The organism is Dactylosporangium sp. NPDC049742 (assembly GCF_040674675.1).
In the GTDB taxonomy this organism is placed as follows: domain Bacteria; phylum Actinomycetota; class Actinomycetes; order Mycobacteriales; family Micromonosporaceae; genus Dactylosporangium; species Dactylosporangium maewongense.
In genome coordinates this window covers 168,489-252,894 of the sequence record NZ_JBFANF010000008.1, presented here as the reverse complement: position 1 = coordinate 252,894, position 84,406 = coordinate 168,489, and the positions used below count along the sequence as shown (strand labels likewise).

At 72.7% G+C, this 84,406-nt stretch carries 78 protein-coding genes and 2 pseudogenes (1 of these 80 running past the window's edge); 43 read left to right on the top strand and 37 right to left on the bottom strand.

The window, feature by feature from the left end:
* On the top strand, window positions 1–138 hold a 138-nt coding region (locus AB0J72_RS14010), incomplete at its 5' end, for a Clp protease N-terminal domain-containing protein (protein ID WP_363398530.1).
* A 161-nt stretch (window positions 139–299) separates the two neighbouring features.
* Here AB0J72_RS14010 and AB0J72_RS14005 read toward each other — a convergent pair.
* The 3 genes and pseudogenes from AB0J72_RS14005 to AB0J72_RS13995 form a co-directional block, all read right to left on the bottom strand.
* A pseudogene (locus AB0J72_RS14005) lies at window positions 300–1,058 on the bottom strand (DUF6596 domain-containing protein); the annotation flags it as partial.
* Window positions 1,051–1,383 carry a YciI family protein gene (locus AB0J72_RS14000; RefSeq protein ID WP_363398516.1) on the bottom strand — a complete coding sequence of 111 codons (333 nt, stop codon included), beginning with the start codon at window positions 1,381–1,383 and terminating at the stop codon, window positions 1,051–1,053. The gene AB0J72_RS14000 and the pseudogene AB0J72_RS14005, both read right to left, overlap by 8 nt.
* 80 nt (window positions 1,384–1,463) lie before the next feature.
* Window positions 1,464–3,050, bottom strand: a complete 1,587-nt coding sequence (locus AB0J72_RS13995) for a methyl-accepting chemotaxis protein (protein WP_363398514.1) — start codon at window positions 3,048–3,050, stop codon at window positions 1,464–1,466.
* A 143-nt stretch (window positions 3,051–3,193) separates the two neighbouring features.
* Here AB0J72_RS13995 and AB0J72_RS13990 point away from each other — a divergent pair, with 143 nt between their 5' ends.
* Window positions 3,194–3,367 carry a CsbD family protein gene (locus tag AB0J72_RS13990; protein ID WP_363398513.1) on the top strand — a complete coding sequence of 58 codons (174 nt, stop codon included), beginning with the start codon at window positions 3,194–3,196 and terminating at the stop codon, window positions 3,365–3,367.
* A gap of 64 nt (window positions 3,368–3,431) precedes the next feature.
* Here AB0J72_RS13990 and AB0J72_RS13985 read toward each other — a convergent pair whose 3' ends face one another.
* The 3 genes from AB0J72_RS13985 to AB0J72_RS13975 form a co-directional block, all read right to left on the bottom strand.
* The gene (locus AB0J72_RS13985) at window positions 3,432–3,914 is read right to left on the bottom strand and encodes a DUF6194 family protein (RefSeq protein ID WP_363398511.1); all 483 of its coding nucleotides are present in this window, start codon (window positions 3,912–3,914) and stop codon (window positions 3,432–3,434) included.
* A 72-nt stretch (window positions 3,915–3,986) separates the two neighbouring features.
* The gene (locus tag AB0J72_RS13980; RefSeq protein WP_363398509.1) at window positions 3,987–4,367 is read right to left on the bottom strand and encodes an ATP-binding protein; all 381 of its coding nucleotides are present in this window, start codon (window positions 4,365–4,367) and stop codon (window positions 3,987–3,989) included.
* Between the two features lie 172 nt (window positions 4,368–4,539).
* Complete coding sequence (locus tag AB0J72_RS13975; protein ID WP_363398507.1) at window positions 4,540–5,559, bottom strand: hypothetical protein; 1,020 nt, start codon at window positions 5,557–5,559, stop codon at window positions 4,540–4,542.
* Window positions 5,560–5,821: 262 nt separating this feature from the next.
* Between AB0J72_RS13975 and AB0J72_RS13970 the strand changes: the two genes are divergently transcribed.
* Entirely contained in the window at window positions 5,822–7,396 is a 1,575-nt protein-coding gene (locus AB0J72_RS13970; protein ID WP_363398505.1) for a cellulose binding domain-containing protein, read from the top strand.
* A 40-nt stretch (window positions 7,397–7,436) separates the two neighbouring features.
* On the opposite strand, the gene AB0J72_RS13965 is transcribed toward AB0J72_RS13970, so the two are convergent.
* Genes AB0J72_RS13965 through AB0J72_RS13955 form a run of 3 tightly spaced genes read right to left on the bottom strand, consistent with a single transcriptional unit; the run spans window position 7,437 to window position 9,366 of the window.
* Entirely contained in the window at window positions 7,437–8,006 is a 570-nt protein-coding gene (locus tag AB0J72_RS13965; RefSeq protein WP_363398503.1) for a hypothetical protein, read from the bottom strand.
* Between the two features lie 14 nt (window positions 8,007–8,020).
* The gene (locus tag AB0J72_RS13960; protein ID WP_363398528.1) at window positions 8,021–8,728 is read right to left on the bottom strand and encodes a glycosyltransferase family 2 protein; all 708 of its coding nucleotides are present in this window, start codon (window positions 8,726–8,728) and stop codon (window positions 8,021–8,023) included.
* Window positions 8,728–9,366: an ElyC/SanA/YdcF family protein gene (locus AB0J72_RS13955; protein WP_363398502.1), complete on the bottom strand. Its 639-nt coding sequence runs from the start codon at window positions 9,364–9,366 to the stop codon at window positions 8,728–8,730. The genes AB0J72_RS13960 and AB0J72_RS13955 overlap by 1 nt, the downstream gene beginning before the upstream one ends.
* Window positions 9,367–9,405: 39 nt before the next feature.
* Between AB0J72_RS13955 and AB0J72_RS13950 the strand changes: the two genes are divergently transcribed.
* Both AB0J72_RS13950 and AB0J72_RS13945 read left to right on the top strand, forming a co-directional pair.
* Window positions 9,406–10,533, top strand: coding sequence for a hypothetical protein (locus tag AB0J72_RS13950; RefSeq protein ID WP_363398500.1), 1,128 nt, complete (start codon window positions 9,406–9,408; stop codon window positions 10,531–10,533).
* A gap of 40 nt (window positions 10,534–10,573) precedes the next feature.
* Window positions 10,574–11,401 carry a helix-turn-helix domain-containing protein gene (locus AB0J72_RS13945; protein ID WP_344510490.1) on the top strand — a complete coding sequence of 276 codons (828 nt, stop codon included), beginning with the start codon at window positions 10,574–10,576 and terminating at the stop codon, window positions 11,399–11,401.
* Between the two features lie 1,106 nt (window positions 11,402–12,507).
* On the opposite strand, the gene AB0J72_RS13940 is transcribed toward AB0J72_RS13945, so the two are convergent.
* Together AB0J72_RS13940 and AB0J72_RS13935 are read right to left on the bottom strand one after the other, a co-directional pair.
* Entirely contained in the window at window positions 12,508–13,944 is a 1,437-nt protein-coding gene (locus AB0J72_RS13940; RefSeq protein WP_363398498.1) for a glycoside hydrolase family 76 protein, read from the bottom strand.
* A gap of 161 nt (window positions 13,945–14,105) precedes the next feature.
* On the bottom strand, window positions 14,106–15,101 hold the full coding sequence (locus AB0J72_RS13935; protein WP_363398496.1) for a LacI family DNA-binding transcriptional regulator: 996 nt from the start codon (window positions 15,099–15,101) through the stop codon (window positions 14,106–14,108).
* A gap of 105 nt (window positions 15,102–15,206) precedes the next feature.
* Here AB0J72_RS13935 and AB0J72_RS13930 point away from each other — a divergent pair, with 105 nt between their 5' ends.
* Genes AB0J72_RS13930 through AB0J72_RS13910 form a run of 5 tightly spaced genes read left to right on the top strand, consistent with a single transcriptional unit; the run spans window position 15,207 to window position 23,500 of the window.
* Window positions 15,207–16,541 (top strand): extracellular solute-binding protein, encoded by a 1,335-nt coding sequence (locus AB0J72_RS13930; protein ID WP_363398494.1) that lies wholly within the window; start codon window positions 15,207–15,209, stop codon window positions 16,539–16,541.
* 5 nt (window positions 16,542–16,546) lie between these two features.
* Window positions 16,547–17,395, top strand: coding sequence for a sugar ABC transporter permease (locus AB0J72_RS13925; protein ID WP_363398492.1), 849 nt, complete (start codon window positions 16,547–16,549; stop codon window positions 17,393–17,395).
* Window positions 17,392–18,201 (top strand): carbohydrate ABC transporter permease, encoded by an 810-nt coding sequence (locus tag AB0J72_RS13920; RefSeq protein WP_363398490.1) that lies wholly within the window; start codon window positions 17,392–17,394, stop codon window positions 18,199–18,201. Before AB0J72_RS13925 ends, AB0J72_RS13920 begins: the two co-directional genes overlap by 4 nt.
* Before the next feature lie 8 nt (window positions 18,202–18,209).
* Complete coding sequence (locus AB0J72_RS13915; protein WP_363398489.1) at window positions 18,210–22,943, top strand: glycoside hydrolase family 38 C-terminal domain-containing protein; 4,734 nt, start codon at window positions 18,210–18,212, stop codon at window positions 22,941–22,943.
* Window positions 22,940–23,500, top strand: a complete 561-nt coding sequence (locus tag AB0J72_RS13910; RefSeq protein WP_363398487.1) for a hypothetical protein — start codon at window positions 22,940–22,942, stop codon at window positions 23,498–23,500. Before AB0J72_RS13915 ends, AB0J72_RS13910 begins: the two co-directional genes overlap by 4 nt.
* A gap of 4 nt (window positions 23,501–23,504) precedes the next feature.
* Here the strand turns inward: AB0J72_RS13910 and AB0J72_RS13905 are convergent, their stop codons facing one another.
* The gene (locus AB0J72_RS13905; RefSeq protein WP_363398485.1) at window positions 23,505–25,838 is read right to left on the bottom strand and encodes a pyruvate dehydrogenase; all 2,334 of its coding nucleotides are present in this window, start codon (window positions 25,836–25,838) and stop codon (window positions 23,505–23,507) included.
* 136 nt (window positions 25,839–25,974) lie between these two features.
* Here AB0J72_RS13905 and AB0J72_RS13900 point away from each other — a divergent pair, with 136 nt between their 5' ends.
* Entirely contained in the window at window positions 25,975–26,694 is a 720-nt protein-coding gene (locus AB0J72_RS13900) for a GntR family transcriptional regulator (protein ID WP_363398483.1), read from the top strand.
* A 258-nt stretch (window positions 26,695–26,952) separates the two neighbouring features.
* Here the strand turns inward: AB0J72_RS13900 and AB0J72_RS13895 are convergent, their stop codons facing one another.
* From AB0J72_RS13895 to AB0J72_RS13885, 3 genes are read right to left on the bottom strand one after another with little or no spacing between them, the layout of a single operon-like run.
* Window positions 26,953–27,384 carry a hypothetical protein gene (locus tag AB0J72_RS13895; RefSeq protein ID WP_363398481.1) on the bottom strand — a complete coding sequence of 144 codons (432 nt, stop codon included), beginning with the start codon at window positions 27,382–27,384 and terminating at the stop codon, window positions 26,953–26,955.
* Window positions 27,381–28,226, bottom strand: a complete 846-nt coding sequence (locus AB0J72_RS13890; protein ID WP_363398479.1) for a fumarylacetoacetate hydrolase family protein — start codon at window positions 28,224–28,226, stop codon at window positions 27,381–27,383. The genes AB0J72_RS13895 and AB0J72_RS13890 overlap by 4 nt, the downstream gene beginning before the upstream one ends.
* The gene (locus AB0J72_RS13885; RefSeq protein WP_363398477.1) at window positions 28,226–28,714 is read right to left on the bottom strand and encodes a nuclear transport factor 2 family protein; all 489 of its coding nucleotides are present in this window, start codon (window positions 28,712–28,714) and stop codon (window positions 28,226–28,228) included. The genes AB0J72_RS13890 and AB0J72_RS13885 overlap by 1 nt, the downstream gene beginning before the upstream one ends.
* Before the next feature lie 251 nt (window positions 28,715–28,965).
* Between AB0J72_RS13885 and AB0J72_RS13880 the strand changes: the two genes are divergently transcribed.
* The 8 genes and pseudogenes from AB0J72_RS13880 to AB0J72_RS13845 all read left to right on the top strand — a co-directional run bounded on the left by AB0J72_RS13880 (window position 28,966) and on the right by AB0J72_RS13845 (window position 35,247).
* The gene (locus AB0J72_RS13880; RefSeq protein ID WP_344510508.1) at window positions 28,966–29,466 is read left to right on the top strand and encodes a nuclear transport factor 2 family protein; all 501 of its coding nucleotides are present in this window, start codon (window positions 28,966–28,968) and stop codon (window positions 29,464–29,466) included.
* Complete coding sequence (locus tag AB0J72_RS13875; RefSeq protein ID WP_363398474.1) at window positions 29,466–30,323, top strand: NAD(P)H-binding protein; 858 nt, start codon at window positions 29,466–29,468, stop codon at window positions 30,321–30,323. The genes AB0J72_RS13880 and AB0J72_RS13875 overlap by 1 nt, the downstream gene beginning before the upstream one ends.
* A complete protein-coding gene (locus AB0J72_RS13870) occupies window positions 30,320–31,918 on the top strand; it encodes an FAD-dependent monooxygenase (RefSeq protein ID WP_363398472.1) in 1,599 nt (532 codons plus the stop codon). The genes AB0J72_RS13875 and AB0J72_RS13870 overlap by 4 nt, the downstream gene beginning before the upstream one ends.
* The gene (locus tag AB0J72_RS13865) at window positions 31,915–32,808 is read left to right on the top strand and encodes an alpha/beta hydrolase (protein WP_363398470.1); all 894 of its coding nucleotides are present in this window, start codon (window positions 31,915–31,917) and stop codon (window positions 32,806–32,808) included. The genes AB0J72_RS13870 and AB0J72_RS13865 overlap by 4 nt, the downstream gene beginning before the upstream one ends.
* Window positions 32,805–33,917 carry an amidohydrolase family protein gene (locus tag AB0J72_RS13860; protein WP_363398468.1) on the top strand — a complete coding sequence of 371 codons (1,113 nt, stop codon included), beginning with the start codon at window positions 32,805–32,807 and terminating at the stop codon, window positions 33,915–33,917. Before AB0J72_RS13865 ends, AB0J72_RS13860 begins: the two co-directional genes overlap by 4 nt.
* Window positions 33,918–33,942: 25 nt before the next feature.
* Window positions 33,943–34,809, top strand: a complete 867-nt coding sequence (locus tag AB0J72_RS13855; RefSeq protein WP_363398466.1) for an NmrA family NAD(P)-binding protein — start codon at window positions 33,943–33,945, stop codon at window positions 34,807–34,809.
* A pseudogene (locus AB0J72_RS13850) lies at window positions 34,806–34,934 on the top strand (SDR family NAD(P)-dependent oxidoreductase); the annotation flags it as partial. The gene AB0J72_RS13855 and the pseudogene AB0J72_RS13850, both read left to right, overlap by 4 nt.
* 52 nt (window positions 34,935–34,986) lie before the next feature.
* Complete coding sequence (locus AB0J72_RS13845) at window positions 34,987–35,247, top strand: hypothetical protein (protein ID WP_363398464.1); 261 nt, start codon at window positions 34,987–34,989, stop codon at window positions 35,245–35,247.
* 19 nt (window positions 35,248–35,266) lie between these two features.
* Here AB0J72_RS13845 and AB0J72_RS13840 read toward each other — a convergent pair whose 3' ends face one another.
* Window positions 35,267–35,542, bottom strand: a complete 276-nt coding sequence (locus AB0J72_RS13840; RefSeq protein WP_363398462.1) for a hypothetical protein — start codon at window positions 35,540–35,542, stop codon at window positions 35,267–35,269.
* A gap of 172 nt (window positions 35,543–35,714) precedes the next feature.
* Here AB0J72_RS13840 and AB0J72_RS13835 point away from each other — a divergent pair, with 172 nt between their 5' ends.
* Window positions 35,715–37,778, top strand: a complete 2,064-nt coding sequence (locus tag AB0J72_RS13835; RefSeq protein WP_363398460.1) for a PQQ-dependent sugar dehydrogenase — start codon at window positions 35,715–35,717, stop codon at window positions 37,776–37,778.
* A 55-nt stretch (window positions 37,779–37,833) separates the two neighbouring features.
* Here AB0J72_RS13835 and AB0J72_RS13830 read toward each other — a convergent pair whose 3' ends face one another.
* Together AB0J72_RS13830 and AB0J72_RS13825 are read right to left on the bottom strand one after the other, a co-directional pair.
* Window positions 37,834–38,937 (bottom strand): lectin, encoded by a 1,104-nt coding sequence (locus tag AB0J72_RS13830; RefSeq protein ID WP_363398458.1) that lies wholly within the window; start codon window positions 38,935–38,937, stop codon window positions 37,834–37,836.
* An 11-nt stretch (window positions 38,938–38,948) separates the two neighbouring features.
* Window positions 38,949–41,723 carry a ricin-type beta-trefoil lectin domain protein gene (locus AB0J72_RS13825; protein WP_363398456.1) on the bottom strand — a complete coding sequence of 925 codons (2,775 nt, stop codon included), beginning with the start codon at window positions 41,721–41,723 and terminating at the stop codon, window positions 38,949–38,951.
* A gap of 345 nt (window positions 41,724–42,068) precedes the next feature.
* On the opposite strand from AB0J72_RS13825, the gene AB0J72_RS13820 reads away from it, so the two are divergent.
* A complete protein-coding gene (locus AB0J72_RS13820; protein WP_363398454.1) occupies window positions 42,069–42,923 on the top strand; it encodes a carbohydrate-binding protein in 855 nt (284 codons plus the stop codon).
* Between the two features lie 9 nt (window positions 42,924–42,932).
* Here AB0J72_RS13820 and AB0J72_RS13815 read toward each other — a convergent pair whose 3' ends face one another.
* Window positions 42,933–43,487, bottom strand: coding sequence for a class I SAM-dependent methyltransferase (locus AB0J72_RS13815; protein WP_363398452.1), 555 nt, complete (start codon window positions 43,485–43,487; stop codon window positions 42,933–42,935).
* 44 nt (window positions 43,488–43,531) lie between these two features.
* Here AB0J72_RS13815 and AB0J72_RS13810 point away from each other — a divergent pair, with 44 nt between their 5' ends.
* Entirely contained in the window at window positions 43,532–44,338 is an 807-nt protein-coding gene (locus AB0J72_RS13810) for a helix-turn-helix transcriptional regulator (protein ID WP_363398450.1), read from the top strand.
* 147 nt (window positions 44,339–44,485) lie between these two features.
* Here the strand turns inward: AB0J72_RS13810 and AB0J72_RS13805 are convergent, their stop codons facing one another.
* The gene (locus AB0J72_RS13805) at window positions 44,486–45,064 is read right to left on the bottom strand and encodes a DUF4142 domain-containing protein (protein ID WP_363398448.1); all 579 of its coding nucleotides are present in this window, start codon (window positions 45,062–45,064) and stop codon (window positions 44,486–44,488) included.
* Window positions 45,065–45,149: 85 nt separating this feature from the next.
* Entirely contained in the window at window positions 45,150–46,049 is a 900-nt protein-coding gene (locus AB0J72_RS13800; protein ID WP_363398446.1) for a hypothetical protein, read from the bottom strand.
* Between the two features lie 88 nt (window positions 46,050–46,137).
* On the opposite strand from AB0J72_RS13800, the gene AB0J72_RS13795 reads away from it, so the two are divergent.
* Complete coding sequence (locus AB0J72_RS13795) at window positions 46,138–46,878, top strand: class I SAM-dependent methyltransferase (RefSeq protein ID WP_363398444.1); 741 nt, start codon at window positions 46,138–46,140, stop codon at window positions 46,876–46,878.
* A 335-nt stretch (window positions 46,879–47,213) separates the two neighbouring features.
* On the opposite strand, the gene AB0J72_RS13790 is transcribed toward AB0J72_RS13795, so the two are convergent.
* Window positions 47,214–47,888 carry a response regulator transcription factor gene (locus AB0J72_RS13790; protein ID WP_363398442.1) on the bottom strand — a complete coding sequence of 225 codons (675 nt, stop codon included), beginning with the start codon at window positions 47,886–47,888 and terminating at the stop codon, window positions 47,214–47,216.
* Entirely contained in the window at window positions 47,885–49,471 is a 1,587-nt protein-coding gene (locus AB0J72_RS13785; RefSeq protein WP_363398440.1) for a histidine kinase, read from the bottom strand. The genes AB0J72_RS13790 and AB0J72_RS13785 overlap by 4 nt, the downstream gene beginning before the upstream one ends.
* Window positions 49,472–49,580: 109 nt before the next feature.
* Here AB0J72_RS13785 and AB0J72_RS13780 point away from each other — a divergent pair, with 109 nt between their 5' ends.
* The 3 genes from AB0J72_RS13780 (at window position 49,581) to AB0J72_RS13770 (ending at window position 52,313) form a co-directional block, all read left to right on the top strand.
* Window positions 49,581–50,423 carry an ABC transporter ATP-binding protein gene (locus AB0J72_RS13780; RefSeq protein ID WP_363398438.1) on the top strand — a complete coding sequence of 281 codons (843 nt, stop codon included), beginning with the start codon at window positions 49,581–49,583 and terminating at the stop codon, window positions 50,421–50,423.
* A gap of 109 nt (window positions 50,424–50,532) precedes the next feature.
* Window positions 50,533–51,504 carry a transmembrane transport protein gene (locus AB0J72_RS13775; RefSeq protein ID WP_363398436.1) on the top strand — a complete coding sequence of 324 codons (972 nt, stop codon included), beginning with the start codon at window positions 50,533–50,535 and terminating at the stop codon, window positions 51,502–51,504.
* 20 nt (window positions 51,505–51,524) lie between these two features.
* A complete protein-coding gene (locus AB0J72_RS13770; RefSeq protein ID WP_363398434.1) occupies window positions 51,525–52,313 on the top strand; it encodes an arylamine N-acetyltransferase in 789 nt (262 codons plus the stop codon).
* Window positions 52,314–52,645: 332 nt separating this feature from the next.
* Here the strand turns inward: AB0J72_RS13770 and AB0J72_RS13765 are convergent, their stop codons facing one another.
* From AB0J72_RS13765 to AB0J72_RS13750, 4 genes are all read right to left on the bottom strand, one after another.
* Entirely contained in the window at window positions 52,646–54,016 is a 1,371-nt protein-coding gene (locus AB0J72_RS13765; protein ID WP_363398432.1) for a glycosyltransferase, read from the bottom strand.
* A complete protein-coding gene (locus AB0J72_RS13760) occupies window positions 54,013–54,363 on the bottom strand; it encodes a hypothetical protein (protein ID WP_363398430.1) in 351 nt (116 codons plus the stop codon). The genes AB0J72_RS13765 and AB0J72_RS13760 overlap by 4 nt, the downstream gene beginning before the upstream one ends.
* Window positions 54,364–54,470: 107 nt before the next feature.
* On the bottom strand, window positions 54,471–55,586 hold the full coding sequence (locus AB0J72_RS13755; protein ID WP_363398428.1) for an epoxide hydrolase family protein: 1,116 nt from the start codon (window positions 55,584–55,586) through the stop codon (window positions 54,471–54,473).
* Window positions 55,587–55,602: 16 nt separating this feature from the next.
* A complete protein-coding gene (locus AB0J72_RS13750; RefSeq protein WP_363398426.1) occupies window positions 55,603–55,797 on the bottom strand; it encodes a hypothetical protein in 195 nt (64 codons plus the stop codon).
* Window positions 55,798–55,953: 156 nt separating this feature from the next.
* On the opposite strand from AB0J72_RS13750, the gene AB0J72_RS13745 reads away from it, so the two are divergent.
* From AB0J72_RS13745 to AB0J72_RS13715, 7 genes are all read left to right on the top strand, one after another.
* The gene (locus AB0J72_RS13745; protein WP_363398424.1) at window positions 55,954–56,295 is read left to right on the top strand and encodes a hypothetical protein; all 342 of its coding nucleotides are present in this window, start codon (window positions 55,954–55,956) and stop codon (window positions 56,293–56,295) included.
* Window positions 56,296–56,310: 15 nt separating this feature from the next.
* Entirely contained in the window at window positions 56,311–57,954 is a 1,644-nt protein-coding gene (locus AB0J72_RS13740; protein WP_363398422.1) for a histidine kinase, read from the top strand.
* Window positions 57,951–58,556: a response regulator transcription factor gene (locus AB0J72_RS13735; RefSeq protein ID WP_363398421.1), complete on the top strand. Its 606-nt coding sequence runs from the start codon at window positions 57,951–57,953 to the stop codon at window positions 58,554–58,556. The genes AB0J72_RS13740 and AB0J72_RS13735 overlap by 4 nt, the downstream gene beginning before the upstream one ends.
* 81 nt (window positions 58,557–58,637) lie before the next feature.
* Window positions 58,638–59,249 (top strand): winged helix-turn-helix domain-containing protein, encoded by a 612-nt coding sequence (locus AB0J72_RS13730; protein ID WP_363398419.1) that lies wholly within the window; start codon window positions 58,638–58,640, stop codon window positions 59,247–59,249.
* A complete protein-coding gene (locus AB0J72_RS13725) occupies window positions 59,227–60,621 on the top strand; it encodes an MFS transporter (protein WP_363398417.1) in 1,395 nt (464 codons plus the stop codon). Before AB0J72_RS13730 ends, AB0J72_RS13725 begins: the two co-directional genes overlap by 23 nt.
* A 41-nt stretch (window positions 60,622–60,662) precedes the next feature.
* Window positions 60,663–62,159, top strand: coding sequence for an alkaline phosphatase family protein (locus AB0J72_RS13720; protein WP_363398415.1), 1,497 nt, complete (start codon window positions 60,663–60,665; stop codon window positions 62,157–62,159).
* A gap of 70 nt (window positions 62,160–62,229) precedes the next feature.
* Window positions 62,230–62,967, top strand: coding sequence for a GntR family transcriptional regulator (locus AB0J72_RS13715; RefSeq protein ID WP_363398526.1), 738 nt, complete (start codon window positions 62,230–62,232; stop codon window positions 62,965–62,967).
* A 13-nt stretch (window positions 62,968–62,980) separates the two neighbouring features.
* Here AB0J72_RS13715 and AB0J72_RS13710 read toward each other — a convergent pair whose 3' ends face one another.
* The 4 genes from AB0J72_RS13710 to AB0J72_RS13695 are packed head-to-tail and all read right to left on the bottom strand — an operon-like array spanning window position 62,981 to window position 66,000.
* Window positions 62,981–63,709 (bottom strand): hypothetical protein, encoded by a 729-nt coding sequence (locus AB0J72_RS13710; protein ID WP_363398413.1) that lies wholly within the window; start codon window positions 63,707–63,709, stop codon window positions 62,981–62,983.
* A 1-nt stretch (window position 63,710) separates the two neighbouring features.
* Window positions 63,711–64,499 (bottom strand): hypothetical protein, encoded by a 789-nt coding sequence (locus AB0J72_RS13705; protein ID WP_363398411.1) that lies wholly within the window; start codon window positions 64,497–64,499, stop codon window positions 63,711–63,713.
* On the bottom strand, window positions 64,496–65,332 hold the full coding sequence (locus AB0J72_RS13700) for a siderophore-interacting protein (protein ID WP_363398409.1): 837 nt from the start codon (window positions 65,330–65,332) through the stop codon (window positions 64,496–64,498). The genes AB0J72_RS13705 and AB0J72_RS13700 overlap by 4 nt, the downstream gene beginning before the upstream one ends.
* Before the next feature lie 38 nt (window positions 65,333–65,370).
* Window positions 65,371–66,000 (bottom strand): aspartate/glutamate racemase family protein, encoded by a 630-nt coding sequence (locus AB0J72_RS13695; protein ID WP_363398407.1) that lies wholly within the window; start codon window positions 65,998–66,000, stop codon window positions 65,371–65,373.
* Between the two features lie 148 nt (window positions 66,001–66,148).
* On the opposite strand from AB0J72_RS13695, the gene AB0J72_RS13690 reads away from it, so the two are divergent.
* The 4 genes from AB0J72_RS13690 (at window position 66,149) to AB0J72_RS13675 (ending at window position 70,783) form a co-directional block, all read left to right on the top strand.
* Window positions 66,149–66,373 (top strand): hypothetical protein, encoded by a 225-nt coding sequence (locus AB0J72_RS13690; protein WP_363398406.1) that lies wholly within the window; start codon window positions 66,149–66,151, stop codon window positions 66,371–66,373.
* A 19-nt stretch (window positions 66,374–66,392) separates the two neighbouring features.
* Window positions 66,393–66,956, top strand: coding sequence for a hypothetical protein (locus AB0J72_RS13685; protein WP_363398404.1), 564 nt, complete (start codon window positions 66,393–66,395; stop codon window positions 66,954–66,956).
* A 142-nt stretch (window positions 66,957–67,098) separates the two neighbouring features.
* Entirely contained in the window at window positions 67,099–69,972 is a 2,874-nt protein-coding gene (gene fxsT, locus AB0J72_RS13680; protein ID WP_363398402.1) for an FxSxx-COOH system tetratricopeptide repeat protein, read from the top strand.
* 523 nt (window positions 69,973–70,495) lie between these two features.
* Window positions 70,496–70,783 carry a hypothetical protein gene (locus AB0J72_RS13675; RefSeq protein ID WP_363398400.1) on the top strand — a complete coding sequence of 96 codons (288 nt, stop codon included), beginning with the start codon at window positions 70,496–70,498 and terminating at the stop codon, window positions 70,781–70,783.
* On the opposite strand, the gene AB0J72_RS13670 is transcribed toward AB0J72_RS13675, so the two are convergent.
* Window positions 70,740–71,036 (bottom strand): hypothetical protein, encoded by a 297-nt coding sequence (locus AB0J72_RS13670; RefSeq protein WP_363398398.1) that lies wholly within the window; start codon window positions 71,034–71,036, stop codon window positions 70,740–70,742. The two genes, AB0J72_RS13675 and AB0J72_RS13670, sit on opposite strands and share 44 nt — an antisense overlap.
* Before the next feature lie 201 nt (window positions 71,037–71,237).
* On the opposite strand from AB0J72_RS13670, the gene fxsT (AB0J72_RS13665) reads away from it, so the two are divergent.
* Entirely contained in the window at window positions 71,238–74,429 is a 3,192-nt protein-coding gene (fxsT, locus tag AB0J72_RS13665) for an FxSxx-COOH system tetratricopeptide repeat protein (RefSeq protein WP_363398396.1), read from the top strand.
* Between the two features lie 9 nt (window positions 74,430–74,438).
* On the opposite strand, the gene AB0J72_RS13660 is transcribed toward fxsT (AB0J72_RS13665), so the two are convergent.
* From AB0J72_RS13660 to AB0J72_RS13650, 3 genes are read right to left on the bottom strand one after another with little or no spacing between them, the layout of a single operon-like run.
* Window positions 74,439–75,722 (bottom strand): HEXXH motif domain-containing protein, encoded by a 1,284-nt coding sequence (locus tag AB0J72_RS13660; protein WP_363398394.1) that lies wholly within the window; start codon window positions 75,720–75,722, stop codon window positions 74,439–74,441.
* Window positions 75,719–76,924 (bottom strand): FxsB family cyclophane-forming radical SAM/SPASM peptide maturase, encoded by a 1,206-nt coding sequence (locus AB0J72_RS13655; protein ID WP_363398392.1) that lies wholly within the window; start codon window positions 76,922–76,924, stop codon window positions 75,719–75,721. The genes AB0J72_RS13660 and AB0J72_RS13655 overlap by 4 nt, the downstream gene beginning before the upstream one ends.
* A complete protein-coding gene (locus AB0J72_RS13650; RefSeq protein ID WP_363398390.1) occupies window positions 76,921–77,100 on the bottom strand; it encodes a hypothetical protein in 180 nt (59 codons plus the stop codon). The genes AB0J72_RS13655 and AB0J72_RS13650 overlap by 4 nt, the downstream gene beginning before the upstream one ends.
* A 246-nt stretch (window positions 77,101–77,346) precedes the next feature.
* Here AB0J72_RS13650 and AB0J72_RS13645 point away from each other — a divergent pair, with 246 nt between their 5' ends.
* The 3 genes from AB0J72_RS13645 to AB0J72_RS13635 all read left to right on the top strand — a co-directional run bounded on the left by AB0J72_RS13645 (window position 77,347) and on the right by AB0J72_RS13635 (window position 80,129).
* Window positions 77,347–78,198, top strand: coding sequence for an alpha/beta hydrolase-fold protein (locus AB0J72_RS13645; RefSeq protein WP_363398388.1), 852 nt, complete (start codon window positions 77,347–77,349; stop codon window positions 78,196–78,198).
* A 132-nt stretch (window positions 78,199–78,330) separates the two neighbouring features.
* Window positions 78,331–79,341 (top strand): hypothetical protein, encoded by a 1,011-nt coding sequence (locus tag AB0J72_RS13640; protein WP_363398386.1) that lies wholly within the window; start codon window positions 78,331–78,333, stop codon window positions 79,339–79,341.
* Window positions 79,338–80,129, top strand: coding sequence for an inositol monophosphatase family protein (locus AB0J72_RS13635; protein WP_363398384.1), 792 nt, complete (start codon window positions 79,338–79,340; stop codon window positions 80,127–80,129). Before AB0J72_RS13640 ends, AB0J72_RS13635 begins: the two co-directional genes overlap by 4 nt.
* On the opposite strand, the gene AB0J72_RS13630 is transcribed toward AB0J72_RS13635, so the two are convergent.
* Window positions 80,104–82,281: an MMPL family transporter gene (locus AB0J72_RS13630; protein ID WP_363398382.1), complete on the bottom strand. Its 2,178-nt coding sequence runs from the start codon at window positions 82,279–82,281 to the stop codon at window positions 80,104–80,106. The two genes, AB0J72_RS13635 and AB0J72_RS13630, sit on opposite strands and share 26 nt — an antisense overlap.
* Window positions 82,282–82,424: 143 nt before the next feature.
* Between AB0J72_RS13630 and AB0J72_RS13625 the strand changes: the two genes are divergently transcribed.
* Window positions 82,425–83,579, top strand: a complete 1,155-nt coding sequence (locus AB0J72_RS13625; RefSeq protein WP_363398380.1) for a histidine kinase — start codon at window positions 82,425–82,427, stop codon at window positions 83,577–83,579.
* A complete protein-coding gene (locus tag AB0J72_RS13620; protein WP_363398378.1) occupies window positions 83,576–84,268 on the top strand; it encodes a response regulator transcription factor in 693 nt (230 codons plus the stop codon). Before AB0J72_RS13625 ends, AB0J72_RS13620 begins: the two co-directional genes overlap by 4 nt.
* Before the next feature lie 14 nt (window positions 84,269–84,282).
* Here AB0J72_RS13620 and AB0J72_RS13615 read toward each other — a convergent pair whose 3' ends face one another.
* Window positions 84,283–84,406 carry the 3' portion of a hypothetical protein gene (locus tag AB0J72_RS13615; protein WP_363398376.1) on the bottom strand. It continues 725 nt past the right edge of the window, so only the last 124 of its 849 coding nucleotides appear in the window; the start codon falls outside the window, past its right edge; its stop codon occupies window positions 84,283–84,285.

Below are 84,406 nucleotides of genomic sequence, written 5' to 3'. Positions count from 1 at the left end.
GTTGACGCGGCGAGCCAGCGCGGACACGCGACCGTCGAACCATGGCACCTGCTGCTGGCGCTGCTGGACACGGGTGGCTCGACCGCCGCGGGCCTCTCGATCACCGGCGACGGCTGCGCAGCGGCGAGCCGGTCGTAGCACGCGGCGATCCGCGCCCAGTCGGTCAGGTCCGGCGACGGGGCGGTGGCGTGGCAGGCGGCGATGCGGGCCTGCAGCGCGTACGGGCCGTCGGCCGTCACCCGCCGCAGGACCTCGACCGCCTCGGCGATCGCCGCGTGGTCCCAGCGGTCGCGGTCCTGCCGGTCGAGGGTGAGCAGCTCGCCGTCCGCGCCGCGGCGGGCGGCGCGCCGCGAGTGCTGGAACAGGAACAGCGCCAGCAGCGCCGGCACCTCCGGCTGATCCGGCATGAGCCGCTCGACGAGCCGCGCCAGGCGGATCGCCTCGTCCGCGAACGCGGGCTCGCCGTCGGCGTTGTAGCCCTGCGTGAACAGCAGGTACAGCACGGCGAGGACGCCGGGGAGGCGTTCGGTGAGCGCCCGGCCGGTCGGCACCCGGAACGGGATGCCGGCCGCCGCGATCTTCGACTTGGCCCTGGTGAGCCGCCGGGTCATCGCGGACTCGGTGACGAGGAACGCCCGGGCGATGTCGGCGGTCGGCACCGCGCAGATGGTGCGCAGCGTCAGCGCCACCCGCGCCTCGAGCGGCAGCGCCGGATGGCAGCAGGTGAAGATGAGCCGCAGCCGGTCGTCGAGCTCGCCCGGGACCGCTTCCTCGGCAGGGGTCAGCACGGCGATCTCCTGCAGCTTCCGGCGCTCCACGGCGGCGCGGCGCAGCACGTCGACGGCCCGGTTGCGGGCGGCCGTCATCAGCCACCCGCCCGGGTTGTCCGGCACGCCGTCGCGCGGCCACCGCTCCAGGGCCGCGGCGAGGGCGTCCTGCGCGCAGTCCTCGGCCAGGGCCCAGTCGCCGGTGACCCGGATCAGCGTGGCGACGATCCTCGAGTAGGCGCCGACGGCCGCCGCCGCGACCGGATCGCCGTCAGCCGGCGGGTTACGCAAAGGTCGCGAACGGCCGCAGCTCCAGCCGCCCGGCCCGCGCCATCGGGTGGGCCCGGGCGACCTCGATCGCCTCGTCCAGGTCGGCGCACTCCAGGATGTCGAACCCGACGATGATCTCCTTGGTCTCGGTGAACGGGCCGTCGGAGACGAGCAGCTCACCGTTGCGGACCCGGACGGTCGTCGCGGCGGACGTCGCGGCCAGCTGGTCGCCCGTCACCCGCCGCCCGGCGGCGTCGTTCTCGGCGACCCAGGCGAGGATGTCCGGCTCGGGCGCCGGGTCGGTGTCCGGCTCGGTGTCGATGCAGACGAACATCATGTACTTCATGGTGACGGGCCCTTCGTTCGACGGGATCTCACCATGGTGACGAACGGGACCCCGCCGACCGGACAGCATGCGCGGAAAAATTATGCGAGCTGGAAGCGGGACACGACCTGCTGCAGCTCCGCCGACATGCGGGCGAGGTCGTCCGCCGACGTGCGGGTCTGCGTGACGCCGTCGTTGGTGACCTGGCTCGCCTGCGCGACGCCGCTGATGTTGCTGGCGATCTCGTTGGCGCCGGACGCGGCCTCGGCGACGTTGCGGGTCATCTCGTTCGTGGTGGCGCTCTGCTGCTCGACGGCGGCGGCGATCGTCGTGGCGTACTGGTTGGTCTCGTCGATGACGGCCGCGATCTGGGTGACGGCGGCGACGGCGGCGGCCGCGTCCTGCTGGATCGCGTCGATGCGGGCGGAGATGTCGCTGGTCGCCTTCGCGGTCTCCTGCGCCAGGTCCTTCACCTCACCGGCGACGACGGCGAAGCCCTTGCCGGCGTCGCCGGCCCGCGCCGCCTCGATCGTCGCGTTCAACGCCAGCAGGTTCGTCTGCTCGGCGATCGCGGTGATCGCCTTCAGCACGGTGGTGATCTCGCCGCTGGAGTGGCCGAGCTTGCTGATCGTCTCCGACGCCTGCTGCGCGGTCACCACGCCGCCGCCGGCGACCCGGGCGGCGTCGGCGGCGCTGCGGGCGATCTCGGCGATGGCGGCACCCATCTCCTCGGTGCCGGCGGCGACGGTCTGGACGCTGCTGGACACCTCCCCGGCCGACCGGGACACGACGGCGGCCTGGGTGCTGCCCTCCGCCGCGCTGACGGCGATCTGGTTGCTCACCGCCGACAGCTCCTGTGCCGCCCCGGCGAGCGACGCGCTGCTCGCGCCGACGGCGAGCACCGACTCGCGCAGCTGTGCGGTGGCGGTGTTCAGGGCGCCCGCCATCGCGCCGAGCTCGTCGGCGCCGGCGACGTCCGCGGCCCGGGTGAGGTCCCCGACGGCGATCCCGGCGACGACGTGCCCGACCTGCGCCACGGCCCGGACCAGTTGACCGGCGACGAGCAGCGCGAACAGGACCGCCAGGGCGAGCCCCGCGACGAGCAGCGCCCACGTCCAGCGCTGCGCGTTGTCGTAGGCGTCGCGGACCCGGTCCCGGCGGTGCTCCGCGGCGACGCGCTCCGCCTCCCCCGTCCGCTGCACCAGGTCGAACACCTTCGAGGCGAGCGGGGCGGTGACGTCGTCGCGGATCCGTTCGATCTCGGCGAGGTTCCCCGCCCTGCTGGCGGCGAACAGCTGCGTCGTGATCGCGTCGTGGTAGCCGGCGAACGCCGCCGCGATCTCGTCGGCGCGGGCCGGCGTGCCGGTCGTCCCGCGGTACGTGGCCAGGTCCGCGGCGAAGCCGGTGGCGGCCGCGGCGACCTCCTGCTCGTACGTCGCCTTCTTCGCGGGGTCGGTGCTGAGCGCGTGGTTGAGCGCGGCGACGCGCACGGTAGAGATGTCGTTGCGGGCCTCGCTGAGCCCGGCGACCGGCACCAGCCCGCGGACGAACAGCGCCTCCGCCTCCGTTTTGAGCTCGTGCAGCCGCACCGACGCGAGGGCCGCGCCGGCGACCGCGACGACGCCCAGGATCGCCACCACGAGCAGCACCTTGGTGCGGACCGCCCGATTCGCGAGCCAGCGCGTCATCACCATCACCTCGAGGTTCAGATCGGTTGCGGTCAGGTGCGCCTGAGGTAACTCCCCGCACCGTTTCGCCCGCTGCACCAGGGGCACCACTACTGGTGGGTGCCGGCAGCGGCACCGGACCGACCTTCTGATTGGGGTTCGCCATGGGACTGAGCGACAAGATCGACAACCAGGCGGAAGAGACCGCCGGCAAGGTCAAGGAAGGCGTGGGCAAGGCCACCGGCAACGAGCGGCTCGAGGCCGAGGGCAAGGTCGACAAGGCCTCGGGCGGCCTCAAGCAGGCCGGTGAGAAGGTCAAGGACGCGTTCAAGGACTGAGCGCGGCCGCAAAGGGCCTGCGTCCAGCCGGACGCGGGCCCTTGACCTGTCCATGACCGGCCGCTCAGCCCGGGTGCCTCCCGCGGCGGCGCAGGTCGGCCTCGGTGGCGTGCCGGTGCGCCACGGCGATCAGGTCGTCGAGGCCGGCGGCGGTACGGACACCGGGGTTGAGCACGCAGACCCAGCCCTGCCGCCCGTACGCGGGATGCGGCAGGATCTCGTCGAGCCCGGCGAAGTCGATGCCCGCCTGCCGCTCGGGCAGCTCCGCGGGCGGGTAACCGAGGCGCGCCTCGAACGCCTCGCGCCCGGCGTGCACGTTGACCCGGAAGACGCCCGGCCGGTCCAGCCGCGACGCCTCGTCCCAGCCGGGGGTGTCCCGCCCGACGATCGTCGCGAACGGCATCCTGCGGTCCGGGCCGACGTAGAAGAACCGGTCGCCCCAGCTCGTCTCCGGCGCCCCCGACTCCTCCGTCGCGAGCAGCAGCTCGACGCCGGGCAGGGCGAGGATCCGGCCGGCGATCGCCTCCGGGGTGGCAGCGTCAGTCATGACTTCAACCGTATCGTTGAACCACCCAGTGAAGGTTCGGCGCGCTTCGTCAGTACAGTGGCCGCGAAAGCCTCAAGCGGGGTGCCCTGCACGGGGCATGAACAGCCGGACCGTGACCCCGCGGGCGGTGCTGGTGATGTGCAGGTCCCGGCACAGGTTCCGGACCATCCACAGGCCGCGGCCGCTGATCTCCTCGGGCGCCGGCAGCTCCTGCGACACGAACTCCGGCAGGCCCGGCCCGTGGTCGCTGACCTCGACCCGCACGCCCTCGTCGGTCTGCTCGATGACGATCCGCCCGCTGCCGCCGCCGTGACGGATCGCGTTGGCGGCGAGCTCACTGACCGCGATCACCAGCTTGCGCACGTTGGACGCGGAGACGCCGGCGAGGCGGGCGGTCTGCTCGACGAGGTCCCGGACGCGGCGCAGGCCGTCCCCGGTGAATTCACGGGTCACAGAGCGTATCCGGTCGCGTGCCATCGTCACAGCGCCCCTACGCACGTCTCGTCGCCAGCCAATTCGTCCCCCGCGCAAGACTTACCCATCGGGCGGGATCCCGAATCCTGCCGGTGTTCGTATGGCAGCCCCGGCCCGGCCACGGACGCCGTGGCAAGGCGGCGGCCGGCGGTCACACGGGCAGCTGCTGGGCGGTGGGTCGCAGGACGTCGCGGACGAGGTCGGAGGCCTGCGGCATACCCGGGCGCACGGGCGCGCCGGCCCAGGCCTGGGACTCGGCGGCGCGGGCGGCGGCGGCCAGGTCGGCGAGCTCGGCGGCGGGGATGCCGTCGCGCAGCAGCGGGAACTCCTCGGTCGACTCGCGCCGGGTGTGGGCGAGCAGCATGGCGTGGACGGCGGCCAGGCCGTCGACGTCGCCGAGGCTGATGGAGACGTCGGCGAGGGCCTCGCTGATCCGGCGCTCCTCGTCGAGCAGGTGGTCGGCGAGGTGGTCCGGCGGGTCGAGGTGCCGGGTGAGCGGGTGGAGGATCTCCGCCTCGATCGTCTCGTGGACGGCGATCATCCAGGCGAGCTGGCCGAACGCGGTGTGGCGGTCCTCCCCCGAGGCGGCCACGGTCCGGTCGAACTGCTCGTCGATCCGGGACTGGTGCTCGGTGAGCATGGCCGGCAGGTCGGCCACGCCGGCGGCCGGCATCGCGGCCATCAGCTCCTGCGGGTCGCGGTCCTCGTGCAGCCGGAGCAGGTCGCCGGCGGTGTGCAGGGCGGCCAGCTCCATCTGCAGGTGCAGCTCCCACAGCTGGCGCAGCCGGCGGTCGGTCTCCTGCTCCAGGAACGTGTGGTACATGGCGCAGGCGGCGCACTCCTGGACGACCAGCTGGGCCCAGAGGCTCTGGTCGCCGCCCGGGGACAGGGCGGCCCCGGCGAACGGGTGCAGCGCGGCGAGCGTGTCGTGGCGGGCCGTGGCGGCCAGGCCGAGGCGCTGCACGGCACGCTGCGACTCCAGGTCGGTGCAGCGCAGGGCGGCACGGTGGTTGAACAGGGCGGCGGCCGCCTGGAGGGCTTCCATCTCGTCGACCCGGCCGCGCGCGCCGGGCTCGGCGGAGCGCAGTTGGGTCGCCTCGACGTCGAGCTCGTGCCAGTGCCGGCCCTGGCGGCCTACCGGCAGTCCCGGGTGCTCCAGCGGGTTGAACATGGGCCCTCCCTCGGCAAACCGAACCAGGCGTGACGAATCCGAACAAAGCATGACAAATCAGCAAGTTCGCGCGGCGAATCCGAACCAGGCGTGACGCGGGGCGCGTGACAAAGAAGCGCTACCCAGCTTCGGCGGCGCGACACCCATCCTCCTCCGATCCGGGGGCTCGCGAAGCAAAGATCGAGCGCCGGGAACGACCCATTGACTTTTAGTTAACTTTCTTTATCGTTGGGCATCAATCAGACCAACGCTGGAGGCATAGATGGCGCTACGACACCGGCTGGTGCTGGTCGCCGCCGCGACGATCCTGGCGGCGGGCGGCACGGCCGTCCTCGCCGGGACCGCGGAAGCGGCCGGCTCGCTGACCGCCACCCTCACGTACGACTCCGACTGGGGCTCCGGCTACCAGGCGAAGTACACGATCGCGAACGGCTCCGCGGCGACCGTCACGTCGTGGAAGGTCGAGTTCGACCTGCCGGCCGGGACCGCGCTCGGCAGCTACTGGGACACCCTGGCCAGCCAGGCCGGCACCCACGTCACGGCGACGAACCGGACCTACAACGGCACGCTCGCGCCGGGCGCGTCGACCAGCTTCGGGTTCCTGGTCTCCGGCGGCGGCAAGCCCGCCAACTGCAAGCTCAACGGCGCCAGCTGCGCCGGCGTGGCCGACACGCAGGCGCCGACCGCCCCGGCGAGCCTGCGCGGCACCGGCGCCACCTCGTCCAGCGTCAGCCTGGCCTGGAACGCCTCGACCGACAACGTCGGCGTCACCGCCTACGACATCTACCGCGGCGGCACCCTGGCCACCACCGTCACCGGCACCAGCGGCACGGTCGGCGGGCTGTCGGCGTCGACGGCCTACACGTTCACGGTCAAGGCGCGCGACGCCGCGGGCAACACCTCCGCCGCGAGCAACCAGGTCAGCGTCAGCACCACCGCGGGTGGTGGCGGCGGCGGCACCGCGGTGCCCGTCGCACCGTACGTCGACATGGGCGCGTGGCCGACCCCGTCACTCCCCGACATGGCGACCGCCGGCAACCTGAAGAGCTTCACCCTCGCGTTCGTCAACAGCGCCGGCTGCAAGGCGTCGTGGTTCAACGCGTACGACCCGAGGGCCGCGTGGGCGAAGGACCAGATCGACGCGATCCGCACCCGCGGCGGCGACGTCAAGATCTCCTTCGGCGGTGCGAGCGGCATCGAGCTCGCCCAGGCCTGCGGCACTCCCGCGGCCGTCGCGGCGGAGTACCAGGCCGTCGTCGACGCGTACCAGCTGAACTACATCGACCTGGACATCGAGGGCGCGGCGGTGGCCGACCCGACCACGGTGGCGCGCCGGTCGCAGGCCCTCGCGCTGCTGCAGGCCGCCCGGCCCAACCTGAAGATCTCGCTGACCCTGCCGGTCCTGCCGGAGGGCCTCACCGCCGACGGCGTCGCCGTGGTCCGCTCCGCCCGCGACGCCGGGGTGAACCTCGACCTGGTCAACGTCATGGCGATGGACTACCAGCGCAGCAGCGGCGACTACGGCAACTTCGCCGTGCAGGCGGCGCAGTCGACGTTCGCGCAGCTCAAGACCCTGTACCCGGCGAAGACCGACGCGCAGCTGTGGCGGATGGTCGGCGTGACGCCGATGCTGGGCAAGAACGACGACGGCGGCACCTACGACCAGGCCGACGCCCGGCAGCTGGTGGCGTTCGCGCAGGCCAACCACCTGGGCATGCTGTCCTTCTGGGAGACCACCCGGGACCGCAACGCGTGCACCGGCGCGCTCTACATGTGCACCAACATCCCGCAGCAGCCCTACGAGTTCAGCCGCATCTTCGCCGCGTACACCGGCTGAGACCCGCGCCGGGACGGCTCACGCACTGCGTCGAGGCGGCTCACGCACTGAACGGCGTCGCCGGTGGAGCGGACCGGCGGCGCTGTTCGGCCGTGTCGTGCACCGTCTCCGTCGCGGGGTGAGAGAACAGCGCGGGAGCGATCTTCGCCCGCGCCGGCGCCTCGACACCGACGGGGGCAGGGACAGGGGCGGCGCTGGGAGCGGGGGCGGGCGCACCGCCGGCGGGTCGCAGGGCGCCGGCGGCGTCGGCGGCGGACATCGCGCCGGAGCAGACCGCCCGCCACAGGGTCATGGCGGCGCCGGACACCGTGACGACCTGCTGGTCGAGGGACTCGGGCGTCGCGCCGGCCTTGGCGAGCACGGCGGCCGCGGCCGGCTGCAGGTCCACCCACGGGCGCACGGTCGCGGCGGTGAACCCGGCCGACGCCCACTGCGCCGCGAGCCGGCTGATCCGCTCCGCGACCGCCACGGGCACGACGTCGCGGCCGCTCGGCCGCTCACCCAGCAGCGCCCGCGCCAGCTCGGTCAGCTCCGCGATCGGCACCCACCCAGCCTCGCCCCCGCCCACTGCGGTCTTCTGGGTGGGGCGGCGGCCAGCGGTCGGTTCCATGCCTCCATGATCCCTCATCGCGTGACCGGCCGGCTACGCGCACCCCTCCGTGACAGCGCGTGACGCAGCAGGGGGCGGTAGACGCGGGCCGAGTCCGCCAGCGAGCCGAAGTGCGAGGTGCCGTTGTCGCCGATGTACGCGGTGGCGATGACCGTCTCGTTGATCCGCCGGCCGGCGCGCGCGGCGTGCAGCAGGACGTTCATCTCGTACTCGAACCGCTCGCCGGGAATCCCGCCCAGCCAGTCCAGCAGGTCCGCGGGGTAGCCGCGCAGCCCGGTCTGCGTGTCCTGGACGCCGCGGCCGGTCGCGGCGCGGAACAGCAGGCGGGTGACGGCGTTGCCGAAGCGGCTGCGCAGCGGCACCCGGCCCTCGAAGCGGCGCACGCCGAGCACCATCTCGCCGCCGACCTCCACGTGTTCGGCGACCCGGAGGATGTCCGCGAGGAGGTGCTGACCGTCGGGGTCCGCGCAGACGACCGCCTGGCCGGGGTGCGCCGCGGCGATGTGCCGGAAGCCGGTCTTCAGCGCCGCGCCCTTGCCGCGGTTCGTCTCGTGCCGCAGCACCGTGCAGCCCAGCTCCCGGGCGCGGTGCAGGAGGCCCGCGGCGGCCGGTCCGCTGCCGTCGTCGACCACGACGACGTGCGCCCGCGGCCGCACGCCGGACAGCGCGACGACGGTGCTGACGAGGCCGTGGCCCGGCTCGTACACCGGCAGCAGAAACATCACGGATGCCTGTTACCCAACCGGGGGCGGCGCAATGCCGCCACCACCGCGCGCTCGCGGCGCAGCAGCCCGGCGGGGTCGGCGACGCCGAGGAACCAGAGCCGCGACGCGACGTGCAGCGCCCGCTCCCGCCGCGACGCCGGCTCGCCGCCGGTCGCCGGCACGTCGAGCAGCGCCGCGCCACGCAGCCGCAGCACCTTGCGGGCGAGGAACCGGATCCGCGGCAGGTGCCACGTGTGCGAGACCAGCCCGAGCGGGTGCCCGGGGCCGAACTCGTGCCCGGCGAGCAGGCCGTCCCCGACCGTGTGCAGCAGGTTCTCCAGGGTGCTCCGCGACCGGCACTCGGTCCGCAGCGCCGCGTGGCGGTCGAGCCCGGCGGCCCGCGCCCGGGCCACCATCAGGTCACCCTCCCGGCAGCCCTCCGGTGGTCGCGGCGCGCCCTCGGCCGCCTCCGCCCACCCGCCGCTGAACACGACCAGCGGCGCCGCCGCGGCGTCGAACGCGTCCCGGTGCGCCGAGACGTAGCCGATCGCGGCGTCGACCCTGGCGGCACCCGCCGGGGTGAGCACCCATCCCGCGCCGGCGGTCGCGACCCCTCGCCCGAACACCAGCAGCACGGTCGCCACCGGCCCTGTCACGATCCCACCGTACCCACCGCGCCGTGCTTGACTGCGCGGGTGACGGACGACGATCTCGCCTCGCTCCTGGCGCGGCTGCCGCGGCTCACCGGGCTCGAGCACGACCGGCTCGTCGTGGCGGTCGAGCAGCGCGGGGATCCCGCGGCGGTCCGGCCGCTGCTGGAGCGGGTGGCCGTGGCGCCGGGCGAGGCGCTGTTCGGGCTGCACCACGCCCTCGTCCGGCTGACCGGCCACGACCCGGTGCTCCCGCTCGACCGGGACGCCTGGCCGCACGCGGTGCGCCTGGTGTGGGCCGCCTGGGAGCCGGCGACGGAGGCGCGGCCGCGGGTGGAGGACGTCGAGCCGCTCGGCGACGACCGGGCGAGGCTCGTGGTCGCCGACGGGCGCGGCGTCATCGGCATCGACTACGACCCGACGCCACCCGGCTCGACCTGGCCGCGCTGGTTCAAGTCGCTCCTCGTCGGCGGGTCGCCACTGTACGGGGTGGGCTCCGACTGCGGCACGTGCGAGACCACGCTGCACCTCATCGGGTGGCCGGAGCGGCCCGCGGCGGCGCTGTCGCAGCTGATGCGGGAGCGGCTCGGCGACGTGACCGCGCTGGACGGGGACGTGCTGGACGCGGTGGCGCCACTGCTGACGGGGCTGCGGTCCGGGCACTACCTGGCCGCGCTCGCCGACCTGGACCTGGAGCTGGTCAGCGACCCGGCCGCGTCCTGGTGCATGCGGCGCCACGAGCTGCGCGTCGACGAGGAGCCCGACGAGGTGCCGCCGGTCGACTGGCCCGGCACCGGCCATCTCCAGCTGCGCACGACGGTGCCGGGGGTGCGGCCGACGTTCGCCGTGGTGCTGCCGTCCCAGGACCTCGCGGCCGTCGATCCGCGTACCGTGGCGGCCCACACGGCGAGGATCGCCGCGGGTGAACGGCCCACCGCCGTGGTCACCGCGTGGGTGGAGGACCGCGACGTGCGGATGGACCACCCCGAGCGGTTCTTCGTCGGGGTGGTCCTCGACGGGCACCACAAGCTGGTCGCGTACGCGCGGCACGGCGTCCCGGCGCGGGTGCTGCTGCTGTGCCGGGTCGAGGACTCGTGGGGCCCGCCCGCCGACCGCACCGCGTTCCTCCACGAGGCGCTCGACGGCATGCTCGGCATTGACCGCGGTACATGAGCGCGTTACTTTGAGGATTCTTTACAGAAAGGTGGAGGACGTGCTGCCGAGGCACGAGCTGGACGTGCCGGACCCGGCGCCGCTGCCGTTCGCGATCGGCTCGTTCGACTGGTTCGGGCCGATGGCGCGGGCCGGCTTCCCGCACCGGCACAGCTTCCACGAGATCGTCTACGTCACCCGCGGCACCGGCGCGCACGTCGTGGACCTCGCCGCGCACCGGCTGCGGCCGCCGCAGCTCTTCGCGGTCGCGCCGGGGCAGGTGCACCACTGGCGGGACGTCTGCGGGCTCGACGGCTGGGTGATCGTCTTCGCCGACGACGCGCTGCACCAGCACCCGGAGGACCGCCGCGCCCTGACGGCCCTGTCGGCGGCGCCCGGGCTGCGGCCCGCCCCCGGCGACGCGGCCGGCCTCGAGTCGCTGCTGGCCGCGATGGCGCTCGAGTACACCGAACGCCGGCCGGGCTTCACCACCGTCCTGGCCGCGCTCCTGCACGTGCTCGTCGTCCGCGCGCTGCGCCTCGGCGCGCCGCGGCCCGCGGATCCGGCGCCGGGCGTGGCGGAGCGGTTCGGCCGGCTGCTCACCCACGACACGGGGATCGCGCCGACCGTGCGGGCCTACGCCGCTCGGCTCGGCGTCTCCACCAGCCACCTGACGGAGGCGGTGAAGGCCTCCACCGGCGAACCGCCCGGCCGGCTGATCCGCCGCGCCCAGGCCCTGGAGGCGCGGCGGCTGCTGGCCCGGACCGGGCTGAGCGTCGCGCAGGTCGCGCACGCCGTCGGGTTCGCCGACCCGGCGTACTTCTGCCGCTTCTTCCGCCGCGAGGTCGGCGTCACCCCCGGCCGGTTCCGGGAGCTCAACCGGGAGTGACCCCGAACCTGAAGTACACGCTGCGGTGGTAGTCGCCGGCCGCCACGTCGGGCCGGCTCTCCGGGCCGAGGGAGCCGGGGCCGTGGAACCTTCGACTCGGGGTAGTCGCGGTCGGCGGTACGGCGGTAGCGGTACTCCATCCGCAGCCACCCGCCGGAGTCGAGGCGCCGGCGCACGGAGGTCAGGTCGCCGGTGTAGTTCGCCTGCACGACCCAGCCGGTGCCGTCCTTGAAGTGGCTCAGGCCGGTGAAGGTCGCGGAGCCCGCCGCGAGCGCGGGACCGTTGGTGAGCGACACGACGGCACCGTCGAGGGTGACGCCGACCAGCCGGCCGTTGGATTTCGCGATGCTGATGCACGTGGTGCCGGTGTGCCCGGCGCCGCCGACCGGCGCCGGGAACCGCAGCAGCTGCCAGGTGAAGCGGCGCCGGTCGAGGTTGGTGAAGTCGTACCGGTTGACCAGCATGACGGTCTTGTCGAAGGCCGCCGGGAACACGTTGGCGTAGTAGTCGGGGCTGGCGAGCTGGACCGGCGACCAGATGTCCTTGATCGTGAAGAAGCTGCCCTCCTTCTCACGGAAGGGGCCGAGAATTCCATCGGGGGCGAGGTTTCCGGCGGTGTCGAGCGCACCGCCGCGGTCGTCGCGCACGACGCTCTCGTCGGCGAGCGACCAGATGAAGCCGCCGGCGGAGCGCTGCGCGCCGCCCATCAGCTTCCAGTAGTCGTTGAGGCCGGCGCCCGCGCCACCGTCGTACAGGCCGTGCAGGAACTCCGTCGGCATGAAGACGGTGCCGCCGGCGGCCTTCGACTGGGTGCTGGCATAGGTCTGGTAGTGGCTAGTGTCGACGCCATTGAACGTGGTCCACGGGTGCAGGACCTTGCGCTGCTGCGGGTCGTGCCGGGCGAAGTCGTCGTCCAGGGCGGTGTTCCAGCCGCCCTCGTAGCCGTTGTCCCAGAACAGGATCGACGGGTGGTTGACGTCGCGCTGGACGGTGACGCTGAGGGCCGCGCCGGCGGCGCCGAGGGCGAGCAGGTGACGGCGGTTGATGTCCATGCCTCCCGGGGAGGAGCCGGCCCGCCCGGTGCGGCGCCCGGGCGGGCCGGGGTCTCAGGTGCGGTACCAGCGCTGGTTGGCGCCGCCGTTGCAGGTCCAGATGGCCAGCTGGGTGCCGTTGGCCGTGCCGTGCGCGGTCGCGTCGAGGCACTTGCCGGAGGCGACGCTGACGACGGTGCCGTCGGCGTTCACGTTCCACTGCTGGTTGGTGCCCGGGTGGCAGTCGTAGATGATGACCGGCGTGCCGTCCGCGGTGGCGGCGCCGCTCACGTCCAGGCACTTGCTCCCGTACACCTGCAGCTGCCGTGAACCGGTCGCGACCCACCGCTGGTTGGCGCCGCCGTTGCAGTCCCACAGCGCGACCCTGGTGCTGTTGGCCTGGGTGTTGCCGGGCACGTCGACGCAGCGTCCGGACTCCTGCCCGCGCAGCACGTTGGACGGGCCGTTGCCGAGGGCGGCGACGAGCGCGGCGGCGGACGCGGCCTGCGTCGTGGGGCTCCACAGCGCGAACGGGCCGACGAACGAGTTGCCCTGCTGGCCGGCGCTGTTGGTGTTGTTGGCCAGGATCGAGTTGGCGGTCGTGGCGATGAAGCCGTCGTACTGGGTGCCGCTCGTCGCCTTCGCCAGGGCCCGCAGGTAGCGGATGAAGATCCCCTTGAACGCCTGGCCGTCGCCGGAGCAGTTCGGCTCGCAGCCCTCGTAGAGGACGTTGTTGCGGTTGAACCGGGCGACCGCGGCGGTGGCGATCGACCTGGCGGTGGTCAGCAGCGACGCGTCGCCGGTGGCGCGGTTCAGCTCGATCAGGCCCTGCAGCACGACGCCCTGGTTGTAGGTGTAGACGGCGGTGCTGTAGCCGCAGCCGGGGATGGTGACGCCGTCGCGGACCAGGTTGTTGCTGATGACGCCGTTCGTGCGCAGCCAGTTCCACCCGGCGTTGGCCCAGCCGAGGTAGGTGGTGTCGCCGGGGAGCCGGTTGTGCAGCCCGGCGGTCGCGGCGAGGAACAGCTCGTTGGCGATGGAGGCCTTGTACTGGCGGTCGGTCTTCCAGTACTCGCCGCCGCCGCACGTGGAGTCCCAGTAGTTGTGCATGTACTTGACGAGGGTCTCGGCGGTGTTCAGGTAGTTCCTGTTGCCGGTGATGTCGTAGGCCTGGATCCAGACCAGGGCCCACCAGCCGGTGTCGTCGATGTACTCGTTGGTGAAGTCGGCGTTCTTCGCGTAGGCGCCGGAGATGGCGTAGTCGTACTGGGTGTCGCCGGTCGCCTGCCGGTAGGTCATGACGGTGCTCAGCGACACGGCGCTGGTCCACCAGTCGCTGCCGATCCGGCCGGTGCCGGCGTCGTACGACTGCATGAGCACGCCGACGCTGTTGGCGGCGGGGGTCGCGGCCGCGGCGGTGCCGGCGGCCCCGACCAGGAGGCCGACGGTCACGGCGGCGCCGGCGAGGCCGGTCCACAGTCTTCGGACATGTCTGCTTCGGGCACGGTGCATGGGTGTCTTCTCCCTCGATGTCTGGCGGAACGATCGTGAGGAGGCGCGCGACGGTGCGCGGTAGCCGTGGCCGGGCGGGTCGGGCGCGGACACGGCTCGCCCCACATAGAAGCCCACCGAAGTCGCGATGTCAACGTTGTCAGGACGGGCGGCGCCCGCCCTCAGCGGATCCGGCCGCCCCGGATCACCAGCGAGGTCGGCAGCAGGACCTGCGTGGACGGCTCGGCGCTGCCCGCGATCCGGCGGAACAGCAGCCCGGCGGCGCGCCGGCCGAGCTCGGTCGTGTCGTAGGTGACCAGCGCGACCGGCCGGTGCAGCAGGTCGACCAGCTCCAAGTCGTCGAAGCCGGCGATGCCGACCTCGTCGCGGCCCTCGGCGGCGTGCAGCGCACCGACGCAGATCCGGTTGTTGTCGGCGAAGATCGCGTCCGCGGCGGCCGGGCCGTCCAGCAGCTCCGTCGCCGCCGCGCGGGCCGCGCCGACCGTGTGGTTGTCGAGGCTGACCAGGGCCGGGTCGTAGGCGATGTCGGCGTCCTCGAGCGCGCGCCGGTAGCCGGCGAGGCGGTCGGCGCCGGTGAAGACGGCCGGGTCGCCGCCGATGTACCCGATCCGCCGGTGCCCCTGCGCGGTCAGGTGGCCGACGGCCTGGCGGGCGCCGCCGTAGTTGTCCAGGACGACCGAGTCGGCCGGCACGCCCCGCGGCACGCGGTCGATGAACACCATCGGCGCCCAGCGGGCCAGCTCCGCGTGCAGCTCGACGTGGTCGTGCGCGGTCGGCGTGACCAGCAGCCCGTCGACCCGCCGCCGGACCAGGTCGCGCAGCAGGTCGCGCTCCTGCTCGAAGCGCTGCCCGGTGCTGCCGACGACCAGCATGTGCTGGTGCCGCCGGGCGGTCTCCTCCGCGCCGCGGGTGACCCCCGACCAGAACGGGTTCGCCGGGTCCTCGATGACCAGCGCGATCGTCTCCGTGGTCTGCCCCGGCCGCAGCCCGCGGGCGATCTCGTTGCGGTGGAACCCCAGCTCGGTGATGGCCCGCTCGACGGCGTACCGGGTCTCCGGGCGGATGTACCGCTCGTCGTTGACCACGCGGGACACCGTCGCCGGGCTGACCCCGGCGAGCTGTGCCACGTCACGCATGGTGGGTCGCCTCGACGTCACCGGGCCTCCTCTGGGCATTGACCGCAACACAGTATCTGATTACGTTCTCTGATTACGTTCTCATACAGCTCCGTCACCGGTTCCGCCAAACCCCTTGGAGCATCGATGCGACGCATCGTCACCCGGGTGGCCCTCGCCGCCCTCATCCTGAGCGCCGGCGCCTGCTCGTCCGGCGGCGACGACGACAAGACCCTCACCGTCGCCTACCAGAAGTTCGGCAGCTTCACGCAGATGGACGACCAGATGAAGCGGGTCAAGACCGCCTACGAGTCCGCCCACCCCGGCTCGACGGTCAAGCTCGTGCCCATCGAGGCCGCCGAGAACGACTACTACACCAAGCTCTCGCTGATGAACCGCTCGCCGAGCACCGCACCCGACGTCATGTACGAGGACACGTTCCTCGTCAACACCGACATCGCCGCCGGCTTCCTCGCCCCGATCGACGAGTACCTCGCGAAGTGGCCGGACTGGAGCCAGTTCACCGAGGCGTCGAAGACCGCCGCCAAGGCCCTCGACGGCAAGACCTACGGCGTGCCGATGGGCACCGACACCCGCGCCCTCTGGTACAACAAGGACCTCTTCGCGCAGGCCGGCATCGCCGTGCCCTGGGAGCCGAAGACCTGGGACGACATCCTCGCCACCGCCCGCACCGTCAAGGCGAAGCTGCCCGGCGTCACCCCGCTCAACGTCTACTCCGGCAAGGCCGCCGGCGAGGGCGCGACCATGCAGGGCCTGGAGATGCTGCTGTACGGCACCCAGGACACCCTCTACGACGACGCCGACAAGAAGTGGGTCACGTCCAGCCAGGGCATGCTCGACTCGCTCGGCTTCATCAAGACGATCTACGGCGAAGGGCTCGCCCCGGCGCCGCAGGACGCGCTCGACCCCAACTTCGGCAACCGCGTCGGCACCGAGCTGCTGCCCGGCGGGAAGCTCGCCATCGACCTCGACGGGTCGTGGATCAGCGGCAACTGGCTGCCCGGCGGCGCGAAGCCGTGGCCGCAGTGGTCGACCGTGCTCGGCCAGGCCGCGATGCCGACGCAGAAGGGCCAGGCACCCGGCACGACCAGCATGTCCGGCGGCTGGGTGCTGTCGGTCGGCGCGAAGGCCAAGGACAAGCAGGCCGCGTTCGACTTCGTCAGCCTCGCGCTGAACAAGGAGAACAGCCTCGCCTACGACATCGCCGCCAGCCAGATCGCCGAGCGCGCCGACGTCGCGGCCGATCCCGCGTACCTCGCCGCGAACCCGACCCTGAAGTTCTTCACCGACCTCGTGCGGGTGACCCACTTCCGGCCGGCGTACGCGGACTACCCGCACGTCTCCGACGCGATCCAGGTCGCGATGGAGGCGGTCATGACCGGCCAGCAGAGCCCGCAGCAGGCCGTCGCCGCGCTCGGCGACCAGGTGAAGCAGGTCGTCGGGGCGGACAAGGTGAAGTAGCGCCGATGCTGCGACGGTTCGCCCCGGTCCTGCCCGCGCTCCTGCTGCTGCTCGTCTTCTTCGCCGGGCCCATGCTGTGGAGCGTCTACACCGCGTTCACCGACATGGCGCTGACCGGGTCGGCGAGCGTCTCCTTCATCGGCGCCGGCAACTTCACCCGCATGGCGCGGGACCCGCACTTCCTGCACTCGCTGCTGCTCACCCTGGTGTTCGTCGTCGGGTCGGCGGTCGTCGGGCAGAACACGCTCGGCCTGCTGATCGCGCTGCTCCTGCGCGGTCGCGGCCGGGTGGCCCGGGCCGCCGTCACCGGCATCGTCATCGCCGCGTGGACGGTGCCGGAGACGGTCGCCGGCTTCTGCTGGTATGCGTTCCTCTACCGCACCGGCACCCTCAACAGTCTGCTCGGCCACCTCGGCGTCCAGCAGAACTGGCTCTACACCACGCCGATGCTGGCCGTCATCCTCGCCAACGTGTGGCGCGGCACCGCCTTCTCGATGCTCGTCTACTCCGCGGCGCTCGCCGACGTGCCGCCGGACCTCGTCGAGGCGGCACAGGTCGACGGCGCGTCGGCGTGGCAGCGGCTGCGGCACATCACGCTGCCGCTGATCCGCCGCTCGATCGTCAGCAACCTGATGCTCATCACCCTGCAGACCCTGGCGTCCTTCGGCCTCATCTACGTGATGACCGGCGGCGGACCCGGCAACGCCAGCCAGACCACGCCGTTGTACATGTACCAGCAGTCGTTCAAGTTCTACCAGCTCGGCTACGGCACGGCGATGGCGCTGGTCCTGCTGCTGATCGGGGCGCTGTTCTCGGCCGTGTACCTGCGACTGATCAGACTGGAGGAGGCATGAGGCGGCTCGCGGTGCACGGCGCGCTCGCCGTGGTGGCCGTGGCGTTCCTGCTGCCGTTCGGGTGGCTGCTGGTCGCCTCCGTCCAGCCCGGCGCGGCCATGTCCGCCGAGGTGACCGGGGAGGTGTCGCTCGCCAACTTCCGCGACGTGCTCGACGCCGACACCGTCTTCCGCCCGATGTGGAACTCGTTCGTGCTGTCCGGCGGCACGGCGCTGCTGACCGTCGCGCTGGCGGTGCTCGCGGCGTACCCGCTGTCGCGCTTCCGCACCACCTTCGGCCGGTCGTTCCTCTACGCCGTCCTCTTCGCCACCGGCCTGCCGATCACCGCGGTCATGGTGCCGGTCTACGCCATGTACAGCCGGATCGACCTCGTCGACTCGACGCCCGCGACGATCCTGTTCATGTCCGCGTCGTCGCTGCCCTTCGCGGTGTGGATGATGAAGAACTTCATGGACAACGTTCCCATCAGCCTCGAGGAGGCCGCCTGGACCGATGGCGCCGGCTGGCTGCAGTCGCTGTGGCGCATCGTGCTGCCGCTGATGGTCCCCGGCCTCGCCGTCGTGCTGATCTTCACGTTCGTCCTGCAGTGGGGCAACTTCTTCGTCCCGTTCATCCTGCTGCTCAGCCCCGAGAAGCAGCCCGCGTCGGTGACCATCTACACGTTCTTCACCCAGTACGGCGCGGTCGCCTACGGGCGGCTCGCCGCGTTCTCCATCCTCTACACGGCACCAGTCGTCCTGCTCTACTCCGCACTGTCCAAAGTGCTCGGCGGGGCGTTCAGCCTCACCGGCGCGGTGAAAGGCTGAACCAGCACATGCGCATCGTCGGCGTCACCGGCACCGAACTGTTTCTCCCCGGCCCGCTGCAGGTCGTCCGCGTCGAGGTCGAGGACTGGCCGGGACGGCTGGACATCACCGGCGACGGCGTCGCGGGCCACGCCGACGTCCACAGCGGACCTCTGGTCGAGGTCGGCGTCTCGTGTACGGCGCCGCCCGGCGCGACGGTGCCCATCCGGGTGACCGCCACCGGTGGGCACACGGTCGAGGCCACCCTCGTCGTCGCCGAGCCGGGATGGACGGTGTGGATGGTCCCGCACTTCCACTACGACCCGGTCTGGTGGAACACCCAGGCGGCCTACACCGCGACGTGGGACCGCGCGGGCCGCCTGGGCACCGAGTTCCGGGCCGCGTTCCAGCACACCGGCTTCGACCTGGTCCGGCTGCACCTGGAGACCGCCCGCCGCGACCCGGACTACAAGTTCGTCCTCGCCGAGCTCGACTACCTCAAGCCCTACTGGGACAGTCACCCCGAGGACCGCCGGTACCTGCGGACCCTGCTCGCCGAGGGCCGCCTCGAGCTCATGGGCGGCACCTACAACGAGCCCAACACGAACCTCACCTCCGCCGAGTCGACGATCCGCAACCTGGTGCACGGCATCGGCTTCCAGCGCGACGTCATCGGCGGCGACCCCCGCACCGCCTGGCAGCTCGACGTCTTCGGGCACGACCCGCAGTTCCCCGGGCTCGTCGCCGACGCCGGCCTCGACTCGTCGTCGTGGGCGCGCGGCCCGTTCCACCAGTGGGGCCCGATGCTGTGGACCTACGAGCCGCGGGACGGCTGGGGCGACCCGTCGGCGATGCAGTTCAGCTCCGAGTTCGAGTGGATCTCCCCCTCGGGGCGCGGCGTGCTGACCCACTACATGCCCGCGCACTACTCGGCCGGCTGGCACATCGACGCCCAGCCGACCCTCGCCGGCGCGCAACAGAGCGTCTACGAACTGTTCCTGCTGCTGAAGAAGGTCGCCGCGACCCGCAACGTGCTGCTGCCCGTCGGCACCGACTACACACCGCCGGCGAAGTGGGTGACGGAAATCCATCGCGACTGGAATTCCCGCTACGCCTGGCCCCGCTTCGTGTGCGGGCTCCCCCGCGAGTTCTTCGCCGCGGTCCGCTCGCAGCTGGACACCGACGGCGTCCCGGCCGCGCCGCAGACACGCGACATGAACCCGGTCTACACCGGCAAGGACGTGTCGTTCATCGACACCAAGCAGGCGCAGCGGCACGTGGAGGCGCTCCTGGTCGACGCGGAGCTCTTCGCCACCGTCGCCGCCGCGCTGCACGGCGCGCAGTTCCCGCACGCCGAGGTCGACAAGGCGTGGCGGCAGCTCGTGTACGGCGCCCACCACGACGCCATCACCGGCAGCGAGTCCGACCAGGTGTACCTGGACCTGCTGACCGGCTGGCGGGAGGCGCACGACCTGGCGGGGTCCGTGCTGGACGGGGCGCTGGGCCGGCTCGGCCCGCGACCCGGCGAGGGGCCGGACCGGTCCGTGGTCGTCTTCAACCCGTCGGCCTGGCCCCGCACCGACCTGGTCCGGGTCCGCGTCGACCTGCCCCGCCCCGGCACGACCGGCCTCACGGTCGGCGACCTGCCCGTCCAGCTGGAGCACCCGAGCCACCACGAGGACGGCACCCTCGCCGCGGTCGACGTCGTCTTCCGCGCCACCGACGTGCCTTCGCTCGGCTACCGCGCCTTCCCCCTGACGCTCTCCGCCGCGCCGGCCGCCGGCTGGACGGCGGCCCGGGGCGAGCCGGTCATCGCCAACGACGTCTACCGCCTCACGGTCGACCCGGCGCGCGGCGGCTGCGTGTCGAGCCTCGTCGACCTGCGCACCGGCCGCGAGCTGCTGCGCCCCGGCCGGGTCGGCAACGAGCTGCTCGTCTACGACGAGTACTCCGCCCACCCGCGCTTCCACGAAGGGCCCTGGCACCTGCTGCCGAAGGGCCCCGCCACCCACGGCTCCGCCCGGGGGCCCGCCACGGGCGTCCTGGTCGAGCACGGCCCGCTCGGCGAGCGGATCACCGTCACCGGCGCGGCCGGCCCGCTGCGGTTCACGCAGACCCTGACCCTCTGGCACGGCGACGACCGCCTCGGCCTCACCACCCGGGTCGACGACTTCACCGGCGAGGACCACCTCGTCCGGCTGTGCTGGCCGGTGGACGTCCCCGGCGGGCTGCCCGTCAGCGAGGTCGGCAACGCCGTCGTCGGCCGCGGCTTCGGGCTCGTCGAGGTCGACAGCGAGCAGGCGCCCTGGACCCTCGACAACCCGGCGCAGCACTGGTTCGCCGTCTCCAGCACCGCCCGCGTCGACGTGCACGACCTGTCCGGCGCCCGCCGGCACACCAGAGCGATCGGGATCGCCGAGATCGTCGCCGCGCAGGACGTGCGGGACCTCGCCGTCGCGCTGGTCCGGCGCGGGGTCACCGCCACCACGTCCCGGCCCGGCGGCCCGCGCTACGGCCGGCTCGCCGTCGACTCCAACCTGCCGGACGTGCGGATCAGCGTCGGCCGGACCTCGTTCACGGAGGCCGTCCTCGCCGCCGCGGACCCTTCGTACACCGGCGAGATCGACCGGCAGCTCGCCGCCGCGGGCCGCGCCCGGGTGCTGGTGCCCGCCACCAGGCCGCTGACGGACGTGTGGGTGCCCAACGCGGACCTCACCGGCGTCCTGGACCTGCCGGTGCTCATCGTGATCGGCACCGGCGCGGTCGAGGCGCTGTGCGACGACCTCGCCACCACCGGAACCGTGCCGGTGACGCAGCCGACGACGCAGCCGGCGACGCAGCCGGCGACGCAGCCGGCGACGCAGCCGGCGACGCAGCCGGCGACGCAGCCGGCGACGCAGCCGGCGACCGACATGCCCGACCCCGACCTGGACGACCGGACCGTCGCCATCGTCAACCGCGGCATCCCCGGCTTCGCCGTCGACACCACCGGCGCGCTGCACCTGTCGCTGCTGCGCTCCTGCACCGGCTGGCCGTCCGGCGTGTGGATCGACCCGCCCCGCCGCACCGCACCCGACGGCTCGACGTTCCAGCAGCAGCACTGGACCCACACCTTCGACGCCGCACTCGTCGCCGGCGCCGGCGACTGGCGGTCCGCCGGCCTGGTACGGCACGGCCACGAGGTGAACCACCCACTGCACGCCCGCATCATCACCGGCTCCTCCGCGGAGTCCGCCAGCTACCTGGCCGTCTCGTCCACCAGCGATGTCGTCATCACCGCCCTCAAACCTTCAGGAAATCCACTAGCCATTGGAATCCCCCCGACCACAGTCAACAACGTCACGGTGCGCCTCTACGAGGCGTCCGGCTCCCCCACCGACGTCCGGCTCACACTGTGGACACCGGTGACGACCGCCCACTCGACCAACCTCCTGGAATCCCCCGCCGCCCCGCTACCCGTACGCGACGGCGCGGTGCTGCTGTCGCTGGACGGTGCAAGCATCGCGCAGGTCACGGCCGACACAGCCCCCATCGCCCCGGCCCCGGCGCCGACCACGCCCGCCTACGCGAAGTACTGGCTGCACAACACCGGCCCAGCCCCAACCGGCAACCTGCCAGTGACAGTCCACCTCAACCCACCCGTCGCCACCATCACCCCCACGCCAACCACCCCGCCCACCACACCCGACACGGCTGTCACGCCCGACACAGCCGCCATGCCCGGCACGGCCGCCGCGCCGGACGCGCCCGACGCAGCCGCAACTCCCGCCACGCCCGACACGGCTGCCGCGCCCGACGTGCCTGACACAGCCGCAACTCCCGCCACGCCGACCACCGCAACTCCCGCCACGCCCGCAACTTCCACCGAGCCCGCAACTCCGGCCGCACGTGTCACGCCCGCCACGCTCGCAGCGCGCGTCACGCCAGCCACTCTCGTTGCGTCCGTCACGGCCGTCGCACCCATAGCGCTCGCCACCTCGACCACACCCGCTACGCCCGCCCCGCCCGCGACTCCAACCTCTCCCGCCATGCACGCCGTGCCCGCAACTCCTACTACGCCCGACGAGTCAGAATCTCCAGCAACCCCCGCCGTGCCCGCCACGCCCGCAGCTCCCACCACGTCGGCAGCTTCCGATGCGCTGGCTGTTGCCGTCACGTCCGCCACTGCTGTCGCGGGCGGCGGTGGGGCGGTGGCCGTGACGGTGACCGTGGCGTCGGATCTGGCCCGCGACCGTGCCACCGGCACCGTCTCGCTCGAGGTGCCGCCGGGCTTCGTGGCGGAGCCGGGCGGGTTCGCGTTCGACCTTCCGCCGGGCGAATTTGTCCGGCATCAGGTCGTAATCCATCCTCCGTTGGATATTCGGCAGGGGGTGTACTGGCTGCGCGCCAGCACCTCGCACGGTGTCGAGGACTTCGTGCGGCTGCTCGTCGGCGTCGACGGACCCGAAACCGTGACGGCCGCCTGGAGCGACCCCGGCCCGTTGCGACTACGCCCCGGGCAGTCCGGCCAGCTGGAGCTGTCGCTCGAAACCGACGCCGCCGGGCCGATCGTCGTCGACGTGCAGCTCGTCAGCCCGTGGCACACCTGGGACCTGTTCCCGGCACCTGAGCACCGGGTGGGCCTGAGCGGCCGGACAACGCTGCGGATCCCGGTCACGGTCCCGGACGGGCACGGCCCGGGCACATGGTGGGCGCTGTGCAAGGTCGCCCACGCCGGCGAGCTGCACTACACGGCGCCCGTCACCGTCACGGTGCTGCCATGACCGCCGTCGCCTGGGTGGCCGGCAGGCCGCTCGACGTCGCCGCGGTGGACGCCCGGCTCGCGGCGATGCGCCAGGGGCCGTACGCGGCACGGCTCCCCGACCCGGCCACCGCGGAGGGCCGCAACCTCCGCCGCTGGCTGGTGCAGGTGCTCACCGTGGAGGCGGTCGTCACCCACGAGGCGCACGCGCGAGGGCTGTCAGCGGTCTCCGGCGACGCGCCCCGGCAGGTGACGCTCGCGGAGGCGCTACGGTCCGGCGGCGTGACCGCGGCGGTCGTCGCGGCCCATCCCCTCGCACGGTCGCTCCGCGCGGTCGTGGCGCCGCCGGTGCCCGCCACGGAGGCGGACACGGCGGCGTACTACGACCGCAACCGGGACCTCTTCCCGTTGGATTTCGCGGAGGTGCGTGACGCGCTCGCCGCCCGGCTCGGCGCGGAGGACGCCGAGCGGCGGTTCGCGCGGTGGCTCGAGGAGCGTTGCGCCGCGCTGGTGCGGCTGGCGCCCGGCTACGAGCACCCCGGCGACCCGAGGCACCCGGACGCCGTGCACCGGCACTGACCGCTCAGCCGGTCAGGTCCAGCGCGGCCCGCACGACGGAGTCCGTGTCGATGCCGTGGTAGCGGTAGACGTCCTCCAGGCCGCCGGCCTGGCCGAACCGCGACACGCCCAGCGACAGCGTCCGCACCCGGTTGACCGTGGCCAGGAACGCGAGCGTGTGCGGGTGCCCGTCGAGGACCGTCACCATCGGCGCGGCCCGGTGCGCGGGGAACACCTGGTCGAGGATCGACGACGGCGCGTCGCCCTGCCCGCGGCGCGCCTGGACCGCCTCGAACAGCCGGCCGGGGCTGGTCACGCAGATGACCTCGGCGTCGACGCCGAGGCCCGCGAGCCGGTCCGCGGCCGCCAGGGTCTCGGTGACCATCGCGCCCATCCCGACGAGCGTGACCGCCGGGGTCGCCCCGGTCGCGGCGCGCAGCGTGTACGCCCCGGCCAGGACCTGCCGGCGGCGTCGCTCGCGGGCGGCCGGGTCGGCGGGGACCGCGGCCAGGGCCTGGTTGACCGGGCGGGTCGACAGCCGCAGGTAGGAGGAGCTGCCGTCGGGCCGGCCGAGGCGGGAGATCGCGTCGAACAGCGTCCACTCGACCTCGATCGCGAACGCCGGCTCGAAGCTGACGCAGCCGGGCTGCTCCAGGCCGATCGACGGCGTCTTGATCGACTGGTGCGCGCCGCCCTCGGCCGCGAGGCTCACCCCGGACGGGGTGCCGACGAGGATCGACTGGCCGCCGGCGTAGATGCCGTAGGACCAGGGTTCGAGGGCCCGCTCGACGAACGGGTCGTACAGCACCCCGATCGGGAACAGGGGCTGGCCCCAGCGGCTCCAGGTGGCACCGAGCTCGCCGATGAGACCGACCAGGTTGACCTCGGCGATGCCCAGCTCCATGTGCTGGCCGGTGGGGCGCTCCCGCCAGTGCATCGTGGTCTCGCTGTCGTCGGCGAACCAGTTGTGCCGCTCGGTCGGCGACCACACGCCGACCTTGTTGAGCCAGCCGGCGAGGTTGGTGCTGGAACTGACGTCGGGGCTGACGGTGACCACCCGGCGGGCCGCCTCGGGCGCCTCGCGGGTCAGGTCGAGCAGCGCCCGGCCGAGCGCGGCCTGCGTGGTGGACGTGCCGGACGGCGTCCGGCCGATGTCGGTGGGGACGGCGGGCGGTGCCAGGGCCGCCGGGGTCCCGCGCCGCAGCCGGTCCGCCGTGGCGCGGCACAGCCTGCCCGCGGCCGAGTCGGCGGCGAACCGCACCCACGGCCGGCCGGCGTCCATGCCCAGGCCGGCGGCGAGCTGCTCGTACTGCTCGACGGTCAGCAGCGAGGAGTGGTTCTGCGGGTGGCCCTGGGTGGGCAGGCCGTAGCCCTTGATGGTGTACGCGATGACGACCGTCGGGCGGGTGTCGTCGATCTGCGCGAAGGCGGCGCGCAGCGCGTCGAGGTCGTGGCCGCCGAGGTTGCGGATCGCCTTCGTCAGGGTGTCGTCGTCGAGGTCCGCGACCAGCGCGGCGACCTTCGGGTCGGTCCCGGGGAGCCGGGCCCGCAGCTCGTCGGCACCGCAGCGCAGCAGCCGCTGGTACTCCGGGTTGGGCATGTCGATGATCCGGCGCTTGAGCTCCGCGCCGCCCGGCCGGGTGAACAGCTCTTCCAGGAGCCGGCCGAACTTCACCGTGATGACCTGCCAGCCGGCGGCGGCGAACATCTGCTCCAGCCGACCGGCGGCGATGTGCGGCACGACCCGGTCCAGGGACTGCCGGTTGAGGTCGACGATCCAGACGACCTCGCCGAGCTCCGCGACGGACGCGTCGAGCATCGCCTCCCACACGGCGCCCTCGTCGAGCTCGGCGTCGCCGACGAGCGAGTACTGCCGGCCGCCGCCGGTCCTCGCGTCGGTCTGCGCGTCGACGAACCGCCTGGCGATCGCGCCCCAGATCGGTGCGGTCGCGCCGATGCCGACCGAGCCGGTCGAGTAGTCGACGGGGTCGGGGTCCTTCGCGCGACTCGGGTAGGACTGCAGCCCGCCGAACTCCCGCAGCCGTGGCAGGTAGGACTCGTCCAGCTCGCCGAGCAGGTAGTTGACGGCGTGCAGGACCGGCGACGCGTGCGGCTTGACCGACACCCGGTCCCCCGGCCGCAGCTGCTCGAACCACAGCGACGTCATGATCGACACCATCGACGCGCACGACGCCTGGTGCCCGCCGACCTTGAGCCCGCTCGGGTTGGGCCGGACCCGGTTGGCATGGTGGACCATGGCCGTGGACAACCACAGCACCCGGTCCTGGACCTGCTGCAGGGCGTCGGGCTCGGCCTGATCCGTCACGGGCACCACCGGTGTGTGGAGGATGCTGGTCATGATGCCACAGTAGGTTGGAATATATGATAGATGCAAGAGTCTCCTGTGACCGCCGCTGCAGGTGTACGACTCCCCTGCGTGACAAGGCGATCCAGGCAACACACCGAAACGCACGCGGATGCGCTACCGTATATTCGTGGTGTCTGAGGCGTCGCTCGAGAAGTCAGCCGGCCGGGTCGGACTGCGGTCCGTCGCCGGGCCGAACTCCGCCGTGGACCGGGTGACCGCCGAGATCAGGCGCGGCGTCCTCAACGGCACACTGAAGGCCGGCTCGAGCTTCTCGATCGCCGACCTGAGCGTGCAGCTCGGGGTGAGCCACATCCCCGTCCGCGAGGCCCTCCGGCGCCTGGAGACCCAGGGGCTCATCACCCTGCGCCCCGGCCGCAGCGCGATCGTCAACCCGCTCGACCGCGACGAGCTCCGCTCGATCTACCGGCTGCGCAAGCTCATCGAGTGCGACCTGGCCGCCCGCGCCTGCATCGACCTGACCCCCGCCGACCTGGACGAGGCCGATCGCCTGCTCAAGGCCTTCACCCACTACGAGCTCGACGCCGACGAGTCCTGGGAGATCCACAAGCAGTTCCACCTCGCGCTGCTGCGCCCCGCCCTCACCGAGTGGGACCTCCGCCTGCTGGAGCAGCTGTGGCACGCCTGCGACCGCTACACCCGCGTCGTCTACGAGACCTACCAGATCGACCGCGAGGAGCGCCGCCGCCGCGAGATCGCCCACCGCCTCCTGATCGACGCCGCCCGCACCGGCTCCCCCGCCGAGCTGAAGCTCGCCGTCAACGAGCACCTCGCCGAGCACGAGCTGGCCTGCCTCGAATGGATGGCCGCCCTCCCCCCGTCGCCCTGACCAGGTGCCCCACGCACCGGCCGGTCAGCGCACCACCTGCGGCCGGCCGGGGTCGGTGAGATCCGCGTCCGCGGTCCGGAGCATCCGCCCCAGCACCGCCCACCCGTCCGCGCCGTGGTCGTTGGGGCCGCCAGCAGTCGGCCCTCCTGACGCCACGTGAGCGCTTCCGGCTTCACATCGCGTCAATGTCCGCCGCATGGGCCGGCCGGGGCGTCGCTGCGGCGCGCGGGGCGCCCCGGCCGGCGGTCCATCGAGGTGCTAGCGGGCGGCGTGGCGGGCGTAGGCCTGGGCCACGGCGGGGACGAGGGCCAGGGCGGCCGCGTGGTCGAGCTTGTCGGTGCGCTGCTGCATGATGGCCCCCAGGCGGCGCTCCGGTGGGACGTCGTCGCCGCGGGCCGCGACGAGGGTGTGGAAGTGCGGGTTCGCCTCGCCGAAGGTGAGCAGGTAGGTGGCCGGGGCGCCGGTCACCTCGCTGACGGCGGCGGAGAGGTCGCGGGCGCGGCGGCCGTACGTGGCCAGCTCCGCGTCGCTCAGGCCGCCGATCCGCAGGGCGTGGCGGCGGACCCGCAGCACGAACCAGCCGGGGACGTCGAAGCCGCCGAGCACCTCGCCCGCCCAGAGGTCGTCACGGAAGACCACCGCGGCGTCCTCCAGGGCCTCCATCTCGCAGGGCGTGCAGCCGGCAGTCATGAGGCGCTCCCGGTGACGCGGGTGACGAGCGAGCCGAGGCCCTCGATGGTGCTGACGAGCTCGTCGCCGGGGCGCAGGTAGACGGCCGGGTCGCGGCCGAAGCCGACGCCGGCGGGAGTCCCGGTGAAGATCAGGTCGCCGGGGCGCAGCGGCAGGTGCGACGACAGGAACGCCACCAGCGCGGGCACGGTGAAGATGAGGTGCCTGGTGCGCGAGTGCTGGACCTCGTCGCCGTTGCGGCGGCAGCCGATCTCCAGGTCGTCGGGGTCGCCGAGCTCGCCGGGGGTCACCAGCCACGGGCCGATGGGCCCGAAGCCGGGCAGCGACTTGCCCAGGCCGAACTGCGGCGGCGTGCCGCCGGCGAACTGCAGCGTCCGGTCGCTGAGGTCCTGCCCGATCGTCAGTCCGGCGATGTACGACCATGCGTCCGCCTCGGCGACGTGCCGGGCGGGACGGCCGATCACCACGACCAGCTCCACCTCCCAGTCCACCGTCGAGGACGGCAGGTCGACGGCGCCGGGGCCGGTGATGCAGGAGCTGAACTTGGGGAAGACCATCGGCTGCGACGGCAGCGCCATGCCGGACTCGCCGGCGTGGTCGGCGTAGTTGAGCCCGACGCCGAACACCTGCGACGGCCGCGGCACCGGCGGGCCCGCGTCCGGCGGAGAGGGCAGCGGCGGACCGGCCGGCGGGCGGGTGTCGGCCCAGGCCAGGAACTCGTCCCAGTGGTCGAGGACGTCGTGCGGGTCGGGGCCGAACCGGCCGCCGCTGGCGGACGCGACGTCGACCAGGTCGGCGCCCTCCTGGCTGACGAGGCGGCCGGCGACGTTGGCGAGCCGCATCAGTCGAACACCGTGACGACGGCGTCGGCCGGGATGTCGTCGTTGACCCGGTCGGTGTCGTCGGCGCGGCGCCAGATCTCGTAGCCGTTCTCCCGGCAGATCTTGCCGTCGCGCATCTGGAACGCGTGGATCAGCCGCATGCTGCACCGGGTCCCGGGCGGGAACGGGCAGTTGCGGAAGCCCTCCTGCGTGATCGTCAGCTCGAAGATGCTGTCGTCGAAGACCCACTCCTCAGTGGCGAACCGGTGCAGGTTGGTGATCTTGTGGACGCGCATCGCCGCGAAGATCTGCAGGTACTCGGCCTTGACCGTCTCCTTGTCCCGGTGGACGAGGCCGCGGGCGGGGACCTCCCAGACGATGTCGTCGGTGTAGACGGCGATCGCCTGGTCGATGCTCTCCGGGTTCTCGTTGTGGAAGTGCTCGTCCACCGTCGCGTTGTTCAACGCGATGATCGCTTCCCGCTTCTCGGCCTCGGTCTGGGCAGACATGGGGTGGCTCCGTTTCTTGCAAAGGAGTGCACGCGCCCGGCAGGGGACGGACGCTAGAATATATTTTCTAGCCCTGACACGCTGCCGAGGCGAGCACAAGACCTTCCGGATCTCGCCCGAACGGCGGAAGCTGCAGCACTGGCCACGCGATGCGAGGAACTCCGCCTACGCTGGTTGTGCGAGAACGGATCGTGTGCGAACGTCTGGAGTCAAACGTATATCCTAGCGCCGCCACAGGATGGAGTTGCCCCATGTCTGTAGAGATGGACGCCGGGTCCCCCGAGCTGATCCGCGAGGCGATCATCGCCCGGAACAACGCGACCGTGGACCAGCACTTCCACAACGAGAACCCCGAGGGCATCGACCTCGCCATCGCGGTCTACACCGACGACATCATCTGGGAGGTCCCCGCCCGCGGCCTCCTGCTCAAGGACAAGGCCGAGGTCAAGGCCGAGTACCTGAAGATCTTCGACGCCATGCACGTCCACAGGATCACCAACCTCTACCGGTTCGCGACCGAGGAGTGGGTCTTCGACGACAGCATCTTCGAGATCACGGTGAAGACCGACGGGTTCCGCAACTGCCCGTTCCCGCCCGGGACCCGGTGCAGCATGCGGCTGATCCACGCGTTCCAGATGCGCGACGGGAAGATCTGCCGGGAGAACGGCTACGAGTTGTGGCGCCGCGCGGACGACACCGACCGGGTCAACGACGACATCCCGGCCGACGCGAAGGTAACGGTGTTCGACTGATGGCCGTCCTGCTCATCGGCGCGACCGGCAACGTCGGTCCGCACGTCGCCAGGGCGCTGCTGCGCCGCGGCGACGACGTCGTGCGCGTCCTCACCCGCGCCGCCGCCCGCGCCGCCGTGGTCCTGCCGCCCGGCTGCCAGGTCGTCGAGGGCGACCCCGGCGACGACGACACGGTCGTGACCGCCGCGGCCGGCGTCGACGCGGTCTTCCTGCTCAGCGGCCACGACCACGACATGGCCGACCTGCAGCTGCGCATCATCCGCGCGCTGCGCCGCCTGCCGGTGCGGATCGTCAAGCTGTCCGGCACCAGCACCGCGATCAACCCCGACGGCCCGTACACCTGCCGCCAGCACTGGGAGATCGAGCAGGTGCTCGTCAACAGCGGGCAGCCGTTCACGATCGCGCGCCCCAACGGCTACATGCAGACGCTGATCGGCACGATCATGATGCCGGCCGTGCGCGCGACCGGGCGCATCCCCAACGCCATCGGCGACGCCGGCATCAGCCTGGTCGACACGCGCGACGTCGGCGACGTCTGCGCGGAGCTGCTCGCCGAGGACCGCTGGACCGGGCAGACCGTCGTGCTCACCGGCGGGCGCGCGGTCACGTACCGCGAGATCGCCGGTCTGCTCGGCGCCGAGACCGTCGACATCACCCCCGCCGACGTGCGCGCCTCGCTGCTGGAGCGGGGCACCGCGCGGTGGGAGGCCGAGCACTTCCAGGAGATGTACCAGCTGTTCCGCGATGGGCAGTCGGAGTTCGTGACGCCGGACGTCGAACGGGTACTCGGCCGCGCACCCCGCACCGTGGAGGACTACCTCCAGGAGCTGGCCGTGTCGCACGCGACCGCCGCATGAGCGGGCACCTGAGGACCAGCGTGCTGGTCGTCGGCGGCGGGCCGGTCGGGCTGGCCACGGCGATGGAGCTGGACCATCACGGCGTCGCGTCGGTGGTCGTCGAGCCCCGGGAGCACGTCTCCTACCTGCGCCCCCGCGCGAAGACGACGTCGGCGCGCACGATGGAGCTGTTCCGCCGGTGGGGCCTCGCCGACACCGTCCGGCAGCGCGCCCCGCTGCACGTCGAGTGGTCCAAGGACATCGTCTTCTGCATGTCGGTCACCGGCCGCGAGGTGACCCGGCTGACCGGCACGCTCGGGCTCGCCCTCGCCGGCACCGACGTCGCCGCCGAGCCGGGCCAGCAGGTGGCACAGCCGATCGTCGAGCAGGCGATGCGCGACGCCCTCGGCCGCCCGGAGAGCCACGCGACGCTCCTGCTGGGCCGGCGGGCCGTCGCGTTCGACGAGCGCGGCAGCACGGTGGTGGTGACGCTCGAGGACGCGGACGGCACCACGTCGACCGTCGAGGCGGACTACGTCGTCGGCGCCGACGGGCCGCGCAGCGCCGTCCGGACCGCGATGGGCGCGGTGTACGAGGGCTCCAGCCTCCCCCGCCCGAACGTCAGCATCACGTTCGAGTGCGCCGAGCTCGGCGACCTGATCCCGCACGGCAACGCCGTCCAGTACTGGGTCGTGGACCCTTCCGCCCCGGGCCTCGTCGGCCGTCTCGACCTGAACGGCACGTGGTGGGCGATCAGCACGTACCGTGCCGACGAGGAGGAAGACGAGGACGAGGTCGACGCCACCGCGCTCGTGCACCGGCTGCTCGGCCGGGAGCTGCCGATCAAGGTGATCGCGACCGACCCGTGGCGGGCACGGACGCTGATCGCCGACCGGTTCCGCCGCGGGCGGCTGTTCGTCGCCGGCGACGCCGCGCACCAGAACCCGCCGTGGGGCGGCCACGGGTACAACACCGGCATCGGCGACGCGGTCAACCTCGGCTGGAAGCTCGCCGCCGTCATCAACGGGTGGGCGCCGGAGGCGCTCCTGGACAGCTACGAGGCCGAGCGCCGCCCGGTCGCGCAGCGGTTCGTCGCGGCCGCCGCGGAGAACGGCAAGAGCGGGCCGGCGGTCCTCGCCGCCGCGGCCGGCCTGACCGGCGGTGGCGCCACCGAGGAGGCCGCCGCGGTCATCCAGGCAGCGAAGCGCACCGAGTTCCACAGCGACGGCCTGGTGCTCGGCGTCGGCTACACCGAGTACGCCGACGTGCAGACCACCAACGGATCCGACTACCTGCCGGTGGCCGCCCCCGGCAACCGGCTCCCCCACACCTGGCTGCCCGACGGGCAGTCCCTGTTCGACCGGCTCGGGCCCGAGCTCACCATCATCGGCCCGGCCTGGCACGCCGCCGCGTTCATACGCCACGCCGAGCGGCACGGCATCCCCCTGGCCGTGCTCGACGACCCCTCGCTCGGACTGGACGCGTTCTTCAGCGGACGACTGGTGCTGGTGCGCCCCGACCAGCACATCGCATGGATCGGCCGTCCGGTCCCGGACGCCGAGGCCGAGCGGATCGTCGACGAGGCGATCCGCGGAGAATGGAGACACCAACCATGACACCCACCGCCACTGCCTTCACCCACACCAGCGCCGACGGCCTGACGGTCACGGGCCGCCGGAACACCCCGCAGACGCCGGCCGCGGCCGCGCAGGTGCCGCTCGTCATCGCGATCCACGGCGGCACGTACACCTCCGAGTACTTCGACATCCCCGGCTACTCGCTGCTGGAGCGGGCCGCCGCGCTCGGCGTCCCGGTCATCGCCCTCGACCGCCCGGGCTACCTCGGCAGCACCCACGTGGAGCCCGGCGAGTCGATCATCCTCGCCAACGCGAAGGCCCTCGACCAGGTCATCGGCGAGCTGTGGCAGCAGCACGGCGAGGGCCACGCCGGCGTGTTCGTCATCGGCCACTCCATCGGCGGCGCCGTCACCACCGCCATCGCCGCCGGGCAGCCGAGCTGGCCGCTGCTCGGCATCGCCGTCTCCGGCTGCCTGCTGCAGGTGCCCGACGGCCCGCGGATGGCGTTCGACGCACTGCCCGACATCCTGATGATCGACCTGCCCGGCCCGATGAAGGACAGCGTCATGTTCGGCCCGGCCTGGACGCACGACACGACGATGCCCGAGCTGAGCCACAGCTCCGACACGTCCGTGCCGCGGGCCGAGCTGATCGACATCAACAACGGCTGGATCTCCCGGGTACGCGAGGTCAACGCCCAGGTCACCGTGCCCGTGCACGCCCGGCAGGGCGAGTTCGACGCGCTGTGGATCACCGACGCCGCCCAGGCCGCCGACTACGCCGCGTCGTTCACGGCGGCGCCGGTCGTCGATGGGCGGCTCGTGCTCAACGCCGGGCACTGCGTCGACTTCCACAACGCCGGCGCGGCCCTGCAGCTGAGCCAGCTCGCGTTCGCCCTGGAGGTCAGCGTGGCCAAGGACCCCAGTTGAGCACTGCGTTGCTGAACGCCCGGGTGTTCGACGGGTCGCGCCTGGGGGACCCCACCACGGTCGTGATCGCGAACGGTCGCATCGCACCACCGGAAACGGCGGCCGCGGAGACGATCGACGCCCGGGGAGCCGCGCTGCTGCCCGGGCTCATCGACACGCACGTCCACGTCACCGAGGTCGCGCACCTGGAGGCGGCCGCCCGGTGGGGCGTCACCACCGCGCTCGACATGGGGTGCTGGGACGCGAACATCCCCGGCAGGCTCAAGGCCCTGCCGGGCCTGCCGGACGTCCGCATCGCCGGCAACCTCGCCAACGCGCCCGGCTCGCACTTCGTCAAGCACATGGGGTTCGGGCCGTCCAGCACCGTGACCGGGCCGCAGGACGCGACCCGGTTCGTCGCGGACCGGGTCGCCGAGGGCGCCGACTACATCAAGATCGCGGTCGAGGACCCGAAGATCCCCGGCACGAAGGCGCTGAGCCCCGAGACCGTCGCCGCGGTCGTCGCGGCGGCGCACGCCGCCGGCCTGCTGACCATCGCGCACGTGGTCAGCGCCGACACGCTCACCGTCGCCGTCCGGGCCGGCGCCGACATCGTCACGCACACGGCGCTGACCAGCGAGCTGGACGCCGCGTTCGAGGCGCTGCTGGCCCGGCGCCGGGTCGTCATCGTGCCGACGCTGACCATGATGGACGGCGTCGTGCGCAACATCGGCGGCAAGCTGATCATGCGGGTGCTGGGCACCCTGATGCCGGGGATGCGGATGCGGTACGAGCACGCCACCGCGACCGTGTCGACGTTCCGGAAGGCGGGCATGACGGTGCTCGTCGGCACCGACAGCAACGACAACGTCAAGACGCCCTGCCAGGTGCCCTACGGCGAGTCGATCCACGAGGAGCTGCGGCGGCTCGTGGACGCCGGCCTCACCCCGGCCGAGTCGCTGCGCGGCGCCACGTCGGCCGCCGCGGACACCTTCGGCCTGGCCGACCGCGGCGTGATCGCCCCCGGCCGCCGCGCCGACCTGCTGCTCGTCGGCGGCGACCCCACCGCCGACATCGCCGCGACCCGCGACATCCGCGGCGTGTGGATCGGCGGCGCGCGGGTCCGCTGACCTCCCCTGACGGAAAGGCACCGACATGATCGTGGTCACCGCCGCCAACGGCAACCAGGGGCGGCTGCTGATTCCCAAGCTGCTCGACGCGAAGCTGCCGGTCCGCGCGTGCGTGCGGAGCGTCGGGTCGGCCCGGCGGCTGCACCAGACGGGCGTGCCGGACGTGGTCGTCGGCGACGTCAGCGACCCGGCCGTCGCGGCCCGGGCCGTGCACGGCGCGCAGCAGGTCTACCACATCGGCCCGACCCTGCACCCGCGCGAGCGCGAGATGGGCCGCACCGTCGTCGACGCGGCCCGCGCCGCCGGCGTGCGGCACTTCGTCTTCAGCTCGGTGCTGCACGCCATCACCACCGACCTCGTCCAGCACGAGATCAAGCGCGACGTCGAGGAGCACCTGCTGTCCTCGGGGCTGGAGTTCACCATCCTCCAGCCGGCCAACTACATGCTGCCGCTGAAGCTCGAGCCGGTCTTCTCCCGCGGCGTGTTCGAGCTGTCGTGGTCCCTGGAGCGCCGCCAGTCGATGGTGGACCTCGACGACGTCACCGACGTGGCGCGCACCGTCCTCGCCGACGGTGAGCGGCACTACGGCGCCACCTACGAGCTGGCCGGGCCCGGCCGGTACACCGCGCACGAGCTCGGCGAGATCATCTCCCGGGTGCTCGGCCGGCCCGTCGAGGTGCGCCGGATCGACGCCGACACCTACCTGAAGGCGTGGGTCGGCGACGCGGACCCGCGCGAGGTGACCCACCAGCTGCGGGTGCTGCGCTCCATCACCGAGCGCTACAGCAGCCACGACTTCGTCGGCAACCCCAACGTGCTCACCTGGCTGCTCGGCCGCCCGCCCACCACCTTCGAGGCGTACGTGCGAAAGCACGCGAACGGAGTCGCATGAAGCTCACGGGCAACACCGTCCTCATCACCGGCGGCGGCAGCGGCATCGGCCGCGGGCTCGCGGAGGAGCTGCACCGGCGCGGCAACACGGTCATCGTCGCCGGCCGGCGCGTCGCCGCCCTGGAGGAGGCCGCCGCCGCGAACCCCGGCATGCGGTGGGTGCGGCTCGACGCTGTCGTTGCGGTACCGCCTGCGCGACACCTCGGTGTCGGTGCTGGAGATCGCGCCGCCCTACACGCAGACCCACCTCATGGACGTGAACCTGACCGACCCCCGGGCGATGCCGCTGCGGGACTACCTGGACGAGACCATGGCGGTCCTCGCCACCGACGAGGTCGAGATCCTCGTGCGGCGGGCGGCGGAGCGCCGCGACGCGCAGCGCCCCGACGAGGTCGGGTTCACCACCCGGTTCAACGACCTGATGGGCGGCCTCGTCTAGATCGCGTGTCCGCTTTCGATCAGAACGGGGCGGGGCCGCTGCCGGTCAGCGACATCAGCACCTGGGTCGCCAGGAGGCGCCGAACGCCGGTGACGGCGACCGTGCCGACCTGCTCGTACGGCAGCTCGATCTGCCCGCCGGTCGCGTCGCGCACCTCCGTGCTGACCTCGTTGGGGCGGAACGTGCCGCTCCAGCCGCCGGGCGCACCGCGGTTGTTGGTGTTCAGCGACGCCATGCCGGCGACCCGCGCCCCGGTGGTGAGGATCAGTGTCGCGGGTCCCGAGTAGGTGGCCATGCTGTCGACGGTATCGGCCGTCGGCCGTCCGGGTCCACGGAAGGCCCACTTGAGGGGGGCCTGAAATACGTCTTAATTGCTCCTCCGGGCCGCGCTGACAACGTTGCCACGCGCCTATTTTTGCTCTTCGATGGGAGTTGTCGCACTTTGCACTGATCAATGCATTGGAGGCATGATGCGCATCTCGAAACGGCTGCTGGCGGCGGGGATCGCCGCCGCGGGCGTGATCACCGTCGTCACCGTCGCGGTCAGGGCACCGGCCGAGGCGGCGACCGGCTCGACCGTCGTCAGCGCCGCCTCCGGCCGCTGCCTCGACGTCGTCGGCCAGTCGCAGGCGGACAAGGCCCTGGTCAACATCTACGACTGCAACGGCCAGGCGAACCAGGCGTGGACCTTCACGGCCGCCGGGGAGCTGCGGGTGTACGACTCCCCCAAGTGCCTGGACGTCGCCGGGCACGACACCACCGCCCCGGCGACCGCGCAGATCTACACCTGCAACGGCGGCGCCAACCAGAAGTGGCGGATCAACACCAACGGCACCATCACCGGCGTCGAGTCGGGCCTGTGCCTCGACGTGACCGGCGCCGCCACCGCCAACAGCACCCCGGTCGCCCTGTGGACCTGCAACGGGCAGAGCAACCAGCGGTGGACGACGGCGGCCGGTGACTCGCAGCCGCCGACGGTGCCCGGCAACCCCCGGGTCAGCAACCTCGTCTGCGACGCCGTCACGTTCTCCTGGAACGCGTCCACCGACAACGTGGGCGTCGCGTTCTACGACGTCTTCCACGACGGCCAGCTGATGAAGTCGGTGACCACGCTGTCCACCGACCTCACCGTCGTGCCCGGGGTCACCTGGGGCCTGTACGTCAACGCCCGCGACGCCGCCGGCAACGTCTCGCAGGCCAGCACCACGGTGCCGATCACGCCGCCGCAGTGCCAGGCCGACACCACGCCGCCGACCGCGCCGACCGGGCTCACCGGGTCCGCCTCCGGCACGACGGTGACCCTGCGGTGGACCGCCGCCACCGACAACATCCAGGTCCGCGCGTACGACATCTACCGCGACAACGCGAAGGTCGGCACGATCACGGGGACCGGCACCACCACCCCCGCCACCACGTTCATCGACAGCGCCCTGGCCGCCAACCGGGCCTACGCCTACCAGGTCGTCGCCCGCGACGCGCAGGGCAACGTGTCGCCGCGCAGCAACACCGCCACCGTCACCACGGGCGCGGCGTGCGGCAGCTCGGTCTGCGCCGTCACGCAGATCGGCACCGACACCGACATCCCGTGGGGGCTGGTCACCCTCCCGGACGGCACGATCCTCTACACCCGGCGCGACGCGCACGACATCGTCCACCTCAACCCCACCACCGGCGCGAAGAGCAGCATCGGCACCGTGCCCAACGTGCAGAACACCGATGGCGAGGGCGGCCTGCTCGGGCTCGCGATCTCGGCGAACTACGCCGGCGACCACTGGCTGTACATCATGCACACGTCGCCGTCGGACAACCGGATCGTGCGGATCAGGTACGAGAACGGCACCCTGAACACCGGCAGCGAGCAGATCCTGCTCAGCGGCATCCTGCGCAACAAGTTCCACGACGGCGGCCGGCTGCGGTTCGGCCCCGACGGCAAGCTCTACGCCAGCACCGGCGACGCGCAGAACGGCGACAACGCGCAGAACCTCAACAGCCTCAACGGCAAGGTGCTGCGGCTCAACCCGGACGGCACCGTGCCGTCGGACAACCCGTTCGGCAACTACGTCTGGAGCTACGGGCACCGCAACCCCCAGGGGCTCGCGTTCGACTCGCAGGGCCGGCTGTGGGAGCAGGAGTTCGGCAACGCGATCATGGACGAGACCAACCTCATCCAGAAGGGCGGCAACTACGGCTGGCCGGCGTGCGAGGGCACCAGCGGCACGTGCGGCACCGCCGGGTACATCGCGCCGAAGCGCACGTACCCGACGGCGGAGGGCTCCTGCTCCGGCATCGCGATCGTCCGGGACGTGCTGTACATCGCCTGCGAGCGCGGCACCCGCATGTACCGGGCGGTCATCAGCGGCACCTCGCTGACGAACGTGCAGGCGTACTTCAACGGCACGTACGGCCGGCTCCGCACCGTCGAACCGGCGCCGGACGGCGGCCTGTGGCTGACCACCAGCACCACCGGCGACAAGGACAGCATCCCGAACAACAGCAACGAGAAGCTCTTCCACGTCGCGCTCGGCGCCTGATGGTTCTCTGAGCGCAACGGCCCGCCCTCGTCGGGCGGGCCGTTGCGCTTGGTGCTCAGCGGGCCGACCACACCTGCGCGGCGCTGCCGTTGCACTCCCACAGCTGCACAAGGGTGCCGTTGGCGGTGCCGCCGCCGTTCACGTCGACGCACTTGCCGGACCCCACCCCGACGATGGTGCCGCCGGCGGTGAACGTGAAGCGCTGGTTCGCGCCGCCGTTGCAGGTCCAGATCGTGATCCTGGTCCCGTTGGCCGTGCCGTTGGCGTTCACGTCGAGGCAGCGGTCGCCGTACACCCGCAGCTCCCCGGAACTGGTGCGGGTCCAGCGCTGGTTGGCGGCGCCGTGGCAGTCCCAGATCAGGGTCTGGGTGCCGGCCGCGGTGTCGCCGCCGGTCACGTCGAGGCAGCGCTTCGCCTGCGGGTTGGACAGCAGCGCGGCGCCGCCGACCGGCGGGGACGTCAACGTGCCGAGGCTGCCGGACGCCGCCTGCAGCGCCGCGAACCAGCGCGCGGCCATCTTGTCGTAGCCGGCGGCGTTGGGGTGGATGCCGTCGGCGATGTCGCCGGCGACCGTGAACCCGGTGTGCATGTCGACGACGTGCGTCAGCGGGCCCTTCTGCGCCACGATCCCGGGGATCGCGGCGTTGAAGGTGTTCACCTTCGCCTCGTTGGCGGTGTTGGCCAGCGGCGTGATCTGGGCGACGAAGATGTGCGCCTGCGGCGCGTTCAGCCGGATCTTGTCGATGAGCGCCGACAGGCGGGCCGGCGCGTTCGGCACGTCGTAGTTCTGGCCGATGTCGTTGGTGCCGATGTGCAGCAGGACCGTGCGCGGGCTCGCGGCCTGGATCCAGCCGGTGATGTCGGCGTCGAGCTGGTCGATGCGCCAGCCGGAGTGGCCCTCGTGGTCGTGGTCGCCGAGCGACGCGGGGCCGTTGAAGCCGGAGCCGACGAAGTCCGTGGCGACGCCCGCGTTCGCGAGCCGCTGCCACAGGCCGATCCGGTATCCGCCGGGGACGTTGGCGCCGTCGGTGATCGAGTCGCCGAGCGGCATGACCCGCACGCCGCCGTTGGATTCCGCGTGTGCGGCGGCCGGTGCCACCAGCGTCATGGCGCCGGCGAGGACGAGCGAGAGCCCGATGGTGATGCGCTTGCGGAGCATGGCGGTCCTCCTCATGAACGGGTGAACTTCTGGTTGGCGGCGCCGTTGCAGGGCCAGATGACGAGCTGGGTGTTGTTGGCGGTGCCGTGGCCGACGACGTCGAGGCACTTGCCGGAGCCCACGTTGATGACCGCGCCGTCGCCGCGGACCTGCCACTGCTGGCCGGCGGTGCCGTTGCAGTCGTAGATCTGCACGGGGGTGCTGTCGGCGGTCCCGCCGCCGGCGGCCTCCAGGCACTTCGTGTCGTAGACCTTCAACGCGTTGGTGGTCGTCGACGTCCACGCCTGGTTGGTGCCGCCGTTGCAGTCCCACAGCGCCGGCCGCGTGCCGTTGGCCTGGCTGATGCCGGGCACGTCGACGCACTTGCCGGACTCCGTGCCGCGCAGGACGCCGTCGCCGTCGGCGCGCGCCCACCGCTGGTTGGCGCCGCCGTTGCAGCCCCAGATGACGAGCCCGGTGCCGTTGGTGGTGCCGTGACCGGTCGCGTCCAGGCACTTGCCGGAGCCGGTGTTGACGACGCTGCCGTCCGCGTTCACCGTCCACTGCTGCGCGCCGGAGCCGTTGCAGTCGTAGATCTGCACGACGGTCCCGTCCGCGGTCCCGCCGCCGTTCACGTCGAGGCACTTGGTGCCGTACACCTGCAGCTGCCGCGACGGCGTCAGGCTCCAGCTCTGGTTGGCGCCGCCGTTGCAGTTCCACAGGTTGACGGCGGTGCCGTTGGTGGTGCCGGCGCCCGGGACGTCGACGCAGAGGCCGGACTCCTGTCCCTTGAGGACGCCGCCGAGGTTGCCGTCGGCGTTGCGGGTGACGCTCAGGTTGTCGAACTGGTCGGTCTGGTAGCCGACGACCCCGACGCCGACCTGTCCGGACACGAACGACCGGTCGGTGACGGTGCCGAGCGTGGCGCCGTCGGCGGTGGCGGTGATCTGGTTGCCGCTGAAGCCGAGCTTCAGGTTGTGCCAGGTGTTGAGGCCCAGCGCGGCGCGGGTGCCGGACGCGAGGGTGGTCAGGACGCCGCCGGTGGAGTTCTTCGCGATCGACCAGGCACCCGTGTCGCCGATCCGCAGCTGGTACGCGGACTGGTTGCGCTGCGGCCGCTTCTGCACGCCGGCCCGGCCGAGCAGCGTGACGGTGCCGGCCTGTTGCAGGTTCACGTCCAGGCTGACCGTGTAGTTGGACCAGGACGGGTCGCCGGCGAGGGTGAACGCGTCGCTGTCGTCCTGCCAGTTGATCGGCCGGGTCGGCGCGACCTGCTGCAGGCATGTGCCGGCGCGCCCCGCGGCGCACGCGCGGGTCTCGAACGAGCCCTGCATGTCCTCGAAGTACCGCGGCGACTTCCGCGTGCCGTAGCCGTCGAAGTTGTCGCTGTAGGGCAGGTTCAACCCGCCGGTCGCCGGGCTGGTCGCGGTGCCCTTGCCCTGCCCGGACGTGGTCGTCAGGGTGTAGATCCGGTTCGGTTGCATGGTGAGGCTGTACGAGCCGTTGACCGGGTTGATGTCGGCCTGCCGGACGAACCACGACGCCGGGTTCGACGAGCCCATGTCGGTCGACCACACCCGCACCGTGCCGGTGCTCAGCCCGCCGGACACGGTCACGTTGACGGTCTGCGTCGACGTCGTTCCGCTGGTCTCGTAGATGGTGGAGTAGTCGCTGTTGTTCGGCGACTTCAGCGACACGTAGCTGCCGTTGGCCCGGTTGCCGCCGAGGTAGCCGCTGGCGGAGCTGTTGAGGTACTTCCAGCCCGGCGCGGTGAACTGGCCGTAGTGCGCGTTCGCCCACAGGTTCCTGCCCACGCGGTACGCGCCGGACCACGGCGACCCGGCGTCCATGAGGCCGACCGTCGCGTAGGGCAGGTTCGGGGTGATGGCGGCGATCAGCGGCCAGTTCATGTAGCCGGAGATCTCGGCGTCGAGGTAGCCGCGGTTGACGGTGCGGATGTAGGGCACGACGCCGTCGTTGTCGTCCTGCGAGCCGAACTCGCTGGCCCACAACGGTTTGCCGCTCGATCGGGCGTTGGCCGTCGTGCTGCACGAGTCCGCCTGGGACAGGTAGCCGCACACGTAGTGGTTGCCGAGCACGCCGACGGCGTTCTTCAGCGCGGCGTCGCCGAACTCGTCGGCCATGCCCCAGCCGCTGTCGTCGCCGACGATCTGCACGCCTTGGTAGCCGGCGCCGTTCAGCGCGGTGCGGAGATTCTTGTACCAGCCGCTGTCGTGCCCGCGCTCATTCCAACCACCGATGTAATTGATGGCCAGTCCGTGGCCCTTGGCGCAGTTCAACCACGAGATGTCGTAGTCGATCATGTCCTGGGACCAGAAGTTGCCGCCGCCGATCCAGCCCGGCGCCGCCCACGGCAGCGCGACGAGCTTGATGTTCGGGTTTCTGGCGACGGCCTGCTCGCCGAGCCAGAACTCGTAGCCGGCGTTGCAGTTCACGTCGCCGCGGACGTGCTGGTGGCTCGGTTCGGCGCCGTCGGTGGAGTTGGCGTCGCCGCCGATCTCCAGCTTGAGCAGCTGCACCTGGGCGCCGTAGTTCGGCTTGAACAGGTAGTCGAGGATCTGGCTGCGTTGCGGCTCCGGGTAGTCGATGAGCAGGCGGGAGTTGCCGCCGCCACCGCTGATGGCGCCGACGCCGTCGAACGTGCGGCCGACGATGCCGCCGTTGACGTTGATGGTGGTCGTGGCCGCACTCGCCGGCGGTGCGGCCACGACGTAGGTGAGGGTCGCGGCGAGCGAGGCCGCGGCCACGATGGCGAGGGGACGGAGTCTTCGGGCCGCGAAGGCCATGGCGGATCTCCTTCGATCGGGACGCTCACCGCTGGCGGGCGGTGCCCCACCACCCGGATGCGCGGGTTTGGTGGAATGTGTTGGAGCGTGCTCGATTGCCGTCGTTTTGTCAATCACGCCGATCGAAGCTCTTGCCAATCGGTTGATTTGTCAGTTTCAATCCGACAGCTTTCCTGAAACAGGCGTTCAGAGGTGTCCGGTCAGGTGAATTCTTTACAGAATGCGTGCCGTCGCAAATGCACCATGATCGCGGTGTTACGTCCATCGACCAGTGACGATCGCCTTGCCTAGTGTCGCGGTCGGGCCCGTTACGAGCGGGCCGACCAGCGAACCGAGGAGCCGGCAATGACAGGCCAGCACGACGACGACGCCGCCCTGGACGAGAACCGTCCTGGCGGACCCGCTCTGACCCGCAAGCAGCTGCTGCGCGCCGCGCTCGTCGCCGCGCCGGTGCCGATCCTGCTCGCGGGGGTGCCCGCGCTCGCCCGGGACACCGACCAGGTGAGCCTGGCACCGACGCCGATGTGCGACGACGGCGACGACGAGACGCCGCCGCAGATGGAAGGCCCCTACTTCAAGCCCAACTCGCCGCAGCGGACCGCGATCGCGGCCGGACTGCCCGGCACCCGGCTCACGGTGTCCGGTTACGTCTTCGGTACCTCGTGCAGCCCCGTCGCCAACGCGCTGTTGGATTTCTGGCAGGCGGACAGCGCCGGCGCGTACGACAACGCGGGATACCGGCTGCGCGGGCACCAGTACACCAACGGGCAGGGGGCGTTCAGCCTCACCACGATCGTGCCGGGGCTCTACCCGGGGCGGACGCGGCACATCCACGTGAAGGTGCAGGCGCCCGGCCAGCCGATCCTCACCACGCAGCTGTACTTCCCGGGCGAGCCGCGCAACTCAACCGACAGCCTCTACGACCCGCGGCTGCTGATGACCGTCCGGTCCGTCAGCGGCGGCCGGGAGGCGACGTTCGACTTCGTGCTCGACGTGCCGGGCGTGCCGCCGACCACCCCGCCGACCACGCCTCCCACCACGCCTCCGTCGACCCCCGGCGGGACGTGGGCCGCCGGTCAGGCGTACGTCGCCGGCGCCCAGGTCACCTACGCCGGGGTGGCGTACCGCTGCCTGCAGGGGCACACCGCGCAGCCCGGCTGGGAGCCCCCGAACGTGCCGGCCCTGTGGCAACGCCTCTGACTGTTGGATTCATGGGTGCTTCGCGGCACGGAATCGCAGGGAGGGGCCGCCGGTGCTGACGGCCGGGTCGGGAAAACCGGCCCGGCGCAGCCTTTCCGGGAGGGTCGCGGGGTCGACGGGCACCATGACGTCGCCGAGGTGCAGCAGCCGGAAGCGACGGCTCACGAGGCTGTCGCTGCCGGCGAACACGCCGCCCGCCGTCAGCACCCGGCACGCCTCGGCGAACAGCCGGTCCTGCAGCTCGCGCGACGGCACGTGGTGCAGCATCGTGAAGCACACCACGGTGTCGAAGCTGCCGTCCGGGAACGGCAGGTCCGTCCCGTCGCCCCGCACGACGTTGCCGAACGTCGCCCGCAGCCGCGCCACGTGCCGCGGGTCGATCTCCACCGCGGTCAGGTCCGTGCAGGCGCGCGCCAGGACGCGGGTCGTCGCGCCGAACCCCGGCCCGATCTCCAGCACCCGACCGCGCAGGGGAACGCCGTTGAGGGCCCACGGCAGCAGTCGGCGCTCGACGGTCCTGCCCCAGCGGGCGGAGCGGCACAGGACGTTGTGGATGCCGTTCATGGTTGCGACGGTACGATGGCCGCCCGCCGCTACACTGCCAACCGATGTCGAGTTCCGGCCATCCGGTGATCGTCGCGCGGGACTTCCAGCTCGCGGCCGGCACCAGGTTCCCCGTGCACCGCCACGCCACGCACCAGCTGACGTGGGCGGCGAAGGGGGTCGTCAGCGTCACCGCGCCCGGCGGGGTCTGGGTGCTGCCGGCGACGCGGGCGCTGTGGATCCCGGCGGGCACGCCGCACGCCCTGGAAGGCGGGCCGGCGGTGGCCCGGGCCGTCTATGTGGACCGGGCCCCGCGCGGCTTCCACACCCCGACCGTCGTCGTGGTCACGCCGTTGCTGCGGGAGCTGGCCGCGCACCTCGCGACGTTCCCGCCGCTTCCCGCTGCCGCTTCGGCTTCCTCTGCCGCTTCGGCTTTGGCTTCGGATCCCGCGTTCGCTGGGCCCGTGCGGTTCTCTGAGGCCGCGCGGCGGCGGGCCGAGGCGGTGCTGCTGGATCTCCTGCAGCCGGCCGGGGTCGCGACGATCGACGTGCCGATGCCCGCCGATCCGCGGGCGCTCCTGGTCGCCGAGGCGGTCGTCGCCCGCCCTTCCGACGGGCGCGACCTCGACGGCTGGGCCCGGCACGCCGGCGCGAGCGCCCGGACCCTGGCGCGGCTGTTCACCGACGGCACGGGGATGAGCTTCGGCCGCTGGCGCACCAACGTCCGGCTCCGCGCGGCCCTGTCCCTGCTCGCCACCGGCACGCCGGTCGCGGTGGTGGCGCGACGGGTCGGCTACCGCTCACCGAGCGCGTTCATCGCCGCGTTCCGGCAGGCGTTCGGCGTCTCCCCGGGCGCCTACTTCAGCCTCTGATCCGCGCCTCAGTCACCTTCTGATCCGCGCCGCAGTCGCCTTTCGATCCGCGCCGCAGTCGCGCTCTGATCTGGGCCTCAGTCACCCTCTGATCCGGGCTGTAGTCGCCCTCTGGTCCGGGCCTCAGTCGCCCTTCTGGTTCGGGCCTCAGTCGCCGGGGATCGGGATGGGTGTCGGGAGCGGCACGGGCGCGGTACACCGGACGTCGGTGAGCGTGTCGGCGATCATCGTCTGGTGCTCGCGCAGCAGCGGCAGCGCCTTCCGCGCGAACGTCTTCAGCTTCGCGTTGCGCCCCTGATCCGCCTCCTTCTCGAACGCCCCGATCGCCGCCACGTGGTCGAAGTACTCGACCGGCGCGTACGAGCAGTCGAACACCGGCCCGGTCGTGGTCCCGAACAGCGTCAGGATCGCGTCCTGCTCCTCGCTCGGCGTGTCCGGCACCTCCAGGCCCAGCTCCTTCCCCAGCGCGGTCAGCTCCGCGCCCGCCTTCGTATGGTCCGCGACCATCCGGTTGCCGAAGGCGCGCACCCCCTTGTCGTGCGCCTGCTGCGCGGCCATCCGGCCGGCGGCGACCTCGAACGCGCCCCCGTGCCCGGCCGCCGCGACGAACGCCCGGTCCTGCGCGGAGACCCGTCCCCCTGCGGCGGACGCCGGGGCCGCGGCCCCGGTGGCGGCGAGCGCGACGGCGGCGGGCAGGGCACAGAGCCGGATGAGTGCGGCACGCATGGCATTGACCTCCAATGTTGGCGGCGTTGTCTCATGTACCCCTTTCCAACCCACGACGCCGCTAACGCTCAGTACGGGTGCAACTTCAATCAGTCAGATGCCGCCAGACGGCGTCCCAGCTGATCGGGAAGTCGTGCCCCGCGAGCCGCACCCAGTAGAGGTCCTCGTCGCCGGCCCGCTGCGGCAGCACCGCCACCACGGTCCGCCGCTCGCCCGGCACCCCCGGGAGGTTTAGCTCGTCGCCGACGCGTGGGAGGGGCGGCGGCTCGTACCAGAGCAACCGCCGCTGGAAGTGCTCCAGCCGCCATTCGGCATCGCTGCTGCACACGGTCGGCACCCCGTCGGCCCCTGCCGTCACCGGATACGCACCGAGCCCGTCGAGCAGCTGCCGTCCGCTGTACCGCCAAGCCTTCCGCCCCGGCACCGCCAGGTCCCCGTCAAGGTGCCGGACGATCCCGTCCGCCACGCTTGCCGGCTCGGGCAGCACCCCGTCGAACCAGTGCACTGTTCGCCGGTCTTCCTGGCTTTCCTGGTCTTCTTGGTCTTCCTGGTCTTCCTGGTCTTCCTGGGGCAGCGTGTCGATCACCGTCGACCATCCGCACCCGCTACTCCACTCGACAGCGAACCCGCGTGCCCTCGGGTGCGCCCCGACCGCCCTGGCCAGATCGACCACCAGCCGCCCACGCAGATCGAGCGGCGGCCGCTCCAACTCCCGGCTCAGCACACCAACGCCCCGCTCCGCCAGTGCCCGCTCGACCGCGAGCAGGTACCCGAGCTGCGGATACCGCCCCGCGAGCAGGACCGGATCGGTGTCGTCCGCACCTCCCCGCAACGCCATGACGCCTGCGGTCGCCTCCAGCAACTGCCGGACGTCACCACCCCACCCCGCCGCGAGCGTACGAGCGGCAAGCTCCAGCTCGAACCCCTCGACGTCCCGCACCGCCGTCAGCGCGATGAGCACCTCAGCCCGCCGCACCGTCGACACGGCAGCCGATCCTACCGACGCCCGTTCCTGACGTCCCGCCGCACTTCGCCGGCAGTCGGCCACTCCGCACGTCTTGCATACTGCGGAGATGACGGTCTACGACAGCATCGGCACCACGTACACCGCGACCCGCCGCCCCGACCCCCGCATCGGCGCCCGCATCGCCGCCGCCCTCGGCGACGCCCAGTCGGTGCTGAACGTGGGCGCTGGCACCGGCGCCTACGAGCCGCCGCAGACCGTCCTCGCCGTGGAACCCAGCCAGGTCATGATCGACCAACGCCCATCCTGCTCCGCCCCCGTCGTCCGGGCCCGCGCGGAGGCGCTCCCCATCGCCGACAACGCCGTCGACGCCGTCATGGCCGTGCTCACCGTGCACCACTGGACCGACCTCACCGTCGGCCTCGCCGAGCTGCGCCGCACCGCCCGCCACCGCGTCGTCATCCTCACCTGGGACCAGTCCGTGACCCGCGAGTTCTGGCTCGTCAAGGACTACCTGCCCGAAGCCGCCGCCCTCGACGACACCCGCGCCGTCCCACCCGCGCACCTCGCCGACCTCCTCGGCGGCGCCCGCATCGAACCGGTCCACGTCCCCCACGACTGCGCCGACGGCTTCGGCGTGGCCTTCTGGCGCCGCCCCGACGCCTACCTGAACCCCCTCGTCCGCGCCGGCATGTCCATGCTGTCCCAGCTCGACCCCGCCACCTTGCAACCGGGCCTCAACCGCCTCGCCGCCGACCTCACCTCCGGCACCTGGCACACCCGCTACCACCACCTCCTGTCACAACCCGACTTCGACGGCGGCTACCGCCTCGTCATCGCCGACCTCTGACCACGTCCCCCTCGACGCCCACGCCCCCTGCCTACTGGTCCGCCACCGCCCTTGCACACGCACGCCACCCCCGCGCCGCCCGCCGATCCGCCACCGTCACCACTGGGCCGCCCCACCCGCCGATCCGCCATCGTCACGCCTGAGCCGCCCCACCCGCCGACCCGCCACCATCACCACTGAGCCGCCCCACCCACCGATCCGCCACCATCACCACTGAGCCGCCCGCCCACGCCCACATCCAACGGACCCACCGCCGCCCCATCACCACCCTCGGGACGCCCGCCGCCTGCCAGCCCGTCACCGCCCGTCGCGGTGCACACTGCCCCGCCTGCCGATCAGCCACCGCCGACCTCTCGACCTCCTCCGGGACCGGTGACGACGCCGTTCTCCCACGCCCAAGCGGCAATCTCGACCCGGTTACGCAGCCCCAACTTGGTCTGAATGCCCGACACGTGACCCTTGACGGTGCTCAGCGAAATGAACAGCTCACTGGCGACCTCCAGATTCGTGCGTCCCCGAGCGATCGACCGCACCACATCCGTCTCCCGGTCCGTCAACGGCTTCGCGCTGCCCGTTGCCACCGGCACCGCCATCCGCCGCAATAGCCGCACCGTCACCGACGGCGAGATGAGCGCATCACCGGCATGCGCGGCCCGAACCGCCTCAACGAGCAGCGCCGGCCCTGCATCCTTCAGCAAGAACCCGGTAGCCCCACCACGCAACGCCCCGTATACGTACTCGTCGATGTCGAACGTGGTCACCACAATGACCCGCAACGGGTCCGCGACACCCGGCCCGGCAAGCGCCCTGGTCACCTCCACGCCATCGGCACCAGGCATCCGAACGTCCACAAGCGACACATCAGGCCGCAACCGACGAGCCACGTCAATCGCGGTGAGCCCATCGGCGGCTTCCGCAATGACTTCGATATCCGGCTGGTCCTCAAGAATAAGCCGCAGGCCGCTACGGATCAGCGCCTGATCATCAGCGATCAACACCCGAATCGTCATCGTGACCCTGGCAACGAACCCGGCAATGACCGACCCGGCCATTCGCCCAACGCCCCTGAACGCAACCCCTCCGCCGACTCACCTGGCGGCACCTCAGCCGTGCTTCCAGCGGACAACCCGGACTCCGACCCGGCCGATAGCCCTGCCGACAACTCGTCGGACGACCCAGCCGACGGCACGGACATCGACTCACCCAACGACCCTGGCGGCACAACACCTGACGACTCAACAGACCGCCCAGACGACCCTGACGACCCATCGGCCGGCGCGCCCGGCGGCGACGCAGACGACGCCCCAGACGGCGCCGACTCCGGCGGTGACACGGACGGCGGTCCAGACGACGGCGACCCTGGCGGCGACGCGGACGACCTCCCAGACGACGCCGACCCCGACGATGGCGAGGACGACGCTCCAGACGACAGTGGCCCTGACGATGGCGCGGACGACGGCCTGTGCAGCAATGCCACCGCGTGGCCGGGCAGCGGTAGGGTGCCCTGCACCTGCCATCCCCCGCCGGGAGCAGGACCCGCGGAGAGCGTGCCGCCGAGGGCCTCGACCCGCTCACGCATGCCGACGATTCCGTATCCACTGTGGGCCGGTGGTGGGGCGCCCTCACCGTCGTCGGCGACGCGGACCATCACCGTCCCCTCTGACTCGGACAGCACGACGGTGACCGAGCGCGCGTGGGCGGCGTGACGGGCCACGTTGGTCAGTGATTCCTGCACGACCCGGTGGACCGCACCGGCCACCTCCACCGGCCACCGATCCTCGTCCGCCGGCAGCTCGAGGTGGACCGGTGGACCGATCCGCTCGAACCGCCAGACGAGGTCGGCGATCCGCTCCTGCCCCACCGAAACGTCCCAGCCGTCCGCTCCGTCGCCCGCGTCGTCGCGGAGCACCCCGACCACCCGGCGGACCGCGGCGAGCGCCTCGGCGCCGGCGGCCTCGATGTCGGCGAACGTCTTTCCCGCCTTCACCGGGTCCCGTCGGGCCACCAACTGCGCCGCCTGCGCCTGCACGACGATGCCCGTGACGTAGTGGGCGACGACGTCGTGCAGCTCCCTGGCGATGGTGAGCCGTTCGTCGCGGCGGACCGCCTCCACGGCCGCGAGCCGACGCGCGTCGAGCAGTCGCAGCCCGACCCCGATGAGCAGGCCGGCGGCCCACGCGAGCGCGCCGAACATGGTCACTGCGAACGCGCCGGACTCGCCGGGGTGGGCGAACGCGCCCACGGCGATGACGGCGAGACTCGCCGCGGCGATCCAGGCAGCGGCCCGCAACGGCTCGACGCGGGTCACGGAGCCCACCAGCACCGCGAGCGCCAAGGACACGGCGGGCCCTGGCTCCGCGGGCAGCCCCGCGATCAGCGCGGCCGACACGGCCACCACCGCGACCGTCAGGCCGGCCACCGCCGCTCGCAACCTGCCACGGTGCCGCAGCAGCGCAGCGACGCCGGCCAGCGTGCCGGCGAGCGCGCCTGGCAGGAAGTATGCGCCACCCCAACTGGCCGCGATGGCAACCGCCGTGCCCGTCACCACGATGGCGAGCGCGGCGGCGAGACCGATGTTCCCCGCGAGCTTCACGGCACCAGCCTAGGAGTGTCACGGACGGGCCGTACCGGTCAAAAGTAGGGTTCTGCGGACCCTTCCTCGGACTGATGTGCCGCCGCCGCGACGTGACGACGATTGGCGCATGTTCACTTCAGCACCACCGCCGGCCCTGGAGACCGAGGGCCTCACGAGACGTTACGGGCGACGGACCGCCCTCGCCGAGTGCACGCTGCGGGTGCCGCCCGGGCGGATCGTCGGGCTCGTCGGGCCCAACGGCGCCGGCAAGTCGACGCTGCTGCAGCTCGCGTGCGGGCTGATCGCGCCGACGTCGGGGACCGTCCAGGTGCTCGGGGCGCGGCCCGGGGCGCGGCTGGACCGGGTCGGGTTCGTCGCCCAGGACACGCCTGTCTATGCGACCTTGACCGTCGCCGACCACCTGCGCCTCGGGGCGCGCCTCAACCCGGGCTGGGACGCCGCGTTCGCGCAGCGGCGCGTGGCGGCGCTCGGCCTCGACGAGAAGCAACGCGCCGGCCGGTTGTCCGGCGGGCAGCGGGCCCAACTGGCGTTGACCGTCGCGGCCGCGAAGCGGCCTGAGCTGCTCATTCTCGACGAGCCCGTCGCAGCACTCGACCCGCTCGCGAGGGAGGGGTTCCTGCGCACGCTGATCGAGTCGGTGACCGAGCTCGGTGCGACCGCGATCTTGTCGTCGCACCTGCTGTCGGACGTCGAGCGGGTCTGCGACCACCTGATCGTCCTCGCGGGCGGCAGGGTGCAGCTGGCGGGCGACGTCACTGAGCTCTTGGACGCTCACCACAGGGCGCCGGCTCCACCGCTGGGCGCTGACGTGGTGCATGGCGCGGTCGTGCGTGGACCGCTGCCCGCCGGTGACGGTCTCCACGGCGCGCGACCGGAGGGAGCGTCGGCCGCTGGGCCTGTGCGGCTGGAGGAGCTCGTGCTCGCCTATCTGCAGGACGGTGCGCGATGACGTGGCTCGCATGGCGGCAGCTCCGTCTCACCGATCCGCAGGGCGGTGCGCCACTGACGTGGCATGTAGGGCGGCAGCTCCATCTCACCGATCCGCAGGGCGGTGCGCGATGACGTGGCTCGCGTGGCGGCAGCTCCGTGCGCAGCTGCTGGTGACGGGGGGTGCGGTCGCAGTGCTCGCCGTGTACCTGATCGTGCTCGGGGTGCAGATCCGAGACGGGCACCACGACGCGGTCGCGGCGTGCGGGGATGCGTGTGGATCGGCGTTGCGGGAGTTTCAGTCGCGGTTCGAGGGGCGGTTGAATCTTCTGGCCGCGTTGCTGGTCGTGACGCCTGCGCTGCTCGGCATGTTCTGGGGCGCGCCGCTCGTCGCCCGGGAGCTGGAGTCGGGCACGCACCGGCTCGTCTGGAACCAGAGTGTGACCCGTCGCCGTTGGCTGGTCGTCCGCTTGGGCGTGGTGTGCGTCGCGGCAGCGGCGGTGACCGGGGCGTTCAGTCTGCTGTTGACGTGGGCGGCGAGTCCCTACGACGCGGTCGCCGCGGATCGGTTCGACGCGGTCATGTTCGGCACGCGTAACCTGGTGCCGGTCGCGTACACGTGCTGCGGCGTGGTGCTGGGTGCGCTGTGCGGGCTGTTGTTGCGGCGCACGGTGCCGGCGATGGCGTTGACGGCGCTGCTGTTCGCGGCGGTGCAGATCGCGATGCCGATCGTGGCACGGCCGCACCTCGCGGCACCGGTGCACGGGTCGCAGGTCATGTCCGCGGAGGTCATCCGGAACCTGAGCTTCCTCGGTCAGGACGCGGACGTCGAGGGGCTCAGCGCGCCGAACACCTGGATCGTGTCGAACAGCCGGCTGCTGACCGCGGACGGCAAGGTGGTCGGGCTCGATCGGTACAACGGCTGCCTGTCGGGGCAGTTCGACGTCATGGCGCAGTGCCTCGCCGCTCTGGACCTGCATGTCGAGGTCGCCTATCACCCTGGTGAACGCTACTGGCGCTTCCAGTGGCTGGAGTCGCTGCTGTACGTGACAGCGGCCCTCCTGCTCGCTGCGCTCGCGCTGTGGCGGATCAGGGTCGCGTGACGGCGACGTAGGCTGGCGCGATGGACTCCTACCTGGAGCGGATCGGCGTGGCACGGCCCGCCGTCGCCGACCTGGCCGCGCTGCGGGTGTTGCAGCGGGCGCACCTGATGGCGGTGCCGTTCGAGAACCTGAGCGTGCACCTCGGGGAAGAGATCGTGCTGGAGTCCGCCGCGCTCGTCGCGAAGGTCGTCGATCGGCGGCGCGGTGGGTTCTGCTACGAGCTCAATGGCGCGTTCGCGGCGTTGCTGGCGTCGCTCGGGTACGAGGTGACGTTGCACTCGTGCCGGGTGTGGACGGGTGAGCGGTTCGGGGTGCCGTTGGATCACATGGCGCTGCGGGTGCAGCTGGACGCGCCGTATCTGGTGGACGTCGGGTTCGGCAGGTTCGCCCAGCACCCGTTGCGGATGGACGTCACCGGTCCGCAGGTCGACCCGGCGGGTGTCTTCGAGGTGCTGCCCGACGGGGCCGACCTGGCGGTCCGCGGTGACGGAACATGGGAGTACATGCTGGATCAGCGGCCGTACGAGCTGAGCGACTTCACGCCGCTGAGCTGGTGGCACCGGACGTCGCCGGCGTCGCACTTCACGCGGCAGCTGACCTGTTCGATCGTGACGGACACCGGCCGGGTCACGCTCAGTGGGCGCAACCTGATCACCACGACCGCGCCCGTTGGTGGGAATGGTGATCACGGTGGCGGGGGTGAGCGCACGGAGCGCGTTCTGGAGGATGACGCCGAGGTGCTGGCGGTGTATCGCGACACGTTCGGCATCAGGCTGGATACCGTGCCGGTGGTCGGCGTGCGCGGCTGAGTCGGCCGAGCATGCCCGGCACCGTGCCCGGCGCCAGGACCGCCTGGTCTCCACTGTGGAGGGTGCCGCGGCATGCGGTCAAGGAGGCCGTAGCGGGTGCCGCGGGGCGCGGTGAAGGAGTCCGTGGGGGGCTGCGGGGCGCGGTGAAGGAGACCGTAGAGGGCCGCGGGACGCGGTCAAGGAGTCCGTGGAGGGGGCTGCGGGAAGCGATAAGGGAGACCGTATAAGGGCTGCGGGACGCGGTGACTGAGTCCGTGGACGGCTACGGGACGCGATGAAAAAGACCGAAGAGGGGGCTGCGGGACACGGGCAAGGAGGCCGAGGTTCGGAGATCAGTCGAGGAGCGCCTGGCTGGCCAGCTTCTGGACGCGGTCGGCGGGCAGGAACTGGCTGAAGTGGGCCAGGACCGGCGCGAGGTCCAGGCCCAGCTCGGCGTGGCCGAGTACGTAGTTGCGCAGCTTGTCCTCGATCGTCAGCGGGTACGGCGCGCCGCGTGGGCGGCCGAACCGGTGCATCCAGCGTAGCCAGGGTAGGCACAGGCAGCGGTGGCCTGCCTGGCGGAACTTCTCGTGCAGGTAGCCCTCCTCGCCGCCGAGGCCGCGGAAGCCAGGGTGGAAACCGGGCCAGGCGGCGGTACGGCAGCTGAAGGCGCCCAGGCCCTGCATCAGGATCTCGAACGGCTCGCCGTCGGGGTCGAGGGCCCGTGGGTCGGTGGCCCAGACGCCCCACATCTGTTCGCGCCAGACCGGTGCGAAGTGGCTCGAGAGGTGGGTGCCGTCGTCGTACACCAGCGGGCCCTGCAGCAGGTCGGCGCTGTCTGGATGGTCGCGGTGCCACTGCTTCAGGCGCCGGACGACGCCGGGCTCGAACAGCACGTGGGAGTCGCAGCACAGGACGGCCGCGCCGGTCGCGTGGCGGAACACGAGGTCCTTCGCGGCCGCCGTGCCGACCGTGTCCGTGGCCTTCACGTAGCGGCCGCCGGCCCAGTCGCGGACGAACTCCTCGGTGCGCCGGCAGCCGAAGTTGTCGACGACCAGCAGTTCGGTGTCGTCCAGGTCCTGGTACAACCGTAGCGCCTGCAGCGTGAAGTAGACGCCGTCGAAGTCGTCGTAGGTCGCCATGCCGATCGTCAGCGCCGGGCCCGGCCGGACGAGCGCCGCACCCCACTCGTGTTCCGTTTTCGGCGGGTGTACGACTGCCGCCTCCGACGCCCGGGTGCGTGGTGCACGGCGGACGCCCGAGGCGAGCAGGGCCAGCAGCACGGCGCCGGCCGTGACGGCGAGGAGTTGGCCCGGCCCGAGTCCGGCGAGCCAGGAGCGCAGGGGATGGTGCTGGCCATGCCGGCCGAGGTACCACACGACGCCCGCGAGGACGCCGATCAGATGCGCCCGGACCACCGCCGAGACCGCGGCGGCCGTCGCCTGGTCGCGGGCCAGTTGGACCGCCGCCGCGCCTGCGGGCACCGCGAGGCATGCGAGCGCGACGGCGGCCGTCCATGTTGTGCCCGCGTCGGTGAGCAGGCCGGCCGCGACCGCGAGTTCGCCGAGGGTCAGGCCGGCCGTCACCGCGGCGGTCGCCCGGGCCGCCACGCCGAGCGCGGCCAGGTCACGCCGGGCGCCGAGCGGGTCGGCGAGCTTGCGCAGCCCGGTGGCCGCGAACGTCACCGCGACGACCAGCGCGGCCACCGGCAGATGACCGCTCACCGGCTGCGACGGAACGCGATGCGGCGGCTCAGGGTCAGCACCGACACGATGGCGCCGAACAGGCCGCTGGCGATGAGCGCACCGCCGGCGCAGTTGAGCTCGCCGATGATGGCGAGGACCGCGGCCAGGATCGGCATGCCCGCCGACAGCCGGGCGAACCACAGCGTCAGCTGGTCGAGCACGGCGCCGGTGCGGAACAGCAGCGTCCAGGCCGGCAGCAGGAACAGCACCGCGGCGGTCAGGCTCACGGCCGTCGCGAACAACCAGATCCCCGCGTACCCCCGGCACGCCCACGCGAAGAAGGACACCGCCGCGGCCGTGGTGATGGCGAGGGCGACGAGCAACACGACTTCAGTCCCGGCCCCCGCGACAATCCGCCCGAAGTGGCTGACCGCTCCAGTGACGGCAATTCGGACAGCGAAACCAGGCCGCGGGGCCGGGAGAGAGCGACGAGTCAGCGCACGGTACGGAAGAAGGTGCGGACCTCGTCGACGAACAGGTCGGGCACCTCGAGGGCCGCGAAGTGGCCGCCGCGGTCGTACTCGGCCCAGTGGGTGATGTTGTTCAACTGCGCCGCGAACTGGCGGATCGCGATGTCCTCGGCGAAGTTCGCCACGCCGGTCGGCACCGTGGAAGGGGTCGGCCAGTTGTGGGTGTGCATCGACTCGTAGTACATCTGCGCCGACGACGCACCGGTGTTGGTGAGCCAGTAGAGGGTCGCGTGGGTCAGCACGTGCTCGGCGTCGATCGAGCCGGCCGGGTGGGCCCAGTCGTGGAACTTCTCGCCGATCCAGGCGAGCTGCCCGACGGGTGAGTCGGCGAGGCCGAAGCCGAGCGTGTGCGGCTTGCTGGCCTGGATCTGGAAGTAGCCGTTCCCGGAGTCGAGGAAGCGCTGCATCCGGTCGAGGCGCGCCTGCTCGGCGTCGGTGAGCACGGTGCCCTCGGGCAGGCCGCCGAACGGGATGAAGCCGGCCGTCGCGGCGTTGACGTGCACGCCGACGACGTGCTCGGGGGCGACGCGGCCGAGGTCGGGGGCGATGAACGCGCCGAAGTCGCCGCCCTGCGCGCCGTAGCGGTCGTAGCCGAGCCGGGCCATCAGCTCCGCGTACGCGGTGGCGATCCGCCGGGCGTCCCAGCCGGCGGAGGCCGGTCCGGTGAAGCCGAAGTTGGGGTGCGACGGGATCACCAGGTGAAACGCGTCGGCCGGGTCGGCGGGGTTGGTCAGCGGCTCGATGACCTGGAGGAACTCGGCGAACGAACCGGGCCAGCCGTGCGCCAGCAGCACCGGCAGCGCGCCGTCGTGTGGGGACCTGACGTGCAGGAAGTGGATGTCCTGGTCGTCGATGCGGGTGGTGTACTGCGGGTGCCGGTTGATCTGCTCCTCGACCGCGCGCCAGTCGAACTTCGTCCACTGGTCCACGAGCTCCCGCAGGTGTTCGACCGGCACGCCCCGCTCCCAGCCCACCCCCGGCACCTGCGCCGGCCAGCGGACCCCGGCGAGCCGGCGGCGCAGGTCGTCCAGCTCCGCCTCGTCGACGTGGATCCGGAACGGGGTGATCTCGTTGCCCATCGCGCGCACTCCTCGGTCATCGGCTTCGGGCGTCACCGCCCGCTGCAACACAGTCTGGTCGCAGATGCGGACAGCTTCCGTCCTGATCTACGACGGCATGAACGAAGAGGCGGCGGGACGCAGCGCGGGCGGCCTGACGTTTCGTGGTCGGCGATTGGTCGAGCCAGCCGCAGAGCAGGACGGTCAGGACGAGGAACAGCACGAAATCCATGACGCCGAGCCTCGCAGCGGGCCGCCGCCCGGGACAGTGCGGCGATCACGACCTGGGGCGTGGTGTTCTCACGCCGCCGGCCGCGCAGGGTTGGCCACTTCTCCCGGGGCGGACCATGAGAAACTCACGGTCCTGGCGGGGGGAGGTGGTGGTCGCGTGTCGCAGCGCCGGTCCGAGGTCGCGGCGCCCCGCCTGGCCAGGGGCGTGGTCGCGGTCCTCGGCAGCGGCGTGGTCTCGGTCCTGGCCCTGGATCTCGCGTCGTCGGTCGAGGCGCTGCCGGAGCTGGTGGGCGGCCTGGCGATCCTCGCGGCGCACGGGTTCCTGCTGGCGCGCAACGTCCTCGGCGTCGCGCGCCCGTGGTGGCCGCGGGCGCTCGCGGTGCAGGCGGTGCTGACGTACCTGCCGCTGGCGGTGTGGCCGCACCTCGACTCGCTGCGCGCGCTGACCGCGTTCCTCGCCGGGACCTGCCTGATCCGGCTCCGCCCGCCGCACTCGTGAATCTGGTTCCTGCTGGTGTCGGCGTCCACCGCGCCGATCACCTGGCACGCCTACCACTCGCTCTCCGCGTCGCTGTACAACCTGCTCGCCATCGCGACGCTCGGCTTCCTCTGCGCCGTGATGGCCTGGCTGTTCGGCCTGGCGACGCAGATGCCGGCGACCGAGGCGCGTCTCGCCGCGATCGAGGTGGCCCGCGAGCGGCGGCGGCTCCTGCGGGACGCCCACGACGTGCTCGGGTTCCGGCTCTCGGCGATCGTGCTGAAGCTCGAGCTGGCCCGCCGCGGCGACCCGGGGCAGGCCCGCCGCGAGGTCACCGAGGCCGGCGCGCAGGCGTCGGCGGCGCTCGCCGAGATCCACACGCTGACCAGGCAGCCGCACGACCTGAAGCTGGCCGACGAACTGGCCGCCGTCGGTCCGGTGCTCATGGCGGCTGGTGTACGGCTCGACGCGCCCGGCGCCGTGCCGCCGCTGCCGCCCCCGGCCGACGCGGTCCTCGCCACGGTCCTGCGCGAGGCCGTCACCAACGTGCTGCGCCACAGCACCGCCCGCCATTGTGAGATCACCGTCGCCGGCGGCTGGCGGACCGTCCGCCTCACGGTGGCCAACGACGGCCGCGCCGCCGGGCCTGTCGCGGCGAGCGCCGGCGGCACCGGCCTCGCCGGTCTCGCGGAGCGGCTCGCCGCGTTCGGCGGCCGTCTCGACGTCGCCGCCGACGGTGACCGGCACCGGCTGACCGCGACGCTGCCGGTGCACCGGTTCACGGGCCGGACCCCGGCGACGCCGTTCCGGCCGGCGGTGTGCGCGGCGGCCCTCGCGGTCCTGTTCGCCCTCGCGTTCACCCAGGCGCCCCCGGCCTCGATCGACGGCGTGTTCCTGCTGCTGGCGGCCCTGTTCGGGGTCAGCCTGTGGCACCTGTGCCGGCCCCGGACCGGGCCGGGGACCCCGCGCCGGTGGCGGGCGGTGCTCGCCGCGCATCTGCTGCTGGCGTACGCGCCGCTCCTGCTCTACCCGCCCGGCGACTGGGTGATGCGGCACTACGTGGGCGCCGCCGTGCTGCTGCTGGTCCGCGGCCGGACCTGGGTCGTGCTCGCGGCCGCGATCCTGACGACCGAGGTGCTGCTGGCCTTCGACGGCGGCCTCGACTTCGCGGCGCTCGCCTACCACGTCACCGCCGACATCGACGACGCGACTGCCGTCTTCGCTCTCGCGCAGGTGCCGCTGCTGGCCGCGGCCCTCGCCAGGGCCCAGGCGATGCTCGCCGCCGCCGAGGTCGCCCGGGAGCGGCTGCGCTTCGCCGACCAGGTCGGGCACCGCCTCACCGAACGCCTCCGCGGCGTGGTGAAGCTCCTCGCCGCCGCCGCCGACACGCTGCCCGGCGCCACGTCCGCCGAGCCGATCGGCGCGGTCTCCGACGAGCGGGCTGCCAAAGCCTCCGTCGAACCGCCCGCAATGTCCGCCGAGCGGGACGGCGCGACGGCCGCCGGGCCCGTCGGTGCGGTCTCGGGCGAGCGGGCCACCAAAGCCTCCGTCGAACCGTCCGCGACGGCCGCCGAGGCGGTCGGGGTGGTCGACCGGGGCAGGCTCGGCACCGCGCTGGCGCTCGCGCGGGAGGCGGCCGCGGAGCTGCGGGCGGTGGCGGCCGCCGGGGTGCGGGCATGATCAGGCTGCTGCTCGCCGAGGACCAGCACCTGGTGCGGGGCGCGCTCGTCGCGCTGCTGCGGCTGGAGGCGGACTTCGACGTCGTGGCGGAGGTGCACGACGGCGCCGCGATCGTGCCCGAGGCGCTGCGGACCCGGCCGGACGTCGCCGTGCTCGACCTCAACCTGCCCGGCCGCGACGGCCTCAGCGCCGCGATCGAGCTGCGCACCAGCCTGCCGGGCTGCCGCTGCCTGCTGATGACGGGGGTGGCCCGCCCCGGCGACCTGCGCCGGGCGCTGGACGCGCAGATCGGCGGGTTCCTGCTCAAGGACAGCCCGCCGGAGCGGCTCGCCGAGGCCGTCCGCCGGCTCGCCGCCGGGCACCGGGTCATCGACCCGCAGCTCGCCGTCGTCGCCTGGGAGACGCCCGGCAACCCGCTGACCGGCCGGGAGATCGAGATCCTGCGGCTCGCCGCGCAGGGCGCCTCCGCCACCGAGATCGCCGCGGCGCTCGTGCTGTCGGTCGGCACGGTCCGGAACCACCTGACGTCCGCCGCGACGAAGCTGCACGCCCGCAACCGCGTCGACGCGATCCGCATCGCGACCGAGACCGGCTGGATCTGAAGTCTGAAAGACTCTTTCACATCGCATCGATCTGTGGCACCCTGAAAGACACTTTCAGAGTTGAGGGAGTTGGAGGACACGGTGGGCAGAGAAGCGCGGCGGACGCTCAGCGAGCCGGAGGAGCTGCGGACCCTGGCCCACCCGGTGCGCTACGAGCTGCTGAGCCACCTCATCGCCACCGGCCCGGCGACGGCGTCGCAGTGCGCGCGGGCGGTCGGCGACACCCCGTCCAACTGCAGCTACCACCTGCGCGCCCTGGCCAAGGCCGGCCTCGTCGCGCCGGACGACACGAGCGAGCGGGACGGGCGCGAGCGGCCCTGGCGCGCCCTGGTCACCGGCTTCTCCGTGCAGCCGGACGCCGACCCGGACTCCGCGGAGGGTCGGCAGGCGGCCACGATCGCCGCCCTCAGCGTCCAGCGCGACCAGCGCCTCGTGCACGACTGGCTGGCCCGCCGCGACAGCGCCCCCGCACAGTGGCGGGACGCCGACCACTACGGGCTCTACACGCTGAAGGTCACCCCGGACGAGCTGCGGGTCCTCGGCGACCAGATCGACGCGCTGGTCCGCCCGTACATCGCCGCGACCCGCGACGACGCCCCGGACGGCGCCCAGATGGCCCACCTGGGCTTCCACGGCTTTCCGCTCATCCGCGACGACGAGGAGGGGCCCGATGCGGCCGCTGCGACACCGTGACTTCCGGCGGCTCTGGCTCGCCGGCCTGATCTCCGACTCGGGCGACTGGCTGCTGCTGGTCGCGCTGCCGATCCTGGTGTACCAGCTGACCGGCTCGTCCCTGCAGACGTCGTTCGCGTTCCTGATCGAGCTGGCACCCGCGGTCCTGCTCGGCCCCGTCGCCGGGCACCTCGCCGACCGGTGGGACCGCCGCCGGCTGCTGGTCACGGTCGTGACGGTCCAGGCGGCCGCGCTGCTGCCGCTGCTGTTCGTCCACGACCGGGGCGACCTGCCGATCCTCTACGCGGTGATCGCCGTCGAGGCGGCCGCGCTCGCGGTGTTCGGCCCGGCCAGGAACGCGCTGCTGCCGACCCTGATCCCCGCCGCGGAGCTGGTGCCGGCCAACGCCCTGCTCGGCTTCGGCCAGAACGCGGGCCGGCTGGTGGGCGGCCCGCTGGGCGGCCTGCTCCTGGCGGTCAGCGGGCTGCCCGTGATCGTGGCGGTGGACCTGGTCACGTTCCTCGCGGCGGGCCTGCTGATCGCGGGCGTCGCCGGCGGGGCACGCGAGGCCAGGGATCCGCAGACCCCGGGCGGCGGCGGCCTCGGCGGGCGCCGGGTCTGGTCCGCGCTGGGGGTCGCCGCGCTCTGCGGCACCGCGCAGGGCATCTTCGTCGTGCTGTTCGTCGTGTGGGTCGCCCGCGAGCTGGGCGGCGGCGCGGCCGAGACCGGCCTGCTGCGCGGGGTCCAGGCGATCGGCGCGATCGCGCTGGGCCTGCTGCTCGCCGCGGCCCGCCGCACGCCGGCGCCCGGCACCCTGATCGCCGCCGGCGCCGGCGCCTTCGGCCTGCTGTCGCTGACGGTGTGGAACGGGCCGCTCGTGACGACGGCGCTGCCGGTGTACGTCGCACTGTTCATCCTGGTCGGCGCGCCCGGCGTCGTCATGATCACCGGGCTGGTGAGCCTGTTGCAGCAGGAGACCGCCGACGGCGCCCGGGGCAAGGTGTTCGGGGTGTTCGGCGCGGTCTTCGAGGGCAGCAGCGGCGCCGGCATGCTCGCCGCGGGCCTGCTCGCCGACCGGCTCGGCGTCGTGCCGCTGCTGAACGGCCAGGCCCTGCTGTACCTCGCCGCCGCCGCGACCGCGACCGCCCTGCTGCGCCCCGCGAAGCCGCATCCCGCGACCGCGACGGCCCCGCCGCACCCCGCGACCGCGACCCCCGCCGAGCCGCATCCCGCGACCGCGACGGCCCCGCCGCGGCCCGCGAAGCCGCACCCCGTCGCATCCGGCGACGCGACCGGCGGGGCGACAGTTCGTACACCTGCCGAGAACGCGAATTGGTCCGGACCTGTTATCCGGGAGCCCGCCTGCCGGGGGGATACCGTTCATCCTGATTGATTTCGATGCGTTGCGACGCGACCCAGATTCGGAGGTTTTCGATGCAACGATCGATCCTGGCCGGCGCCCTCGCCACCGGCCTGGCGCTCACCGGCGCCGCGCTCGGCACCACCGCAGCGCCTGCGCACGCGGCCGCGCCCGTCAAGAAGCTGCTGGTCGTCGGCATGGACGGGCTCAACTGGGCGGCCGTGGTCGCCGCGAACGCGCCCAACCTCGACGCCCTCGCCGCCGGCGGCACCCTCGGCGAGAGCCTGGTGTACTGCCCGGGCGTCGCGGCCTCCTCCAGCGGGCCCGGCTGGTCGACGATCGCGACCGGCGTGTTCCCCGACAAGCACGGCGTGAAGGACAACACGTTCGCCGGCAAGCAGTACGGGACCTACCCCGACTTCCTCACCCGCCTGGAGCGCGCCGACCCGGGCTACCGCACCTACTCGGCGGTCGACTGGGCGGTGCTGCACACGCAGGGCACGTTCGGCACCGCGATCGACACCCGCGTCACGTTCGACGGCGACGCCGAGGGCTACGTCAGCGCCGACGCGAAGATCACCACCGACGCGGTCAACCGGCTCCGCAACGAGAACCCTGACGCGTCCTTCGTCTACCTGGGCAACACCGACGTCGTCGCGCACGCCAGCGGCACCGGCACCGCGTACCGGACCGCGATCGAGAAGCAGGACCAGCAGCTCGGCCAGCTGCTCGCGGCGATCGCGGCGCGCCCCACGTACAGCGGCGAGGACTGGCTGGTCGTCGTCACCACCGACCACGGCCACGCGAACCCCGGCGGCGGCCACGGCGGCTGCGGCATCGACGAGCGCCGCACGTTCGTCCTCGCCAAGGGCACCGGCGTCGCGGCCGGCGCGCGGCCGGTCGACACCCGCCTCGCCGACGTCGCCTCGACCGCGCTCGGCCACTTCGGCGTGAGCGCCGCCCTGGACGGCAAGCCCGTCTCCGTCCGGGCCACTGACGCGTTCGACACCCTCGCGCCGTCGCTGCAGACGCGGGTCGACGAGACCGGCATCCCGGCGACGCTCAAGGGCTGGACGCCGACCGCACCGGCCGGCTGGTCGGTCGACCGCAGTCGCATGCCGTCCGGCGGGGTCACCGAGTGGCGCGGCTGGAGCTTCACCACCGACGAGTTCTGGAGCCGGGCGCAGAGCGGCCAGGAGCGGGAGAACGCGCTGCGCACCCGCGGCGTCTTCGCCGTCGCCGACTCCGACGAGTTCAACGACAAGGCCGGCGGCACCAGCTTCGACTCGACGCTGCTGTCCCCGTCCTACACCGTGACCGCCGGCAGCACGGTCCGGCTCAACTACGTGACCCACTACCGGCAGGAGGGCGCCCAGAAGGCCGACGTCCTCGTGTCGTTCAACGGCGGCGCCGACGTGCTCGTCAAGCGGTACAGCGCCGACGCGCGGGCGAAGGTCGAGTCGCTGCCCGTGACGGTCCCGGCCGGGGCGACCCGGATGGTCGTCAAGTTCCGCTACTACGACGCCAACAACAACTGGTACTGGGCGATCGACGACCTGCGCATCGCGTAGCCCCTGCCCGCGGGGCCCTCACGACGGCCGTGAGGGCCCCGCGCACGGCGGGTAGGGCCGGCGGGCGACGATCAGCGCTGTCCACGGCGGCGTCCCCGAGCACGGCCGCGTCCCGAGGTACTACGCCGTCAAGCGCCAGCTGCTCAACCTCCTCGCCGAGCTGGGCGAAGGGGCGCTGCTGCCCGCCGAGCGCGACCTCGCCGCCGCCTACGGGGTGGCCCGGTCCACGCTGCGCCAGGCGATCTCGGAGCTGACCCTGGAGGGCCGCCTGCGCGCCTACCGGGGCCGTGGCACGTTCGTCGCCGCCCCCAAGCTGATCCAGCCGCTGGAGCTGGTGTCGTACACCGAGGCGCTGCGCGAGACGGGGCACCGGCCGGGCCGGCGGGTCGTCACCGCCGAGCGGATCCCCGCGGGCGCCGCGCTCGCCGGCGACCTGCGCATCGCGCCCGACGACGAGGTGCTGCACCTGGAGCGGGTGCTGCTGGCCGACGACGAGCCGTTCGGGCTGGAGAGCACCTACCTCCCCGCCGGCCGCTTCCCCGGGCTGATGGACGGTTTCGACGCCACCGGGTCGCTCTACCGGCACCTGCGGACGCGCTACGGCATCTCGTACGCCGAAGCCACCGAACGCATCGAGACCGTCCTCGCCACCCCGCGGGACGCCCTGCTCATCGCCGCGAACCCCGCCCTGCCGATGCTGCTCATGCAACGCGTCTCCTACGACGCCGGCGGCGTGCCGATCGAGCGGGTGCGCTCGCTCTACCGCGGCGACCGGATCGGCTTCGTCACCCGCCTCCGCGCGACCTGAGCCCGCCGGACGTTCAGGGCGAGTCCGGCGTCAGCGGGCACGTCCATTCCGGGGGGACATGTTCGGAACAAATGGAGCACCAGGTGGCGGGGACCGTCTCATGGCCCATCGCCACGTAGACGACGGGATCGGCGTGGTGCGCCAGGTGCAGCATCCGGCTGAAGTGCCGGACCGTCCACAGGTCATGCCGGCCGCCCCAGGCGTGCAGGGTCGCCTCGACGGCGGTGCCGTCGTCACGCCACCACAGGTCGGCCGGGCCGCTCGCCTCGGGCACCGAGGGCGGCAGCAGCCGCTCGTCCGTGACCGGTGCGACGTGTGGCGGCGTCCGGCAGGTGTACGTGCGGTGCGGCCACTGCCGGACCTCGGCGAGCAGCGCGTGCTTCTCGATGCGCTGGTCGACGGAGCGGTCGATGACGCGGTAGGGCCACTCGCCCAGGTCCATCGCCGTGCGGCCGTCGAGCAGCACGTCGACGCCCCAGGTCCAGTCGCCGTCCACGATGCCGGCGAACGCGGGGCCCAGCGGCGTGTCGTGGACAGCGACCTCGCCGTCGAGGCCGTGGTCCATCGGGTTGCCGACGATGACCGGGTACCGCAGGCCGCCGTAGCTCGCCTCGAACCGCACGAGCGCCTCGACGGCGTCACCGGGCAGGTCTCCCGCGGCGGCCCGGATCGCGGCTTCGGGCATCGGAGGGTGCCGGGTGGCGTGCTCGGCCAGGAACCGCTGGGCGCGGGCGGAGAGCATGTCAGCCCGACGCCAGGGCGGGCTCGGCGCGGCGGGACAGGGTCCAGCGCCAGGCGAGCTGCACCGCCAGGGTCGCGGCAAGGGCGACGGCGAACGTGGCCGGGGTGCCGATGTGCTCGACGAGGACGGCGACGAGCAGGCAGAAGACGGCGAAGCCGAGCAGGCCGCGGGGGACGCCGCGCAGCGTCTGGACCGCGCCGTCGGTGCCCTGCTGAGCGAGGACGAAGGCGGCGACGACGCTGGTGGCGATCGGGAACGGGGCGAGGACGCCGGTGAACGACGGGCCGACCGTGTCGGCGGCGGTGGTGACGGTGACGACCAGGGCCGCGGTCGCGAGGGCCCGCCCCGGCAGGTCCCACCACGGCCAGGACGGCGGCTGCTCCGGGGGCGAGGCTGGTGCCGCCGGGAAGACGCGGAGGGCGAGCCAGGCCGCCGCCAGTACGATGGCGAAACCCGCGAACGGAGGAACGGTCAGCCGCGCGAGGGCCAGGTCCAGGGCGAGCGTCGCGAGCCAGGCGACGGCGAGGGAGCCGACCCAGCCGGCCCGCCGCGAGCACCAGGCGAAGACGACCGTGAACGCCGCGAGGGACACCAGGCCGAGCAGCGCCGACGACGCGGCCCGGGCACCGAACCGGGGGCCCTGCTCGAGGCAGGTGACGAGCAGGATCGGGCCGGCGACGATCGGCAGCGCGACCAGGGTGCCGGCGACGGGGGCGCCCCAGCGGCGGCCGGCCAGGGACGAGGCGACGACGAGGAGCGGGGCGAGCAGCAGCTTCAGCAGCAGGGTCACTGCTGCCGGTCGCCTTCCTGCTCCGCCTCGACCTGGGTGTTCCAGTCGCGCTTGGACGCCTGCCAGCCGTCCTCGTCGTGGCCGAGGCGCCAGTACCCGGAGATCGACAGCCGCTCCATCGGCACCCGGCGGTCGAGGCGCAGGTAGCGGCGCAGCTCCTTGACGAAGCCGGCCTCGCCGTGGACGAACGCGTGGACGTCGTCGCCGCGCCACTCGGCGGCCGTGACGGCCTCGACGAGCGCCGCGCCGACGGGCCGGTCGCCGCGGCGCAGCCAGGTGATGCCGGGGATCTTCTGCTCCTCACGGGCGTCCGCGACCTCGACGAACGCCTCCACGACGGCGTCCTGGGCAAGGCGCTCCAGGGCCGCGGCGATGGCCGGCAGGGCGCTCTCGTCGCCGGCGAGGAGGTGCCATCCGGCGGCCGGGTCCGGCGCGTACTTGCCGCCGGGGCCGCCGAAGGACAGCTCGTCGCCGGGGTGGGCGGCGACCGCCCACTGGGCGGCGAGACCGGTGTCGCCGTGGATGACGAAGTCCAGGGTCAGCTCCCGCGTCACCGGGTCCCAGTCGCGCACCGTGTACGTGCGGGTGACGGGCCACTGCTCGCGGGGCAGCTGCTCGCGGATCGCGGCGACGTCGAACGGGCTCGGGTAGACGACGCCGGCGGGCGGGAACATCAGCTTCACGTAGTGGTCGGTGTACTGCCCGGCGTCGAACCTGTCGAGACCCTCGCCACCGAGCACGACGCGGTGCATGTTCGGGGTGAGCCGCTCGGTGCGGACCACCCGCCCCGTGTGTGCCTGTGGTGCCCGCCGGGCGGGTCGCTCTGCCGTCACCCGTCCACGGTATACGCCCGGCGGATCTTCCCCGCAGGTCAGGTCGGGGTGACGGCGGCGGCGCGGGCGACGGCGGTCCTGGGGCTGCTGAGCACCGGCAGGTCCGGCACGAGGTCGGCGACCGGGGCCATGCTCGCCTGGGCGAGGACGACCACGTCGGCGGTCGCGGCGACGGCCCGGACGTGCTCGGCGACCCGCCGGACGTACGCGTCGAGGTCCCCCGACTCGAACAGCGCCCACGCGTCCAGGCACGGCGCCTCGACGATCTCGACGGTCACACCGGCCAGCGCCGCGCACTCGCGCAGCAGGCCGGTCGTGGGCGCGAGGGTCGAGGCGAGCGCGGCCACGACCGCGACCCGGCCTCCCCCGGCGACCGCCGCCTCGGCCATCGGCCGGTCGACCCGCAGCACCGGCACGCCGGCGTCGACGGTCTCGGCGAGCCCGCCGATCGTGGAGCAGGTGCACACGATGACGTCCGCGCCGTCCGCCGCGAGGCCCCGCAGGCGCGCCGCGACCCGCTCCCCCACGTCGACGCCGGCCCGCGCGTCCTCCAGCAGCGCCGCGTCCACGACGTGCAGGCCCCCCGCGTCGGGTGCGACACCGGCGAGCAGCGTGCGGAACGTCGCGACGTGGACGTCGGCGGTGTGCAGGAACCCGATGATCGGCACGCCCCCCAGCATTCCACGATTGCTGTCAAGCTGTTCGCAGCGGAGTCGCCGGAGTCATGCCCGTCTCCGGCGGCTCCGCGCCCGGCCTTCCCCTGCCGCGATGGCGCCCTCGCCGCCGCGGCACGGCGGGACCGCTACGATGCGCCCGGTGCTCGACGACGAGTTGGCGAAGGCGTTCGGGCTCCTGCTCCGGCGCCCCCTGTCGGCGTCCGACGGCACCCTGTTCGACGCGATGCGCCACGCGACGTGGACGACCGGCGCCCCTGAGCACCTGGTGCCGTTCGAGGACGGCTGCGCCGTCGAGCCGAAGTGGGAGCTCGGCGAAGGCCAGGCGTACTCGGTGGTGACCGCACTGCCACCCGAGACGACGTAAACGGACAGAGGGGGATTCCATGGGGTACGGCGTGATGGCCTACCGGGTCGACATCGACAGGCTGGCCGCCCTGTGCGGCAGCGGCGACAACCAGGCACGGCGGGCGATCTGCGGCAGGTTCCGCACCGACATCGCCCGGCTCAACGACGACCTCGACTGCTCCAACGACCGCGGCGAGCCGTCGGTCTTCACCGCGATCGAGCACCTCGTCATGGGCGGCGACAAGACGCTGCCCGGCCACCTGTACGGCTACGGCTTCAAGTACATGGTCGAGTTCTCCGGCCGCTTCCTGGACAACTCGCTGTTCTACCCGTGCCCGTCGTCCTATCTGGACAGCACGGTCGACCCGGCCCTGAAGGCGACCGGCGCCACGATCACCATGTCGGATCTCATCTTCCGCGGCGCGCCGGTCAGCTTCCCGTCGCCGGACGACTTCCCGTCCATCGGCTATTGGACCGCCGCCGCGGTCGCCGCCGCCGCCGAGCCGCTGAAGGCCGCCACGACGGACGAGGCGCGCGCCGTCGCCGCCTGGACCGCGACCGCCGCCGCCGAACAGAAGGGCATCGTCGGCTTCTACCACTGACGAGGCCCCGGCGGTCCTGCTGTGCCCTTGTCAAGCTCATGTCAAAACTTGGCATGAGGACGTATTGGCACACGCCACTCTCCATGCGATCCTGGTGCTTGACAAAAATTGACGGGGCGGCCGAGTCTCGGAGCGTGTAGCTGTGGCGATTGCATTGCCGGGCTTCGACAAGCTTCCTGACGGTCCGCTGCGCGATTTCGTCTCGGCCGTGCATGCGCTCTACGACGCCGCGGGCCAGCCGGCCGCAAGGGTGATCGCCAAGGCCACGCTCGATCTGCCTGCGGGCGAGTTCCAGTCCGTGTCACACGAGACGGTGAGCGCGACGCTGCGCGCCGGCACGGTGCCCGCCTGGGAAAAGGTCCGGTCGATGCTGCATGCGATGGCCAGCATGGCGCCGTTCGACTACGACCTGACGGCACTGGAGCAGCGGACGATCGAGCTGTGGCGGCAGGCGCGGCACGAGACCCAGGTTCCGCTGCCGGTCGACACCGCGCCGGCCGGACCCGAGCCACGCCTGCCGTCCCGGCCCGCCGTGCCCGCGGGTGCCGTCCCCCCGATCGTCGGTGTGCGGCCGCCGGCCGCTGCCGGATTCGTCGGGCGGGACGCGCTCCTGGCGGCGATGCGCGATGCACTCGCCCCGGGCGACGTGCGACTGGTGCTGCACGGGCCGATCGGGACCGGCAAGACGCAGGCGGTGCTGCAGTACCTCGAACGGCACGCCGACGCCGAGGACCAGGTCTGGTGGGTCCCCTGCGCCACCGCCGACACGGCGCAGGTGTCCCTGATCGAGCTGGCCGCCGCGCTCGGGATCGAGCCGCATCACCGTGTCCAGCAGACCGTGCGCCTGGTGCTGGACCGGCTGGAGGCCCACCGGTTCCCGTATCTGATGGTCTTCGACGGCCTTGACCACCCGGAGCTGCTGCGCCTCGTCCCCACCGGTGGGCGGGTCATCATCACCACCCGCAACCCGGCCCTCGGCACCGACGCGTCCAGCGTCGGCATCGAGGTCACCGATCTCGACGCGGTCGAGGCCGAGACGCTGTTGCGCCTGTACGAGCCGGCCGCCGAGGCCGCGCGGATCCAGGGCGTCGTCGACATGTACGGGCGGACCCCGCTGGTCCTCCGCCAGACCGTGGCCTGGTGGCGAGCGGCGGGCGGGGTGCTCGACACGTCCGACGGCGTCGACCCGGTGGACCGCCTCGCGACGGTGGCGGCGGACGGGTACGGGCGCAGCGCTTCACGAGCGGTGCTCTTCGCCCTGGACAGCCTCGAAGCGGCCAGCCCGCCGGCGCTGCGCCTGTTGGAGACACTCTCGTTCCTCGCCCCGGTGCCGGTGTCCCGGCAACTGCTGCATCAGGGCCGGCGGGCAACCGTGGAGCCCGTGCTGGCCGCGGCGCTGCAGAACGAGATCGCGCTGGCCAAGGCGATCGCCGAGCTCTGCCGGCACGGACTGGCCCGCCTCACCGACGACGGCCTGCGCGTGGAGGTGATGCCGCTGGCCCGGTTCGTGACGTCGCGGTCGTTGCCCAGGGACGAGGCGAGCCGCGCCCGGGACCAGGCGCACGCGTTGCTGGCCGCGGCCGACCCCGGCTGGCCCGACGACCGGCCGGAGTCGGTGGATCTGTTCCAGGAGATCGCGGCGCACGTGGATGCGGCCGGGCTGGTGAGCTCGCGCAGCAGCGAGGTCCGCAGGACGGTGTACCACCAGATCCGCTACCGGTACCTCATCGGTGACTACGCCGTCGCGGGCGAGCTCGGTGAGCAGGCGTCCCTCGCGTGGCGGGTGGGCAACGAGCCCGAGCAGGACGATCACCTGGTGCTGCGCACCACGCAGCAGTGGGCGAACGCGCTGCGCGCGGGCGGCAGGTACGAGCAGGCGGCGGAGCTCACCCGCGCCGCGATGAGCCAGCTCCGCGTCGACCCGTCGTACGGCGAGGCGCACCCGTACACCCTTGCCATGGCCGAGAGCCGCGCAGCCGACCTCCGGATCTCCGGCGACTACCAGCGGGCCCGCGACATCGACGAGGAGACGCTGGAACGCTGCGAGGAGACCGTCGGCGACGATCATCCGCGCACCACGATGAGCCGGCACAACCTCGCGGTCACCCTCCGCCTCATCGGCGACTTCCCAGCCGCGGAAGCGCTGGACCGCACCGCCCTGCGGCAGCACCGGAGCATCTTCGGCGAGGACAACTGGCGGACGCTGCTGTCGATGAACTCGCTCGCGGAGGACCTCAACGGGCAGGGCCATTACCAGGACGTGCTCGACGAGGTGGAGCCGATGGTGGCCCGGGTCGACCGGCGGCCCGGGACCCGGACGCACCGCGCGCTGGTGCTCGCCGGACGGGCGTTCGCGCTGGCGCGGCGCGGGATCGGGCGGCTGACCGAGGCTTTGGAGCTGCTGGAGCGCTGCCAGCTGCAGTGTGTGCAGCTGTTCGGCGAGTCGCACGCATACACCCTCGCCGTGCGGATGAGCCACGCGAACACGCTGCACCTGCTCGGCCGGGACGATGCGGCCACCGACAGTCTGACGCGGGTGCACGACAGTTTCCGCAGGCTGTTCGACGCCCGCAATCCGCTCACGGTGGTCGCCGAGATCAACCTGGCGAACGTGCTGCGGGCCCGCGGCGAGCACACGCGAGCGATGCGCATCGACGTCGCCGGCATCGAGTCGCTGCTGGACAAGGTGGGTCGCGAGCACCCGTTCTCGGTGGCGGCGGCGGTGAACCTCGCCTCCGACCACGCCTGGGTCGGTCATCCGCACCAGCTCGATGCGTCCCGGCGCGCTGTCGACCTTGCGAAACGGGTGCATCGGCGGGAAACCCATCCGGACCGCATCGCGGCCGAGGCGAACCTGACCATCGACGCTGCGGCGGCAGATGACCCGGCCGCTGCGACGAGCCGGCAACAGGTGCTGGCTCGGCTGGTCGACCTGTACGGCCCGGATCACCCCACCGCGTTGACGGTGGCGCACGGCGACCGGGTCGACTGCATCTTGGAGCCGCCATTGCCATAGATGTCGTTGACAAGTCTTGTCAAATATTGGCCACCCCGATCTCGGCAAGATCAGCTAACTCGGAATGCTGTTTGACAGCTGCCGGAACCCACGCAACCGAAGCTCCTCCGCCCGACGTTCACATCCCCTGTAGAGGACCGCCGGTGAGAACCACGCCTGAATCGATCCCAGCCGACCAGCGGGGCACGAAGCTCGTCGATGACACCGGCTCGGCCCCGCGCAGCACGCAACTCCCCACCGGTCGCTCTTCGATGCCCCCGCGCCAGGCAACGGCCTCGAACCCCGGGCCGCGCCGATCGGCGAGCCGGCGCGCCCGCCGCTGGTGGCTGGTCACCTTTGAGAGGCCGACGTGACGACGAACCCGCCTCGCCCCGCCGAACCACGACACCGGTCCGGCGACGCCCCGCCGGACCCCCGGCCGCGGCGGCGAACCGGCCGGCACAACCGCGGCGGACGGCCGGAGCAGCCGCCACCGTCACGTGGGCCGATCCAGCCGCCGGGCGTGCCGCAGCGCACTCCGCCGGTGGACCAGCTGGACTTCGACGACCTGCACGACACCCGGGCCACGAACGACGAGGAGTCCCTGCACAGGTACGTGAAGTGGTCCTGGCACAAGGTCGCCATGCGCATGGTGACGTTCGCCGGCGGCGTGGCCCTGTACCTGATCGCGGTGGTGGTCGTGCTGCGGGCGGTGCCGGGCGCCACGTCAGCGGATGCGATGAAGATCGCCGGGGCGGCGATCGCGGCGGGCTCCGGTGGGCTGGCGGTCAGCCACCTGCTGCAGCGCTTCCGCCGCCGGACGCCTCGGTAGACGACGACACGCCGGCCCGCGCCGCGGCCTCCTGCCCTGCCCGGCGCGGAACCCGGCGCAGCAGAGAGCCGGCCACGAGGCCGCCGAGCAGCGCGGCGAGCGGAGTCGTGATCAAGGCTGCGGTGACGCCCGCGCCGGGCGGCGCCAGCCGGGCGGCGAGCGCACCGGACGCCACGGCGACGGTCATGACGGCGGCGAGTCCGCCGAGCCTGAGACCGACCTGAAGAGCGGCGGCACCGGTCGTGGTGTGCACAGTGCCACCCTAGCCGGAGTCGATGACCGCGTCAGCAGGCGTCGTTCTTCAAGATCTGGAATTCGCCCGCCATGCGCAATCACGAGCGCAAGAATGATGATCTCGAGCCGAGAACAATACACCGAACGGGCGGCTCTGATCGGTCGCGAAATCCGTTACCATGCAGGTCTTACGTTCGGCTCGCGTGGGAAATGAGTACCCGTGTCGCAAGCGCCGCAGGACGCCCTGGTCGACGTGTTGTTGCAGGTAGACGCCATGTCCCAGGCAGATGAGCGGGACCTCGTGGTCGACTGGGCCACGGCGGCGCTGCGCCGCAAGCACACCCACAGGCGAAGCGCCGACGCACGCCTGGACCTATTGTCGCTGATCCATTCATTCGATGCACTCAGCGGCGGTCTGGCGGCTTTCACCAGCATCATTGCCGACCGGCACCCGTCAGAGCCGTCCGTGCGGGCCGCGGCCATGGCCCGGGAGAGCCGGGGGACGTCATTGCTGTCCGAACCGGACCGCAACGACCTGTGCCGGATGCTCGGCGCGGCCGGGACCTCGCCGGTGTTCGCGGCGTTGGGCGAGCTGTCGGCGGTGCCCGAACTCATGGACCTCAGGATCTGGGCCGACTGGCCCGCCGTGGTCCGCGTCATGGAGCGGCAGCCGGTGCCCGGCGACGGCGTGCCGCCCCTCCTCGCCTTCGTGCTGCGCCTCGCCCCCCTCTTGGACAGCGGCAGCGGCACTGCGCTGCAACGGTGGGCGACCAACGTCGCCGGCGGCCTCGGCGTGACGGAGGTGAAGGTCGGCCCGCCGGCCCTTGCCGACCGCGACGAGCTCACCACCTCGCGCCGGCGCTCCGCAGGCACCGGGCCGCTCAGGGGCAACCTGCCGCTGCAGAACCAGAACTTCACCGGCCGGGCCGCGCTGCTCGACCGCCTGGCGGAGACCCTCGCCTCAGGCTCCAAGGCGGCCGTGCTCCCACACGCGGTGCACGGCATGGGTGGTGTCGGCAAGACCCAGCTCGTCCTGGAGTACGTCTACCGGCATCTGGACGACTACGACCTCATCTGGTGGGTGCCCGCCGACGCGGCGTCCGGCGTCCTCGCGTCGCTGGAGCAGCTCGCGGGTCCGCTCGGCATCCGCCCCGCCGAGAACACGCAGCAGACCGCCCGACTGGTGCTCGACGCCCTCGCCGCGGGCAAGCAGAAGTGGCTGCTGGTCTACGACAACGCCAACGACCTCGACTCGATCGACGAGTACGTGCCGTCCACGGGCGGCGACGTGGTGGTGACCACCCGCAACCGGGAGTGGGCCGCGGTCGGCCTGTCCATCGAGGTGGACGTCTTCGAGCGGCACGAGAGCATCGACCTTCTCCGGCAGCGCACCAGGAACAGCATCGGCACCGCCGACGCCGACCGGCTCGCCGACCGGCTGGGCGACCTGCCGCTGGCGCTGGAGCAGGCGGCGGCCTGGCACCTGCTGACGAAGATGCCGATCAGCCAGTACATCGACCTGCTCGAGCGGCACCAGAAGGAGCTGCTGTCGGAGGGCAAGCCGGCCGGCTATCCCGCCTCGGTCGTCGCGTTCGTGACCCTGGCGACCGAAAGGCTGCGCACCGACAGCCCCGCCACGGCCCAGCTGCTGGAACTGTTCGCGTTCCTCGGCGGCGAGCCCGTCCCCGTGTCGCTGTTGCGGTTCGGACGGGACGCCGAGGTGATGCAGCCGCTGCGCGCGCTCCTGGGCGACCCGATCAAGATCAACCTGGCGATGCGCGACCTCAACCAGTACGGCCTGGTCAAGATCGACAATGGCCAGCGCCTCCAGGTCCACCGCCTCGTGCAGGGGGTGCTCCGCGACACGCTCGACGAGCAGCGCGCCGAGGGGACGCTCCGTAGCGCGCAGAATCTGCTGGCCCGGGCCAACCCGGGCGACCCGGACGAGCGGGATGCCCGCGCCGAACTGGATCGGCACCGCGAGATCGGGCCGCACCTGGAATCCGCCGACCTGATCCGCGCCGAGGGGATCGAGGCGCGGACGGCCGTCGTGGACCACATCCGGTACCTCTACAACGTGGGCGACTACGAGAACAGTCGCCGCTTCGCCGAGGAAGCCGTCAGGCACTGGCAGGCGGGTCCGGACGACCCGGGGTCCGGACCCGACGCCGAGCTCATCCTGCAGGCCCGCGCCCACGCCGCCAACGCCATGCGGGCGCTGGGTGAGAACGAGGCGGCGAACCAGCTGACCAACGACACCTACGACCGGATGAGACAGCTGCTCGGCGAGGACGCGAGATCGACCCTCATCCTCGGCAACCAGGTCGGGCAGGCCCTGCGCATCCGCGGCGACTACACGGCTTCGCTCCGCTTCGCCAAGCGGTCGCTGGAGCGCCACGAGGCGGCGCTCGAACGGGGCGAGTTCGACAGCGAGGACCCGTTCGTCCTGCGGGCCAAGTCCAACCTGGCGGTGGCGCACCGGATGGCCGGCGACTTCGCCGAGGCGGCGCGGCTGGACCAGGAGCTGGTGGACTACTGGGAAGGACGCGACCAGCTCGTCGCCAACTTCAGCGCGCTCTCGGCGTACATGAACATCGCGCGCGACTACTACGGGCTGGGTGCGTACAAAAGCGGGCTCGCCGTCCTGGACGGCTGGCGCGGTTCGCTGCTGAACCAGCGCAGCGCGAGCCACCGCCTCGTCCTGGTGTCCGGTCGCACCTACGGCATCATGCTGCGCAAGGACGGGCAGCTGCGCGAGGCGGCCGACGTGCTGAGCGAGAACCTGGAACAGACGCTGCAGCGGTTCGGACCCAACCACGAATACACCGTCGCCGTGCTGTCCAGCTATGGCAACGCACTCCGGCAGCTGGGCGACACGAGGGGGGCGGTCGAGCACAACGCCGAGGCGGTGCGCCGCTACCAGGACCACTTCGGCGCGGACCACCCACTCACCCTTGCGGCGCTCGTCAACGAAGCGGCAGCCCTGCGGGCCGACGGTGAGCACACCGCCGCCATGGCGCTGGACGCCCGCGCCTACGAGCGCCTCACCGAGGTGCTCGGGCCCGACCACCCGTTCACGCTCTGCGCCGGAACGTCACTGGCCACCGGGCACGCCCTGCACGACGAGCGCCCGGCGGCCCGGGCGCTGTCGGAGGAGATCGTGGAGCGCAGCCGGTCGAAGTCCGGCGGGCCCGACGAGGCACGCAAAGGCGCGGAGCACCCGTATCTGCTGGCGCGGGCCATCAACCTCGCCCACGACCTGCGGGCGGTCGGGGCGGTCGACGAGGCGCAGACGCTGCTGGAGAAGTCGCTCACCGGCCTGCGCCGCGCGCTCGGCGACGGCCACCCCGAGGTCGTGGCCGCAGAGCGCGGGGAGCGTCTCGAGGCGGACATCGAAGCGCAGCCGACCTGAGGCCGCGGGTCAGGCCGGGTTCGCCGTGAGCCACCGCTGGTAACGCTCGCTGTGCCGCTGGGCGGCCAGTCGCGCCACCGCGCCGTCGACCGGCACCGTGAGCAGCCCGTCGGTGAACCGCCGCAGGTGCGTCACGAACAGCTCGCCGGCCGGGGTCAGTGCCCCTGACGACGCCACGGTCTCCAGACTCCGGTCGACCTGCAGCCGCGCGTCCGCGAACTGCTGCTCGGCGGTGTCCGCGACGCCTTCCGCCGTGCGGAGTGCGCGCCAGGTGTCAGCGACGCCCGCGAACGCGTAGACGCCCTGCAGCAGGCCCCCCAGCGGGCGGGGATCGGTCCGCCACGGCGCGAAGTAGCGTCGCCCGTCGTCCGGGCGGGTCAGTGGAGTCAGCTCGTGCAGGGCGCTGAGCTTCGCGTGCTGGTACTCGTGGACCAGCGTGACCGCGAAGTCTGCGGCGGTCGGCGGCCGGGTCAACCCGAACGCGCCGAACACGTCCCGGATGGTCGCGCTGCGGGACGAGCGGCGGTCCCCCTGCAACGGCACGAGCGCGCGCAGCCCCACCCCGATCTCCGCGGCCCGGTGCGGCATGCGGTCCGCCAGCAGCCGCCAGGCCCCCGCGAACAGCTCGTGCCATTCCGCGAACTCCGCCTCGGACAGCCGCGGCGTCGGAGGCGCGTGATAGCCGTGCCGATACGGGTCGACGTCGTCCAGCGCCACCTCGATCGCCAGGTCCCCCAGCACCGCCCGCAGCCGCCGGACCGGCTGCCAGCCGGCCGCGTCCGCCCCGTCCGGCGGCACCGGGACGAGGCCGTGGCCACTGTCGACGGACACGACTCCGCCGGTGGCGGCCAGTCGTGCGCTGCCGCCACCGACCACCAGCCGGCCGAGGCCCGGCACGGCGACCGCGCCGTCGCGGACCGGAACGCGGGCCTCGGCGTCGATCCCCGCGGCCGCGCAGGCGACCACGGCGACCGCACCCAGGTGCCCGAAGTCGGCCCGCCCGGCGCGCTGCTGTCCGGCCATCCGGCTGACGATCGCCGCCCAGGCCCCGACCAGCGGCGCGCCCAGGACGCCCGCGGTCGCGTCCGGCCCGGCGGCACGGGCGGCCTCCAGCGCCGCGACCAGGGCGTCACGTTCGGCCGCCGGCCCGGGCCACTGCCGCAGCACGCCGGCGATCAGCAGCAGATGTCTGCTCAACTGCGCTTCGACGAACGCCCGGGACGCGGCTGGGCCGCCGATGCTGCGCGCCAGCCCTCGGAACAGCTCGCCGGAGAGCTGGTGGTAGCCGGTCATCCGGCAACGGGCGCGCCGGTGAGCGCGCGTGCGGCGGCACGGACCCTGACGAGCGCGTGCTCGATGAGCCGGCGCAGGTCTTCGCAGTACACCGACGGATTGCGGAATCCGGCCCCGGGGCGGAACCGGTGCGCGTAGTGGCCGCCGCCGCACACGCGACGCACCGGGCAGCCGGTGCACTGCTCGCCGAGCGCGGCCAGGCCGATCTGACGGGCGACCACTCCCGGGTGGGTCAGCGCGGCATCGAGGTCGTCGCAACCGACGTGCAGCCCCGTGGCGCATGCGCCGGGGTAGGCGGACTTGAGCGCGTCGACCTGTTCGATCGCGCCGTCGGACTCGACCACGATCATGGCCGCGGGACTGAGCCCGACCTGCTCCGACCGGGACGCCCCGCCGAGCAGGAGATCGACGAGGCTTTCGAACAGCCGCACCGGCACCGGCGCCGGGTCCTCGTACCAGGCGTCGAACGCGCCGATCAGCCAGTCCCCGAACACCGTCGGGGCGTCGGCGCTCCGGCGCGGCGGCGCGCCCCAGTTGGCGTGCGGCAGGAGGAAGTCCATCGCCGGCGGGTTGAACGCACGGAGACGCCGATAGCATGCGACCGGGTCGGTGTCGGGCGCGACCGTGCACAGCAACCCGCCGAACGCGGCCCGGTGCTCGGGTCGCGCCAGCAGGTCCAGCGACCGGCTGACCGCGGCGAACGTGCCCTTGCCGGCGTGGGTGACGCGATGCCGGTCATGGGCCTCGGCGACACCGTCGACGCTGACCGCGACGGTGATGCCATGACGGCACAGCTCGCGCACCGCGCGTTCGTCGAGCAGGACGCCGTTGGTCTGCATCCCGACCCGGAGCTCGCAGCTGTCCGGGAGCGCCGCGCGCAGCCCGGCCGCCAACCGGCCCAGGCGAGCGGCGCCGAGCAGCATCGGCTCACCACCGTGCAGAATGACCCGGATCCGGCGCAGGTCGTGTGCTCGCACGTGCTCGCCGACCCGTGCCGCGGCGGCGGTGAACACCTCGTCGGGCATCCTTGCCGGACGGTTCCGCCAGCTCTGATCCGCATGCTCGTAGACGTAGCAGTACGAACATGCGAGATTGCACCGCTGGTGCACTTTCAGGATCACTTCGTGGAATGGTGTCGGCCGCCAGCCGGCGGCCAGTAGGGCCGTCACATCGAGATCGCGGTCCGGCCAGACAACGGTCATGCCTCGGCGATGAACGAGCCGAAGGCCGACAGAACGCTGTTGGGATCGCTCAGGGAGCTCTGCAGCCGCCGCATCGACCGCACGAGTGGTGAGTCCTCGGCCGCGTCAATCATCGCCGTCAGCGAAATGTCCGAGACATCGACGACAGCGACATCCTGCGATGCATTCTCCGGCATTGTTCCATACCCCCCGGAACGACCCCTGCAATAGCGGACGACGACCTCATGGAGGATCGCAACCAGAATCTAAAGCAGCATTGATCAAGATCCGGGCCGGTCACCCAGCTTTTGACAAAGCTTGCCAATGCGTCGTGACAAACAAAGTCAGGCAAGGCAGGTCGCGGCTGACGCGGATGCCCCGGTGCCGCCACGCCCGGTCGCTCGTTGGGCGGTACGGGCGCCACGACATCACTGGAGGGCCGGATGCGGCGACGGGTTGTGCTCACCGGGGCCGCCGGGATCGGCGTCGCCGCGGCGGTGGCGGCCGGTGGGGCGCGCTTCGTCGACGTGCGGTCCGGCGGCGGGCTGCCGTCCGCGGCCCGCGTGGGGTTCGGGGACCTGGGGCGACTGCTCGGAGCGGACGGCGGGGACAAGCCGGTCGTGCCGGACGCGCCCGTCGGCGACGAGCGGCTGGAGCGGTTGGTGTCGGCCGCGCGGGGCAGGAGCGTCGACGTCTACACGTGCGTGCCCGCCGGGCACGGCGACGGGCGCGGGCTGCCCGTGTGCCTGGTCCTGCACGGCGGGTCGAAGACGGTCCGGGACTTCCCGGCCATGGGTCTCGGCCGGTTCCTGACCGCGGCCGTCGCGCAGGGAGCGCCGCCGTTCGTGCTGGCGGGGGCGGCCGGTGACCGCCTCGGCTGGCGGCCTTCGGGGGCCGACGACCCGCAGCGGATGGTGCGCGAGGAGGTGCCGCGGTGGTGCGCCGGGCGGGGGTTCGACACGACGCGGATCGCGATGTGGGGCTGGTCGATGGGCGGGGCGGGGGCGCTGCTGCTCGCCGAGGCGTTTCCCGGGTTCGCGCGGGCGGTCGCCGCGTTCTCGCCGGCCGTCGCGCCCGGGGACGCCGTCTTCGCCGGCCGCGACCGGCTGCGCGGGACACCCGTCGGCCTCTGGTGCGGCCGCGACGACCCGCTCTACCCCGACGTCCGTGCGCTGCACCGGAAGCTGCCTGAGGCGCCCGTCGCCGGCTCGTACACCGGCGGCAGGCACAACTTCGGGTACTGGAGCACCGTCGTCCCGGCCGCGTTCGCGTTCGTCGCGGGCCGGCTCACCTGACGCTGGTAGGGACAGCCCCACCACGGCGCCTGAGGGAGGCGGGACGCGGAATGAGGGGGTCGGCGGGCATGTGCGGGGCACCCCCGGATTGGGACCGTGGACGCATCATCAGCCCTCTTCGTGGAGTCCACCATGACCGGTCCGCAGCCCGTCCGATGGCACCGTCCGCTGCTGTGGTTCGCGGCGGCGATGGGTGTCCTCGCCCTCGTGTCCCTCGTCGGGATCTTCGTCGACGACCGGCTCGTCGTCGGCAGCCCCACCTGGCTCAAGCCGTTCAAGTTCGCCGTTTCCATGGGTGTGTACGCGGTGACCCTGGCGTGGCTGCTCCGGGCCGCCCGGCGCGGCCGGCGCACCGGCTGGTGGGCCGGGACGGTCGTCGCCGTCGCCGCCACCGTCGAGATGGCCCTGATCGTGCTGCAGGGGGTCCGGGGCCGGCCCAGCCACTTCAACAACTCCACCCCGTTCGACGAGACCGTGTGGTCGCTCATGGGCAACCTGGTCGTGGTGCTGTGGACGGCCAGCCTCGTCGTCGCGATCGTGGTCGCCTTCCAGCGCGGCGGCGACCCGGTGCTGAAGTCCGCGGCCCGGCTCGGCTTCACGCTGTCGCTCGCCGGGATGCTGGTCGCGTTCCTCATGACGCAGCCGACCGCCGAGCAGGACGCGGCCCTGGACCGGGGCGAGACGGTCGGCATCATCGGCGCGCACAGCGTCGGCGTCGCCGACGGCGGTCCGGCGATGCCCGTCACCGGCTGGTCGACGACCGGCGGCGACCTGCGCGTCGCGCACTTCGTCGGCATCCACGCCCTGCAGGCCCTGCCGCTGCTGGCGCTCCTGCTCGCCGCCGCCGCCCGGCGCCGGCCGTCCTCGGTGCCCGGTGAGCAGCGGGGTCGGCTCTCCTCGGTGCTCGGGGAGCAGCGGGTCGCGCGGGGGCTCGTGCGGGCGGCGGCGCTCGGGTACGGCGGCCTCATCGCCCTGCTCACCTGGCAGGCGCTGCGCGGCCAGCCGCTGCTCGACCCGGACGGCAGGACGCTGCTCGCCGCCGGCGTCCTCGCGGTGACGGTGCTGTGCGCCGCCGGGATCGCCCTGCGCGGTCGCGGCAGGACACCGATCGAGGAGAAGTCCCCGGCTATCGTCGGGGCGTGACGACAGACGATCTCGAACTGGCCATCGCCGCCGCCGAAGCGGGCGCGGCGGTGGTCCGTTCGCGCTTCGGGACCCGCCTGGACCGGTTCGCGAAGGGCGGCGGCGACTTCGCCACCGAGGCCGACATCGAGGCGGAGCGGGCGATCCTGGCGGTGCTGCGGGCCGCCCGGCCCGGCGACGCCGTGCACGGCGAGGAGTCCGGCCGCATCGGCGGCGGCGACCGCACGTGGCTCGTCGACCCCTTGTGCGGCACGCTCAACTACGCGGCCGGCGCGATGCTCGTGGCCGTCAACGTGGCGCTGCGCACGCCCGCGGGCACCGCCGTGGCCGTGTCCGTGGACCCGTTCGCCCGGGAGACGTTCTCGGCGGCCGCCGGGGTGGCCCGGGTACGCCGCGACGGGGTGGAGGCGGACCTGGTACCGACGTCGCAGTCCGCTCTCGTCGACGTGAACCTCGACCCGCCGTTCCCGAACGGTCCCGCCTTCCACCCGGCGCGGCTCCTCGCGGATCCGGGGTTCGGCGAGCGGTTCCGGCCGCGGGTCGTGTCGAGCACGCTCGCCGTCGCGTGGGTCGCCGCGGGCCGGCGGGCGGCGTACGTGACCGACGGCGACCTGCGCGACAGCGTCCACTTCGCGGCCGGGATCGCGCTGTGCGAGGCCGCCGGCTGCGTGGTGACCGGGCTGCGGGGGCAGCCGCTGCACACCGGGGCCGGCGGCCTCGTCGCCGCCGCGGATCAGCGGACCCACGCGGCGCTGCTCGACCTCATCGAGCGGCAGTTCCAGCGCTGACGAGCTCCGGCTCGACCGCCGGCGGCTCCTCGCCGCGCAGCCGGGTGCCCTCGACGTCGACGTCGGGCAGGAGGCGGTCGAGCCAGCGCGGCAGCGCCCAGGCGCGGCGGCCCAGGAGCGTCATGACCGCCGGGACGAGGGTCATCCGCACCACGAACGCGTCGAAGAGGATGGCCGCGGCGAGCGCGAACCCGATCGACTTGATCATTGCCTCGGGCGACAGGATGAAGCCGGAGAACACGCTGATCATGATGATCGCGGCGGCGGTGACGACCCGGGCGCCGTGGCTGAACCCGTTGACGACGGCGTCCTTGGGCGCGGCGCCGTGCACGTGCTCCTCCCGCATGCGGCTGACGAGGAACACCTCGTAGTCCATGGCGAGGCCGAACACGATCCCGATGAGGATGACGGGGAGCAGGCTGACGATCGGGCCGGTCTGCTCGACGCCGACGAGGTCGGCGAGCCAGCCCCACTGGAACACGGCGACGACCGCGCCGAACGTGGCGGCGACGCTCAGCAGGAACCCGGCGATCGCCTTCAGCGGCACGAGCACCGAGCGGAACAGCAGCGTCAGCAGCAGGAACGCGAGCACCACGATCACCGCCAGGTACGGCCCGAGCGCCGACCCCATCTTCGCCGAGATGTCGATGTTGACGGCGGTGGTGCCGGTGACGGCGAGCGCGGCACCGCCGGACGGCGGCAGCGCCCGGATGGCGTGCACGAGGTCGGTGGTCTGCGCCGCGTCGGGCGCGGTCGCGGGGATCACCTGCAGGATGGCCGTGTCGCCGGCCGGGTTGAGCGCCGGCGGGCTGACGGTGACGACGCCGGGCAGCTGCGCGATGCGCGCGGCGGCGGCGGTCGCGGCGGCCTGCGGGTCGGGGCTGGCGGCGGCGTCGACGACGACCAGCAGCGGGCCGTTGAAGCCGGGGCCGAAGCCCTCGGTGAGCAGGTCGTAGGCCTTGCGCTGGGTCGTGGCGGGGCCGGCCATGTTGTCGCCGGGCAGGCCGAGGCGCATGTCGAGGACGGGCATGGCGACGATCCCGAGGCCGAGGACCGCGGCGACGAGCGTCAGGACCGGCCGCCGGGTGACGAGCGCCGCCCAGCGGCGGCCCATGGTGCCGTTGCCGTGCCTGCGGGCGGCGACGCGGCCCTTGGCCACCCGGTCGCCCGCGAAGCCGAGCAGCGCCGGCAGCAGGGTGAGGGCGATGAGCACGGCGACGATGACCGCGCCGGACGCGGCGAGCCCCATCTGGGTCAGGACCGGGATGTTCACGACGGCGAGGGCGGCCAGGGCGATGACGACCGTCAGCCCGGCGAACGTGACCGCGGACCCGGCGGTGCCCACGGCCCGCCCCGCCGCCTCGGCGGGCGACCGGCCGAGCGCGACCTCGTGGCGGAACCGCGAGACGATGAACAGCGCGTAGTCGATGGCGACCGCGATGCCGAGCATCAGCGCGAGGGTCGGCGTGGTGCTGCTGAGGTCCACGAAGCCGGTCACGATCTGGATGCCGGCCATCGCGGCGCCCACGCCGAGCAGCGCGGTCAGCAGCGGCAGGCCGGCCGCGACCAGCGACCCGAGGGTGACCAGCAGGACGAGCGCGGCGATGAGCAGGCCGATCACCTCGCCGATGCCCTGCTCCGCCGGCGCCTGGAGGGCGTCGCCGCCGATCTCGACGGTCAGGCCCGCGTCGCGTCCGGCGCGGGTCGCGTCCACGAGCGCCGTCCGGTCGGCGTCCGTCAGGCCGATCGGCTGCACGGTGTACGTCACCTGCGCGTACGCGACGGTCCCGGCCTGGTTGACGGTCCCCCGCAGCGGGTCGGAGACGCTGGCGACCCGCCCGCCGGCCTTCAGCGCGGTGACGGTCCGCTCGACGGCGGCGGCGTTGCCGGGGTCGGTGAGCTTCTGGCCGGCCGGCGCGGCGAACACCACCCGCGCCTGCGCGCCGCCCGCCCCGGCCTGCGGGAAGCGCTGCGCGAGCAGGTCCTGCGCCTCCTGCGCCTGCGTGCCCGGGATCTCGAACGAGCCGGCCGTCGGGCCCGACAGGGTCGCCGCGCCGACACCGAGGGCCGCGATCAGCGCCAGCCAGAGCACGAGGACGAGCTTCCGGCGGCGGAAGCTCAGCTTCCCGAGCCGGTACAGGTAGGTTGCCATGCCGACCACGGTCCCGGGCGGCGGCCCGGAAAGCGTCGTCCCGGCGCAGACACCGGGCTACCACGGGCGTGGTAGCCGCCCGGGTGGTGGCTACTGCGGCCAGACGACGCCGCCGCCGCGAAAGGCCGCGTACGGTGCAGAGCATGGACGCCAGCGAGACCGCGCTCACCAGGGTGTGGAGATACGCGGCGGGCAGGCCACTGCTGCTGGACATGCTGCTCGCCCTCGTGCTGGCGTTCGCCGTGCTGCGCGCCGCCGCCGACGACCGGGCCACCAACGGCGACGTGATCGTCGCGGGCGTGGCGTTCGTCGCCGTCCTCATCCGCCGGCTGCGGCCCCTGGCGGCGCTCGGCATCGCCACGTCCGCGACCATCGGCGCGATCCTGCAGGGCGTCAGCAACCCGGGGCTGATCGTGGCGCTCGGCGTCATCACGTACTCGATCGCGGCGCACACCGACCGGCGCAAGGGCTGGGTGTGCGCGCTCGCCGCGTCCGGGTTCGTGTACCTGACGGGCCTCATCGTCGCCGCCGAGGACTGGTGGCGGGGCGAGACGCTCGGCATCTTCGCGTGGATCTTCATGGCGGCCGCGGTCGGCGACGCGGCCCGCACCCACCGCGCGTACGTCGCCGAGGTCGAGGAGCGCGCCCGCCGGGCGGAGCAGACCCGCGAGGACGAGGCCCGGCGCCGCGTCATGGACGAGCGGCTGCGGATCGCCCGGGAGCTGCACGACGTCGTCGCGCACCACATCGCGGTCATCAGCGTGCAGGCGGGCGCCGCCGCGCACGTCCTGCAGCGCCGGCCGGACCAGGTGGGCCCGGTCCTGCACCACATCCGTGAGGCGTCCGACACGGTGCTGAAGGAGATCCAGTCGGTGGTCGGGGTGCTGCGCGGCGCCGACGAGCGCGAGACCACCGAGCCCGCCCCCGGCCTCGCGCGGCTGCCGGAGCTGCTCGCCACGCTGGAGACGACCGGGTTCCCGGTGCGGCTCCGGCAGGTCGGGGAGGCGCGGGAGCTGCCCGCGATGGTGGACCTCGCGGCGTACCGCATCGTGCAGGAGGCCCTGACCAACGCCCACCGCTACGGCGACGGCTCGGCGCAGCTCCTCGTCGAGTACACCCCGGACGACGTGGTCCTCGAGGTCAGCAACCGGATGCGGGCGGCCGCGCAGAAGGGCGCCGGCTACGGGCTGCTCGGCATGCGCGAGCGCGCCACGGCCGCCGGTGGGAGCGTGACCGCGTGCCCGGTCGGCGCCTCGGTGTTCCGGGTCCACGCGGTCCTGCCGGCGGAGCAGGCGTGAGCATCCGGGTGCTGCTCGCCGACGACCAGGCGCTGATCCGCGCCGGCTTCAAAATGATCATCGACTCGGAGCCCGGCTTCGAGGTCGTCGGCGAGGCGGCCGACGGGCGGGAGGCCGTGGACCTGGCCCGCACCGCCCGCGCCGACGTCGTCCTCATGGACATCCGCATGCCGCGCATGGACGGCCTCGAGGCGACCCGCCGCATCGGCGCCGACGACAACCTGGCCGGCGTGCGGATCCTCGTGCTCACCACGTTCGAGACCGACGACAACGTGGTCCTCGCGCTGCAGGCGGGCGCCAGCGGGTTCCTCGGCAAGGGCGTCGCCCCCGCCGACCTGCTGCACGCGATCCGGGTGGTGGCGGGCGGCGAGCAGCTGCTGTCGCCGCGGGCGACCCGCGGGCTGGTGAGCCGCTTCCTGACCAGCCTGCGGCCGGACGCCGACGGGGCGCTGCCGGCGCTGGACCTGCTCACCGACCGGGAGCGCGAGGTCCTCGTCCTCGTCGCGCACGGCCTGTCCAACGACGACATCGCCGAGCGCCTCTTCGTGTCGCCGCTGACCGCCAAGACGCACGTCAACCGGGCGATGACGAAGCTGAACGTCCGGGACCGGGCGCAGCTGGTGGTCCTCGCGTACCAGAGCGGCCTGGTCCGCCAGGGCGACCCGCTGCCCGACCCGCCCAACCGCTGACGGCCGGGTCCGTGTCACCAGCCGATGCGGGCGAGGGCGAGGGCCACGAAGCCGCGCAGCGCCCGGTCGTCCCAGCCGGGCACGTCGGGCGGGAGCGGCCCGTCCGGGTCGGCGGCGACGGCGAGCATCGTCAGGGCG

Bases quoted from the DNA above. Each gene is read 5' to 3' on its own strand.
- AB0J72_RS14000 (WP_363398516.1), bottom strand. From the start codon at position 1,383: ATGAAGTACATGATGTTCGTCTGCATCGACACCGAGCCGGACACCGAC.
- AB0J72_RS13995 (WP_363398514.1), bottom strand. From the start codon at position 3,050: ATGACGCGCTGGCTCGCGAATCGGGCGGTCCGCACCAAGGTGCTGCTC.
- AB0J72_RS13990 (WP_363398513.1), top strand. From the start codon at position 3,194: ATGGGACTGAGCGACAAGATCGACAACCAGGCGGAAGAGACCGCCGGC.
- AB0J72_RS13985 (WP_363398511.1), bottom strand. From the start codon at position 3,914: ATGACTGACGCTGCCACCCCGGAGGCGATCGCCGGCCGGATCCTCGCC.
- AB0J72_RS13975 (WP_363398507.1), bottom strand. From the start codon at position 5,559: ATGTTCAACCCGCTGGAGCACCCGGGACTGCCGGTAGGCCGCCAGGGC.
- AB0J72_RS13970 (WP_363398505.1), top strand. From the start codon at position 5,822: ATGGCGCTACGACACCGGCTGGTGCTGGTCGCCGCCGCGACGATCCTG.
- AB0J72_RS13965 (WP_363398503.1), bottom strand. From the start codon at position 8,006: ATGGAACCGACCGCTGGCCGCCGCCCCACCCAGAAGACCGCAGTGGGC.
- AB0J72_RS13960 (WP_363398528.1), bottom strand. From the start codon at position 8,728: ATGTTTCTGCTGCCGGTGTACGAGCCGGGCCACGGCCTCGTCAGCACC.
- AB0J72_RS13940 (WP_363398498.1), bottom strand. From the start codon at position 13,944: ATGCACCGTGCCCGAAGCAGACATGTCCGAAGACTGTGGACCGGCCTC.
- AB0J72_RS13930 (WP_363398494.1), top strand. From the start codon at position 15,207: ATGCGACGCATCGTCACCCGGGTGGCCCTCGCCGCCCTCATCCTGAGC.
- AB0J72_RS13925 (WP_363398492.1), top strand. From the start codon at position 16,547: ATGCTGCGACGGTTCGCCCCGGTCCTGCCCGCGCTCCTGCTGCTGCTC.
- AB0J72_RS13920 (WP_363398490.1), top strand. From the start codon at position 17,392: ATGAGGCGGCTCGCGGTGCACGGCGCGCTCGCCGTGGTGGCCGTGGCG.
- AB0J72_RS13915 (WP_363398489.1), top strand. From the start codon at position 18,210: ATGCGCATCGTCGGCGTCACCGGCACCGAACTGTTTCTCCCCGGCCCG.
- AB0J72_RS13910 (WP_363398487.1), top strand. From the start codon at position 22,940: ATGACCGCCGTCGCCTGGGTGGCCGGCAGGCCGCTCGACGTCGCCGCG.
- AB0J72_RS13905 (WP_363398485.1), bottom strand. From the start codon at position 25,838: ATGACCAGCATCCTCCACACACCGGTGGTGCCCGTGACGGATCAGGCC.
- AB0J72_RS13895 (WP_363398481.1), bottom strand. From the start codon at position 27,384: ATGACTGCCGGCTGCACGCCCTGCGAGATGGAGGCCCTGGAGGACGCC.
- AB0J72_RS13890 (WP_363398479.1), bottom strand. From the start codon at position 28,226: ATGCGGCTCGCCAACGTCGCCGGCCGCCTCGTCAGCCAGGAGGGCGCC.
- AB0J72_RS13885 (WP_363398477.1), bottom strand. From the start codon at position 28,714: ATGTCTGCCCAGACCGAGGCCGAGAAGCGGGAAGCGATCATCGCGTTG.
- AB0J72_RS13880 (WP_344510508.1), top strand. From the start codon at position 28,966: ATGTCTGTAGAGATGGACGCCGGGTCCCCCGAGCTGATCCGCGAGGCG.
- AB0J72_RS13875 (WP_363398474.1), top strand. From the start codon at position 29,466: ATGGCCGTCCTGCTCATCGGCGCGACCGGCAACGTCGGTCCGCACGTC.
- AB0J72_RS13870 (WP_363398472.1), top strand. From the start codon at position 30,320: ATGAGCGGGCACCTGAGGACCAGCGTGCTGGTCGTCGGCGGCGGGCCG.
- AB0J72_RS13865 (WP_363398470.1), top strand. From the start codon at position 31,915: ATGACACCCACCGCCACTGCCTTCACCCACACCAGCGCCGACGGCCTG.
- AB0J72_RS13855 (WP_363398466.1), top strand. From the start codon at position 33,943: ATGATCGTGGTCACCGCCGCCAACGGCAACCAGGGGCGGCTGCTGATT.
- AB0J72_RS13840 (WP_363398462.1), bottom strand. From the start codon at position 35,542: ATGGCCACCTACTCGGGACCCGCGACACTGATCCTCACCACCGGGGCG.
- AB0J72_RS13835 (WP_363398460.1), top strand. From the start codon at position 35,715: ATGATGCGCATCTCGAAACGGCTGCTGGCGGCGGGGATCGCCGCCGCG.
- AB0J72_RS13830 (WP_363398458.1), bottom strand. From the start codon at position 38,937: ATGCTCCGCAAGCGCATCACCATCGGGCTCTCGCTCGTCCTCGCCGGC.
- AB0J72_RS13825 (WP_363398456.1), bottom strand. From the start codon at position 41,723: ATGGCCTTCGCGGCCCGAAGACTCCGTCCCCTCGCCATCGTGGCCGCG.
- AB0J72_RS13820 (WP_363398454.1), top strand. From the start codon at position 42,069: ATGACAGGCCAGCACGACGACGACGCCGCCCTGGACGAGAACCGTCCT.
- AB0J72_RS13815 (WP_363398452.1), bottom strand. From the start codon at position 43,487: ATGAACGGCATCCACAACGTCCTGTGCCGCTCCGCCCGCTGGGGCAGG.
- AB0J72_RS13810 (WP_363398450.1), top strand. From the start codon at position 43,532: ATGTCGAGTTCCGGCCATCCGGTGATCGTCGCGCGGGACTTCCAGCTC.
- AB0J72_RS13805 (WP_363398448.1), bottom strand. From the start codon at position 45,064: ATGCGTGCCGCACTCATCCGGCTCTGTGCCCTGCCCGCCGCCGTCGCG.
- AB0J72_RS13795 (WP_363398444.1), top strand. From the start codon at position 46,138: ATGACGGTCTACGACAGCATCGGCACCACGTACACCGCGACCCGCCGC.
- AB0J72_RS13790 (WP_363398442.1), bottom strand. From the start codon at position 47,888: ATGACGATTCGGGTGTTGATCGCTGATGATCAGGCGCTGATCCGTAGC.
- AB0J72_RS13780 (WP_363398438.1), top strand. From the start codon at position 49,581: ATGTTCACTTCAGCACCACCGCCGGCCCTGGAGACCGAGGGCCTCACG.
- AB0J72_RS13775 (WP_363398436.1), top strand. From the start codon at position 50,533: ATGACGTGGCTCGCGTGGCGGCAGCTCCGTGCGCAGCTGCTGGTGACG.
- AB0J72_RS13770 (WP_363398434.1), top strand. From the start codon at position 51,525: ATGGACTCCTACCTGGAGCGGATCGGCGTGGCACGGCCCGCCGTCGCC.
- AB0J72_RS13755 (WP_363398428.1), bottom strand. From the start codon at position 55,586: ATGGGCAACGAGATCACCCCGTTCCGGATCCACGTCGACGAGGCGGAG.
- AB0J72_RS13750 (WP_363398426.1), bottom strand. From the start codon at position 55,797: ATGGATTTCGTGCTGTTCCTCGTCCTGACCGTCCTGCTCTGCGGCTGG.
- AB0J72_RS13735 (WP_363398421.1), top strand. From the start codon at position 57,951: ATGATCAGGCTGCTGCTCGCCGAGGACCAGCACCTGGTGCGGGGCGCG.
- AB0J72_RS13725 (WP_363398417.1), top strand. From the start codon at position 59,227: ATGCGGCCGCTGCGACACCGTGACTTCCGGCGGCTCTGGCTCGCCGGC.
- AB0J72_RS13720 (WP_363398415.1), top strand. From the start codon at position 60,663: ATGCAACGATCGATCCTGGCCGGCGCCCTCGCCACCGGCCTGGCGCTC.
- AB0J72_RS13710 (WP_363398413.1), bottom strand. From the start codon at position 63,709: ATGCTCTCCGCCCGCGCCCAGCGGTTCCTGGCCGAGCACGCCACCCGG.
- AB0J72_RS13685 (WP_363398404.1), top strand. From the start codon at position 66,393: ATGGGGTACGGCGTGATGGCCTACCGGGTCGACATCGACAGGCTGGCC.
- AB0J72_RS13660 (WP_363398394.1), bottom strand. From the start codon at position 75,722: ATGACCGGCTACCACCAGCTCTCCGGCGAGCTGTTCCGAGGGCTGGCG.
- AB0J72_RS13655 (WP_363398392.1), bottom strand. From the start codon at position 76,924: ATGACCGTTGTCTGGCCGGACCGCGATCTCGATGTGACGGCCCTACTG.
- AB0J72_RS13650 (WP_363398390.1), bottom strand. From the start codon at position 77,100: ATGCCGGAGAATGCATCGCAGGATGTCGCTGTCGTCGATGTCTCGGAC.
- AB0J72_RS13645 (WP_363398388.1), top strand. From the start codon at position 77,347: ATGCGGCGACGGGTTGTGCTCACCGGGGCCGCCGGGATCGGCGTCGCC.
- AB0J72_RS13640 (WP_363398386.1), top strand. From the start codon at position 78,331: ATGACCGGTCCGCAGCCCGTCCGATGGCACCGTCCGCTGCTGTGGTTC.
- AB0J72_RS13630 (WP_363398382.1), bottom strand. From the start codon at position 82,281: ATGGCAACCTACCTGTACCGGCTCGGGAAGCTGAGCTTCCGCCGCCGG.
- AB0J72_RS13625 (WP_363398380.1), top strand. From the start codon at position 82,425: ATGGACGCCAGCGAGACCGCGCTCACCAGGGTGTGGAGATACGCGGCG.